The following is a 113,546-nucleotide window of genomic DNA, read 5'->3' on the forward strand; positions in this document are numbered from 1 at the left end:
CCGGACCAGTCCACCAGGTCGGCCACGCTCTTGGCGGCCAACAGCTCGCGGGTGGCATCGGTGCGACGAATGCCCAGGTCTTCGGGCAGCGCAATCAAGCCTTCGCGGCGCATGCGGGCGGTGTCCTTGGGGTTGTGGCGCATACCGATGGCGGTGACTCCGGCGACGGCAGCGATCATTGCCTGGCGTTCTTCCAGGGAACGGGCCTTGTACAGGTAGGCGATGCCTTCTTCGGTGAGCAGGTGGGTGACGTCGTCGCCGTAGATCATGATCGGCGCCAGGGGCATGCCGCTTTTGCGCGCCACTTCCACCGCGTCGAGGGTGTCGACGAAGGTGGGTTTGCCGCCTTCCTGGAAGGTCTCGACCATTTGCACGACGAGTTTTTTGCCACGTTCGAGCAAGGCTTCAGGCGCATCATCGTGGCGCATGTCCAGCCAGGCCGGTGTGCCGTGGCGGCGACCGCGTGGGTCGTGGCCCATGTTCGGCGCGCCGCCGAAACCGGCAAGGCGGCCACGGGTCACGGTGCTGGAATGGCCATCGCCATCCACTTGCAGGGTGGCGCCGATAAACAGGTCCACCGCGTACTGGCCGGCCAGTTGGCAGAACATGCGGTTGGAGCGCATCGAGCCGTCGCGGCCGGTGAAGAACACATCCGGGCGTGCGGCGATGTAGTTTTCCATGCCCAGTTCAGTGCCGAAGCAATGCACGCTTTGCACCCAGCCGCTTTCAATCGCCGGAATCAGCGTGGGGTGCGGGTTGAGGGTCCAGTTGCGGCAGATCTTGCCCTTCAGGCCCAGGGATTCGCCGTAGGTGGGCAGGATCAGTTCGATGGCGGCGGTGTTGAAGCCGATACCGTGGTTGAGCGATTGCACATTGTGTTTTTCGTAGATACCACGGATCGCCATCATCGCCATCAGCACGTGTACCGGCTTGATGTGACGCGGATCACGGGTGAACAGCGGCTCGATATAGAACGGCTTGTCGGCCACCACCACGAAATCCACCCAACTGGCGGGGATGTCCACGCGCGGCAAGTCGGTGACGTCGTCCACCAATTGGTTGACCTGCACGATCACGATGCCATCGCTGAAGGCAGCGGGTTCGATCAGCGCGGGGGTGTCTTCGGTGCTGGCGCCGGTGTAAATGTTGCCGGCGCGGTCGGCCATGAAGCCGGCCGAGAGCACCACGTTGGGAATCAGGTCCACCACCAGGCGCGCATAGAGTTCGATGTAGGTATGGATCGCGCCGATTTCCAACAGGCCGTCTTCCAGCAACTGGCTGATGCGCAGGGATTGGGTGCCGGCGAAGGAGAAATCCAGCTTGCGTGCGATGCCTTTTTCAAACAGGTCCAGGTGCTCGGAACGGCCGACACTGGGCATGATCATGTGCAAATCGTGGAGCTTGGCCGGGTCGGCCTTGGCCAGGGAACGCGAGAGGAAGTCGGCCTGCTTCTGGTTGTTGCCCTCCAGTACCACGCGGTCGCCGGGAAGGATCAAGGCTTCAAGGGCCTCGACGATCTTGTCACTGGGCAACACCGCCCCGTCTGCATACTGCTTGACCAGCCCGAGCCGCCGCTGCTTCTCGTCGCGCCGCCGCGTCCAGCGCGAGTCGGGGGTGATGGTTGTTGTCATGGTTGCTCCACGGGGGGTTGCTGTCGTGGGGCTTTACCTTAGGAGTGATTCGGAAGGCCATCAATCAAGCCCGACGACGGATCATTACGGTGGGAGTAATGAAACTCAAAATGTGGGAGGGGGCTTGCCCCCGATTGCGGTGGGTCAGCTAATAGATATGTGGCTGATACACCGCTATCGGGGGCAAGCCCCCTCCCACATTTGCTCAGTGGCGCCTGTTAGATAGCGGCCCCCAATCAAAGACCGCAGTCCCTATTTGGGACCGCTTTAAAATTCCGGCGAAGGACTGACTTGCTCCAGCGCTCTATCGACCAGCAACTGACCCAACTCTGCCATCTGCTGAATTCCAAGCATGATGGCGCGCTGGGAGGTGTCCAGATCGAAGGCCAGGGTGCAGGTAAGCGCGTTGAGGGAGGACAGGGTTTCGCTGGCGTTGACCAGCAGGGTTTCGGTGTTTTGGTGAGGGTTTACGGTGAAGAGGGGTGGATTGGGGGTAGGTTTGATCATGATTGACAGCTCCGATATGTAATGGAAGCTGCCCTCTTCCGCTTGCACGCGAATGAAGGTGGCAGCTGTGCGCAGGTGTGCAAGACCGGGCATATCGGACCCCGGCAGATCCCGAAGAATCTCCCACGCACAGCCGCCATAACGAGTACAGCAGGCATAAAAAACGCCCGTTGAATGGCTATGGGCGTTGGTGCGCCGACATGTAACCGGACTTGCACGTCCGTGTCACCGTTTTTTGCGATGACGGGACGAAGACTAGGCGTGCGGACTTCTCACGACAAGTTCATGCATGGCCCAAAATCTTGCAGGAAAAATCCGAAGCCCCAGCCACACTGATCGTTCCCACGCTCTGCGTGGGAATGCCGCCTGGGACGCTCCGCGTCCCGCCAGTCAGCATACGGGCGACGCAGAGCGTCACGGGATGCATTCCCACGCGGAGCGTGGGAACGATCGGCAGTGGATCTTCACAGGTCTCAAGCTCAGGCCAGGCCGGACTCGGCCAGCAGCGCTTCAAGCCCCATCAGGTCCGGCACCTTTGCCACATGCTCGCCCACCTGCACCGCCGCCAGTTCCAGCGGGCACAGCGGTACGTCCACGTAGCTCAATTCGCTGTCGAGTTTGTACGAGCGCGGAATGCCCTGGATCACCACTGCGATGAACTTAAGCGTCGGCCGCCCGCCCAAGGTGTTCAACACCACGATCCTGGAGCGTTCGCCGGTCACGCTGGCTTCGCCGCACACGGCTTCGAAGCTGATCAAGGGTATGTGCCGATCCCGCCAGGTGACTTCGCGCAGGTACCACGGCGGTGCATCGCTGGCCGGTTCGCCGCGCTGGAAGTCGATCAGTTCGGCCACCGCGACATTCGGCAGGATCAGGTGACGATCAGCCAACGGCAGCAACAGCCCGGTGAGTTGGCTCGCGCGGTGGTCAAGCATGGGACTTGCTCCAATAAGCGATGCTCTCGAGCAATACCGACTCCTGGTACGGTTTGCCGAGGTAGTCGTTGACGCCGATGGCCATGGCGCGGTCGCGGTGTTTCTGGCCGGTGCGCGAGGTGATCATGATGATCGGCAGGCGCATCAGGCGCGGGTCGTTGCGCACCTGGATCGCCACTTCAAAACCGTCCATGCGCGGCATTTCGATGTCGAGCAGCATCAGGTCCGGGGTGTGTTCTTCGAGCAGGGCAAGGGCGTCGATGCCGTCCTTGGCGGTCAGCACGTTCATGCCGTTGCGCTCCAGCAGGCGGCTGGTGACTTTGCGCACGGTGACCGAATCGTCCACCACCAGCACCAGCAGCGGGCGCTTTTTCAGCGGGTCGTTGAGGGTCAGTGGCGTGTCCACCGACTGCGCCGGCAACGCCGGTGGCCGCGCGCGGATGTGCGCCAACAGGTCGATAATCAGCACCACGCGCCCATCGCCCAGGATCGTCGCACCGGACAAGCCCTGCACCCCGGCAAACTGCGGCCCCAGGCCCTTGACCACGATCTCGCGCGTCCCTGCCATGGCATCCACATGCACCGCCACATGCCGCTCGTTGCACTGCATCAGCAACACCGGCACCGGCTGGTACTGGCCGAGCAGCTTGGGGCGACTGACGGTGTGCAACAGGTCGCCGAGGTAAAACAGTTCGTAGCGTTGACCGGCGTATTCATAGCGCGGCGGGTCCTGCTGGTAGTGCCCCGCCAATTCATGGGGCAGCACACGCACCAGGCCCTCAATGGTATTGAGCGCAATCGCGTATTGATCGTCCGCGCATTGCACCATCAGGGCCCGATTGACCGACACGGTAAACGGCAGGCGAATCCTGAAATGCACGCCCACGCCCGGGATCGAGTCGATCACCATCGAACCGCCGAGCTGGCGCACTTCCTCATGCACCACGTCCATGCCCACGCCGCGTCCGGAAATCTGGGTGATCTTTTCAGCCGTGGAAAACCCCGGTTGCAGGATGAACTGCAGTACGTCGCGGTCGCTGATCTCTTGATCGGGGTCGAGCAGGCCGCGCTTGATCGCCTTGCGGCGCACGGCTTCAAGGGGCACACCGGCGCCGTCGTCGCGCATGTCGAAGACGATATCGCCGCCTTCGTGGGTCAGGTCCAAGGTGATGCGGCCCTTCTCTGGCTTGCCCGCCTGCAGGCGCACCTCGCGGGACTCAAGACCATGGTCGACGGCGTTGCGCAGCATGTGTTCCAACGGCGCCGCCATACGCTCCAGCACGTTGCGGTCCATCTCGCCCTCGGCATTGCCGATCACGAATTCCACGTCCTTGCCCAGCTCATCGGCCACCTGGCGCACGATGCGCTTGAGGCGCGGCAGCATGCGCTCGAACGGCACCATGCGCGTGCGCATCAGGCCTTCCTGCAATTGGGTGTTGATGCGCGCCTGTTGCTGCAACAGGTCGTGGGCGTCCTGGTTGCGGCGTTCGAGGGTTTCCTTGAGGTCGAGCAAGTCGGAGGCGGATTCGGACAGCGCGCGGGACAATTGCTGCAATTGCGAATGGCGGTCCATTTCCAGCGGGTCGAACTCTTCGTAGCCCAGGCGCTCGGCCTCGGCCTGCTGGCGACTGAAAAGACCGCTCTGGGTTTCGCTGTCGAGGCGGCGCAGTTGATCGCGCATGCGCTCGATGGTGGTTTCCACTTCCGTGAGCGCGGTGCGCGCATCGTTGACCTGCTGCTCGATACGGCCACGGAAGATCGAGGTTTCGCCGGCCAGGTTGACCAGGTCGTCGAGCAGTTCGGCGGAGATCTTCACCATGTCGGCAGCCGGATCGACCACCGTCTCCGCCTTACCCGCCGGCAACGCCACCGGTACCACCAGCTCTTCGCCCGGGTGCACCAGGCTCTTGATGCGCTCGATCAGCTTGTCCACCGAGCCCACCGGCAAGCCGCCCGCCACGGCGTCGATCATCTGCGCCAGGCGGTCATGGCAACCCTGCAACAGCGCGAACAGTTCGGGCGACGGCGCCAGCAGCCCGGCGGACAGCCCTTCGTAGAGAAACTCCAGCTCGTGGGCCAGGTCGCCAATCGGGCCGATCTCGACCATGCGTGCGCCGCCCTTGAGGGTGTGCAGGTCACGCAGCAGGGTTTCGACCTCCTGGCGGTTGCCGGGCTCGGCCTGCCAGCGCAGCAATGCACTGCCTGAACTGTCGAGAATATCGGCAGCTTCCTCGAGGAAAATATCCAGCAGCTCGGGGTCGGCGCCCGAGGGTTGCGGCGCTGCAACCGGGGCCGTCGGCAGACTGCTCTGGCGCAGTTCGCGCAACCTGGCAACCAGCTCGACACTGTCGCTCAACGGCTGCTGCCCGTGCAGCTCGTCCAGTTGCAAGGCCAGACGTTCATGACTGGCCATCAGTGCCTGGGACAGCTCGGTGGAGTAGCTGTAGCGACGGTCCACCAGGCCTTCATAAACGCATTCGAGCTCCTGGGCCAGATCGCCCACCGCGTCGATTTCGGCCATGCGCGCGCCGCCCTTGAGGGTGTGCAAGTCGCGCTGCAACGAGGACAACGGCGCCATGCCCTCGGGCTCCAGCAACCAGCGCTTGAGGGACTGCCCGGCGCTGTCGAGGATATCCACGGCCTCTTCAAGGAAGATGTCGACGATCTCGTCGTCCATCGCCGTGTGCCGGCCCAGTTGCTCGGTCGCGGCGCCCAGCTCGGCGATGCGCGGGGCGCGGTTGCCGTCACGTGTGATCAGGCCGGTGGCGGACGGATCGAGGGCGTCATCGAGCAATTCGCGCAGGGCCTGGACCCGTGCCGGCGCCGGGCTGATTTCCTGCCCGGCTGCCAGTTGGTCGAGCATGGTGATCAACGCTTCATGGGCCTGCTCGGCCTCATGGAAAAACCGTTCGCTGACCGCCAGGCTGCTCTCTTCCACCGCGCCATACAGGTCGAGCAAGGCTTCGCACAATTGATCGATAGGGTGCAGGTCGGCGAGGTGCGCGCCCTCGCCCAGGGTGGTCAGTTCGTCCAGCAGCGCGGTGAGCTCCTGGCGCTCGCCGGGGTGTTGCTGCCAGCGACGCAGCAGGCTTTCGGCGTCGAGCAGGATGTCCATGCCCCGGGCCAGGAAGTTGGTGATCAGCTGCGGATCGCGCTTGACGTGCGGGCCGGTGCCGGGGCCGTTGAGCAGTGCTTCAAGCTGTTGGTCCAACAGGCTTTGGGTGCGCTTGATCAAGTCCGCCGCGCCCTTGATCGGCGCCAGGGGATGGCTGTCCAGTTCACGCAGCCCGCGCTGGAACACGCTTTCGGCTTCCAGCAGCAGCTCGACTTCATCCAGGTCCAGCGGCAGGCGATGGGCCTTGTATTCGCGGGTCAGGTGGTCGAGGGGCCGCGCCAGTTCGGCCATCGGCAACACGCCGGCCATGTAGGCGCTGCCCTTGAGGGTGTGCAGGGCGCGTTGCAGTTCATCACTGACCTGCAACGGCATGTGTTCGGCGGCCTGTTGCAGGAAGTGGTTGAGGCTGTCCAGATGGCTCTGGGCTTCGTTGCGGAAAATCTCCAGCAGCATCGGGTCGTGCGGCTCGACAACCGCTACCTGCGCGCCGCTGGCCCACCCGTGGGCGCGGGCAGCGAGGGCGTCGACCTCATCGCGCTGACGCTGTTGGCCGGTGGCGAAATCGGCGATCAGCTCCGGCAGCAGCGCCACCGCCTCATCCAGCACCTGCCGCACCTCGGGACCGATCGCCACGCTGCGCTCCAGCACGCGGTTGAGCAGGTTTTCCACGGCCCAGGCCAGTTCGGCCACGACCAGGGCGCGGACCATGCGACCGCTGCCTTTCAAGGTGTGGAAGGCACGGCGCATTTCGCCCTGGGCGGTTTTGTCCGCGCAGTCGGGCAAGTAACGGTGCAGCACCTGAAGGACTTCATCGGTCTCTTCGAGGAAGACTTCACGCAACTCGTCGTCAATCGGCGCTTCATCGCGGGGAGGCGGCAGCAGACTACCCGGCCGTTGCAGCGCCGGCGGGTTGAGACGCGAAGTGGGGCTGGCCAGCGCATCGAACCGGGATTGGCTTGGCGCGGTATCGCCGGACAAGACACCCTCGGGGGCAGCCAATGCCTGGCGCCAGGGTTTTTCCTGGGGCAGGTAGCCCAGCTCGCTCAGGGCCTGAGTGGCCAGTTCCAGGACTTTTTCGCCCGCAGCGTCGGGGTCCTGGAGCATGCGTTCCAGGTAGTATTCAAGGCTGCTGATCACGTCGGCAAAGCGCGCCAACTGCGCCTCAGCGGGCGCGGTGTCATTGACCATCAACTGCTCATCAACGTAATCGGTACACCCGCGCATCAAGCTCGCCGCGCGCGGCAGTGGAATCATCGCCAGGGCGCCGCGCACCTGGCTCAACAGCTCAGGCAGGGATTCCAGGCGCTGGCGGTCCCAGTCGGCCTCGATGCAGTCGATCACCAATTCCTTGGCCTGGCGCAAGCACTGACAGGATTCGCGGATCACCAATTGGTGGATCTGGGTCAGGTCGGTGGTCGGCAGGCGGCTGTCTTCACGGCTTTGCGGTTCGACGGTGCCGACCATTCCGGCCAGCGTGGCCTCGACGTAGAGCAACGCCCCGGCGACGTCCATCAATACGGCGTCACTGGGTTCGCGTTGCCCCTGGACCAGGCTCAATACCACGGCAAGCTGGTCGATGATGACTTTGCGCGGCTGGCCGAAACCGAGCACCGCCAGGGTGTCGGCGATCTGCCGCAGCGGTGCCAGCAGCGGGTCCAGGTCCTGGGAATGCTGGCGGTCGCTGCGCACGAACAGATCGAGGCGCTCCTTGACCCGTACCAGCTCTTCGCACAATGCGCCGAGTACCGAGCCCATGGCGTTGCGGTCCGGCCCGGCCAGGCGCGCACGCTCGGCATCGACCACGGCACTGTCGGGCAAGGCCTCATCCAGACCGTAGCGTTCCTTGAGACTTTGCATGCGCGGCGTCGGCCGAGTGACTTTGGCGACGTAGAACAGCAGGCTCTTGAGCAATTCATCCGGCGCCGGCTGGTTGATCCCGCCGATGCCCTGCGCCAGCAGGCGCTTGAGTTGCTTGCCGCTGGCCTTGAGCAGGCTGCGCAGTGCCGGGCTGTTGGCGATCACACCCGTCAGCATGCCTTCGACCAGCGCCGAGGCGACCTGCCACAGCGGCAACAACGGCGCGCCCTGGCACAGCGCTTCCAGGCGCGCGAAGACCCGCGCCATGTCTTCCAGGTTGCTCGGCCCGTGGTCCTCGCGCAGCAACCCGGCCAGGGCCTGTTGCAGCAGCGCGTGCCATTGGCGCAGTTGCGGGTGAAGGTCCGGCGGTGTGCGTTGGGCCAGTGCCTCGTCGGGCAGCGCCGCGATGGTCAACAACTGCGGGCTGAACAAGCTGGTCTCCGACAGCAGGCTTTCACCGCGGGCGCTGCGCAGGTCGTTGAGCAGCGGCAACACCACCAGCGGCAGGTCGCGACGGGCGCTGTGCACGCGGTCCAGGTACAGCGGCAATTGGCCGAGGGCCTGTTGCAGCAGGCGGATACCTTCGTCGCGCTGGCCGACGTGCCCGGCCTGCAGCGCCAGGGCCAGGGCTTCGATCTCTTCAGCCAGCAGCGCCGCGCCGTAGAACTCGACCATCTGCAGCGCGCCATGTACCTGGTGGATACCGGCCAGGCACGCCTCAATGGCGTCGCCGGTTTCAACGTAAACGTCCAGCGCCGAACGGGCCTGCTTCAGGGTTTCGGCAATGTCGCCCTTGACCCATTCGAGGGCCACGTAGTCGTGCCGATCAACCATAACTGCTCCGCTTGGAATTCATGGGTTGCTGGTGTTCTTGAAACACATGGAGATTAAGTGTGGGAGGGGGCTTGCCCCCGATAGCGGTGTGTCAGGCGACCCACTTATTGACTGTCAGACCGCTATCGGGGGCAAGCCCCCTCCCACATTTGGACTGTGGTGATTTTTGGAGCTCATTTCACTCTTCGACCTGCTTGGGCGGCGGGAGCGTGAACCCCGACACCGACCGGCGCAACTGGCTGGCCATTTTCGCCAGGTTACCAATGCTTTCGGCGGTCGCCGTGGAACCCGACGACGTCTGCGTGGTGATCTGCTGAATCACATTCATCGTCAGCGAAATCTGCCCCGCCGACGAGGTCTGTTGCTGCGCCGCATTGGAAATGCTCTGGATCAGCGCCGCCAGGGTTTTCGACACGCCTTCGATCTCTTCCAGCGCCACTCCGGCGTCCTGGGCCAGCCGCGCGCCGCGCACCACTTCGGTGGTGGTCTGCTCCATGGAGATGACCGCTTCGTTGGTGTCGGCCTGGATCGCCCGCACCAGGGTTTCGATCTGCCGGGTGGCAGCCGAGGAGCGCTCGGCCAGCCGTTGCACTTCATCGGCCACCACCGCAAAACCGCGCCCGGCATCGCCGGCCATGCTCGCCTGGATAGCCGCGTTCAGGGCAAGGATGTTGGTCTGGTCGGCGATGTCGTCGATCAGGCTGACGATGTCGCCAATCTCCTGGGACGATTCACCCAGGCGCTTGATGCGCTTGGCGGTGTCCTGGATCTGTTCGCGGATGTTGTCCATGCCGTGGATGGTGTTGTGCACCACCTCGTTGCCCTTGTTGGCAATCTCCACCGAACGCTCCGCCACCGCGGAGGACTCGGCAGCGTTGGCCGACACCTGGTCGATGGACTGGGCCATCTGGTTGATCGCGGTGGACGCTTCGGCGATCTGCTGGGCCTGATGCTCCGAGGCCTGGGCCAGGTGCATGGCGGTGGCCTGGGTGTCCTGCACCGCGCCGGCGACTTGCCCGGCGGTGAGGTTGATGGTGGCCACCAGGTCGCGCAGTTGGTCCACCGAATAGTTGATCGAGTCGGCAATGGTGCCGGTGAAGTCTTCGGTGACCGAGGCCGTGACGGTCAGGTCGCCGTCGGCCAGGTCTTCGATTTCGTCCAGCAGGCGCATGATCGCGTTCTGGTTGCGCTCGTTCTTTTCGGCGGTTTCGCGCAGCTGGCGGTTGGTCTCGCGCACCATCACCAGGCCGATCAGGATGATCGAGGCCAGCGCCAGCAGCCCCAGCGCATAGCCGCCGAGGGTATCCAGGCTGCGCCCGCCGGCCAGGTTCTCGAAACCGGTGGCCAGGTGCGAGGCTTCATCGAGCAGGGTTTGCGACAGGTTGAAAATATTGCTCGCCGACGCGCGTACCTGAAACAACTGCGGCGAGGTTTCGAGGATTTCATCCACGGAGCCCGAGACGAATTCGAACAGTTCGGCAATTTCCCCCAGCCGCGCGCGGGCGTCAGGGTCTTCGACCTGGGTGATGCGCAGGCCGGGGTTGCCGTTGAGCATGCCATTGAGCACCACGCCAAAACGATTGGCGTCGCGACCAAAGGCATCGGCGGCCTGCACGGCGGTTTCGTCGCCGGCGAGCACGGTATTGACCGCACCCAGGATGCGCTCGGCCAGCAGTGACTGGCGCTGGGCCAGCGCCACCTGGCTCGCGGGGGCGCCGCGCTGGAGCAGGATGTCGACGACTTTTTCCGACTCTATCTGCAACTGCGGCACGGTTTCGGCGAGGGTGGCGGCCACCTGGTGCAACGACAGTACGGTCTGTTCGCTGGCCAAAATGGCGTCGGTGTTTTTCAGCAGGGCTTCCCAGTCGGTCTGCACCGCGCGCATCTCGGCGCGTACGGCAGTGGGCGCGGCCGGCAGGCCGGTTTGCGGGTCGCCTTTTTTCAGGTAGCCCCAGCGCTGGGCAAAGTCGTTGCGCGCCTCGCCCAGCAGCTTGAAGGCGGCCGCCTTGCCGGCGGCGGCTTCGGTGGCATTCTTGGCGATGCGCTGGGACAGCACCCGCAGTTCGCCCGCGTGGCCGATGTACTGTTTGTCGTAGGTGGACTGGGTGTTGAGGTACGCGAAGTTGGCGAACAACAGCATGATGAACACGATCAGTGCGATAAACAGCACGATGATCTGCGAGCGGCTGCGCGAGGCCGCCTGGGGCTTGGGCGGGGTCACGGTGCTCATGCGGCCACATCCATGAAGCCTGGAGCCTGGGCCAGGGCGAAGGGGCTGAAGACCTGCCACTGCGGGTCGCCATCGAACTGGCCCTGGATAAACGGCGCGCCGGAGGCGGTACTCGCCATCCACGCGTCGAGTGCAAAATGTTGCATGCCCACCACCTCGTCCACCAGCAACCCGACAAACAGATCGTTGTATTCCACCACCAGCACCCGCCGCTGCTTGCGCGCCTTGGACAGTTCCCGGCCGAGAAACCCGCCCAGGTCCATCACCGGCAACAAGCGCCCGCGCAGGTTGGCCACGCCCTTGACCCAAGGCTTTACTCCAGGCATCAGGGTGCAGCGCGGCTCATGCAACACCTCGGCGACTTCGCCCATGGGCGCCACATACCAGTGCTGCCCCAGGCGAAAGCCGATCCCGCTCCAGCGTTGCAGGCGGGTTTCCTGGGACGGCAGGTCGGCGGCCAGCAGGCGGCAGCGGCGGTCAATGTCCAGCAGCAGCTCAAAGGCGGTTTGCGACTCGGTCATGATGGCGTGCCGTCAACCGGCCAGCACCTTGTTCAGCGTGGCGATCAGGGTTTCTTCGTCCACCGGCTTGGTCAGGTAATCCTTGGCACCCTGGCGCGCGCCCCAGATCTTGTCGGTTTCCTGGTCCTTGGTGGTGATGATGATGATCGGGATGCCGTTGGTTTCCGGCTCCTTGGACAACTGGCGCGTGGCCTGGAAGCCATTGAGGCCCGGCATCACGATGTCCATCAACACTGCGTCGGGCTTTTCCTGGCGGGCCAGGGCCACGCCGTCCGCGCCATTTTCGGCCTTCAAGACCTGGTGGCCATGCTTTTCCAGCATGCCGGTCAGTTTGTACATTTCAGTCGGCGAATCGTCGACGATCAGAACACGTGCCATGGTTTTCCCCACTACATTGGTCGGCGCCGGCCCTCGGGGGCGGCGTCAGTGTGCTTGTTCTACTGCGGCGAAGGCAGGCACATAGGCCTTGATCGCACCCAGCAGTTCTTCCTTGCTGAAAGGCTTGGTCAAAAACTGATCGACCCCCACGGTACGCCCCTTGGCCTTGTCGAACAGGCCGTCTCTGGAGGACAGCATGATCACCGGGATCGACTTGAACGCCGGGTTGTTCTTCACCAGGGCACAGGTCTGGTAGCCATCCAGGCGCGGCATCATGATGTCGACAAAGATAATGTGCGGGTGATGATCCACGATTCGCGCCAGGGCATCGAAACCGTCGATGGCCGTGATGACCTCGCACCCCACGTTCTTCAACAGCGTCTCGGCGGTGCGGCGGATCGTTTTCGAATCGTCGATCACCATCACTCTCAAGGCGTTGGAATGCTGTTCCATAGTTGCTCTACCATCGCCACAGCGAATCGGTTTTCGGTGTGTACTGCCTGATGTGTCACAGGATGAGCCCCGCAGGCCTTGGAATTCAAGGGCTGCTGCGCTGTGGCAGTCTTTTTAGCACAGTCTCCGGGCGCAATCTATCGAGGCACTCGCCTGGTGGTTTTTCCTTGACCCGCAACAGCCGCAGCGCCACTCTGACGCCACTTTTATGCGCCCTATTTGCCAGAGGAAATAACCCATGAGCGTTCGCGTCGGCATTGTCATGGACCCTATTGCCAGCATCTCCTATAAAAAGGACAGCTCGCTGGCCATGCTCCTGGCCGCCCAGGCCCGCGGCTGGAGCCTGTTCTATATGGAACAGCGCGACCTTTACCAGGGCGACGGCGAGGCCCGTGCGCGGATGCGTCCGTTGCAGGTATTCGCCAACCCCGAGAAGTGGTTCGAGCTGCAGGATGAAATCGACAGCCCCCTGAGCGATCTGGACGTGATCCTGATGCGCAAGGACCCGCCGTTCGACATGGAATTCGTGTATTCCACTTACCTGCTGGAGCAGGCCGAGCGCGCCGGGGTGTTGATCGTCAACAAGCCGCAAAGCCTGCGCGACTGCAATGAAAAACTGTTCGCCACCCTCTTCCCGCAGTGCACGCCGCCGACCGTGGTCAGCCGCCGCGCCGACGTGCTGCGTGAATTCGCCGCCAAACATGGCGATGTGATCCTCAAGCCGCTGGACGGCATGGGCGGCACCTCGATCTTCCGTCACCGCGCGGGCGATCCGAACCTGTCGGTGATCCTGGAAACCCTGACCGCGCTGGGCACCCAGCAGATCATGGGCCAGGCCTACCTGCCGGCGATCAAGGACGGCGACAAGCGCATCCTGATGATCGACGGCGAGCCGGTGGATTACTGCCTGGCGCGCATCCCGGCGGCCGGCGAGACCCGTGGCAACCTGGCCGCCGGTGGCCGTGGTGAAGCGCGACCGCTGTCGGACAAGGATCGCTGGATCGCCGCCCAAGTCGGCCCGACCCTTCGCGAAAAAGGCCTGCTGTTTGTAGGACTTGACGTAATCGGTGAGAACCTCACCGAAATCAACGTCACCAGTCCGACCTGTATTCGCGAGATTGATCACGCATTTGGCACGAACATCGGCGAAATGCTGATGGCGGCCATTGAGCGCAAGCTACAAGCCAAGTGACATAGAACAGCCGGACACACACCAACATTGCGTTATCATGCGCCACCTGTGAAACGCGCGATGTTGGTTTTTTTGTCATGACGCTCCCGTCCGATCTGCCCCCCGAACTCTCCCACAGCGGCGTGCGCCCGGCTGATCGGCTCGGATTTACCCTGTTCCTGGCGGCGCTGGTTCACCTTGCACTGATTCTCGGCGTGGGTTTCACCCTGGTCGAACCCAAACAGATCACCAAGACCCTGGAAATCACGCTCGCCACCTTCAAGAGCGATAAAAAGCCCGAGAAGGCCGACTTTCTCGCCCAGGAAAACCAGCAAGGCAGCGGTACCCTCGACAAGAAAGCCGTACCCAAGACCACCGAAGTGGCGCCGTTCCAGGACAACAAGGTCAACAAAGTCACCCCGCCGCCGGCCGCCAGGCCGGAAGTCAAACAGGCGACGCCCAAGGCTGCCGTGACCACCGTCGCGCCCAAGCCGCAAAAAGCCCCGACCCAGCGCGAAAAGACCAAAACCGAGCCCAACCCCGAGCCCGTCAAGCCTGCGCCGACATTCGACAGCTCGACGCTGTCCGACGAAATTTCCAGCCTGGAAGCCGAACTGGCCCACGAACAACAGCTCTACGCCAAACGCCCGCGCATCTACCGCTTGAACGCCGCCTCGACCATGCGCGACAAAGGCGCCTGGTATAAGGATGAATGGCGCAAGAAGGTCGAGCGCATCGGCAACCTCAACTATCCGGAAGAGGCACGCCGCCAGCAGATCTACGGCAATTTGCGGCTGCTGGTGTCGATCAACCGCGACGGTTCGCTCTATGAAGTGCAGGTGCTGGAGTCATCCGGCCAGCCCCTGCTGGACCAGGCCGCCCAGCGCATCGTGCGCCTGGCCGCACCCTTTGCGCCCTTTACCGGCGACTTGAACGACGTGGACCGCCTGGAAATCATCCGTACCTGGAAATTCGCCAGGGGCGATCGGCTGTCCAGCAACTGACTCCGGCACTTTCCTTCACTGTAGGAGCGAGCTTGCTCGCGAAAAACGCATAGGCGGCGCGGACTACCTGATAGCACTGCGTCATCGTTAACGACCTTCGCGAGCAAGCTCGCTCCTACAGAAAAGCAGACGGCGCTCTATTCGGGTCACGCTCAGCTTGTCAGTTCGCCCCTCCAACGCCACACTAGCGGACATGAAAAATGTCAGCCCGACCTACCTCAAGCACCATTTCCTGATCGCCATGCCCCACATGGCCGACCCGAACTTTGCGCAGACTTTGACCTACATCGTCGAGCACACGGCCAATGGTGCCATGGGGTTGGTGGTGAACCGCCCGCAGGAGCTGAACCTGGCCGATATCCTCGAGCAACTGCGCCCGGAAATCGACCCTCCCGCCAGTTGCCAGGGCGTGCCGATCTATATCGGCGGCCCGGTGCAGACCGATCGCGGTTTCGTGTTGCACCCCACCGGGCCGAAATTCCAGGCCACGGTGGACCTTGAGGGCGTATCCCTGTCCACATCCCAGGACGTGTTGTTCGCGATTGCCGACGGCGTCGGCCCTGAACAAAGTGTGATTACCCTGGGATACGCCGGTTGGGAAGCCGGGCAACTGGAGGCCGAACTGGCCAGCAATGCCTGGCTGACCTGCCCTTTCGACGCCGACATCCTGTTCAACACCGCCAGCGAACTGCGCCTGGAAGCCGCCGCCGCCAAGCTGCGGGTCAACCTCAGCCTGTTGACCAGCCAGGCGGGGCACGCCTGATGGCCTTGCGTTTGATTCTCGGGTTTGACTACGGCACCAAGCAGATCGGCGTGGCGGTCGGCCAGGTCATCACCGGCCAGGCCCGCGAGCTGTGCACATTGAAGGCCCAGAACGGCGTGCCGGACTGGAACCAGGTCGAAGCCCTCATCAAGGAGTGGAAGCCCGATGCAGTGGTGGTCGGCCTGCCCTTGAACATGGACGGCACCCCCAGCGACATGTGCTTGCGCGCCGAAAAATTCGCCCGCCGCCTCAACGGCCGCTACAACCTGCCCTTCTATACCCACGATGAACGCCTGACCACCTTTGAAGCCAAGGGCGAGCGACGCGACCGTGGCGGACAGAAAGGCAGCTACCGCGACAACCCTGTGGATGCCATCGCCGCCGCCCTGTTGTTGCAGGGCTGGCTGGATGAAAACACCGCTTTATTTGAATCCTGACTGACGCGGCTTGTTGCTATGCCGCTTTTGTAGGAGCGAGCTTGCTCGCGAAGAACTCACAGGCACCGCGTATATCCAGGCTTCACGCGTTATCGTTGAGGTTTTTTGCGAGCAAGCTCGCTCCTGCACACTTAATGAGGAGCCACCATGAGCCTGCCCAATCCCGCCGAACTGATCAGTCAGATGGCGTTACGCCTCAACGCGCACCTGGAACACCGTGGCATCAGCGAGCCGCGCTTCATTGGCATCCGCACCGGCGGTGTGTGGGTGGCCCAGGCCTTGCTGGAAGCGCTGGGCAGTGATTCGCCCCTGGGTACGCTGGATGTGTCCTTCTACCGTGACGATTTCAGCCAGAACGGCCTGCACCCGCAAGTGCAACCCTCGGCGCTGCCGTTCGAGGTTGAAGGCCAGCACCTGGTGCTGATCGACGACGTGCTGATGAGCGGTCGTACCATCCGCGCGGCCATGAATGAATTGTTCGACTACGGCCGCCCGGCCAGTATCACGCTGGTATGCCTGCTGGACCTGGACGCCGGCGAATTGCCGATCAGCCCGGATGTGGTCGGCGCGACACTGTCCCTGGAAGCCCACCAGCGGGTAAAATTGTCCGGTCCCACGCCGCTCGAACTCGAACTGCAAGACCTTGCCCTTTAAACCGCCTTGTACAGAGTCCCCGCGATGACGCCTCTAGATGCCAAGCGCCCGCTGCAGCTCAATGCTCAGGGCCAGTTGCAACACTTCCTGTCCCTCGATGGTTTGCCCCGCGAACTGCTCACCGAAATCCTCGACACCGCCGACTCGTTCCTCGAAGTCGGTGGCCGGGCGGTGAAGAAGGTCCCGCTGCTGCGCGGCAAGACCATCTGCAACGTGTTCTTCGAGAACTCCACGCGCACCCGCACCACCTTTGAACTGGCGGCCCAGCGGCTGTCGGCTGACGTGATCACGCTGAACGTGTCCACCTCGTCGGCCAGCAAAGGCGAAACCCTGCTCGACACCCTGCGCAACCTGGAAGCCATGGCCGCCGACATGTTCGTGGTGCGCCACGGCGACTCCGGCGCCGCGCACTTCATCGCCGAACACGTGTGCCCGAATGTGGCAATCATCAACGGCGGCGACGGTCGCCACGCCCACCCGACCCAGGGCATGCTCGACATGCTCACCATCCGTCGGCACAAGGGCGGCTTTGAAAACCTCTCGGTGGCCATCGTCGGTGACATCCTGCACTCGCGGGTTGCGCGCTCGAACATGCTGGCCCTCAAAGCCCTGGGCTGCCCGGACATCCGCGTGATCGCCCCGAAAACCCTGCTGCCCATCGGCATCGAGCAGTACGGCGTGAAGGTCTACACCAACATGGCAGAAGGCCTCAAGGATGTGGACGTGGTGATCATGCTGCGCCTGCAACGCGAACGCATGGCCGGCGGCCTGCTGCCGAGCGAGGGCGAATTCTATCGCCTGTTCGGCCTGACCACCGCGCGCCTGGCCGGCGCCAAGCCGGATGCCATCGTGATGCACCCGGGCCCGATCAACCGAGGGGTGGAAATCGAATCGGCGGTCGCCGACGGCCCGCAATCGGTGATTCTCAATCAGGTGACCTACGGCATCGCCATCCGCATGGCCGTGCTGTCCATGGCCATGAGCGGGCAAACCGCGCAACGTCAATTCGAGCAGGAGAACGCCCAGTGAAGCTCAGCATTCTCGGCGCCCGAGTCATCGATCCGGCCAGCGGCCTGGATCAAGTCACCGACCTTCACCTGGACGCCGGCAAGATTATCGCCATCGGTGCCGCGCCCGCAGGCTTCAGCGCAGTCGAAAGCATCGACGCCAAAGGCCTGGTCGCCGCGCCTGGGCTGGTGGACCTCAACGTCGCCCTGCGCGAGCCGGGCTACAGTCGCAAAGGCAACATCACCAGCGAAACCCGCGCCGCCGCCGCCGGTGGCGTGACCAGCCTGTGCTGCCCGCCGAACACCAAGCCGGTCCTGGACACCTCGGCGGTCACCGAGCTGATCCTCGACCGCGCCCGTGAAGCGGGCAACTGCAAAGTGTTCCCTGTGGGCGCGCTGAGCAAAGGCCTGGAGGGCGAGCAGTTGGCTGAGCTGATCGCCTTGCGCGACGCCGGTTGCGTGGCGTTCAGCAACGGCCTGGAGAGCTTTCGCAGCACGCGCACCCTGTGCCGGGCCCTGGAATACGCGGCCACGTTCGACCTGACGGTGATCTTTCATTCCCAGGACCGCGACCTGGCTGAAGGCGGCCTGGCCCATGAAGGCGCGGTGGCCAGCTTCCTCGGCTTGCCGGGCATCCCGGAAACCGCAGAAACCGTGGCCCTGGCCCGTGACCTGTTGCTGGTGGAACAAAGCGGCGTACGCGCGCATTTCAGCCAGTTGACCAGTGCCCGCGGCGTCGCGCTGATCGCCCAGGCCCAGGCCCGTGGCTTGCCGGTGACGGCGGACGTGGCGTTGTACCAGTTGATCCTGACCGATGAGGCGCTGATTGACTTCTCCAGCCTGTACCACGTGCAACCGCCGCTGCGTACCCTGGCCGACCGTGAAGGTTTGCGTGCGGCGGTGAAGTCAGGCGTGGTCTCGGCGATCTCCAGCCATCACCAGCCCCACGAGCGCGATGCCAAGCTGGCGCCGTTCGGTGCCACCGAGCCCGGTATCAGCAGCGTCGAGTTGCTGCTGCCGCTGGCAATGACCCTGGTGGAGGATGGCCTGCTGGACCTGCCTACGCTGCTGGCACGCCTGAGCGCCGGCCCGGCCGAGGCCTTGCGCCTGCCGGCGGGTAAGCTGGCGGTGGGTTCGGCGGCGGATCTGGTGCTGTTCGACCCGGCCAGTTCCACGGTTGCCGGGGAACACTGGCTGTCCAGGGGCGAAAATTGCCCGTTCATTGGTCACAGCCTGCCGGCCACCGTGCGCTACACCCTGATGGATGGGCGGATCAGCTACCAGGCTTGAAACAAATTTCAAGTGGGCTCAGTAAATGTGGGAGGGGGCTTGCCCCCGATGGCGGAGTGTCAGCTACCAAATCTATTGGCTGACACACTGCAATCGGGGGCAAGCCCCCTCCCACATGTGGTTCTCTATTTGGCCGGGAGATCAGCGCCCGCCATTGCGCTCGGCATTGCGGAGCGAAACCTGGCTGTTCAATGTCCAGAAGTCATACAGCACCCCAATCAGGAACAAACCGCCGGTCAGCAAGTAGATCAGGCCGGTGATCCATTTGCCCTGATACATCCGGTGCACGCCGAACACGCCCAGAAACGCCAACAGAATCCAGGCCACGTTATATTCGATAGGCCCGGCGGTAAAACGCAGGTCGGCTTCACGGTCCATGGCCGGGATCAGGAACAGGTCGATCAGCCAGCCAATACCCAGCAGGCCGAAGGTGAAAAACCAGATCGTCCCGGTGACCGGTTTGCCGTAATAGAAGCGATGCGCGCCGGTGAAACCGAAAATCCATAGCAGGTAACCGATCACCTTGCTGTGGGTGTCTTGCTGCGAAGCAACCTGTTGATAGGTGTTCATGAAGGACCTCTTTTCACTCAATAGATAAATTTGTTCATTTTTTTTGTGACTTTTTTACGGGCGCCCGACGCACGGTAAATGGTATCGTTCTGCCCTCAAACCCTTATGCCACCTGACTTGTGTCGGACAATTGCGGCTAATCGTCGCGTTTTTTCCGAATTTGACCCCAAGGTTCAGTCGACAAACGGCCTGAGAACAGCACAAAAAGCTGTTATAAAGTTGCGCGCAAACCCATATGAGCCACGCCTAATGCGACCATTTATCAAGACATGGCTAACCATTTGCCTATTAATGCCACTGGCCGCCCACGCCACCAATCGTGAGCAACGTCTTCCAAACGTTAACGGTTTTACCCCTAAAGTCCATAGCACACCCAGCACCGCCAAATCGGCAAAGCCCACCGTCAGCCGCCCGACTCAACTGAGCAAGGCCCACGGCAAAGTGCTTTCCACCCAGTTGGCCGTGAACACCAAGCAGAGCAGCAATGTCCTCAGCCGCGCCGTGAACGTGCTCGGTACTCCTTATCGTTGGGGCGGCAGCAGCCCAAGTAAAGGGTTCGACTGCAGCGGCCTGGTAAAATATGCGTTCAACGACGTCAAGGCGGTGGATTTACCGCGTACGTCCAACGCCATGGCGGCCGGCCACGGCTTGAAAGTTGATCGCAAAGACCTGAAGCCGGGCGATTTGCTGTTCTTCAAGCTCAAGAGCCGCCAGGTCAACCACGTTGCCATCTACCTGGGTAACGACCGCTTTATCCACGCGCCGCGTCGTGGCAAGTCGGTGAGCATCGATACACTGAAAAAGCCGTTCTGGGACAAGAACTACGTGATCGCCAAGCGGGTGCTGCCCAAAGAGCAGAACAACACCCTGCGGATCGTGCAGCGCTGATTCGAGGCTGAAATGCAGTAAATGTGGGAGGGGGCTTGCCCCCGATGGCAGAGTATTAGTCAACAGATTCATTGGCTGATACACCGCTATCGGGGGCAAGCCCCCTCCCACATTTGGTTTCATTGTTTGCTGAATCTCAAATGTCTGCCGGCACCCTCGCCTTCCCTCGCGCCTCCTCTTGGCTGATCAGCCCCTCGCTCACCAGCGCCTTCAAGCTCATATCCAGCGTTTTCATCCCCAGCGCCCCGCCGGTCTGGATCGCCGAGACCATCTGCGCCACTTTGTCTTCACGGATGAGATTACGAATGGCCGGCGTGCCCAGCATGATTTCGTGAGCCGCGACACGTCCGCCGCCGATCTTCCTGACCAGCACCTGGGACACCACCGCCTGCAGCGACTCCGACAGCATCGAGCGGACCATGGCCTTTTCCCCGCCCGGGAACACGTCCACCAGCCGGTCTACCGTCTTTGCCGCCGAAGTGGTGTGCAGGGTGCCGAATACCAGATGCCCCGTCTCAGCGGCCGTCAGCGCCAGGCGGATGGTTTCCAAGTCACGTAGCTCGCCCACCAGGATGACGTCCGGGTCTTCGCGCAATGCCGAGCGCAGCGCCACCGAGAAGCTGTGGGTATCGCGATGCACCTGCCGCTGGTTGATCAGCGCCATTTTCGGCCGGTGGATAAATTCGATGGGGTCTTCCAGCGTAAGGATGTGCTGGCGTCGATGCCGATTCAGATAATCGATCAGCGCCGCCAAAGTAGTGGACTTGCCCGAGCCGGTGGGCCCGGTCACCAGCACCAGGCCGCGCGGCAGCTGCGCGATACGCTGGAACACCTCACCCAGGCCAAGGCTTTCCAGGCTCTGGATGTCGCTGGGGATGGTACGAAACACCGCCCCCACGCCCCGCGCCTGATGGAACACATTCGCGCGAAAGCGCGCCACGCCGGGCAGTTCGAAGGCAAAGTCTGTTTCAAGAGATGTTTCGAAATCCTTTTGTTGGTGCTGGTTGAGCAAAGGGCTCAATAAATCCGCTACCTGCGACCCGGCCAGCACCGGGCCATCCAGCGGCCAGACCTCGCCATCGATGCGCAACATCGGCGCCAGGCCGGCCGACAGGTGCAGGTCGGAGGCGCCACGGCGCACGCTGGCCGTCAGTAATTCAGTGATATCCATAGGGCTTTCCATTTCCAGTAGAATGCCGCGGACTCCATATCCACGGGCGCAACTTGAATGTCGACGATAGCAGACAACATCGGCCTGGTTAGCCAGCGCATCCGCGCCGCCGCCGACGCCGTGCAGCGTGACGCAAGCGGCATCCACCTGCTGGCCGTGAGCAAGACCAAACCGGCGCAAGCGGTACGTGAAGCCTATGCCGCGGGGATGCATGATTTTGGTGAAAACTACCTGCAGGAAGCCCTGGGCAAACAGGCGCAATTATCCGACCTGCCCTTGAGTTGGCACTTCATCGGCCCCATTCAATCGAACAAGACTCGCGCGATCGCCGAGAACTTCGCCTGGGTGCATTCCGTGGACCGCCTGAAAATCGCACAACGCCTGTCCCAACAACGCCCTGCCGACCTGCCTGCGCTGAATATCTGCATTCAGGTCAACGTCAGTGGCGAAGCCAGCAAGTCCGGCTGTACGCCCGCCGACCTGCCGGCCCTGGCCAACGCCATCAGCGCCCTGCCGCGCCTGAAGCTGCGGGGCTTGATGGCGATCCCCGAACCGACTGAAGATCGCGCTGCGCAAGATGCCGCGTTCGCCACGGTGCGCGAGCTGCAAGGCAGCCTGAACCTGCCACTGGACACACTTTCCATGGGCATGAGCCACGACCTCGAGTCGGCCATCGCTCAAGGCGCCACCTGGGTGCGGATCGGTACCGCGCTGTTTGGCGCCCGCGACTACGGCCAGCCGTGAAATGGCTGACGTTCATTTAGCTAAGGACCTGTCATGAAAGACATGCGTATTGCCTTTATCGGCGCCGGTAACATGGCGGCCAGCCTGATCGGCGGCCTGCGGGCCAAGGGCCTGGACGCTGCGCAGATTCGCGCCAGCGACCCGGGCGCCGAGACCCGCGCCCGTGTCAGCGCCGAACACGGCATTGAAACCTTTGCCGACAACGCCGAGGCCATTGAAGGCGTCGACGTGATCCTGCTGGCGGTCAAGCCCCAGGCCATGAAAGCCGTGTGCGAAAGCCTGCGCCCGAGCCTACAGGCCCATCAACTGGTGGTGTCCATCGCGGCCGGCATCACTTGCGCCAGCATGAACAACTGGCTCGGCGCCCAACCGATCGTTCGCTGCATGCCGAATACCCCGTCGTTGTTGCGCCAGGGCGTGAGCGGTTTGTACGCCACCGCCGAAGTCAGCGCCGCGCAGCGTGATCAAGCCCAGCAACTGTTATCCGCCGTGGGCATCGCCCTGTGGCTGGAGCAGGAGCAGCAACTGGACGCGGTCACCGCCGTTTCCGGCAGTGGCCCGGCGTACTTCTTCCTGTTGATCGAAGCCATGACCGCCGCCGGGGTGAAACTGGGCCTGCCCGCCGACGTTGCCGAGCAACTGGCCGAGCAGACCGCCCTGGGCGCCGCGAAGATGGCGGTGTCCAGCGAGGTGGATGCGGCCGAGCTGCGCCGTCGCGTAACGTCCCCGGGCGGCACCACGCAAGCCGCCATCGAATCGTTCCAGGCCGGGGGCTTTGAAGCCCTGGTGGAAAAAGCACTGGGTGCCGCGGCACATCGTTCAGCCGAGATGGCCGAACAACTGGGCAAATAGTCGTCCCTTACCAAGGTAATCAAACATGCTCGGAATCAATGACGCTGCCGTCTTCATCATCCAGACCCTGGGCAGCCTGTACCTGCTGATCGTGCTGATGCGCTTTATCCTGCAACTGGTGCGGGCGAACTTCTACAACCCGCTGTGCCAGTTCGTGGTCAAGGCCACCCAACCCCTGCTCAAGCCGCTGCGCCGCGTGATCCCGAGCCTGTTCGGGCTGGACATGTCGTCGCTGGTACTGGCACTGCTGCTGCAGATTCTGCTGTTTGTGGTGATCCTGATGCTCAACGGCTACCAGGCCTTTACGGTGCTGCTGCTGCCATGGGCGCTGATCGGCATTTTCTCGCTGTTTTTGAAGATCATCTTCTGGTCGATGATCATCAGCGTGATCCTCTCCTGGGTCGCACCGGGCAGCCGCAGCCCGGGTGCCGAGCTGGTATATCAGATCACCGAGCCCGTATTGGCGCCATTCCGTCGCCTGATCCCGAACCTGGGCGGGCTGGATATCTCGCCGATCTTCGCGTTTATCGCGATCCAGCTGATTCAGAGCTGGGTGATTCCGCGTCTGGCGTTCTATGCGTTCATGCCTAAAGAGCTGTTCGGCCTGATCTGACCGCATGATCGTTCCCACGCTCTGCGTGGGAATGCCTCTTGGGACGCTCTGCGTCCCCCCATGCGGGGTGCGACGCGGAGCGTCATCGGCTGCATTCCCACGCGGAGCGTGGGAACGATCAATGCGCGCAGACCATTGCTTGCCGCTGGGTCCCCCGCTCTTTAGACTTACGCCTCATTTAAACGAGAGCAGGGTCGATGCCAACTGCCTTCCCCCCCGATTCCGTTGGACTGGTGGTGCCCCAAGTGGCGCACTTCAGCGAACCGCTGGCCCTGGCCTGTGGCCGCTCGCTGCCAGCCTACGACCTGATCTACGAAACCTACGGCCAATTGAACGCCACGGCGAGCAACGCCGTGCTGATCTGCCACGCCTTGTCCGGCCATCATCACGCCGCAGGCTTCCACAGCGTCGACGAGCGCAAGCCCGGCTGGTGGGACAGCTGCATCGGTCCCGGCAAACCTATCGACACCCATAAGTTCTTTGTAGTCAGCCTGAACAACCTCGGCGGCTGCAACGGCTCCACCGGCCCCAGCAGCCTCAACCCGGAAACCGGCAAGCCCTTCGGCGCCGACTTTCCGGTACTGACCGTCGAAGACTGGGTGCACAGCCAGGCGCGCTTCGCCGACCGGCTGGGCATCGCCCAATGGGCCGCCGTGATCGGCGGCAGCCTGGGCGGCATGCAAGCCCTGCAATGGACCATCACCTACCCGGATCGCGTGCGTCATTGCCTGGCTATCGCCTCGGCCCCCAAGTTGTCGGCGCAGAACATTGCCTTCAACGAAGTGGCGCGCCAGGCCATCCTCACCGACCCCGAGTTCCACGGTGGTTCGTTCCAGGAAGCCGGCGTGATCCCCAAGCGCGGCCTGATGCTGGCACGGATGGTCGGGCACATTACCTACCTGTCCGATGATTCCATGGGCGAAAAATTCGGCCGTGGGCTCAAGAGCGAAAAGCTCAACTACGACTTCCACAGCGTCGAGTTCCAGGTGGAAAGCTACCTGCGTTATCAGGGCGAGGAGTTCTCCGGGCGTTTCGACGCCAACACCTACTTGCTGATGACCAAGGCGCTGGACTACTTCGACCCGGCCGCGAACCATGACGACGACCTGGCGAAAACCTTCGAGCACGCCACGGCCAAGTTCTGCGTGATGTCATTCACCACCGACTGGCGCTTCTCACCGGCGCGCTCCCGTGAGCTGGTGGACGCCCTGATGGCCGCCAAGAAAGACGTCTGCTACCTGGAGATCGATGCGCCGCAGGGCCACGACGCCTTCCTGATTCCGATCCCCCGTTATCTGCAGGCGTTCAGCAATTACATGAACCGAATCGCGCTTATATGAATTGCTTACGCTTTTGGAGAACGCCATGAGAGCCGACCTGGAAATCATCCAAGACTGGATCCCCGCCGGCAGCCGCGTGCTCGACCTGGGCTGCGGTGATGGCGAGTTGCTGAGCTGGCTGCGCGACAACAAGCAAGTCACCGGCTACGGCCTGGAAAACGACCCGGACAACATCGCCCAATGCGTGGCCAAGGGCATCAACGTGATCGAGCAGGACCTGGACAAGGGCCTGGGCAACTTTGCCAGCAACAGCTTCGACATCGTGGTGATGACCCAGGCCCTGCAAGCGGTGCACTACCCGGACCGTATCCTCGATGAAATGCTGCGGGTCGGCCGCCAGTGCATCATCACCTTCCCCAACTTCGGTCACTGGCGCTGCCGCTGGTACCTGGCCACCAAGGGCCGCATGCCGGTGTCGGACTTCCTGCCGTACACCTGGTACAACACGCCGAACATCCACTTTTGCACCTTCGAAGACTTCGAAGCCCTGTGTGGCGAGCGTGAAGCCAAGGTCATCAACCGCCTTGCCGTCGATCAACAGCACCGCCACGGCTGGGCGAGTAAGCTATGGCCCAACCTGTTGGGCGAAATTGGTATCTACCGGGTCAGCAGTCCTGGCCTGACCGACCACAAGATTGCCGTCTAATCATTATCAAGAGGGACGCTCATGAATCGTCTGGCTGTTTTTCTACTGACCGCCTGCCTGGGCGCCAACGCCATGGCTGCGGACGCTATCGACGCTAACCGCAAAAAAGACTTCGGCGATATCACCGTTCATTACAACACCTTCACCTCCAGCTTCCTGCCACCCGAGACCGCCCAGAACGTCGGCATCGTGCGCAGCAAGGAAAAGGGTTTGATCAATGTGACCGTGATCAAGGGCGTCACCCCGGTCGCAGCCCAGGTAACCGGTACCATCAAGGACCTGGGCGGCAAGAGCGAAATCCTCACCTTCAAGCAAATCGAAGAGAAAGGCGGCATCAGCTACCTCGCGCCCTACTCGGTGACGCAGCGGGAATACAAGACGTTCACCATCAACGTTGAAACCGGTGGCAAGGCCCATGGTTTCCAATTCAACCAAGAACTGTTCCCGGCCGAATGATGAACCTTACCCAACTCGTACTGGCCAGCCACAACGCCGGCAAACTCAAGGAACTGCAGGCCATGCTCGGTGAGTCCGTGCAACTGCGCTCCATTGGCGAGTTCAGCCAGGTAGAGCCGGAGGAAACCGGCTTGTCGTTCGTCGAGAACGCCATCCTCAAGGCACGCAACGCCGCACGGATCTCCGGCCTGCCGGCTTTGGCGGATGATTCGGGCCTGGCGGTGGATTTCCTCGGCGGCGCGCCGGGCATCTATTCCGCACGCTACGCCGATGGCAAGGGCGACGCGGCTAACAACGCCAAGCTGCTCGACGCCCTCAAGGACGTGCCCGATGCCGACCGTGGCGCGCAGTTCGTCTGCGTGCTGGCGCTGGTGCGGCACGCCGATGACCCGCTGCCGATCCTGTGCGAAGGCTTGTGGCACGGTCGCATTCTGCATGCGGCCAGCGGTGAGCATGGCTTTGGCTATGACCCGCTGTTCTGGGTACCGGAGCGCAACGTCTCCAGCGCCGAACTGAGCCCGGCCGACAAGAACCAGATCAGCCACCGCGCCCGCGCCATGGCATTGCTGCGCCAGCGTCTGGGCCTGAAATGACCCAGAACACCTCTGCGCAGCCGCTGATCCACGGTGGCGCGCAAACACCCCGGGCGGCTCTGCCGGTGCTGCCGCCCCTGGCGCTGTACATTCACATTCCGTGGTGCGTGCGCAAATGCCCGTATTGCGACTTCAACTCCCATACCGCAAGCAACGTGCTGCCGGAAGAAGAGTACGTGGACGCCTTGCTGGCGGACCTGGACCAGGACCTGCACGCCGTTTACGGCCGAGCGCTGAGTTCGATCTTCTTTGGCGGCGGCACCCCCAGCCTGTTCAGCGCCGCAGCCTTGGGGCGCCTGCTCGAAGGCGTGCAAGCGCGCATCCCGTTTGCCGGCGATATCGAGATCACCCTGGAAGCCAACCCGGGCACCTTTGAACAAGAGAAGTTCGTCGCTTATCGCAAGCTGGGGATCAATCGCCTGTCCATCGGCATCCAGAGCTTCCAGCAGGAAAAACTCGAGGCGCTGGGCCGCATTCATAATGGCGACGAAGCCGTACGTGCAGCGGATATGGCACGCCAGGCCGGGTTCGATAACTTCAACCTGGACCTGATGCACGGCTTGCCCAACCAATCCCTGGACGATGCGTTGAGCGACCTGCGCCAGGCCATTGCGCTCAAGCCGACGCACCTGTCCTGGTATCAACTGACCCTGGAACCCAATACCGTCTTCTGGAACAAGCCGCCCGCGCTGCCCGAAGACGATACGCTGTGGGATATCCAGGAAGCCGGCCAGGCGCTGCTTGCCGAACACGGTTACGCGCAATACGAAGTGTCGGCCTACGCCCAACAGGGTCGCCCGGCGCGACATAACCTCAATTACTGGAGCTTTGGCGATTTCATCGGTATCGGCGCCGGTGCCCATGGCAAGCTCAGCCACCCCGACGGGCGCATCGTGCGCACCTGGAAAACCCGCGCACCGAAGGACTACCTCAACCCGGCCAAAAGCTTCCAGGCCGGGGCGAAAGAGCTGACCAACGAAGAGCTGCCGTTCGAATTCCTGATGAACGCCCTGCGCCTCACCGAAGGGGTGGATGCCAGGCTCTATGCCGAGCGCACCGGGCTTGACCTGGCGAGCCTCGACGAAGGCCGCCGCGAGGCAGAACAAAGTGGCTTAATGCGGGTCGAACCGTCACGCCTGGCGGCGACCGACCGCGGGCAACTCTTTCTCAATGACCTGTTGCAGACGTTTTTGAGCTGACGCTTTTTAAGGAAATCAAATGGATCTGGTACTCGACCTGCTCGCCACCGTGTCCCGCTGGAGCCGTAGCAACCTGTCGGAAATCTCCCTGGCCCTGGTCGGCTGCCTGCTGGTGCTGTTCGGCGCCGATATCAAGGGCTGGGTCGAAGCCCGCCTGGGCAGCATCGCCGGTGCGTTGCGCGTGCCCTTGATGGCCCTGCTGTGCATGATCGGCAGCGGCGCGGCGCTGATCTATGCCACACCGTGGATTGTGCGGGGGCTGAGCCAGTTCAATAACTACAGCCTGGCGCCGGTGTTGGTGGTGGTGCTGGTGTTGATTGGCGTAGTCGCCGACCGCCGCTGATTCCGAACCCAACACAAAACCAAATGTGGGAGGGGGCTTGCCCCCGATTGCAGTGGATCAGTCACCAAATCTTTGGCTGATACACCGCTATCGGGGGCAAGCCCCCTCCCACATTTGATTGCATTTCAAGTCAGGGGCGAGTTAAGCCAGCTTCTCGAACTTCAAATCCCACACCCCATGCCCCAACCGCTCGCCACGGCGTTCGAACTTGGTGATCGGGCGCTCCGCAGGGCGCGGTACGCATTTGCCATCTTCGGCCAGGTTGCGGTAGCCGGGGGCGACGTTCATCACTTCCAGCATGTAGTCGGCATAGGGTTCCCAGTCGGTGGCCATGTGCAGGATGCCGCCCACTTTCAGCTTGCTGCGCACCAGTTCCGCGAAGGAAGCCTGGACGATGCGACGCTTGTGGTGACGGGCCTTGTGCCAGGGGTCGGGGAAGAACAGCATCAGCCGGTCGAGGCTGTTGTCGGCGATGCAGCGGTTGAGCACTTCAATCGCGTCGCAATCGTAGACGCGCAGATTGGTCAGGCCCTGGGTCAGCACGCCGTTAAGCAACGCACCGACGCCTGGGCGGTGCACTTCCACACCGATGAAATCCTGATCCGGCGCGGCCGCCGCCATTTCCAGCAGGGAGTGCCCCATGCCAAAGCCGATTTCCAGGGAGCGCGGGGCCGAACGGCCGAATACCTGGTCGTAATCCACCGGCGCGTCGGCCAACGGCAATACGAACAGCGGCGTGCCTTGCTCCAGGCCCTTTTGCTGGCCTTCGGTCATGCGGCCGGCGCGCATCACGAAGCTCTTGATGCGGCGGTGCTTGGACTCGTCGCCTGCTTCCAGGGTGTTCGGCGTTTCGTTTGATTCAGTCATCAATAGCTCTTACTTGATCAGACCATCCAGCGGCGAAGAGGCGCTGGCATAGAGTTTTTTCGGCATGCGCCCGGCGAGATAGGCCAGGCGGCCCGCGACGATTGCATGGTGCATGGCCTGGGCCATCATGATCGGTTGCTGGGCATGGGCGATGGCCGAGTTCATCAGCACCGCGTCGCAGCCCAGTTCCATGGCGATGGTGGCGTCGGAGGCCGTGCCCACGCCCGCGTCCACCAGCACCGGGATCCTGGCTTCTTCAAGGATGATCTGCAGGTTGTACGGATTGCAGATACCCAGGCCGGAGCCGATCAGGCCGGCCAGCGGCATCACCGCGATACAGCCGATTTCCGCCAGCTGGCGCGCGATGATCGGGTCATCGCTGGTGTAGACCATCACGTCAAAGCCTTCCTTGACCAGAGTCTCGGCAGCCTTGAGGGTTTCGATCACATTCGGGAACAGGGTTTTCTGGTCGGCCAGCACTTCCAGCTTCACCAGGTTGTGACCGTCGAGCAGCTCGCGGGCCAGGCGACAGGTGCGCACGGCCTCGATGGCGTCATAGCAGCCGGCGGTGTTCGGCAAAAAGGTGTAACGGTCCGGCGACAGCACTTCAAGCAGGTTCGGCTCGCCCGCGATCTGGCCGAGGTTGGTACGGCGCACGGCGAAGGTAACGATTTCGGCGCCCGAGGCTTCGATGGCCAGACGGGTTTCTTCCATGTCGCGGTACTTGCCGGTGCCAACCAGCAGACGGGACTGGTAGGTACGACCGGCCAGGACAAAGGGCTTGTCGCTACGAACGATGCTCATGGGAAATCCTCGTAATGGGGTGAGGTTCTGCAGAATGCGTTACCGCCGGCGCGACTAGCCGCCGCCGATGGCGTGGACCACTTCGACCTGGTCACCCTCGCTGAGCGCGGTGCCTTCGTGCTGGCTGCGCGGGACGATATCCAGGTTGAGCTCCACTGCGACACGACGCCCGGTCAAATCCAGGCGGGTCAGCAGGGCCGCAACGGTTTCACCGTCGGGCAGTTCAAGGGGTTCGCCGTTCAACTGAATGCGCATGCCACGGGCCGCCATCGTTTTTAGGGGCCGGCATTCTAACGCGATTGGCACCTGAAGGTCAGCTCCAGGCGTCAAGCGGTCAAACCTGCAAGCGCCACGCCGTCAAGCCCAGGAAGAACCAGCCGAGCAGGAAGGCCAGGCCGCCAAATGGGGTGATGATGCCCAGTTTGCTGATGCCGGTCATGGTCAACACATACAGGCTGCCGGAGAACAGCAAAATACCGACGACAAACGAAATGCCCGCCCAGGTGACCAGTCGGCCGGGAATATGCGCGGCCAGCAGGGCCACCCCAAACAAGGCCAGGGCGTGCACCAGTTGATAGGTCACGCCGGTGTGGAAGATCGCCAGGTAATCGGCGCTCAGGCGGTTCTTCAGGCCGTGGGCGGCGAAGGCGCCCAGGGCGACACCGGTGAAACCGAAAAAGGCAGCCAGCATCAGAAAGCTACGCAGCATGAGGAACTCCAGTCAGACTCATCGGGCAGGGTCTGTATAATGGCCCGCTCAACGGGTTCGGCCAAGCCATCTCTATGCTGCGTATCTTCTTCAAACGCTTTCTCAACGTGGTGAAATGGTTCGCCATCGGCAGTGTGCTGCTGGTGCTGCTGTTTCGCGTCGTACCGCCGCCGTTCACCGCGCTGATGGTGGAACGCAAGATCGAATCCTGGATCGACGGCGAGCCCATTGACCTGCAGCGCAGCTGGGTGCCGTGGGACGAGATTTCCGATGACCTCAAAGTGGCGGTGATGGCCGGTGAAGACCAGCGTTTCCCGCAGCACTGGGGCTTTGACTTTGGCGCCATCCAGGCAGCGATCGTGCACAACGAACGTGGCGGTTCGATCCGGGGCGCCAGTACATTGAGCCAGCAGGTGTCGAAAAACCTGTTCCTGTGGGCCGGCCGCAGCTATCTGCGCAAGGGCCTGGAGGCCTGGTTTACCGGGTTGATCGAAGTGCTATGGCCCAAGCAGCGCATTCTTGAGGTGTACCTCAACAGCGTGGAGTGGGATGAGGGCGTGTTTGGCGCAGAGGCGGCGGCGCGGCATCACTTTGGCGTGAGCGCCAAGGGGCTGTCACGGCAACAGGCCAGCTATCTGGCAGCGGTGTTGCCTAACCCGCGAGTCTGGAGTGCCAGCCACCCGACCGCCTATGTAGCGCGGCGGGCGGCGTGGATTCGCCAGCAGATGAGTCAGTTGGGTGGCGATGGCTACCTGCTTGAGCTGAACAACGCCCGCAAGGCCCCCTGGTCCAACTGACACAATACAAAACAACTGTGGGAGGGGGCTTGCCCCCGATAGCGATGGACCAGTCACTGTATGTAATGACTGACACTCTGCTATCGGGGGCAAGCCCCCTCCCACATTTTTACCCAGTGCTGCCAGTAGCGTTAGGCAGCGATCGACAACTTCAGCTTGTTCATCGCGCTTTTCTCAAGCTGACGAATCCGCTCGGCCGACACGTTGTACTTCTGCGCCAGGTCGTGCAGCGTAGCTTTTTCTTCCGCCAGCCAGCGCTGGTAGAGAATGTCACGGCTGCGGTCGTCCAGCACTTCCAGCGCTTCGTGCAGGTTGTGATTGGAGTTGTCGCTCCAGTCGGCATCTTCCAGTTGACGCGCCGGGTCGTACCGGTGGTCTTCCAGGTAGTTGGCCGGCGATTGGAAGGCGCTGTCGTCGTCTGCCTCGGCAGCCGGGTCGAAGGCCATGTCATGGCCGGTCAGGCGACTTTCCATCTCGCGCACTTCACGGGGCTCCACGCCGAGGCTTTCGGCCACGCGGTGGACTTCCTCGTTGTTCAGCCACGCCAGGCGTTTCTTCTGGCTGCGCAGGTTGAAGAACAGCTTGCGCTGGGCCTTGGTGGTCGCCACTTTCACAATGCGCCAGTTGCGCAGGATGAACTCGTGGATTTCCGCCTTGATCCAGTGCACGGCAAACGACACCAGGCGCACACCCATTTCCGGGTTGAAGCGCTTGACCGCCTTCATCAGGCCGACGTTGCCTTCCTGGATCAGGTCAGCCTGGGCCAGACCGTAGCCGCTATAGCTACGGGCGATATGTACGACAAAACGCAGGTGGGCGAGCACCATCTGCCGAGCCGCCCCCAAATCCTGCTCATAGTAGAGACTCTCGGCCAGTTCACGCTCCTGCTCGGGCGTCAGCAAAGGAATGCTGTTTACCGTGTGCACATAGGCTTCCAGGTTCGCACCCGGGACCAAGGCATAAGCAGGTTGCAAAGAAGTGGTCATACGAAAAAACCTCCGACTCACATAACTCGTGCAGTTCAGCACTGCGAAAATTGACCGGGGAACCGTAGGACAAGTTCCCTAAACTGCTGACAAGGTCAATACAAACGAAACTACATTACCCTGACATTAACTACTTCGGTGCCAGCTCACGTAAATGCCGTGCGACCGCAATCCACGCACCGATATACCCCAACAGCACCGCGCCAAGCAAGAGGCTCAGGCCATCGGCCACCGGCACCCCAGCCAGGGCGAAATCGCTGCCGTACAAGCCGGCCAGCCCGATAACTGCATCGTTCAGCCAGTCCAGGCCAAAAGCCAGCAATCCCCAGGACAAAACCCCGGCACCGAAGCCATAAAGCGCGCCCATGTACAGAAAAGGACGACGCACATAGCTGTCCGTGCCGCCGACCAGTTTAATCACTTCTATCTCGGTGCGGCGGTTTTCAATATGAAGACGAATGGTATTACCTATCACCAAAAGTAATGCAGACACCAGCAACACCGTCAAACCGAACACGAAGCGGTCGCCCAGCTTGAGGATCGCGGCCAGGCGCTCTACCCAGACTAGATCAAGTTGCGCCTGTTGCACCTTGGGCATCTCTGCAAGTTTCTGGCGCAGGGCTTCCAGGGCCGGTTTGTCCACTTCATCCGGCGTCACCAGCACCACGCCCGGCAACGGGTTCTGCGGCAGCTCCTTGAGCGCCTCGCCCAGGCCGGATTGTTGCTGGAACTCCTCAAGTGCCTGGTCGCGACTGATGTATTCGGCCTCCGCCACGCCCGGCATGTTCTTGATTTCGTCGCGCAGCGCTTCGCCTTGCTGGGTGCTGGCATCCAGGTTCAGGTACAGCGAAATCTGCGCTGCGCGCTGCCAGGAACCGCCCAGGCGCTCGACATTGTTGAGCAGCAACGACAAGCCCATCGGCAGGCTCAGGGCCACGGCCATCACCAGGCAGGTGAAAAAGCTGCCGATCGGCTGCTTGCCCAGGCGGCGCAGACTGTCGAGCAAGCTGGCGCGGTGACTTTCGATCCAGGCACGCAACAGGGTGCCGAAGTCCGGACCGTCGTCATCGTCGCGTTTTTTCTTTTTCGGTTGCGGGTCGGCCGGTTTCGGCGCCACGCGTTCGGATACTTTAGGACTGCGTGTCGCACTCATACGCCGGCCTCCCCGTCGCCGATCAGGCGGCCGCGTTGCAGGGTCAGCATGCGGTGACGCATACGGGCAATCAGGGCCAGGTCGTGGCTGGCGATCAATACGCTGGTGCCCAGGCGATTGATGTCTTCGAACACCCCCATGATCTCGGCTGCCAGGCGCGGGTCGAGGTTACCGGTGGGTTCGTCCGCCAGCAGCAAGGCCGGGCGGTGGACGATGGCGCGGGCGATACCCACGCGCTGTTGCTGGCCGGTGGACAGGTCGCCGGGGTAGAGGTCGGTCTTGTCCGACAACGCCACGCGCTCCAGGGCCGAATCCACCCGCTTGACGATCTCGGCCTTGGACAGCCCGAGAATCTGCAGGGGCAAGGCGACGTTGTTGAACACCGTGCGATCGAACAGCAACTGGTGGTTCTGGAACACCACGCCGATCTGGCGGCGCAGGAACGGGATCTGCGCATTGCTGATGGTGGCCAGGTCCTGGCCCGCCAGCAACAGCTTGCCGGTGGTGGGACGCTCCATCGCCAGCAGCAGGCGCAACAAGGTGCTCTTACCGGCGCCGGAGTGACCGGTGACGAACAAAAACTCGCCCCGCCGTACTCGAAAGCTCAGCTCATGCAAGCCCACATGCCCGTTGGCGTAGCGTTTACCGACCTGTTCGAATCGAATCATGAACGCTCCCGCTCGGCAAAGAGTGCCTGTACAAAGGGTTCGGCTTCAAAGGTGCGCAGGTCGTCGATGCCTTCACCGACGCCGATGTAACGAATCGGCAACCCGAACTGTTTGGCCAGGGCGAAAATCACACCGCCCTTGGCCGTGCCGTCCAGCTTGGTCAAGGCCAGGCCGGTCAGTTGCACCGTCTGGTTGAATTGCTTGGCCTGGCTGATGGCGTTCTGGCCGGTACCGGCGTCGAGCACCAGCAGCACTTCATGGGGGGCATCGGCGTCGAGCTTGCCGATCACGCGGCGGACTTTCTTCAGCTCTTCCATCAAGTTGTCTTTGGTGTGCAGGCGACCGGCGGTGTCGGCGATCAACACATCGATGTTACGGGCCTTGGCGGCCTGCACGGCATCGAAGATCACCGAAGCGGAGTCGGCCCCCGTGTGCTGGGCGATCACCGGGATCTTGTTGCGCTCACCCCACACTTGCAGCTGCTCGACGGCAGCGGCACGGAAGGTGTCGCCGGCGGCGAGCATGACTTTCTTGCCCTCACCCTGCAGCTTTTTGGCCAGCTTGCCGATGGTGGTGGTCTTGCCGGCGCCGTTGACGCCCACGACCAGGATCACGAAAGGCTTCTTCGGCGTAATCACCAGCGGCGCTTCAACCGGTTTAAGCATGGCGGCCAGCTCGGCCTGCAGAGACTTGTACAACGCGTCGGCGTCGGTCAACTGCTTGCGCGCGACTTTCTGGGTCAGGCTCTGGATGATCACGGCGGTGGCTTCGACGCCCACGTCTGCGGTAAGCAGGCGGGTTTCAATGTCTTCCAGCAGCTCGTCATCGATGGTCTTTTTGCCGAGGAACAGGCTGGCCATGCCTTCGCCGATACTGGCGCTGGTTTTGCTCAGGCCCTGCTTGAGGCGGGCGAAGAAGCCGGTTTTACTGGTTTCGGCGGGTGCGGCGGGCTCTTCGATGACCGCAGGCACGGCAGCTACAGCTGGCACTTGAGCAGGGATTTCAGCAGGCATTTCGACTGCTGGGGGCGCCGTGACGACAACCTCTACCGGCGGCGCCACAGGAATGGGCGGCGTCACGTGTTCAGCCTGCACATCCTCAACCAGTGCCACCGGCTCCTCGGCTACCGGCAGCTCCAGCCACGGTTTGTGCTCGGGTTCAGGTTCAGGCGCAGGTTCTGCCTCGACCACCGGCTGCAACACCGGCTCCGCGATAGGCAACACCACCGGTGCCGGCGTTTCGGCAACCGGTTCGGCTTCTACTATAGGCTCAGGGGTAGGTTCGGGTTGAACCTGCGGCTGTTCGACGACGGTTTCCTGCGGTTTTTTGCGCAGCCATCCGAACAGGCCTTTCTTCTCGCCAGCCGCAGCTGGGGTCTTCTTGTCGTCGTTGGAACCAAACATGGAGACGGCTATCTCAAGGTAGCGACGCGCCAAGGGGCGCTTCGGTAAATAAAATTCGATGCGTAACAGACTGTTTTTTAGCCAGCTCGTTCATGCGCAACATTTTGAAGGCCTAAATAGAGCCTTAACAGGACAGCCACAGTGGCCGTCCCTGAGTCGGATCAGTATCCTAGCACCTCCTCGCCCGCCGACGCTAAGACCAAGCGGGCAGTCCAACAGGTTAAAAAACGAATGAATGCTCTAGCCCGCCGCGCCGCAGGCCTGCTGCTCAGCACAGTTTGTCTGCCCCTTTCAGCTTTGGCTGCCGATCCACAACCCACCCACGAATTCACCCTCGACAACGGCCTCAAGGTCGTCGTGCGCGAAGATCATCGTGCGCCGGTGGTGGTTTCCCAGGTCTGGTACAAAGTGGGCTCGAGCTACGAAACCCCGGGCCAGACCGGTTTGTCCCACGCCTTGGAACACATGATGTTCAAGGGCAGCGCCAAGGTCGGCCCCGGCGAAGCCTCGCTGATCCTGCGCGACCTGGGCGCCGAAGAAAACGCGTTCACCAGTGACGACTACACCGCTTACTACCAGGTGCTGGCCCGTGACCGCCTGGGCGTGGCCTTCGAGCTGGAAGCCGACCGCATGGCCAGCCTGCGCCTGCCGGCCGATGAGTTCAGCCGCGAAATCGAGGTGATCAAGGAAGAGCGCCGCCTGCGCACCGACGACAACCCGATGTCCAAGGCCTTTGAACGTTTCAAGGCCATGGCCTTCCCGGCCAGCGGCTATCACACGCCGACCATCGGCTGGATGGCCGACCTGGAACGCATGAAGGTCGAGGAACTGCGCCACTGGTACCAGGCCTGGTACGTACCGAACAACGCGACCCTGGTGGTGGTCGGCGATGTCGCGCCGGACGAGGTGAAAACCCTGGCCCAGCGCTACTTCGGCCCGATCCCCAAGCGCGACGTCCCGCCCGCCAAGATTCCGCTGGAGCTGGCCGAGCCCGGCGAGCGCCTGCTGACCCTGCACGTGCAAACCCAGTTGCCAAGCGTCATGCTCGGTTTCAACGTGCCGGGCCTTGCGACTGCCGAGGACAAGCGCTCGGTACAAGCCCTGCGCCTGATCTCGGCCCTGCTCGACGGCGGCTACAGCGCGCGGATCTCCGAGCAGCTGGAGCGCGGTGAAGAACTGGTCTCCGCCGCCTCCACCAATTACGACGCCTATACCCGCGGCGATACCCTGTTCATGCTGAGCGCCACGCCTAACCAGCAGAAGAAAAAGACCGTCGCCCAAGCCGAAGCCGGCCTGTGGCGCCTGTTGGAAGAGCTCAAGGCCAAGCCGCCCACCGCCGAAGAACTCGAGCGCATCCGCGCCCAGGTGATAGCGGGCGTGGTCTACCAGCGCGACTCCATCACCAGCCAGGCCACGGCCATTGGCTCGCTGGAGACCGTCGGTCTGTCGTGGAAGCTGATGGACACTGAGCTTGCCGACCTGCAAAGCGTGACCCCGGAAGATATCCAAAAGGCTGCGCGCACCTATTTCACCCGCGAACGTCTGAGCGTCGCCCATGTTTTGCCCGAGGAGACCGCTCATGAGTGACCGCAAAAGCAGCCGCCTGATTCTGCCCGGCCTGATCGCCGTTACCCTCTGCGCGGCCAGTGCCGTGTACTTCCTGCGCCCGAGCGAATCGGTTGCCAGCCCGGCGCTGGACAAGGCTCAATCGGCCAGCAAGCTGCAATCACTGGCTGAGCTGGACGGTAAAGCACCGACCAACCGCAAGCTCGATGTGCAGACCTGGACCACCGCCGAAGGCGCCAAGGTGCTGTTCGTCGAAGCCCATGAATTGCCGATGTTCGACGTGCGCATCCTGTTCGCCGCCGGCAGCAGCCAGGACGGCAACGTGCCGGGGCTGGCCTTGATGACCAATGCCATGCTCAACGAAGGCGTGCCGGGCAAGGACGTCAGCCAGATCGCCAGCGGCTTTGAAGGCCTGGGCGCCGATTTTGGCAATGGCGCCTACCGCGACATGGCCCTGGTGTCGCTGCGCAGCCTGAGCGACAGCGACAAGCGCGAGGCCGCACTGGCGCTGTTCAATGACGTGATCGGCAAGCCCACGTTCCCCGCCGATTCACTGGCACGCATCAAGAACCAGATCCTGGCCGGCTTCGAATACCAGAAACAGAACCCCGCCAAGCTGGCGAGTATCGAGCTGTTCAAGCGCCTGTACGGCGACCACCCGTACGCCCACCCAAGCGAAGGCACGCCTGAAAGCGTTCCGGCGATTACCGTGCAACAGATGCAGGCCTTCCACGCCAAGGCCTACGCGGCGGGCAATGCGGTGATCGCGGTGGTCGGCGACCTGACCCGTGCCGAAGCCGAAGCCATGACCGCCAAGGTCTCTGCCGCGCTGCCCAAGGGCCCGGCCCTGGCGAAGATTGCCCAACCGACGGAGCCCAAGGCCGGCCTGAGCCGTATCGAGTTTCCCTCCAAGCAAACCCACCTGCTGTTCGCCCAGTTGGGCATCGACCGTGCAGACCCGGATTACGCAGCCTTGTCCCTGGGCAACCAGATTCTCGGCGGCGGTGGCTTCGGCACCCGCTTGATGAGCGAAGTGCGCGAAAAACGCGGCCTGACCTACGGCGTGTACTCCGGTTTCTCGCCGATGCAGGTGCGCGGCCCGTTCATGATCAACCTGCAGACCCGCGCCGAAATGAGCGGCGGCACCCTGCGCCTGGTCGAAGACGTGGTGGCTGACTACCTCAAAAACGGCCCCACCCAGAAAGAACTGGATGACGCCAAGCGCGAACTGGCCGGCAGCTTTCCGCTGTCCACCGCCAGCAACGCCGATATCGTCGGGCAGTTGGGGGCCATGGGTTTCTACAACCTGCCGCTGAGCTATCTGGAAGATTTCATGAAACAATCCCAGGCCCTGACCGTAGAGCAGGTCAAGGCTGCAATGAACAAACACTTGAGCGCCGACAAGATGGTCATCGTGACCGCCGGCCCGACGATTGCGCAAAAGCCACTACCGCCCCCCACTGATAAACCCGCCGAGCAGCCGCTCGGGGTTCCGGAGCATTAATGGCCAGTTCATCTCGCCCGAAAAAACCTGTCCACAACGTGCATAACGGTGTGGGCCAACTGCGCATCATTGGCGGTGAATGGGGCAGCCGCAAGCTGAGCTTCCCCGATGTCGTGGGCCTGCGTCCGACCCCGGATCGCGTGCGCGAAACCCTGTTCAACTGGCTGGCGCCGTACATCGGCGGCGCCAAGGTACTCGACCCGTTTGCCGGCAGTGGCGCGTTGTTCCTGGAGGCGCTGTCCCGTGGCGCAGCCCAGGCACAGGCGCTGGATGCGAGCAATGTGGCGGTGTCCAGCCTCAAGGAACACTTGGGTACCTTGCGCTGCACCAATGGCCAGGTCCAGACCGCCGACGCCTTGCGCTACCTGGAAACCCAGGCCGCCAGCGAATACGACGTGGTGTTCCTCGACCCACCGTTCAACCAGAACCTGCTGCCGACCGTGTGTGCGTTGCTGGAAGAACGCCAGTGGCTGGCGCCGGATGCGTGGATCTACACTGAAAGCGAGACCGCGCCGTCGACGCTCGGCCTGCCGGGCAGCTGGCGCCTGCACCGGGAGCAGAAATCCGGGCGGGTGTATTACGCGTTGTGGCACCGCGCCCTGTAGGAGCGAGCTTGCTCGCCAAGGTCGAGCAGGCGGCACGGGCTGCCTGATAGCGCTGCGTCATCGTTAACGTTTTTCGCGAGCAAGCTCGCTCCTACGGGGGGCATGGCAAGCTCGTCCGGCAGCGAGTATTTCATGACTCCCTCTGTGGACCGCTTCAAACCCGCCTTCGGCCTCGGCAACCCCCACCTGCAAACACTGTGGGGGCCGCTGTGGCGCCCGACCACCCACATCGAGCGCCAACGCGAACGTCTGTGGCTGGAAGACGGCGACTTTCTCGACCTCGACTGGCACGGCCCCCACGACGTTCAGGCGCCGCTGGTGCTGGTGTTGCACGGGCTGACCGGTTCGTCCAATTCGCCTTACGTCGCCGGCCTGCAAAAAGTCCTCGCCACGCAAGGCTGGGCCAGTGCGGCATTGAACTGGCGCGGTTGTTCGGGCGAGCCGAACCTGTTGGCTCGCAGCTATCACTCCGGTGCCAGCGAAGACCTGGCCGCAGCGATTGCTCATCTGCGCACCAAGCGACCTTTGGCGCCCCTCTATGCGGTGGGTTATTCCCTGGGCGGCAACGTGTTGCTCAAGCATTTGGGCGAAACCGGTGCGGCTTCGGGGCTGCAAGGCGCGGCGGCAGTGTCGGTGCCGTTTCGCCTGGACCAATGCGCGGATCGTATCGGGCTGGGATTTTCGCGGATCTACCAGAAGCACTTCATGCGCGAGATGCTGGCGTATATCCGCGTCAAGCAACGCCAGTTTTTGCAGGATGGCCGTGAGGAAGGGCTGAAAAGCCTGGAGGCACTGGGCTCTCTGGAGAAGATGCGCACGTTCTGGGACTTCGATGGGCGAGTGACTGCGCCGTTGCATGGCTTCTTGAGTGCTGAGGATTACTATCGCCGCGCCTCCAGTCGCTACTACCTGGGCGCTATCCGCACACCAACCCTGATTATCCAGGCCGCCGATGACCCGTTTGTGTTTGCCCACAGCCTGCCCGAAGCCAGTGAGCTATCAGACTGTACGGAGTTTGAGCTGTTGGCCAAGGGTGGGCATGTGGGGTTTGTAGAGGGTTCGCTGAAGCGCCCCGGCTACTATCTGGAACGCCGCATCCCCCAATGGCTACTGGCACAACATAGGTAAAAATATGGGAGGGGGCTTGCCCCCGATTGCGGTGTGTCAGTCAGTACATCTGTTACTGATCCACCGCCATCGGGGGCAAGCCCCCTCCCACATTTTGATTGAGTTCACAGGCCAATTGCTCAGTCGCCTGTTGCCACTTCCCGCTTGGGATCCGTAATCCACTCACTCCAAGACCCCGCATACAACTTGCCCAACGGATACCCCGCCAAGCTCAGCGCAAACAGGTTATGGCACGCCGTTACCCCCGAACCGCAATACGCCACCAATTCTTCCGGCGGGCGCCCCTGCAATTGTGCGGCAAAGCGTTGCTTGAGTTGCTCGGCCGGCAAGAAACGACCATCACTGCCCAGGTTCTCATTGAAGGCCGCGCACTGCGCACCGGGAATATGCCCGGCAATCGAGTCGATGGGCTCTACTTCACCACGAAAACGCGGCTGGGCGCGGGCGTCGATCAAGGTCAGGCCGGGCTGACCCAGGCGTTTTTGCACATGCTCGGCATCCAGCACCAGCCGATTATCCGGCATACCGGTGAAGGTGCCCGGCTCAGTCACTGGCGCATCCAGGCTCAAGGGGAAACCGGCGCTGTGCCAGGCCTTGAGGCCACCATCGAGAATAAACACGCCATCACGCTTGCCCAGCCAGGTCAGCAGCCACCAGGCACGGGCGGCATAGGCACCGGCGCCGTCGTCATACAGCACCACGTCGGTGTCGGCACTGATGCCCCAAGCTCGCAGCTGTTCGGCGAAGGTGTCCGCCGCAGGCAACGGATGACGGCCGGTCACACCCTTGATCACCTTGCCGCTGAGGTGGCGCTCCAGGTCGGCATATTGCGCCCCTTCGATATGCCCTTCGGCATAGCTGCACAGCCCGTAATCCGGGTCTTCCAGGGCAAAGCGGCAATCGAGGATCACCAGCCCGGCCGACTGCTGGCGCTCGGCCAACGCCTGGGGGCTGATCAATTGGGCAAGCGGCATGACTGACTCCTGTGCATACAAAGGGGAAAGGTCCTACTTCACTTCTTCCAGTGCCTGGTTCAATGGCACGTAAAACTCTTTGAACAACGCATCCACCGCGGCTTTGGCCTGGGGCGTGACGAAACCCGCCTCCAACACCAGCACCTGGTATACCCCACGCTTTATCGCTTCGGCGCTCAAATGAGTGGAGTTTTCATTGGTGGTGCACAGGAACCGTACCCAGGAGGTGAGGATAATCCAGGCATTAAGGGTCAGGGCTTCGGTTTGCACCGGGTCCATTGTGAGAATGCCTGCGTCGACAAAGCCCTGGTAGATCGCTCCGCCCTGAATCAGACAGCGCTGGGAAAACCGTCGGTAGCCAGTGGCCAGCTCCGGGTCGCTTTCCAATAAGTGTTCAAGGTCGCGGTGCAGGAAGCGGTAGCGCCACATGCCGGCCAGTACGGCCTGCAGGTAGAAACGCTTGTCTTCCACCCTCATCGCGCGCCCTTGGGGCGGGCGTAGGAAACTGTCCACCAACGCTTCGTATTCGCGGAACAGCACGGCGATGATCGCCTGCTTATTGGGGAAGTGGTAGTACAGGTTGCCCGGGGAAATTTCCATATGGGCGGCGATATGGTTCGTGCTGACACTGCGCTCGCCCTGCTGGTTAAAAAGCTCCAGGCTGGTTTGCACAATGCGCTCGCTGGTCTTTACTCGTGGTGCCATAGGGATCAGCTTCCAAACACGGGATGGGGCATCTTACGGCCTATGCCGGTCAGGTTAAATCCAGATGTTACTGCAATGTTTATTTGACAATTTAGAGCAATGACTCTAAAAATCCAGACAGACCTATAACAATCGGGATCGCGCCATGTCTGCCAACGTTGCCTACCTGCCAGAATCCCAGGCGCTGGATCATCTCCAGGACCTGTTCGAAGCGCAACGTCGCGCCTACGCCGCCAACCCGATGCCGCCGGCCGCACAACGCCGTCAATGGCTCAAGGCCCTGCGCGATGTGCTCAGCAACGAACGCCAGGCGCTGATCAACGCAATCAGCCAGGACTTCAGCCATCGCAGCGCGGACGAAACCCTGTTCGCCGAGCTGATGCCCAGCCTGCAGGGCATTCACTACGCCAGCAAGCACCTCAAAGGTTGGATGAAACCTTCCCGCCGCGCTGTAGGCATTGCCTTTCAACCCGCGTCGGCCAAAGTCATCTACCAGCCGCTGGGTGTAGTGGGCGTCATCGTGCCTTGGAACTACCCGCTGTACCTGGCCGTCGGCCCGCTGGTCGGCGCCTTGGCCGCCGGCAACCGGGTGATGCTCAAGCTCAGCGAGTCCACGCCGGCCACCGGTGAACTGCTCAAGGCATTGCTGGCGAAAATCTTCCCCGAGGACCTGGTGTGCGTGGTGCTCGGCGAAGCCGAAGTCGGCATGGCGTTTTCCACGTTGCGTTTCGATCATCTGCTGTTCACCGGGGCCACCAGCATCGGCAGGCATGTGATGCGTGCGGCCGCCGAACACCTCACGCCGGTCACCCTGGAGCTGGGCGGCAAATCGCCAGCCATCGTCTCCGCCGATGTGCCGCTCAAGGATGCTGCCGAGCGTATCGCCTTCGGCAAGGCGTTGAACGCTGGGCAAACCTGCGTGGCACCCGACTATGTGCTGGTACCGGAGGATCGTGTGGACGGCTTCGTCGAGGCTTACTCCGATGCGATTCGCGGGTTCTATCCGACCCTGACCGACAACCCGGACTACACGGCCATCATCAACGAGCGGCAACTGGCCAGGCTCAATGCCTACGCCAAGGACGCCACTGACAAAGGCGCCACCCTGATTGCGCTGTACGACCAGGGCCAGGCACGGCGCATGCCTCACAGCCTGCTGCTGAATGTGAGTGACGAGATGAAGGTGATGCAGGATGAGATCTTTGGTCCGCTGTTGCCGATCGTGCCCTATCGCGGCATTGATGAGGCCTTCGCCTACATCAACCAGCGCCCGCGTCCACTGGCCCTGTATTACTTCGGCTACAACAAGACCGAACAGAACCGCGTACTCCACGAGACCCACTCCGGCGGCGTGTGCCTGAACGACACCCTGCTGCAGGTGGCCCAGGACGACCTGCCGTTTGGTGGCATCGGCCCCTCCGGCATGGGTCATTACCACGGTCGCGAAGGTTTCCTGACATTCAGCAAGGCCAAGGGCGTACTGGTCAAACAGCGTCTGAACGCGGCGAAGTTGATCTACCCGCCCTACGGGAAATCCATCCAGACGTTGATCCAGAAGCTGTTTATCCGCTGAAACCGCCACCACCGGGACAATAAAGACAATGAATCCCAGCCTGACTGAAACACCTGCGCTGTCGCGGCGCGGCGTCTTGAAAATTGGCCTGTGCGCCAGCGCCTTCCTGGCGACCGCCGGGCTGGGCGCCAGCCTCAGCGGTTGCTCGAGCAGCACGCCGGCCAGCGGTTTTGCAATGTTGCGCGCCAGTGACTTGCCGTTCCTGCGCGCGGTCATCCCGGTGCTGCTGGAAGGCGCCGCCAGCGCGCAGTCCGTCAGCGCCGGGTTGGAAGACACCCTGAAAAAGCTCGACTACAGCCTTCAGCACCTGTCGCCGGAGATGTTCAAGCTCACCCAACAGCTGTTCGACGTGTTGAGCCTGGGCATTACCCGAGGACCGTTGACCGGCATCTGGGGCAGTTGGGAAAACGCCGGCAGCGAGCAGATCCGCAACTTCCTGCACCGCTGGGAAAACAGCTACCTGAACCTGCTGCGCATGGGCCAGGGCTCGCTGCTCAAGCTGGTGATCATGGCCTGGTACTTCCGGCCCGAGTCCTGGGCCCATTGCGGCTACCCCGGCCCGCCGAAGATCTGATCTGCATCCCTCACAATAAAAAAGAGACGACCCTGATGCCCGTACCCGATCTGTTCCGCGACGGCCTGGCCCGCGGCTGGAAAACCCACAATGGCGCCGCCCTCGACAGCGACCTGACCCTGGAAGCCGACGTGGCCATCATCGGCAGCGGCGCCGGTGGCGGCACCACCGCGGAAATTCTCAGCGCCGCCGGCTACAAGGTGCTGTTGATCGAAGAAGGCCCACTCAAGACCAGCAACGATTTCAAGCTGCTGGAAGACGAAGCCTATGCCAGCCTGTACCAGGAAGGGATCGGGCGCATGAGCAAGGACGGTGCGATTACCATCCTGCAGGGCCGGGCAGTGGGCGGCACCACGCTGATCAACTGGACCTCCAGCTTCCGTACCCCCGATGCCACCCTCGCCCACTGGGCCAGCGAATACGCGGTGAAGGGCCATAGCAGCGCCGAAATGGCGCCGTGGTTCGAGACCATGGAACAGCGCCTGGGTATTGCGCCGTGGGCCCTGCCGCCGAACGCCAACAACGACGTGATCCGCAAAGGCTGCGAAAAGCTCGGCTACAGCTGGCACGTGATCCCGCGCAATGTGCGCGGCTGCTTCAACCTGGGTTATTGCGGCATGGGTTGCCCGGTCAACGCCAAGCAGTCGATGCTGGTGACCACCATCCCCGCCACCCTGGACAAAGGCGGCGAGCTGCTCTACCTGGCCCGAGCCGAGCGCCTCAACTACAGCGGCGACACGATCAGCAGCCTGGAATGCGTGGCCATGGACGCACGCTGCGTAGCCCCTACCGGGCGCACGATCAGCGTGAAAGCCAAGCATTACGTACTCTCGGGCGGCGGCATCAACAGCCCGGCACTGCTGATGCGCTCGGACGCGCCCGACCCGCATTCACGGCTGGGCAAGCGCACCTTCCTGCACCTGGTGAATTTCTCCGCCGGGTTGTTCGACGAGGTGATCAATCCGTTCTACGGGGCGCCGCAGTCGATCTATTCCGACCACTTCCAGTGGCAGGACGGCACTACCGGTAAAATGTCCTACAAGCTAGAAGCACCGCCCTTACATCCAGGGCTGGCGAGTACCTTGTTTGGCGGCTACGGGGCGCAGAATGCCTTGGACATGAGCCGATTGCCCCATACCCACGCCATGCTCGCGCTGTTGCGCGACGGGTTTCACCCCGACAGCCCCGGCGGCGCAGTAGAACTGCGCGGTGACGGTACGCCGGTGCTCGACTATCAAGTCTCGCCCTATGCCTGGGACGGCCTGCGCCGGGCCTTTCACAGCATGGCCGAGATTCAGTTCGCGGCGGGCGCCAACTCGGTCAAGCCCCTGCATCACGACGCCCGCTACGTGAACACCTTGGCCGAGGCGCGCAGCGTAATTGACGGGTTGAACCTCCAATTGCATCGGACCACCCTGGGCAGCGCCCATGTGATGGGCGGTTGCGCCATGGGCGAAGACCCGAAAAACGCGGTGGCCGACAGCCTTGGGCGCCACCACCAATTGCGCAACCTGTCGATTCACGACGGCTCGCTGTTTCCCACCAGCATTGGGGCAAATCCCCAGTTGTCGGTGTATGGATTGAGCGCCCAACTGGCGTCAGCCTTGGCCGAACGTCTGAAAACAGCGTGAAAAACCGTTCGATTCACGGCATTTATCTCCATAAGTCGACTTGGCCGACCGGGATGGCTGCGATACCATCCGATTCCCCAACGGACTCCGCCAGGACGACGCGATGAACCGAGTGTTGTACCCAGGTACCTTCGACCCGATTACCAAAGGCCATGGCGATCTGGTCGAACGCGCCTCTCGCCTGTTCGACCATGTGATCATCGCGGTTGCCGCCAGCCCCAAGAAAAACCCGTTGTTTCCCCTGGAGCAACGCGTGGAGCTGGCACGTGAAGTCACCCGGCACCTGCCTAATGTGGAAGTGGTGGGCTTTTCGACACTGCTGGCGCACTTTGCCAAGGAGCAGAACGCCAATGTGTTCCTGCGTGGCCTGCGCGCGGTGTCGGATTTCGAATATGAATTCCAGCTGGCCAACATGAACCGCCAATTGGCGCCGGACGTGGAAAGCCTGTTCCTCACGCCGTCGGAACGTTATTCGTTCATTTCCTCGACGTTAGTGCGCGAAATCGCCGCTTTAGGCGGAGATATCACCAAGTTCGTGCACCCGGCCGTCGCGGATGCGCTCACCCTGCGCTTCAAGAAGTAAGACCGCTCACTCGGCGCCCGCTCGCACTGCGGGCGCCAATGCGGCACAATTGCGCGCATTCGTTTTCAATGCCCTGGCTGACAGCCCTGGCAGGAGTTTTCATGTCCCTGATCATCACCGACGATTGCATCAATTGCGACGTCTGCGAACCCGAGTGCCCGAACGCTGCGATTTCCCAGGGTGAAGAGATCTATGTGATCGATCCCAACCTGTGCACGCAATGTGTCGGCCACTACGACGAACCCCAGTGCCAGCAGGTGTGCCCGGTGGATTGCATTCCGCTGGATGAGGCGCATCCGGAGACTGAAGAGCAGTTGATGGAGAAGTATCGGAAGATTACCGGTAAGGATTGAGGTTCTTTAGCGCCTGTAAAGGCCTCATCGGGGGCAAGCCCCCTCCCACACTTTGATTTGTGAATACATTCAAAATGTGGGAGGGGCGGGGCGACGATTCGACTTGCCCCCGATGGCGATATCAGCCATCACACAGCAATCAGCTCTGACATTTGGGACAAAACACACTCGCCCGCTGCCCCAGCAGCACATTGCGCAACTCGGTCCCGCAGACCTTGCACGCCTCGCCGCCTCGGCCATACACGAACAGTTCCTGCTGGAAATACCCCGGCTGCCCGTCGCCGCCGATAAAATCGCGCAAGGTGGTACCGCCCCGCTCGATCGCTGCAGCCAGCACGCGCTTGATTTCGATCGCCAGCCTCAGGTAACGCGCCCGCGATATACCGCCCGCCGCACGACGCGGATCGATCCCCGCCGCAAACAGCGCTTCGGTCGCATAGATATTGCCCACGCCCACCACCACGGCGTTATCCATGATGAACGGCTTCACCGCCATCGACCGTCCACGGGACTGCTGGAACAAGCGTTCGCCATCAAACAGCGCGGTCAACGGCTCGGGCCCCAGGCGGATCAGCAGCTCGTGGTTGTGCGGGTCCTGGCTCCAGAGCATTGCGCCGAAACGCCGGGGGTCCGTGTAGCGCAGGGCCAGGCCGGATTCCAGCTCGATGTCCACATGTTCATGCTTGGCCGCAGGCATGCCCACTTCCACCAGGCGCAGGTTGCCCGACATGCCCAGGTGGCTGATCAAGGTGCCCACTTCGGCGTTGATCAACAGGTACTTGGCGCGCCGCTCCACCAGCACGATGCGCTGCCCGGACAGGCGCACATCAAGGTCTTCGGGGATCGGCCAGCGCAGGCGACGCTCACGCACCACCACTCGGCTGACGCGCTGGCCCTCCAGGTGAGGGGCAATCCCGCGCCGGGTGGTTTCGACTTCTGGTAACTCAGGCATGTGTACCTCGGGAAGAAAGGCTCAGTGCGCGCCCAGTTCGCGGATCGACAACTTCATGCTTTCGAAGTCGTAGTCCGACAGGCCCACGTAATCGAGCACCAGAGGGCTGATCGCATCCCACTCATGGTCAACGGTCTGGTTGCCCAGCACGCGATAGGACGAACAGATGTGCTCGGCCATTTTCAGGATCGCCAGCAGGTTCTTGAGGACGGGGTTGCGCGACGACTCATCGCTGAAAATCGCCAGGGCGTTGTGGTGATTGGCGATGGCGTCAGTGACATGCTCCGGCAGGCGCCAGGACTTGGCGGTGTAGTAACCCACCACGGCATGGTTAGTGTTGAACGCGTTGTTCTCGGTGTCGACCACGCGGCAATCCGGACCGGCATTGGCGTAGGCCTGCTCCAGCACCGTCATGTAGTTCGGGAACCGCTTGAGCATCAGCGGCACGCCGCAGTCGTGGAACAGGCCCAGGGCATAGGCTTCGTCAACCGTCTGGGAGCCGGTGCGCTTGGCCAGGCTCAGGCACGTCATGGCCACATCCTGGGCCGTGTCCCAGAAGCGGTTGAGCGTGACAATGGTGTCGTCGCTCATCTCGCCCTTGATCGACAGCGCATTGATCAGGTTGATGACCGAGCGGCTGCCCAACAGGTTCACTGCGCGCTGAATCGAGGCGATCTTGTTGCTCAGGCCGTAATACGGCGAGTTGACGATCTTCAGTAATGCGCCGGACAGGCCCGGGTCCTGGGCGATCAACCGGGCGATCACTTCCAAGTCCGGGTCGGGCATGTACTGCTCCATCTGCAAATCCACCATGATTTGCGGCTGGGGCGGTACGCTGATGCCTTGCAGGACCTGCTGGATCTGTTCGGCGGAAAGCTCTTGGGACATAAGTACACACTCTGGGCTAGGTGTGGATTCTACCCTTTAAGCAGCCCGGGCCGACACCCAAATGCCCGATTGAAACTCGATCAAATGCGGGAGGGGGCTTGCCCCCGATTGCGGTATATCAGTGAAAGATGGGCTGACTGACCCACCGCTATCGGGGGCAAGCCCCCTCCCACATGTCCGGCAGCGCCGCCAAGCAATGCACAACACGGTATACTCCCGCTCTTTTTTCCGGAGCGACGTCATGTCCCTGCCAAGCCTGCGTCTCAAAGCCAACGCCGATCGTCGTTTGCGCAACGGCCACCTGTGGGTCTACAGCAACGAAATCGACGTGGCCGCCACCCCACTCCACGGCTTCCAGGCAGGCGACCAGGCTATCCTGGAAGCGGCCGGCGGCAAGACCCTGGGCATCGTGGCCATGAGCCCGAACAACCTGATCTGCGCCCGCCTGCTGTCGCGTGACATCAAGTTGCCGTTGGACAAGTCGCTGCTGGTGCACCGCCTGAACGTCGCCCTGTCCCTGCGCGATCGCCTGTTCGACAAGCCGTTCTACCGCCTGGTCTATGGCGATTCCGACCTGCTGCCGGGCCTGGTGGTCGACCGTTTCGGCGACATCCTGGTCGTGCAGATCGCTTCGGCGACCATGGAAGCCCACAAAGAGGACGTGATCGCTGCCCTGACCCAGGTGCTCAAGCCCAGCGGCATCCTGTTCAAGAACGACTCCGCCGCGCGCGACGCCGAAGGCCTCAACCGCTACGTCGAAACCGTGTTCGGCCTGGTGCCGGAATGGGTGGCGCTGGAAGAAAACGGCGTGAAATTCGAAGCCCCGGTGATCCAGGGCCAGAAAACCGGCTGGTTCTACGACCACCGCATGAACCGCGCACGCCTGGCGCCGTATGCCAAAGGCAAGCGCGTGCTCGACCTGTACAGCTACATCGGCGGCTGGGGCGTGCAAGCCGCCGCTTTCGGCGCCAGTGAAGTGTTCTGCGTCGACGCGTCGGCCTTCGCCCTCGACGGCGTGGAGCGCAACGCCGCGCTCAACGGCGTGGCCGAGAAGATGACCTGCATCGAAGGCGACGTCTTCGAAGCGTTGAAAGAACTGAAAGCCAGCGAAGAACGCTTCGACGTGATCGTCGCCGACCCACCGGCCTTCATCAAACGCAAAAAAGACATGAAAAACGGCGAAGGCGCCTACCGCCGCCTGAACGAGCAAGCCATGCGCCTGCTCAGCAAGGACGGCATCCTCGTCAGCGCCTCGTGCTCCATGCACCTGCCCGAAGACGACCTGCAGAACATCCTGCTCACCAGCGCCCGCCACCTGGACCGTAATATCCAGATGCTCGAACGCGGCGGCCAGGGCCCGGACCACCCGGTGCACCCGGCGATTGTCGAAACGCGGTATATCAAGAGCATTACGTGCCGGTTGTTGCCCAATAGCTGACGCCGACCACCTTGTAGGAGCGAGCTTGCTCGCGAAAAACCCGAGAACGCCGCGGAGTATCAAATACCCCGCGTTATCGTTGACGCTCTTCGCGAGCAAGCTCGCTCCTACAGTGATGGCTCACACCATTAAAGGAAATGGCTCACAGCACTTCTGATTGAATTCCATTTTTCGCAGGCTAGTATCGGTTTCTGGTTTTACTCCGGAAAACAAAAACAATGTCTGGGCCCACGCTCTCCCGCTTCACCCTCATCACCTGCATTTCCCTGATTAGCTTCTTCCCGATCAATATCCTGCTCCCGTCGTTCCCTGCCCTGTCTGCCCAATTCGACACGCCCAGCGCAGACATCGCGCTGTCCATCAGCCTGTTCACCCTGGTGTTTTCGATCTCGCAACTGATCGCCGGCCCATTGTCGGATAAATGGGGGCGCAAGGAAGTCCTGCTCGGGTGCATCCTGCTTTCCATCCTCGGCGCGATAGGCTGTGCATGGGCACCGGACTACCTGACGTTCCTATTGTTTCGCACAGTGCAAGCCATGGGCTGTGGTTTCTTTGTGCTGGGCCATGCGCTGGTGGAAGACCTGTTCGACGAGCAAGACCGCGCCCGCGTTCGTCTGTATTACATGACCTTGAGTGGCTCGTTCGTCGCGCTGTCGCCGCTGATCGGCTCCTGGCTGCAAACCACGTTCGACTGGCAAGGCAGCTTCTACGGCTTCGCGCTGATGGCTACGGGCATGTTGATCCATGCGCAGTGCATCCTGCCCACCAAATCCGCCAGTACGCATCGAGCACCGGTGTCCATCGTCGGCACACTCAAGGCCGTCGCCGCCAACCACGATTTCCTGCGCTACTGGTGGATTGCAGCGTTGGTGTTCGCCTGCTACTTCGCCTTGATCAGTGTGACACCGCTGATCTTCATGGATGCGCTGAAACTCTCTGAATACGAGTACGCGCTCGTGTTAATGGTGTACGGCGTCGCCTATCTGCTGGGTGGCCTGGTGGCTTCCTACCTGCAGAAACGCATCCCGCTGTCACGGCAGATCAATATCGGCCTCGGCTTGTTGCTCGGCGCCGGTGTGTTGTTGACGCTGATCGTCAGCCTGCAAGCCATCACCAGCGTGACCCTGCTGATACCGATGCTGATCAGCGCCCTGGCCGTGACCTTGGTGCGCCCGGCCGCCATTTCGGCGGCGATGTTGCTGTTTTCAAGCAGCGCGGGGACGGCGGCATCAGCGGGTAACAGCATCATGTTCCTCACCGCCGCCGTCAGCAGCGCCGCCCTCGCGCAAACCGGTGCCCATTTACTGATGACCATTGCTGTCAGCTTCATTGTTTTGAGCCTGTGGGGTTGGCTGACGAATGCCAGGATCCATCGCTGACGCCTTCCCCTTGTAGGAGCGAGCTTGCTCGCGAAGAACGAATAGACGCCACGGGCTACCTGATAGCGCTGCGTTATCGTTGACGTTCTTCGCGAGCAAGCTCGCTCCTACAGGTAGAGGTGCCTTATAGCCAGATGGCGTCCCATAGCGGGTATTGGCCAATGTGCTCGACCAAGCCCGTGCGCAGTGGGTTTGCGACGATGTAGCGAGCCATTGCCTTCAAGTCCTCCTCACGACGCAGCGCCCTGTCGAAATAGCCTTTTTGCCAAAGCACTCCGAAGGACTGTCTTGCCTTATTGACTGCACGGGCACTTCGCGATTTGGTTCGCTGCATGAGCCTGGGCAAATCGCCGTTGTGCAACTCCACCAGCCAGTGGAAATGGTCGGGCATGACCACCCAGGCCAGTGACGTTGCATCTCCATCTTCCTGAGCCTTTCTGAATTCGCGGACCAGCAAGCGACCGATAAGCCAGTCTTGAAAAATGCGTTGCCGTTGATGGGTGACAGCCGTTAGCAAGTAGATACGGCCCGACTCTGAATAGCGCCCCTTGCGCAGCCGATAAGCATTTTGCTGAGTGGACATTCCTTCGTCCTCTTCTGTGATTGGAAGAGAAACCGTAGGAGCTGAAGCGCCAATCAGCCCTCAAACAATTGTTCTGGATATGTCCGTCCTTGTAGGAGCGAGCTTGCTCGCGAAAAACAAATAGACGCCACCGGCTACCTGATAGCGCCGCGTTATCGTTGACGATCTTCACGAGCAAGCTCGCTCCTACAGGTAGACGCCCATTCCCTCCAGCCGCCAGCGGTGTAGAATCGGCCCTATTCATCGCCAGTCATCCCCCGGCGGGTTTATGAGCTCGAGGCCCAAGCACGCGGCGATCCCGCGACGCGAGTGGCAACTTCCGGACACACGGCCATTTTCTGAGTGTTCCAGACGTCAATAGAAGCTCACTCCCCTTTGATACCGATTAGCCGCCCGGAGTGCTCCAATGCCTGATTACCGCTCGAAAACATCCACCCACGGCCGCAACATGGCCGGCGCGCGCGCATTGTGGCGTGCCACGGGGATGAAAGATGACGACTTCAAGAAGCCGATCATCGCGATTGCCAACTCGTTTACCCAGTTCGTACCCGGCCATGTCCACCTCAAGGACCTGGGTCAATTGGTCGCCCGCGAGATCGAACGCGCCGGCGGCGTGGCCAAGGAATTCAATACCATCGCCGTGGATGACGGCATTGCCATGGGCCATGACGGCATGCTGTATTCGCTGCCGAGCCGCGAGATCATCGCCGACTCCGTGGAGTACATGGTCAACGCCCACTGCGCCGACGCCATTGTGTGCATCTCCAACTGCGACAAGATCACCCCCGGCATGCTGATGGCCGCCCTGCGCCTGAACATCCCGGTTATCTTCGTCTCCGGCGGCCCGATGGAAGCCGGCAAGACCAAGCTTGCCTCCCATGGCCTGGACCTGGTCGACGCCATGGTCATCGCCGCCGATTCCAGCGCGTCTGACGAGAAAGTCGCCGAATACGAGCGCAGCGCCTGCCCGACCTGCGGTTCGTGCTCCGGCATGTTCACCGCCAACTCGATGAACTGCCTGGTGGAAGCCCTGGGCCTGGCCTTGCCGGGCAACGGTTCCACACTGGCCACCCACAGCGACCGCGAGCAGCTGTTCCTGCAGGCCGGCCGCACCATCGTCGAGCTGTGCAAGCGTTACTACACCGAGAATGATGAGTCGGTGTTGCCGCGCAATATCGCCAACTTCAAGGCGTTCGAAAACGCCATGACCCTGGACATCGCCATGGGCGGTTCCACCAACACCATCCTGCATTTGCTGGCCGCCGCCCAGGAAGCCGAGATCGACTTCGACCTGCGCGACATCGACCGCCTGTCACGCCACGTGCCGCAGCTGTGCAAGGTCGCGCCGAACATCCAGAAGTACCACATGGAAGACGTGCACCGTGCGGGCGGGATCTTCTCGATCCTCGGCTCCCTGGCCCGTGGCGGCCTGTTGCACACTGACCTGCCGACCGTGCACAGCAAATCCCTGGCCGAAGGCATCGCCAAGTGGGACATCACCCAGACTGACGACGAAGCGGTGCATCACTTCTTCAAGGCCGGCCCGGCGGGTATCCCGACCCAGACCGCGTTCAGCCAGTCGACCCGTTGGGACACCCTGGACGACGACCGTGAAAACGGCTGCATCCGCAGCGTCGAGCACGCCTACTCGCAAGAAGGCGGCCTGGCCGTGCTGTACGGCAACATCGCCCTCGACGGTTGCGTGGTGAAAACCGCCGGTGTGGATGAATCCATCCACGTCTTCGAAGGCCGCGCCAAGATCTACGAAAGCCAGGACAGCTCGGTTCGCGGCATCCTCGCCGACGAAGTGAAAGAAGGCGACATCGTGATCATCCGCTACGAAGGCCCCAAAGGCGGCCCGGGTATGCAGGAGATGCTCTACCCGACGTCCTACCTGAAATCCAAAGGCCTGGGCAAAGCCTGCGCGTTGCTGACCGACGGCCGTTTCTCCGGCGGTACTTCGGGCCTGTCCATCGGCCACGCTTCGCCGGAAGCCGCTGCCGGTGGCGCGATTGGCCTGGTGCAGGATGGCGACAAGGTGCTGATCGACATCCCGAACCGCTCGATCAACCTGTTGGTCAGCGATGAAGAACTGGCGGCGCGCCGGGTCGAGCAGGACAAGAAGGGCTGGAAACCGGTGGAGAAACGTCCACGCAAGGTGACCACCGCGTTGAAGGCGTATGCCCTGCTGGCGACCAGCGCCGACAAGGGCGCCGTGCGTAACAAGGCGATGCTGGATGGGCTGTAAGTCTAATCTGCCTTCGCTCTATCGCTGCCCCTGAAAAATGCCCCGTACCCACGGGGCATTTTTTTACCCCGCCTGACGCGCCGCGTCCCTTGCACTGCCATCTGGAACCCTTTTACCGAATCGTCCACCAAGCGAGACGATCGATTAACCAAAGGGTGTGCGATGAAAATATCGGACGGCGTTCCTCCAGCAGAATTTCGGGCCCAGGACTACGCCCCCTCTGCACCTCAGCGCTCTGAAAACAGCACCAGGCGTTTACGTCCTGACGAAATGGCCAACACCTTGCTCGGCAAAACCATAAGCCCTGAAACTGCGTTTCGGATGAGGGAAATGGTCACGGTGGACAGCCGAGGTATGATCACTAAAGTTCAACCCAGGCACTTGTCCAGCAGCAACTTTACAGACATCTCCAATTCAATCACTGCGCCACTGACTCAGCGACCACAGCCTGCGCAAGAGCTGATAAGGACGCCCAAGGAAGTGCTGTTGGCGTTGACCCTTGCGATTGCAGAGTCGGAACTGGATACCTCGATCAAAACGCCCATCATCGAGCGCCTTAAAGTAAGCTGGCTGGATAACAGGAGTTCAAGAGACATTACGCAAACCCTTATAACGCAGCTTCAGCGCGACCTGTCATTCGAACCGGAAAAAAACCAGGCGTTGCTGTCGAGAATAGAGGAGATGTCAAATACCCTGGAAAAGGAATTTTATATTACCAAACGCAATGACAATTACTATGGACGGCTTTTCGACACTGCGTTTTCAGAATATGTAATTAATAATCCCACGGTAGAATCGCACCACATCAACGAATTGCTGACGCAAAAACTTCTAACGGACTTCAATAGTTACTCACCTGCCATGCAACTCGCGCTGTGCGCGGAAATCCATCAGAGGATGCGCGACGACCCACCCGGGTGGCGCGAACAGATCAAGGAAACTCAAGAATTCCTGCGAGCTTTCGATACGCAGAATTTTACCGCCATGCTGCAAAGTCGCCACCCCTATGCGATTCCACTGACCTTGTCGCTGGCAGTGAAATATATGTTGGTGGCCCCGAATTTACGGCCACTGGCGGAGGTGGCAACGCAGCACTATATCGATGTCATCGAGAACCAGCGAGAGCGGATTGAATCTCTTGAAAACAGCAACTTTCGCAGCGACCGATACGGGCTATTGCTACCTTATCAGTCAGCACCACAGCAACCGACCCGCCTGCTGGGCACCAAGGGCATCAGGCCGATTGACTGCTACCAACTTACCACACAGAAAATAACTCCACACAATCGAGCCGCGCTGCACGCTGAGCGTGCAATAGGCACCGGCATGTCCGGCAGCACCAACGTGTTGAACTACTTATTTAAAAGTCTGATCGAGGAAGGCAAGGTATTTTCCATGGAGCATGCGAAAACCCTGACGGCGGCCTATCTCACCTTCAGCGGAGGCCACTCGCTTAACGAAGCCTATACGGTGTTTTCGTATAACGATCAAAAAAACTTCACGCCTTTATTATTCAATCAACTGGCAGGTGCGGACCAATATAACGCCGACGCAGTAGAATACGCTTATCAAAGAGTGCTTGATGCCTGCAAATTGTTGAACACTTCACGCTCTGGGCATTGATTTTATAGATACTTTTTAAATACCCAACACTGAATTGCCTGAAAAATCAGGAAAGGGCGTAAACCGCCGTCTGTAGGAGCGAGCTTGCTCGCGAAAAACGTCAACGATAACGCGCGCTTCCTGAATGAACGCGGTGCCTATGAGTTTTTCGCGAGCAAGAGCTAGGCGCCCCCCTCGTTCCTACAAAAAGCGTTATTAGCGCAAGCTCCCTCTCACATTTTTACTGCATCCAGCCTGTTACTGAATGTCTTCCGGCTTGACGATCACCCAGTTCTTGTCCGCCGTCACCGGCAACCCTTCCTTGGCCTGCGCCGCCGCATGCTTGGCGATCATGCCATTAAGCTGGGTCATGTATTTGTCCTTGCGGTTGACCCACAAGTGAATGCCGCCCTTGGCCACATCCACGTCATGAAACAGCATGTATCCATCGCTGGTTGGCGTGTCGCCGCCGACGATCACCGGTTTTTTCCATTCGTCGATATAGGTGAGGATCGCCGCGTGCTTGCCGGCCATCCAGGTGGCCGGAGTCCACAGGTAAGGCGTCAGCTCCAGGCCGAGGTTGGCCTTCTCGTCATACTTGCCGGCGGCAATCTGTTTGCGCGCGGTGGTCAGTTCGCCTGTGTTGCGGTCCTTGAGCAGGGTGGTCACGCCGATCACATTCTCGGGTTTGACGTTGTAGCCATACTTCGGATCGGCGGCGACCATGCGCACCAGTTCCTCGGAGGCGGCGGTCATCACGTACACCTCGATGCCGTTTTCCATCAGCTTGTTGTACAACTCGGCCTGGCCGGTGAAGACTTTCGGTGGCTGCACCTCGGACTTTTTCACCGTATCGCCTTCGAAATAGCTGACGGGAACGGGTTTGCCGGAGGCCATCAACTCGTCGACCTGGACCTTGAGTTCCTTGAGCGTAAACCCGGCAAACACCTGGGCCACCCACGGGTAACACACCATGTCGTCCACTTCGCAGAGGCGATAGTAGTAACTGAACAGGCTTTCCTTATGGTCGGCGGTGTCTTTGAACGGCATCAGCTTGAGCGACGGATCAAGGCTGTCGCGGGTGATCAGGCCCTTGTTTTCCATGTACGGCAGCAAGGACTCTTCAAGGTCGTAGCGGTAGCTGGTGTTGTCCATGTCGAACACCGCGAAGTTACCCTTGTTGGCGTTGGCGGCGATCATCTCGTTCAACTGTTTGGCGGCAGGCGCCGGCCAGTGTTTCAACTCGGTGGCGGCAAATACCTGGCTGGCGAGTCCGAGGCAAAGCGCGGCGGCAAGCAATTTCGGCGCGAGCTTCATAAGCGTTTCTTCCTGAGTGAAAAACATCGACGCTAACAAATCCCTGTGACAGTTCCCGTGTCGAGCCCGACCGTGTGCATCCTGATTGCGCCAGGGTCGTACGTCAGAGCGTCAAGCGCTTATTCCAAAAACGACAGTCACCATTCCATATCGGTATTAAATCAATATATTTCAAGCTGTTAGGCTTCCCGGTTCGCAATCGCAGGCTCACGCGATTGGCTGCCTTCTCAACGGAGCTTCAATGAATCTTCCCCTGATTCTCAACTTACTGGTGTTCGTGGCCCTGTTGCTGGGCCTGGCACAAACCGGCCGTACGAACTGGAGCCTGGCCAAGAAGGTCCTGTTCGCCCTGGTGCTTGGCGTGGTGTTCGGTGTGGTGCTGCACGCCATCTACGGGGCCGGTCACCCGGTACTCAAGGCCTCCATCGGCTGGTTTGACCTGGTCGGCAACGGCTATGTGCAACTGCTGCAAATGATCGTGATCCCGCTGGTGTTCGCCTCGATCCTCAGTGCCGTGGCGCGCCTGCACAACGCCTCGTCCCTGGGCAAGATCAGCTTCCTGACCATCGGCACTTTGCTGTTCACCACCGCGATCGCGGCGCTGATCGGTATCGGCCTGACCAACCTGTTCGGCCTCACCGCCGAAGGGCTGGTCGCCGGTACCCAGGAAATGGCGCGCCTGCAAGTGATCCAGAACGATTACGCGGGCAAGGTCGCCGACCTGAATATCCCGCAATTGCTGCTGTCGTTCGTGCCGGCCAACCCGTTCGCCGACCTGGCCCGGGCCAAGCCGACGTCGATCATCAGCGTGGTGATTTTCGCCGCGTTCCTGGGGGTTGCCGCGCTGCAACTGCTCAAGGACGACGTGGAAAAAGGCCAGAAGGTGCTCAACGCCATCGACACCCTTCAAGCCTGGGTGATGCGCCTGGTGCGCCTGGTCATGAAGCTGACCCCGTACGGTGTCCTGGCGCTGATGACCAAGGTGGTCGCCAGCTCCAACCTGCAGGACATCATCAAGCTCGGCAGCTTTGTCGTGGTGTCGTACCTGGCCCTGGGCCTGATGTTTGTGGTGCATGGCCTGTTGCTGTCGCTGGCCGGGGTCAATCCGCTGCGCTTCTTCCGCAAGGTCTGGCCGGTACTGACCTTTGCCTTCACCAGCCGCTCCAGCGCCGCCTCGATCCCCTTGAGTATTGAAGCGCAGACACGCCGCCTGGGTATCCCGCAGTCCATTGCCGGTTTCGCCGCTTCGTTTGGGGCGACCATCGGCCAGAACGGCTGCGCAGGCCTCTATCCGGCGATGTTGGCGGTGATGGTCGCGCCGACTGTCGGCATCAACCCGCTGGACCCGCTGTGGATCGCGACGCTGGTAGCGATTGTGACCCTGAGCTCGGCCGGTGTGGCGGGCGTGGGCGGTGGTGCGACCTTCGCGGCATTGATCGTGCTGCCGGCCATGGGCTTGCCGGTGTCACTGGTGGCGCTGCTGATTTCCGTGGAGCCGCTGATCGACATGGGCCGTACGGCGCTGAACGTGAATGGCTCGATGACGGCGGGGGCGATTACCAGCCAGATCATGGGGCAGACGGACAAGGCGTTGCTCGATGCCGATGAGCATGCTGAGTTAGCGCAGGTCTGATAGAGCGCTATCGGGGGCAAGCCCCCTCCCACAGTTGACCGAGTTCCAACAGAAGAATGCGGTCCAATGTGGGAGGGGGCTTGCCCCCGATGCTTTTAAGCTTTCTCCCAGACTTCAAAGTTGTAAGCCGGTTTATCCCCTTCGGCCGGGTTCTCCACATTCGACACCAGCTTCCACTGGTTCGCATCAAACGCCGGAAACCACGCATCCCCTTCAGGGCTCAACGCCACCCGGGTCAGGTACAGGCGATCCGCCTGCTCCAGCCCCTGGGCATACAACTGCGCGCCGCCGATCAGCATCAGCTCGTCCACGCCCTGGGCCTTGGCCCATTCCTCCGCGCGCGCTATCGCCGCCTCCAGTGACGCAAACACTTGCGCACCTTCGAGCACCAGGTCGGTCTGACGACTGACCACAATGTTCAGCCGCCCCGGCAACGGTCGGCCCAGGGAATCCCAGGTCTTGCGCCCCATGATGATCGGCTTGCCCAGGGTGGTGGCCTTGAAATACTTGAAATCCCCCGGCAAATGCCAGGGCATGCTGTTGTCGACGCCGATCACGCGGTTTTCACCGAGGGCTGCGATCAGGCTTAAAAGGAGAGTTTTTTTCATGGTCACGAGAATACCAGAGCTGCGAGTCAGCAGTTATGCTCCAACCTCACGAACACAACAGGATGGCGCGTGACTGCACTAAACCCGCTGCACAACCTCTGGCTGACCGAAACCGTGCGCCTGCGCGAAGAACACGCAGGCCCTCTGGAAGATCTCGAAGCCAACCGCCTGGCCCGCACGGCCGGTGGCGACCTGCCGACGCGCATCGTGCATCGCGCGCTGCACCTGGCCGAACGCGATGGCCTGACCGGCGCCCTCACACGCTGGCTGCAAGGCGCACGCCTGGCCTTGGTGCTGCTGGCGATCGTAGCGATTATCAGCGGCGCCGGCCTGGCGTTTGCCGCCCTGGGCAACGGCCTCGCCCCGGTGAATGTGTTCTGGGCCCTGGGCAGCCTGCTCGGCCTGAACCTGATCCTGCTGCTCAGTTGGGCCCTGGGCCTGGTGTTTGCCGGCGAACACAGTGCCAGCCTCGGTCGCCTGTGGCTGTGGCTCAGTGAAAAACTCGCCCGCGACGCCAAGGCCGCGCAACTGGCGCCGGCGCTGCTGCTGTTGCTACAGCGCCAGAAGCTCAATCGCCGGGCAGTCGGCGTGCTGGTCAACAGCCTGTGGTCACTGGCGTTGCTCAGCGCCATGCTGATGTTGCTGATGCTGCTCGCCACCCGGCGTTACGGCTTTGTGTGGGAAACCACCATCCTCGGTGCCGACACCTTCATCGCTGTCACCCAGGCCCTCGGCACCCTGCCCGCTTTGCTCGGTTTCAACGTGCCGACCGTCGACATGATCCGCGCCAGCGGCGACTCCGCCCTGAATATCGAAAGCGCCCGCCAAGCCTGGGCCGCCTGGCTGGTGGGCGTGCTGCTGGTCTACGGCCTGTTGCCCCGAGCGGTCCTTGCCCTGTTCTGCCTGTGGCGCTGGAAAATCGGACGTGCGGCATTGCGCCTGGACCTCAACCTGCCCGGCTACGCCCAACTGCGCGAACGCCTGATGCCCAGCAGCGAACGGCTTGGGGTCAACGATGCCGCCCCCGAACAGTTGCATCACGTCAGCGGCGGCGTCAGCGAGATGCAAAGCGATGGAGCCTTGCTGGTGGCCGTCGAACTCGATGATCAGCACCCCTGGCCGCCCAAACTGCCCGCCAATGTGAAGAACGCCGGCATCCTCGACAGCCGCGAATCGCGCAACAAACTGCTGGAACAACTCAGCCGATTCCCCCCCGCGCGCCTGGCCATCGTCTGCGACCCGCGCCGCTCGCCCGACCGTGGCAGCCTGGCGCTGATCGCCGAACTGGCGCGCAGCGCCACCGCCACCCGCGTATGGCTGCTGCAGGCGCCGCCCGGCCAGGCGCTGGACGCCGAGCGCCTGGGCGACTGGCACAGCGCGCTGCAACAGCTTGAGCTGCCCTTCGCCGATTGCGCGCCGCTGAACTGGCTGGAGACCGGTCATGACTAAACCGCTGAAGCTCGCCGTGGTCGGCCATACCAATGTGGGCAAGACCTCGCTGCTGCGCACCCTGACCCGCGATGTCGGCTTTGGCGAAGTCTCCCATCGCCCCAGCACCACGCGGCATGTGGAGGGCGCACGCTTGTCGGTGGACGGCCAAGCCTTGCTGGAGTTGTACGACACGCCCGGCCTGGAAGATGCCATTGCCCTGCTCGACTACCTGGAACGCCTGGACCGCCCCGGCGAACGCCTCGATGGTCCGGCACGCCTGGCGCGGTTCCTGGAGGGCAGCGAGGCGCGCCAACGCTTCGAACAGGAAGCCAAGGTACTGCGCCAACTGTTGGCCTCGGACGCCGGCCTGTACGTGATCGATGCCCGCGAGCCGGTGCTGGCCAAGTACCGTGACGAGCTGCAAGTGCTGGCCAGTTGCGGCAAACCGTTGCTGCCGGTGCTCAATTTCGTCAGCAGCGCCGACCACCGCGAACCGGACTGGCGCGAAGCCCTGGCCCGCCTCGGCCTGCATGCGCTGGTGCGTTTCGACAGTGTGGCGCCGCCGGAAGATGGCGAGCGCCGATTGTATGAAAGCCTGGCCCTGCTGCTGGAAAGCGCACGACCGCAGTTGGAACGGTTGATCCTTGATCAGGAGGCCCAGCGCCAGGCCCGCCAGCAAAGCGCCGCGCGCTTGATCGCCGAACTGTTGATCGACTGTGCGGCCAGCCGTCGCAGTGTGGTGACTGAAGATGAACCCCAAGCCATCAGTGATTTACGCAACGCCGTGCGCCAGCGCGAACAAAAATGTGTGGAAGCGTTACTCAAGCTATTTGGTTTCCGCCCCCAGGACGCCGCCGCCAGTGACTTGCCGCTGCTGGACGGGCGCTGGGGCGACGACCTGTTCAATCCGCAAACCCTCAAGCAACTCGGCGTGCGCGTCGGTGGCGGGATTGCGGCAGGCGCGGCGGCAGGCGCCGGCGTGGACCTGCTGGTCGGCGGTTTGACCCTCGGCGCTGCCGCGCTGGCCGGCGCGATTGCCGGCGGTGCCCTGCAAACCGCACGCAGCTACGGCAGTCGCCTGCTCGGCAAGATCAAGGGCCAGCGCGAGCTGACCGTCGACGACAGCGTGCTGCGCCTGCTCGCCCTGCGCCAGCGCCAGTTGGTCAAGGCCTTGAACCTGCGCGGCCATGCGGCCATGCACAGCATCAAAGTCGACACGCCCCAGGACAAGACCTGGCGCGAAGGCAAGCTGCCGGACGCCTTGAACAGGGCCCGCGCCTATCCGCAATGGTCGTCGCTCAACCCACACCCCAAGTTGAACCAGGCCGAGCGTCAGGCGCAAATCCAGGCGCTGGCTCAGCGGCTGGGCGCGTCCTGATCGGCCAATAGTCGCAGGGCCTTGGCCTTGAGCACTTCAAGGTCCAGCAACGAGATGTGCATTTGCTTGGCCTGTTCGTCCCAATGGCGCATGCGCAGGCTGATGTGACAGAGCGGGTCCTGCTCGAACGCCTGTGCTTGCTGCGCGGTCATCACACCTCCCTGATACGCCAGCGTGCGGCGGCTGGCCTCGCTCAACTGTGCGTAATAGTCCGGCTGCTTGAAGGTCAGGTAACGCTTGGCTTGTACGTGATATTCCACCAACTTCGCCATGCGTTCGCTGAAGCCTGCACGGCGCAGGTAATCTGCGCCAAGCCGCTCATGGCTGAGCACGCCATACCCACCCATGCCCTCGCCACCCTGCCCACAGAGGTGGCCGATATCGTGGAAGAACGCCGCCAGCACCACTTCATCGTCAAAGCCTTCGGCCATCGCGAGCTGCGCGGCCTGGGACATGTGCTCGATCTGCGACACCGGCTCGCCGATGTAATCCGCCGTGCCATGGCGTTCGTACAGGCCGAACAGCTCGGCAAGCAAGCGCTCCCGAGTCATCACTCAGGCCCCCACACTGTGGTGATATTTCGCTCGGCCATCGCCGGGCCAACGCTCATGCCCACACCGGTATGCATCAACGCGGCGCTGATGCCCGCAGCCGCCTGGACAAATGAAAACGGCGCGGGCCCACGCGAGCCATACACACCCTGCCAACGCTCCACCACCTGGATCTTGCAACCCAGGGTCTGCTCGGCCAGTTCGATCAGCCAGTCATCGACCTGTTCGGCGTTGAAGGGCGATGCATCGCTGCCGTAATCATGGGAATCGCCGATGATCAACTCGCCATGGGGCGTGGGGCTGATCAGCAGGTGAATCCCGTGCGCCTGCAAGTGCGGCGTTTCGCGCAGGATCTGCGCCTGTACCGCGGCGGCCTCGGGCAAGTCGGCAAACGCACCGTAATGCACGCAACTGAGGCCGGTCAGCAAGGCATGTTGCAGGTTCAGGTCATGCGCCGGCCGTGCCCGCAGCATTTGCAGGCGGCAGACTTGCGGGTTGAGTGCGGCCATCGAATCGGCCAGCAGGGTCTGGTAGTCGTGACCGGAACACACAATGATCTGCTCGCCGCGAAAACGCCCCGCCGTGCTGTGCAACTGGCCCGGCTCGACGTCATGCACCAAGGTGGAAAAGTGAAACTCCACGTTCAGCGCTTGCGCCAGGTAGTTGATCAGCGCCGGAATCGCTTCGCGTGAATAGAGTTGCTGGTCGTCCCTGCCATGCAGCGCGGCGCGGTGATGGCGGAACTGGCCGGCGTACAGGTCATTCAAGGCCGCGCCTTGCAGCAGCTCGACGTTGTAGCCGTGCTCGCGGGCACGCCCGCGGCAAAAGGCTTCGAGCAGATGCGCTTCGGCTTCGGTACGGGCAAACAGGTAGGAGCCATTGCGCTTGAGCGCAAGGCCGGCCACCTGCGCCCAATGCCCCCAGATAGCGCGGCTTTCCCTTGCCAGGTCGAGCATCGGCCCCGGCGGTTGGCCGGTGACCAGCGCCTGGCCGAAGTTGCGCACCGAGGCGCCCAGGGGCGTGGCGCTGCGTTCGAAGACCTTGACCTTGAGGCCGCGCTTGGCGGCGGCGTAGGCATGGGAGAGGCCGAGGATGCCGGCGCCGACAATTAACAGATCACTACTCATACCGTCCTCTCGTTCCCACGCTCCGCGTGGGAACTCATCCAGTGACGCTCTGCGTCACGACGTTCAAGAGCGGACGCGGAGCGTCCAGAGCGGCGTTACCACGCGGAGCGTGGGAACGATCGGTTACTGCTTTTCCGACTTCCCGTCATAACGCTTGCGCCACTCAGCCAGAATGCTGTCGCGATGCTTCGACGCCCACACAAAGTCGTTCTTGATCAACCGCTGCTCGTAATCGGCGGGCAATTCAGTCTGCGGTTTGGCGATCCCCGGTTGGGCGAGCACGGCGAAATTGTCCTTGTACAACGCCATCGCCGCCGGGCTTGCAGAGAAGTCCGCCAGTTTTTTCGCAGCCTCGGCATGGGTCGTGCCCTTGATCAGCGCCGTGGCTTCGATGTCCCAGCCCAGGCCCTCTTTGGGCAGGATGATGTCCAGCGGTGCGCCCTGGCGCTTCAACTGCACGGCCGGGTACTCAAACGAAATCCCGATCGGGAACTCACCGGATGCCGCCAACTTGCACGGCTTGGAGCCGGAGTGAACGTACTGGCCGATGTTCTGGTGCAGGTCATCCATGTACTGCCAGCCCTGCTTCTCGCCGAAGGTCTGCAACCAGGCGCTCACGTCCAGGAAGCCGGTGCCGGAGGAGGCCGGGTTGGGCATCACGATCTTGCCCTTGTACTCAGGCTTGGTCAGGTCCTGCCAGCTCACCGGTTTGGTGAGGCCCTGCTTTTCGGCTTCGACGGTGTTGAAGCAGATGGTGGCGGCCCACACGTCCATGCCGACCCAGGCCGGCGGGTTGGCGGCGTCGCGGTAGTTTTTGCCGATCTTGTCCAAGTCTTTCGGGGCATAGGTATCGAGCATGCCTTGCTGGTCAAGTATCGCCAGGCTGGAGGCGGCCAGGCCCCAGACCACGTCAGCCTGCGGGCGGTCTTTCTCGGCCAGCAGTTTGGCGGTGATGATGCCGGTGGAGTCGCGCACCCACTTGATCTCGATGTCGGGGTTGGCCTGTTCGAAGGCCTTTTTGTAGGTCTTCAACTGTTCGGCTTCGAGGGCCGTGTACACGGTCAGCTCAGTCTTGGCGAAGGCATTCAGGCTGAATGCAGTGAGTACGGCAGCGACCAGCGCCAGGGGCTTGAACATGGAATACCTCCTTTGAAGGATCATTGCCCGGGCGCGGTCTGGCGCCAGGCTTGGGAGCGGCGCAAGGCGCCACGTGAAGCCCACGCCAGCAGCAACGAAACGCTGCCTGAGGTGAACAGAATCAGGGTCGACATGGCCGCCGCACCGCCCACATTGCCGGCGTCGTCCATGTTCAACACGGCGACGGCGGCGAGGATGGTGTCGGGGCTGTAGAGAAAGATCGCAGCGGAGACGGTGGTCATTGCCGACACGAACAGGTAACGCAGAATATCCAGCAGCGCGGGCAGGCAGATCGGCACCGTCACTTTCAGGTAATGGCGGTAGAGCGGCGCCTTAAGGGACAACGCGGCGGCTTCGAATTCGGCGTCCAGTTGGCGCAGTGCGGTGGTGGCGGTCATTTGTGCGGTGGTCAGGTAGTGAGCAATGGTGCACACCACCAGCAGTGCCATGCTGCCGTAGAACACATGCAGCGGGTTGCCGCCGAGGTTGAAAAAGAACACATAGCCCAGGCCAAGCACTAGGCCCGGCACGGCCATCGGCACAAAGCTGAGCAGACGCAGGGCCAGGTTCAGGCCCTTTTGGCCCTTGGTTTTTTCCATCAAATAGGCACCGGTGAAGATCAGCACACTGCCGATCAGCGCCGTGCACAGCGCCATGGTCAGGCTGTTGCGATAGGCCAGCCAACCGCCGCCGGCGGTGTCTTCGAACTGATAGTGGTTGAGCGACAGCGACAGGTTATAGGGCCAGAATTTGACCAGCGAGGAATACACCGCCATGCCGAACACCAGCAGCAGCGCCGCGCAGATCAGCAGCACGATGGCCAGGTAGCAGCCATCCCTTGAACGCGACGGCAGCGGCTGAAAGACCTGGGCACGGCCGCTCATGGCATCACCGTGACGGCGGCGCAACCACGCATCCACGCCAAAGCTGAACAGCGCCGGCAACAGCAGCACCATGCCGATCAACGCGCCGCGCCCGAATTGTTGCTGACCGACCACGGCCTTGTAGGCTTCCAGGGCCAGCACCTGGTAGTCGCCGCCGACCACCACCGGCACGCCAAAGTCGGTGATCGTCAACGTGAACACCAGGCAAAACGCCGCGAACACCGCCTGGCGCGTGGCCGGCCAGGTGATGCTGCGAAAGGCCCGGGCGGGGCTGGCGCCCATGCTGGAGGCCGCGTCGAACAAGCGCGCATCCGCCAGCGACAATGCGGACAGCAGAATCATCAGGGCGTGTGGGAAGGTGTAAATCACTTCGCCCAGGACAATGCCCCAGAAGCCGTAGATATTGTCCGAGAGCAACCCACGCAACAGCCCCTGGTTGCCGAACAGATACACCAGCGCGATGCCCGGCAACATCGAGGGCGCCATCAACGGCAGCAGCGACACGCCGCGCCAGATGACCTTGCCGGGAATCAAGGTGCGTTGCAGCGCGTAGGCAAACAGATAGGCCAACGGTACGACGATCGCGGCTACGCTCAGGGAGACTTTCAGGCTATTGCCCAGCAACCAGTGGAAATTGGCGCTGGTCAGCAATTCCCGTGCGGCGATCAGGCCGCCGCCCTGCCCGGCTTCGCTGCTGAAGCCACGCCAGAAGATCGCCAGCAGCGGCAGCAGCACCGCCACCACCAACAGGCCCAGCCACAGCCATTTGCCGCCGACCACGAAGAGGCGGTCACCCCACCCGGCGTGGGCCGCCTGACGCGGCAGCGGCACGCTCATGATCGCAGCCATCTCAGGCAAACACCTGCAGGCTGCGCGGCGGCAACGCCACCCAGATATCCTGGCTGCCCAGACGCGGCATGTCGTGTGGCGCAAGTTCGGCCAGCAACGCGTGGCCCGGCAGCTGCGCCAGTTCGAAGCTCATGCGGCAGCGGTTGCCCAGAAACGTGATCTCGCGCACCTTGGCCGCAAACAAGTTTTCTTCATGCACCGGCGGATTCACGCTGATGGCTTCCGGCCGGCAGAACAGGCGACCGGAGGTGGCCATGCCGGCGTCGTCGGCCAGGCGCATCTTCAGCCCTCCGACCTGGGCGTGGCTGGCGCTGTTGCGGCTGAACGGCAACCAGTTGCCCTGGCCGACAAATTCCGCCACGAACGGCGTGGCCGGGCGGTCGTAGATGTCCTGGGGCGTCGCGTATTGCTCGACCTTGCCGTTGTTCATCACGGCGATACGGTCGGCCATCAGCATGGCTTCGTCTTGATTGTGGGTAACCATCAGCGTGGTGATGCCCAGGCGTCGTTGCAGTTGGCGCAGTTCGGTGCATAGATGCTCGCGAACCTGGGCGTCGAGGGCCGACATCGGCTCATCCAGCAGCAATAACGAAGGTGCCGGCGCCAGGGCCCGCGCCAGGGCTACCCGCTGCTGTTGCCCGCCGGACAATTGGCCGGGGTATTTCTTTTCGCTGCCGAGCAGGCCGACCAGCTCAAGCATCTGCCCGACACGCTTGCGCACCTCATCGCGACCGCTGCCGGTAAGGCCGTAGCCGATGTTCGCTTCTACGGTCAGGTTGGGAAACAGCGCGTAGGACTGGAACAGGATGCCGTAGTCCCGCGCCTGGGGCGGCAGCCGGGAAACATCGCGGTCACCCAGGTAAATTTCGCCGCTGTCCTGGTGCTCAAGGCCGGCAATGCAGCGCAGCATGGTGGTCTTGCCGCAGCCGGACGGGCCCAGCAGGCACACCAGCTCGCCGGCGGCGACATCCAGGGACACGTTATCGAGCGCGGTAAAGGCGCCGAAGCGTTTCTGGAGACCGCGCACCTTCATCGGTGCGCCGGGGTGGGTCAGGGCTGTGTTCATGGTGGCGCCTCATCGATCGGATGAAGGCCATGCTAGGGGGGGAATACTTCGCTGATGTGGCAGAAGGGCAAAAGGGCGTGATAGGGGTATTGGTGGATTTGGGTTGGGCTCTTGGAGGTGAGCATGATCAAGCGGGACGCGGAGCGTCCCGGGAGGCGTTACCACGCGGAGCGTGGGAACGATCAAGGTTAAATTGGCGACATTTCCTGGGCAAGGCCAAGGAAAGCCGCCGGCAGCCGCGCACCTTTGCGCTCCTTGAGGCAGTACAGATACTCCGGAATCTGCGGCGCATTCTCAAGGGTCAGCACCTTCAGCTGCGGATCATGGGGTACTTCCTGCCGCGCAATGATGCTGATGCCGATATTGCGCAGCACCGCCTCGCGGATCGACTCACGACTGCCGATTTCCAGCAGCGGCCCGTAGCTGACGCCAGCGCCCTGAAGCATGTCTTCCGTCAGTCTGCGGGTGGTGGACCCCGCCTCACGCATCAGCAGCGTATGCCCGGCCAGCGCAGTCAACGGCACATGATCAAGCCTGGCCAACGGATGGTTGCGATGCACCGCCAATACCAGAGGATCAGTGCCGAGCACACGACGCACCAGGCGCGCGTCCTCCAGCAGTTGCGACGAGGCGGCGACGTCGACACGGTAGTCGTCCAGCGCTTCGAGCACCTGCTGGGAGTTGCCGATTTCCACCGACACTTCCACTTGCGGCAGGCGTTCGCGAAAGGCTTTGACCAGATCGAGGATGTAGTACGGCGCCGTCGCGGCGATCCTCAGCGCGCCTTGAACCTGGCCATTGTTACGCAGGAAAAACTCGATATCGGCTTCCTGCTGCAACAGCGCCTTGACCATCGGCAACAGCCGCGCGCCTTCATCGCTTACCGTCAGACGGCGACCGCCACGGTAGAACAGTTCAACGCCGTATTGGCTTTCCAGGTTGCGAATCTGGGTGGTGACCGTGGGCTGGCTCAGGCCGAGTTTTTTCGCCGCCTGGGTGATGCTGCCCAGGCGGGCGACCTTGTAAAACGCCTTCAGCTCAGCACTCAGCACACCGCCCTCTCATCGTCTATTTGCGCAACAGGCGCAGGCCATTGAACACCACCAGCAGGCTGACGCCCATGTCGGCGAACACCGCCATCCACATGGTGGCCATGCCCAGGAACGTGACCGCCAGGAAAATCGCCTTGATCACCAGCGCCAGGGCGATGTTCTGCTTGAGGATACTCGACGTTTGCCTGGAGAGCCGGATGAATGCGGGAATCTTGCGCAGGTCATCGTCCATCAATGCCACGTCGGCGGTCTCGATCGCGGTGTCGGTGCCCGCCGCAGCCATGGCGAAGCCGATTTCGGCGCGGGCCAGGGCCGGGGCGTCGTTGATGCCGTCGCCGACCATGCCGACGCGGTAGCCCTGGCCGTAGAGCGTTTCAATCGCTTGCAGCTTATCGGTGGGCAACAAGTCGCCTCGGGCCTGATCGATACCGACCTGAGCCGCAATCGCCTGGGCGGTGTGGGTGTTATCGCCGGTCAGCATCAAGGTCTTGACGCCCAGGTCGTGCAGTTGCCGGATGGCTTCGCGGCTGCTGTCCTTGACGGTGTCGGCCACCGCGAACAAGGCCAGCGGGCCGGACTTGTCGAGCAGCAACACCACGGACTTGCCCTGTTTTTCCAGGGCGAAGAGTTTCTCCTCCAGCGCCGGCGAGCACAGCCCGAGGTCTTCCACCAGACGGTGGTTGCCCAGATGGTAGGTTTCGCCGTTGATGTCACCGCGCACACCACGCCCGGGCAATGCCTCGAAGTTATCCACAACGTGGGACGGCAGGTTTTTATCCACCGCCGCGTTGGCAATGGCCAGGGACACCGGGTGGTCGGAACGCCCCGCCAGACTCGCGGCCAGGGCCGGCGCGCTGTCCTGCACGGTGTCGAACAGCGGCACATAGTCGGTTTGCACCGGCTTGCCGTGGGTGATGGTGCCGGTCTTGTCCAGGGCCAGGTAGTCGAGCTTGTAACCGCCCTCCAGGTACACGCCGCCCTTGATCAGGATGCCTTTGCGCGCCGCCGCCGCAAGGCCGCTGACGATGGTCACCGGGGTGGAGATCACCAGGGCGCACGGGCACGCGACCACCAGCAACACCAGGGCGCGGTAGATCCAGTCGAACCAGACGCCCGCCATGAACAGCGGCGGGATGACGGCCACGCCCAGGGCAAACAAGAACACCGCCGGGGTGTAGATTTTCGAGAAGCTGTCGACAAAACGCTGGGTCGGTGCCCGCGCGCCCTGAGCCTGCTCCACCGCGTGGATGATCCGCGCCAGGGTGGAGTTGTTGGCGCCTGCGGTCACTTTATATTCCAGGGAGCCAGCCTGGTTGATCGTACCGGCGAAGACTTTATCGCCCACGGTCTTTTCAATCGGCAGGCTTTCACCGGTGATCGGTGCCTGGTCGATGGTGGATTGACCAGCAGTCACCTCACCGTCCAGGCCGATGCGCTCACCGGGCTTGACCCGCACAATGGCGCCAAGATCGATGCTTTTGACCTCCTGTTCCATCCAGGAACCATCAGCCTGCCGCACCGTGGCCTGTTCCGGGGTCATCTGCATCAAGCCGCTGATGGCATTGCGCGCACGGTCCAGGGACTTGGCTTCGATCAACTCGGCCACCGTAAACAGGAACATCACCATCGCCGCTTCCGGCCACTGGCCAATCAGCACCGCACCGGTCACGGCGATACTCATCAGTGCGTTGATGTTCAGGTTGAAGTTTTTCAGGGCAATCCAGCCCTTTTTGTAGGTGGTGAGGCCACCGCTGAGGATCGACACCAATGCCACCAGGGCGATCACCCAGGTCGGTGCAATGCCGCTGAAATGCAGGACCTCGGCGCCCAACGCGCCCACGCCCGACACAGCCAGCGGCCACCAGTGCTTCTTGGCAGGCGGGGCGGCAGCAGGCGTGCCTTCTTCAATCGGGTCGGCCTGCATGCCGATGGATTTGATCGCGTCGATGATCGGCGCAGTGCTCGGCAAATCGTGGGTCACGCCGAGGATGCGGTTGATCAGGTTGAAGTCCAACTGCTGCACGCCGGCAAGCTTGCCCAGTTTGTTCTGGATCAGCGTCTGTTCGGTAGGGCAGTCCATCGCTTCGATGCGAAAGGTGCTCAGGCGCGAGCCGGCGGTGGGAGCGTCGCTCAGTTGCACCCGCGCAGGTGCCGGAGCGCCGGAACAGCAGGCGCCGCCGTGGTCATGCACCGGCTTGAGCGTGTGCTCGCTGTGATCGTGGTCGTGCTTGTGCGGGGTGTGGAGGGAATCGCTCATGGTGTCGCGTCCGGAAAGGTGCCTGTTGCCAAGTAAAGACCCTGTAGCCACTATAGGGTCAAGCACCCATTTGGAGATTGCTGCGATGAAGATCGGCGAACTGGCCAAACTCACCGACTGCCCGGTGGAAACCATCCGTTATTACGAGAAGGAAGGCCTGCTGCCACCCCCCGCACGCACGGACGGCAACTACCGCGTGTACACCCAGGCGCATACCGAGCGGCTGATCTTTATCCGCAACTGCCGCAGCCTCGACATGACACTGGAAGAAATCCGCAGCCTGCTCAGCCTGCGCGACAGCCCCCAGGACCAGTGCGAAAGCGTGAATGCGTTGATTGATGAGCATATCCACCATGTAAAGGCGCGGATCGATGGACTGCTGGCGTTGCAGGAGCAATTGCTGGACTTGCGCCAGCGCTGCGGGGGTGGGGAGCCGTGTGGAATCCTGCAGCAGTTGGAAGTCAGCGGCGGGATAGCGGCCAGCGAGGCCGAGCCCTCGCACGTGGGCCGCAGCCACGGCCACTGACTCAGGCTGATAACCGAATCAAAATGTGGGAGGGGGCTTGCCCCCGATAGCGGTGTGTCAGTCAGAATATCTGCTACTGACACACCGTAATCGGGGGCAAGCCCCCTCCCACATTTTTGACCGAGACAAGCTTTAGATCGCGACTTCAGCCTTGATGCTCGGGTCCGCGTCATAGCCAACGATTTCGAAGTCTTCGAACTTGTAGTCGTAGATCGATGCCGGTTTACGCTTGATCACCAGTTCCGGCAGCTTTTTCGGCGTGCGCGCCAGCTGGGTGCGGATCTGTTCCATGTGGTTGCTGTAGGCATGGGTATCGCCGGTGGTGACGATGATCTCGTGGGGGATCAGGTCGCACTGCTGCGCCAGCATGTGGGTGAGCAACGCCAGCGCGGCGGTGTTATAGGGCAGGCCGAGGAAGACATCGGAGCTGCGGATGTACAACTGCATCGACAGGTGGCCGTCGTGCACGAACGCCTGGTAGAGCAGGTGACACGGGGGCAGCGCTTGCTTGCCGTTACGCGCATTTTCCTGGGGGCTCTTGGTTTCGTCCGGCAGGTATTCGACGTTCCAGCCGTGGAACAGGATGCGGCGGCTGTTGGGGTTGGTCTTGAGCGTGTGAACCATGTAGTCGATCTGGTTGATCGTGCCGCCGTCCTTGGTGGGCCAGGCGGTCCACTGCTCGCCGTACACCGGGCCCAGGTCGCCGTCTTCGGTGGCCCATTCGTCCCAGATGCGCACGCCGTTTTCGTTGAGCCACTTGATGTTGGTGTTGCCGCTCAACATCCAGATCAGCTCGTTGGCAATGCTTTTGAAGTGCAGCTTCTTGGTGGTCAGCAGCGGGAAGCCGTCGGCCAGGTTATGCCGATACTGGCGGGCGAACACGGCCTTGGTGCCGGTGCCGGTACGATCGCCCTTGGTCAGGCCATTGGTCACGACGTCGTGCAGGAGTTCGAGGTATTGCTTCATGTGATTACCCGTATCGTTGAAGCCAGGACCTCCTGGTCCTGGCATTCGAATTTAAAGCGCGGCGTTCTTCAGCGGTTGCGGACGGTTGTATGCCCACCACAACAGGCCCAGGCCCGCCAGGATCATCGGAATACTGAGGACCTGGCCCATGGTCAGCCAGCCCCACGCCAGGTAGCCCAACTGCGCATCCGGCACCCGCACGAACTCGACGATGAAGCGGAAGATCCCGTAGAACAGCGCGAACATCCCGGAAACCGCCATGGTTGGGCGAGGTTTACGTGAAAAGAGGTAGAGGATGAGGAACAGTGCCACACCTTCCAGGGCGAATTGGTACAGCTGCGACGGATGGCGCGGCAGTTGCGCCGGGTCGCTGAACGGCGGGAACACCATGGCCCACGGCACGTCGGTGGGCTTGCCCCACAGCTCGGCGTTGATGAAGTTACCGATGCGCCCGGCGCCCAGGCCGATGGGCACCAACGGTGCGACGAAGTCCATCAACTGGAAGAACGACTTGCCGTTGCGCCGGCCGAACCACCAGGCGGCGATCATCACGCCGACAAAGCCGCCATGGAACGCCATGCCGCCCTTCCACACTTCGAAGATCAGCGTCGGGTTGGCGATATACGCCGACAAATCGTAAAACAGCACATACCCCAGGCGCCCGCCGACGATTACCCCCATCGACATCCAGAACACCATGTCGGAGAGCTTCTCCTTGGTCCAGGTCGGGTCGAAACGGTTCAGGCGCCGGGAAGCCAGCAGCCAGGCACCGCCGATGCCGATCAGGTACATCAACCCGTACCAGTGGATTTTCAGCGGACCGATGGCCAGGGCCACCGGATCGATCTGCGGGTAAGGCAGCATTGCGACTCCTCGTTAAACATTTAGTCATGACGCATCGGACCATGCCGATGCGCGATTAAGCCTGCGTTACAGCTGCGAGATCAAATTAAGAAGTTCACATACACACCCAACGGCCCGGCATGTTAACGGATGGAAGGTGCGCGGCCCAACTTCGTTGCGATGGAACGCTCGCAGTTGTGTGGGTAGAGTGAGGAAAAACACATAAGGGATCGCCCGATGTGCCTGATTGTCTTTGCCTGGCGGCCGGGCCATGCCCAGCCGCTGATCGTCGCGGCCAACCGCGATGAGTTCTACGCCCGGCCCAGCCTGCCCCTGGCGCAATGGCCGGATCTACCCCAGGTCTATGCCGGTCGCGACCAGGAAGCGGGCGGGACCTGGCTGGGGGTTAACGCCGACGGGCGCTTTGCCGCACTGACCAATATCCGCGACCCGCACCAGCCACCGTCACGCAAGTCCCGTGGCGAACTGGTGGCGCGTTTTCTCAGTGGTTCGCTGTCGATTGACGACTATCTGGCCGATGTTAATGGCCGCTCGATTGAATACGCCGGGTTCAACCTGCTGGTGGGCACACCGGACCAACTGTGGCATTACAACGCCAACGAGACCACGCCGACGCGGTTGAAGGCCGGCGTGTACGGTTTGTCCAATGCCGGGCTGGATACGCCCTGGCCGAAGTTGCTCAAGGCCAGGGCCGCACTCGCAGACATCCTCGACGATCCGCAGCCACAAGCGTTGCTGGATATCTTGAGCAACCCGCAGACCGCACCGTTCGCCGAGCTGCCGGATACCGGCGTCGGCCTGGCGACGGAGAGCCTGTTGTCGAGCGTATTTATCGCCAGCCCCAGTTACGGAACACGGGCGAGCACGGCGCTGATTGTGAATGCCGACGGCACGCGGCGGATGGTGGAGCGCAGTTTCGGGCCGCAGGGTGGCCGCTTGGGCGAGGTCGAACTCAATTTCTGAACACACTGAAAATCAACTGTGGGAGGGGGCTTGCCCCCGATTGCGGTGTATCAGTACCAGATACTCTGACTGACACACTGCTATCGGGGGCAAGCCCCCTCCCACAATTGGATGTTCATTGGCAGGTCTAAAGGGTTTTCGCAGAAGCCGGATTGATCATTCGGGTCAGCCCCAGATTCTTCAGCGCCAATTGCAGCGAGCTGTGGATAACCTGCGGGTTGTCGATGGTCATCAGCTCGGCCAGCAAATCCTTGGCCATGCTCAATTCAACCTGACGCAGCATCCACTTCACTTTCGGCAAGTTGGTGGCGTTCATCGACAGGCTGTCAAAGCCCATCGCCATCAACAGCACCGCCGCCGCCGGGTCGCCGGCCATTTCCCCGCAGATACTCACCGGCTTGCCTTCGGCATGGGCGTCGCGTACGACGTGTTGCAGCGCTTGCAGCACGGCCGGGTGCAGGTAGTCGTAAAGGTCGGCGACCCGTGGGTTGTTGCGGTCCACGGCCAGCAGGTACTGGGTCAGGTCGTTGGAGCCCACGGACAGGAAGTCCACCTGCCGCGCCAGCTCCTTGGCCTGATACACCGCCGCCGGAATTTCGATCATCACGCCGATCGGCGGCATCGGCACGTCGGCGCCTTCGTCGCGCACTTCGCCCCAGGCGCGGTGGATCAGGTGCAGGGCTTCTTCCAGCTCGTGGGTGCCGGAGATCATCGGCAGCAGGATACGCAGGTTGTTCAGGCCTTCGCTGGCCTTGAGCATGGCGCGGGTCTGCACCAGGAAAATTTCAGGGTGGTCGAGGGTGACGCGAATACCGCGCCAGCCGAGGAAGGGGTTGTCTTCCTTGATCGGGAAATACGACAGTGACTTGTCGCCGCCGATATCCAGGCTGCGCATGGTCACCGGCAACGGATGGAAGGCTTGCAGTTGCTCGCGATAAATCGCCAGCTGCTCCTTCTCACTCGGGAAACGCTGGTTGATCATGAACGGCACTTCGGTGCGGTACAGCCCTACCCCTTCCGCGCCGCGCTGCTGCGCACGGGCCACATCGGCCAGCAGGCCGGTGTTGACCAGCAGTGGCACACGGTGGCCGTCGATGGTCACGCACGGCAGTTCACGCAAGGAGTCCAGGCCCAGCGCCAGCTGTTTCTCTTCCTCGACCACTTCGGCGTATTGCTTGCGCAGCAATTCGCTGGGGTTGGTGAAGACTTCGCCGCGATGGCCATCGACGATCATGTCGATACCATCCACTTTGGAATACGGCAGGTCCACCAGGCCCATCACCGTCGGGATGCCCATGGCACGGGCCAGGATCGCCACGTGGGAGTTGCCCGAACCCAATACCGAGACCAGGCCCACCAGTTTGCCCTCAGGCACTTCGCCGAGCATGGTGGCGGTCAGTTCTTCGCTGATCAGGATGGTGTTGTCGGGGTAGACCAGGTTGGTGGTGCGGTCTTCCTGCAGGTAGGCGAGCAGACGGCGACCCAGGTCGCGTACATCCGAGGCACGTTCGCGCAGGTAGGCGTCGTCCATCATTTCGAAACGGTTGACGTGATCGGTGACCACCTGGCGCAGTGCACCCTGGGCCCACTGGCCGGTCTTGATCACGGTCTTGACTTCGTTACCCAGGGACGCGTCGTCCAGCATCATCTGGTAGACATCGAACAGCGCACGCTCTTCGGGGCGCAACTGGGTCGCCAGCTTGGTCGACAGGTTGCGCATGTCGGCGCGCACGCCTTCCAGGGCGGTCTTGAACAGTTTGATCTCAGCGTCGATGTCATCGACGGTCTTGTCCGGCACCACGTCGAGGTCGGCCGGTGGCAGCATGACCACGGCGGTACCCACGGCGGCACCCGGCGAACCCGGCACGCCGACGAACTTGGCTTCCTGGATGCCCTTGCCCTGGCGCCCCAGGCCGCGAATCGAGCCGGTGGCCTCGGCGTGGGCGATAACCCCGGCGAGCTGCGCGCTCATGGTCACCAGGAAGGCTTCTTCACCTTCGTCGAACTGACGGCGTTCTTTCTGTTGGATGACCAGTACGCCGACAACGCGGCGGTGGTGAATGATCGGTGCACCGAGGAACGAGGCGTAGCGTTCTTCGCCGGTTTCGGCAAAGTAGCGATAACGCGGGTGATCGGCCGCATTTTCAAGGTTCAGGGGTTCTTCACGCGTCCCCACCAGGCCCACCAGACCTTCATTGGGCGCCATGCTGACTTTGCCGATGGAGCGCTTGTTCAAGCCCTCCGTGGCCATCAGCACAAAACGGTTGGTCTCGGGGTCCAGCAGGTAAACCGAGCAGACCTGGCTGCCCATGGCTTCCTTGACGCGCAACACAATAATCCCCAACGCCGCCTTGAGATCCTTGGCGGAGTTAACTTCCTGGACGATCTTGCGCAGCGTATTGAGCATGGCTCGGGGTCGAACTCCGTCGTCAGTCGCGCGATAAAAGGCGCGGGGCAAGCTCTTTGAGAGCGCGACGATAAACCTCGCGCTTGAATGTCACCACCTGGCCCAGCGGGTACCAATAACTGACCCAGCGCCAGCCATCGAACTCCGGTTTACCGGTCAAATCCATCCGCACCCGCTGCTCATTGGAGATCAGGCGCAGGAGAAACCACTTCTGCTTCTGGCCGATACACAGCGGTTGGCTGTGGGTACGCACCAGGCGTTGCGGCAAACGATAGCGCAACCAGCCACGGGTACAGGCCAGAATTTGCACATCTTCGCGCTCAAGGCCGACTTCTTCGTTCAACTCACGGTACAAGGCGTCTTCAGGGGTTTCATCGGGGTTGATCCCACCTTGAGGAAACTGCCAGGCATCTTGGTTGATTCGGCGAGCCCATAGCACCTGTCCGGCATCATTCGTGAGAATAATCCCGACATTAGGACGGAAACCATCGGGGTCGATCACGGCAACAACCTCGCAAACGCATATCACCGCATTGTTCCACAAAGCTTCCTCCAGCGGCAACGAGGCTTCTTACCTTATGTGCACTCTTGTGAAAAGACCGTATTCTGGACGCCTTTTTACAGACTTTTCAGCGAGTAACTGCAATGCGCCTGGCTTTATTCGACTTGGACAACACCCTGATCGGCGGTGACAGCGACCACGCCTGGGGCGATTACCTGTGTGAACGCGGGATTCTCGATGCGGTGGCCTACAAGGCCCGCAACGACGAGTTTTATCAGGACTACCTGGCCGGCACGCTGGACAACGCCGCTTACCTGAACTTCTGCCTGGAAATCCTCGGCCGCACCGAAATGGCTCAGCTGGACGAATGGCACAACGACTATATGCGCGACTGCATCGAGCCGATCATCTTGCCCAAGGCGCTGGAACTGCTGGCCAAACACCGCGCCGCCGGCGACAAGCTGGTGATCATCACCGCCACCAACCGTTTCGTCACCGCGCCGATTGCCGCACGCCTGGGCGTTGAAACCCTGATTGCCACCGAATGCGAGATGGAAAATGGCCGCTACACCGGACGCAGCACCGATGTGCCGTGCTTTCGCGAAGGCAAGGTGACGCGTTTGAACCGTTGGCTGGAGGAGACCGGGTATAGCCTGGAGGACAGCTACTTCTATAGCGACTCGATGAATGATTTGCCGTTGCTGGAGCAGGTGACGCACCCGGTGGCGGTGGACCCGGACCCCAATCTTCGTGCTGAGGCTGAACGGCGCGGCTGGCCGGTGATTACGCTGCGCAGCTGACCCCCCAACCCTGTAGGAGCGAGCTTGCTCGCGAAAAACCTGAGAGCGCCGCGTGCATCCAGGATACCCGCGTCATCGTTGACGTTCTTCGCGAGCAAGCTCGCTCCTACACGGGCTTGGCCCCCATAAGCCCGGCAATCGCCACAAACCCCACCAGGCTCACCACCGCGAGCACCACAGTGAAATTCAGGCTGCCACCCTCGCCTCTACGCAAGCGATTAAGCCGCGCCACCAGCCAGAACCATGCCAGCGCCGCCACGGTGTAGAGAATGCTGGAGCCCAGAATCCAGGTTTGCCCCAGCGGCCAGCCAGTCAGGTGCACCAGCCACCAGCCGGTGAACGGCATGCTGAGCAGGCAAATGCCCATCAGCAGCCACACAAATGCCCACGGCCGTTGCATAGTCACCGCCGGCCCGGCGCTGCGCTTGCGCCAGGCCAGTACCGCCAGGCCGAGGCCGCTGAGCAGCAGCAACACGGTGGCGGCGATGTGGATAACCTTGAGGGTGGTCAGCGTTTCCATAGTCTCGATTCCTTGAAGGCCGCTCAGTCAGCTTAGTCGCTCAACCGAGGAACAACTGGTAGGCCGGGTTTTCGCTTTCATCCCAGTACGGGTAGCCGATTTCCGCCAGGGCCGCCGGCACCAGGTGGCGCTCGTCCGCCGGCACTTGCAGGCCGGCGACCACACGGCCATCGGCCGCGCCGTGGTTGCGATAGTGGAACATCGAGATATTCCAGCGCCCGCCCAGTTTGTTAAGAAAGTTGAACAACGCCCCCGGCCGTTCGGGGAACTCAAAACGAAACACCAGCTCGTCGCTGACCTTGGCGGCGTGACCACCCACCATATGGCGGATATGCAGCTTGGCCAATTCGTTTTCGGTCAGGTCCAGCACCGGGAAACCCTGGTCCGTGAGGCTTGCGATCAACGCACTGCGCGGATCGTTTTCCGGGTGGGTCTGCACGCCGACGAAGATGTGGGCCTCGCTGCCGGTGTGATAGCGGTAGTTGAATTCGGTAATCTGGCGCTTGCCCACCGCCTCGCAGAACGCCTTGAAGCTGCCCGGCTTCTCGGGAATGGTCACGGCGATGATGGCTTCGCGGCCTTCACCCAGCTCGGCACGTTCGGCTACATGGCGCAGGCGGTCGAAGTTGACGTTGGCGCCCGAATCGATGGCGACAAAGGTCTTGCCGCTGACGCCGCGGGTCTCGACGTACTTCTTGATCCCGGCGACGCCCAACGCACCGGCCGGCTCGGTGATGGAGCGGGTGTCGTCGTAGATGTCCTTGATCGCTGCACAGATTTCATCGGTGCTGACGGTGATCACTTCATCCACATAGTCTTTGCAGATGTCGAAGGTGTGCTGGCCGATCTGCGCCACCGCCACGCCATCGGCGAAGATGCCCACGGTCGGCAACACCACACGCTCACCGGCGGCCATCGCCGCTTGCAGGCAGTTGGAGTCGTCCGGCTCGACGCCGATGATCCTGATCTCCGGACGCAGGTATTTCACGTACGCCGCGATACCGGCGATCAGCCCGCCGCCGCCCACCGGTACGAAGATCGCATCCAGCGGCCCGGGGTGCTGGCGCAGGATTTCCATCGCCACCGTGCCCTGCCCGGCAATGGTGTGCGGATCATCGTAGGGGTGAATGTAGACGTAGCCTTTTTCATCGACCAGCTTGAGCGAATAGGCCAGCGCCTCCGGGAAGGAATCGCCGTGCAGTACCACTTTGCCGCCACGGGAGCGCACGCCTTCGACCTTGATTTCCGGCGTGGTCTTGGGCATCACGATGGTCGCCTTGACCCCCAGCACCTTGGCCGCCAGGGCCAGGCCCTGGGCATGGTTGCCCGCCGAGGCGGTGACCACGCCGCGTGCGCGTTCTTCGGCACTGAGCTGGGTCAGTTTGTTGTAGGCGCCGCGAATCTTGAACGAGAACACCGGCTGCAAGTCTTCGCGCTTGAGCCAAATCTGATTGCCCAGCCGCTCGGAAAGCTGGCGGGCAGTCTGCAAGGGTGTTTCTACGGCAACGTCGTAAACGCGCGAGGTGAGGATCTTTTTGACGTAGTGTTCAAGCATCGGCAGGCATCTACTTCGGGGGTTGGGCAGGACCACGGAGTCTAACCCGGCTTTTGGCCGGGAGACCACACGAATCCCAAGGTTTGTTGGGGTATACTCGCCGCCCTCGATAACTCCCCGCCCGCTCCGGAGCCCGCATGACCCAGGATCAACTCAAACAGGCAGTGGCCCAGGCCGCCGTCGATTTAATCCTTCCCAAACTCGACGACAAGAGCGTCGTCGGTGTCGGCACCGGCTCCACTGCCAACTGCTTTATCGATGCGCTGGCCCAGCACAAAGGCGCGTTCGATGGCGCCGTGGCCAGCTCCGAAGCGACCGCCGCACGCCTTAAAGGCCATGGCATTCCGGTGTACGAGCTCAACACCGTGAGCGACCTGGAGTTCTACATCGACGGCGCGGACGAAAGCGATGAACACCTGAACCTGATCAAGGGCGGCGGCGCAGCCCTGACCCGCGAGAAAATCGTCGCGGCCGTGGCCAAGACCTTCATTTGCATCGCCGACGCCAGCAAGCTGGTGCCGGTACTCGGTGCTTTCCCGCTGCCGGTGGAAGTCATCCCGATGGCCCGCAGCCACGTGGCCCGCGAGCTGGTGAAACTGGGCGGCGACCCGGTGTACCGCGAAGGCGTGCTGACCGATAACGGCAACATTATCCTCGATGTGTTCAACATGCAGATCACCCACCCGGTGGAGCTGGAGACGCAGATCAACGCCATCGTTGGCGTGGTCACCAACGGCCTGTTCGCCGCACGTCCGGCGGATGTGCTGCTGCTGGGCACCCCGGAAGGCGTAAAAACCCTCAAAGCCTAAAGACACCACAACTCCAATGTGGCAGTTCCAATGTGGGAGGGGCAAGCCCCCTCTCCCATTTGGTATGTGCTCCACGCTGGATTTATGTAACACAGCGTGCAGTGGATGTTCTGATCAGGGCTTTTTGAACACGTAGAACAGGTTCGGCTCACTGACCAGATACAGCGTGCCCTCGTCGTCCATGGCGATGCCTTCGGCCTGGGGCACACGCTTTTTCAGGCCGTGGCGCCCGTTGAGCAGCGACAGACTGCTCAGCGGGCGACCGTCGATGTCCAGCTCCAGCACCAGGAATGACTCATCCGACAGCGCCAGCAAATGGCCGCTGCGCTCATCGTATTGCAGGCTCGACAGGTCGCGCACAAACAGCCCGGCATCGCGCTTGGGGTTGTTGATCACGTGTACCGAGTAGGTTTTTTCCGCTTTGAAATGGGGAAAACCGTGGACTTCGTAAATCACCATCGGGTCGCGTTCCTTGGCGACAAACAGGCGCTTGCCCACCGAGTCATAGGCCAGGCCCTCAAAGCCCTTGTTGCTGCCAATGTGCACGCCCAGGGTCATCTGCTCCGCATCGGCCGCATCGAGAAACTGGGTGTCGTCATCCACATGCACCTTGATCAGCCGCTGCTGGCGCTCGTCGCTGATCACATAGATGTTGTCGCTGATGAACTCCACCGCCTCGGCATCGCCAAAACCCACCAGGGGAATCCGCCGCAGGATCTTGCCCTGCAGGGACAGCTCGACCAACTCGGCGTTTTTATTGGTGACGGTAAACAGGCTTTTGCGCACGGGGTCGTAGGTGAGGGCCGACACATCGTCGTCGAGCCCCTCGATCACCTGGCCCTCCAGGGACACGCGGTAATCGGCCAGGCCTATGCTGCGTTCATCGGCGGGCTGATGCCACACCCGCCAGTTGAACCAGGCACGTTCGAACAGACGAAACTGTTGCGCAACGACCCCGGCGGCAACCAGGGCAATCAGAATCAGGATGACTAAAGCGGGTTTGGGGCGGGCAAGTCGACGCATCGGGGCGGGCTCAGTGAAAAAACTGGCGAATAGATATCAAGGTCGCCTGAATTTAAACTTAAACGCGCTCGGATGCCTGTCGAATGCCGCTATTTGAGAAATGCCTGACGTAAACGTACGTTATTTCTGTTTCTCAAAACGATAAAACAGATTCGGCTCACTGACGATATACAGCGTACCGCTCTCGTCCATGGTCACGCCTTCGGCACGCGGGATGGTGTCCTTCAGGCCGTTGAAACCGCCCAGCAAGGTCATGAAGCTGACTTGCTCACCCTTCTCGTCCAGCTCCAGCAACAGGTGGGAGTCGGCCGACAGCACCAGCAGATGCCCGGTACGCGGGTCGACAGCCAGCGCCGAGAGGTTGCGCATATCAAGCTCGGTGCTGGCCAGTTTTTGCTTGTCGCCTGCCAGGGTCTGGCTGCCATCGCTTTTCCAGGTGAACAGCGCCGGTGGGCGCTCTTCGCCCAGCACGAGCTGCTGGTTGCGCTTGTCCCAGGTAATGGCTTCGAAGGCTTTGTTCTGGTCCTTGGACGGGCCGAGGTCATAACTGGGGAAATCGGCCTTGTTCAACGCCGTGGTGCCTGCATCGACCTTGATCAGGGTCAGGCTGTGCTGGCGCTCATCGACCACGGCCATCAGGCCGTTTTCCATCACCGTCACGCCTTCCGGGTTGTTCCAGCCATTGAGCGGCATCTTGCGCAGCACATCGCCTTGCAGGCTCAGCTCCACCAGGAACGGGTTCTTGCCCATCACGGAAAACAGGGTTTTTGTCTGGGGGTTGTAGGACAGGTCCGAAGCCTCATCTTTCTCCATACCGGGCAGCAGCTTGGCGTCGATGACCACGCGATAGTCCGGCAGCCACACACTTTCCCGGCGTTCGGCCGGGCTTTCAAAACCCTCCAGCACCCACAGCACACCCCGATCGTCCCAGTGCATGGCCCAGGCGATGCCATACAGGATCGCACCGGCCAGGAACACCCAGGAATACCAGCGCATGGTCAGGCGCGAGCGAAGCGTAGGTTTGGAGGTGGGCAGAGGCACGGCCATGGGGCGCTTTTTTCCGGAAAGTCAGCGGTAGGGAATAGCACAGGATCGGGATTATCCGGGTGACGTGTGAAAAAAATGCAAAAACACCGGTTTTGGCAGATGTACACAATCAAATGTGGGAGGGGGCTTGCCCCCGATAGCGGAGTGTCAGCCACAGATTTGCTGGCTGACACACTGCAATCGGGGGCAAGCCCCCTCCCACATTTTGCCGCACTTCGTCATGAAAAAATCAGCGCACCACGCTTTCGAAGCGGTTCACGCCCGACAACTCCAGCACCAGCTTGTCACCGACATTCAGCGGCCCGACGCCCGCCGGTGTGCCGGTCAGGATCACGTCACCGGCCTGCAGCGAGAAGCAGCCGGCCATGTGCTGGATCATCGGCACGATCGGGTTGAGCATCTGCGCACTGTTGCCGTTCTGACGCACTTCGCCATTGATGGTCAGGCGAATGCCGATATCGGTCACGTCGGCGAACGTGCTGCTCACCACGAAAGGCGCGATCACCGCTGCGCCGTCGAACGACTTGGCGATCTCCCATGGCAGGCCCTTGGCCTTGAGCTCCGCCTGTTTGTCGCGCAGGGTCAGGTCCAGGGCCGGGGCGAAGCCGGAGATGGCGTCCAGCACTTCTTCGCGGCTTGGCTTGTTCGACAACGGCTTGCCGATCAGCACCGCGATCTCCGCTTCGTAATGCACTGAACCGCGCTCGGTTGGAATGGCGAAACCGCCTTCGAGCGGCACCACGCAACTGCCCGGCTTGATGAACAGCAGCGGCTCGGTGGGTACCGGGTTGTCCAGTTCCTTGGCGTGCTCGGCGTAGTTACGCCCGATGCACACCACTTTACCCATGGGGAAGTGGATGTTGGTGCCGTCGACGTACTTGTGCTGGTAGCTCATGAAACGACTCCTTCAGGGGCGGTTAAACAGCGAAGATCTTGCCAGGGTTCATGATCCCGTTGGGGTCGAACACGGCTTTCACTGCTTTCATGTATTCGATTTCAACCGGCGAACGGCTGTAGGTCAGGTAATCGCGCTTGGTCATGCCCACGCCGTGTTCGGCGGAGATCGAGCCGTTGTACTTGGCGACGGTCTCGAACACCCACTTGTTCACGGTGGCGCACTTGGCGAAGAACTCGTCCTTGCTCAGGTTTTCCGGCTTGAGGATGTTCAGGTGCAGGTTACCGTCGCCAATGTGACCGAACCAGACGATTTCGAAATCCGGGTAGTGTTCGCCGACGATTGCGTCAATTTCGCCGAGGAACGCCGGCACCTTGGAAACGGTGACCGAAATATCGTTCTTGTACGGCGTCCAGTGGGAAATCGTCTCGGAGATGTACTCGCGCAGTTTCCACAGGTTATGCAGCTGGGTTTCGCTCTGGCTCATCACGCCGTCCAGCACCCAGCCCTGCTCGACGCAGTGCTCAAAGGTTTCCAGGGCGTGATTGGCGACTTCTTCGGTGGTGGCTTCGAATTCCAGCAGTGCGTAGAACGGGCATTCGGTTTCGAACGGCGCCGGCACATCGCCACGGCCGAGGACCTTGGCCAGGGCCTTGTCGGAAAAGAATTCGAACGCGGTCAGGTCGAGCTTGCCCTGGAAGGCGTGCAGCACCGGCATGATCGAGTCGAAGTCGGTGGTGCCAAGCACCATGGCCGTGAGGTTTTTCGGCGCACGGTCCAGGCGCATGGTGGCTTCCACCACAAAGCCCAGGGTGCCTTCGGCGCCGATGAACAGCTGGCGCATGTCGTAGCCGGTGGCGTTCTTGATCAGGTCGCGGTTCAGTTCCAGCACATCGCCCTTGCCGGTGACCACTTTCATCCCGGCCACCCAGTTGCGGGTCATGCCGTAGCGAATCACCTTGATCCCGCCGGCATTGGTGCCGATATTGCCGCCAATCTGGCTGGAACCGGACGATGCGAAATCCACCGGGTAGTACAGGCCGTGTTCTTCAGCGACGTTCTGCAACTGCTTGGTGACCACGCCCGGCTGGCACTTGGCGGTGCGGTCGGTGAGGTTCACGTCGAGGATCTGGTTCATGTAGTCGAACGACACCACCACCTCGCCATTGGCCGCAACGGCCGCCGCCGACAGGCCGGTGCGCCCGCCGGATGGCACCAGCGCCACCTTGTGGGTGTTGGCCCAACGGACGATGGCCTGCACCTGCTCGGTGGTCTTGGGGAACACGATGGCGCATGGCGCGGGCGCGAAGTGCTTGGTCCAATCCTTGCCGTAAGCCTCCAGGGAGTCGGCGTCGGTCAGCACTTTGCCGGGCTCAACCAGGGTCTTCAGCTCATCAATCAGGGCAGGATGGGTCATCGACAGAACTCTCGAACAATTCATGGTCATCCTGAGAACGCTTCACGTCGCAGGAATAGGTGTTTAGCGGGGCGCGTATGCTAGCATACCGCCCCCGCAGGACAGAGCCCAAGGGCGTTTCTGCGGTGACGGCTTTCCTGCCGTCCGGGTCAGCTTGCGCTGCTCGATTCCCTGCCATTTTTCTCCGGGATACAGGTTTACGCAGATGAGCAAGACTTCTCTCGATAAGAGCAAGATCAAGTTCCTTCTTCTGGAAGGCGTCCACCCATCGGCTGTCGACGTTCTGAAAGCCGCCGGGTACACCAGCATTGAGTACATCACCAGTTCTCTGCCGGAAGCCCAGCTCAAGGAAAAGATCGCCGACGCGCACTTTATCGGCATTCGCTCCCGCACTCAGCTGACCGAAGAGATCTTCGACCACGCCAAGAAACTCGTGGCCGTCGGCTGTTTCTGCATCGGCACCAACCAGGTCGACCTCAACGCGGCGCGCGAGCGCGGTATCGCGGTGTTCAACGCACCCTACTCCAACACCCGTTCCGTTGCGGAGCTGGTGCTGGCCGAGGCCATCCTGCTGCTGCGCGGTATCCCCGAGAAGAACGCGTCCTGCCACCGTGGCGGCTGGATCAAGAGCGCGGCCAATTCCTTCGAAATTCGCGGCAAGAAGCTGGGGATCGTCGGTTACGGTTCGATCGGCACACAGCTGTCGGTACTGGCAGAAGGCTTAGGGATGCAGGTGTTCTTCTACGACACCCTGACCAAGCTGCCGCTGGGCAACGCCACGCAAGTGTCGAGCCTGACCGAGCTGCTGGGCATGTCCGACATCGTCACCCTGCACGTTCCGGAAACCGCCGAGACCCAGTGGATGATCGGCGAGAAGGAAATCCGTGCGATCAAGAAAGGCGGGATCCTGATCAACGCCGCACGCGGCACGGTGGTCGAGCTGGACGCCCTGGCCGACGCGATCAAGGACAAGCACCTGATCGGCGCCGCCATCGACGTGTTCCCGGTGGAGCCACGCTCCAACGACGACATCTTCGAAAGCCCGCTGCGCGGCCTGGACAACGTGATCCTGACCCCGCACATCGGCGGCTCCACCGCTGAAGCCCAGGCCAACATCGGCCTGGAAGTCTCGGAAAAGCTGGTCAAGTACAGCGACAACGGTACCTCGGTATCGTCGGTCAACTTCCCGGAAGTGGCCCTGCCGGCTCACCCTGGCAAGCACCGTCTGCTGCACATCCACCAGAACATTCCGGGTGTGATGATGGAGATCAACAAGGTCTTCGCGGAAAACGGCATCAACATCTCCGGTCAGTTCCTGCAGACCAACGAGAAGGTCGGCTACGTGGTAATCGACGTCGACGCCGAGTACTCGGACCTGGCGCAAGAGAAGCTGCAGCACATCAACGGCACGATTCGTAGCCGCGTGTTGTTCTAACGCTTTAAACGCTGCACAAAAAAGGGAGACCCGGCGGGTCTCCCTTTTTTTCGCCTTTTGATCGTTCCCACGCTCTGCGTGGGAATGCCGCTCGGGACGCTCTGCGTCCTGCTCTCAGTGAATAACCAGGCACGTGCGAGATGGCGACGCGGAGCGTCACGGGATGCATTCCCACGCGGAGCGAGGGAACGATCAGTCTGCACAAAAAAATGGGAGACCCCGCCGGGGTCTCCCTTTTTTTCGCCTGGACAACGCTTACTTGACGTTAACCGTGATGACTTTCGAGGCAACCGTCGGGTTGAACTGCATGTGCAGCTTGTCGCCGGCCACCAGTTGCAAGGTGTGCTTGCCGGGGGTCAGGGTCAGCTCGGTCTCGGTCTGGGCCTTGCCGTAATGGATCACGGTGTCGGTGGCCGGGATCGGCAGTTTTGCATCCGGCAGTTCTTTCTGGTCGATCAGAAGGTGGTGATGGCCGGTGCCGGGCGTCTGATCGGTGGCCGGTGCCAGTTTCAGGCCTTCCATGCCGAATTTCACGGTAAAGGTTTTATCGACGGTGGCGCCGTCTTTCGGCGAAACGATAAACACCTTGGCACCTTCAGGTGGAGCGCTACGCGGGATACCGTCAGCGGCGGTCGCCAACATCGAAGCACCCAGCAACAGGCTGGCCAGGGTTGCACGGGACAAAAGGGCTTTCATTCGCTTCTCCAGTTTTTCTGTGAAATCTGTAGGGTTATGACAACTTCGCGGCAAATTGCTGTCCAAGGCACTCAACACCATAGCAAAACGATGCTGAACAGCGCCTCGTACATCCGAATTCCTTAGGAGTGACCATGCGCTTCTCGCCTGGCCTGTTACTGTTGCTTCCCCTTCTGAGCCCCTGGGCTCACGCCGAGCTGATCGACGACGTCAACGATCGCGGTGAACTGCGCATCGCCCTCGAAGCCAATACCCCGCCCTTCAATTTCAAGGAAGGCGACAAACTCACCGGCTTTGAAGTGGAGCTGGGCGAGCAACTGGCCAAGGAAATGGACGTTCGCTCCTCGTTTATCACCACCGATGATGCCGACCTGCTGAACGGCGTGGCGACCGGCAAATACGACGTGGCAATCAACCATATCGCTATGACTGCCGAGCTGAAGGATCGTTTCGATTTCAGCGCCGCGTATAACGACAAACCTGAACTGGCGATTCCGTTTCAGAAGGGCAACCCTGCGTTCAAGAGCAGCCTGGACGGGGCGTTGAAACGGGTGAAGGACGATGGTCGGTTAAAGGCGCTGGAAGAGAAGTGGCTCGACGGGGATACGCGATAACCCATGTGGGAGGGGGCTTGCCCCCTCCCACATTTTGTTCCAGGCAAGACTTGAGGGATGGATCGGAGCCTTTTGCCTGCTCAGAACGGCTCGTTGCCGCGCCTACGAAACCAGCCGGTCAGGGACAGGCGTTCGCGCGTGGCGGGCAGGACTTCGTGGGGCACCTCGCCCGACAGGAACACCACCAGGCTGCCACCGGCGGGCAGCACGTCATGTTCGATGCCGCCCTTGAGGTACATGCGCAACTGACCGCCGTGCTCGGGCAGCCAGGCGTCATTCAAATAGATCACCGCCGAGACCATGCGCCGGTCATCGTCGCGAAAACGGTCCAGGTGCTTGAGGTAGAACGCCCCGGGCGGGTACATCGCGAAGTGGCTTTCGAAGTCTTCCAGGCCGAGGAACAGGCCACGGTTCATCGCCAGGCGCAGGCTGTCCATCACGGCCATGTAGGTATCGCAGACGGCGGCGTCGCCCTCTTCCAGCCATTGGATATGATCGCCGCGAATCCCCTCGCGAATTTCCTGGGCCGGCCCGCGCCCCACGGCCGCCGGGGCCAGTTCACCTTCGGCCGCACGTTTACGGCACTCAGCCGCCAGCTCCAGGGTCAGAGCCTGGGGCAGAAAGGCGTTCTGCTGCGACCAGCCTTTTTCGGCCAGGTCGTCGACAATGCGTTGCAGCAGCGGGTGATCGAGGGGTATTTGCATGGCGCGCATAGTATCCATACGCCTGTGAATCCGACAGCGCCGTCGAGCGCCCGAATACACTTTAGTCAGGTGACTGATAGGACTTCTCGACAAATCCTACGCCCGACACGGACAATAGTGGCCGACTGACAGGAGTCCTTATGCGTCGTTTGTTTTTTTCCTTGCTGATGTTCTGCGTTTTACCCGCCTGGGCAGACGGCCATGACCAGTTGTACAAAGTCGCCGGCTGGGCCGAACAACGCGCGCACTTCAACGACGCCCTCACTGCCGCACAGCAGCGCTACCGCAACAGCCTGCCGCCGGCGGTGTACCAGGCGCTGGTGGACAACAGCAGCAAACGCTTCGCGGCCCAGGCCATGGACCAGCGTGCCGAAGCGCAATTGCGCAAGCACCTGGCGGACCCGAAACCGGCACTCGCGTTTTTCCAATCGCCCCTGGGCCGCAAGATTGTCGCCGCCGAGCTGCTCGCCACGCGTCGCGACCAATTGGCGAAAAACGCCCAGGGCCTGCCGAAAATCCAGGCCGACGCCACCCGCAGTCTGATCATCGGCCACTTGGCCCAGGCCCTGCCCGCGCGTGAAGCCGGCGCCGAAGTCAGCCTGGCGATTGCCGGCGTGGCGGCGGACAGCCTGAGCCAGATGATCCCCGGCCTGCTGGGCGGCGGTCAGGCCCAGGGCATGTTGAATGGGCAGCGGGAGCGCTTGATGCAGCAGATCGACAAGGATCTGAATAACACGCTGCTGTACGTCTATCGGGACTTGTCCGACCCGGAGCTGGAAGAGTTCGCGACGTTTGCCGAATCGCCGGAGGGGAAGGCGTATTACCAGGCGGCGCTGGCGGCCATCCGTGCGGGACTGGCTGTCGGCCAGAGCACCTCAAGCCTGGCGCAGTAATAAAATGTGGGAGGGGGCTTGCCCCCGATTGCAATGGATCAGCTACACATAAGTTGACTGACCCACCGCTATCGGGGGCAAGCCCCCTCCCACATTTGGATTGTGTTACTTCAGTTGCTGCGTAAGAAAATTGAAGTACTCCTCGCGAATCTCGGGGATCTCATTGGCCAAATGATGCCGGCCGCGCTTGAGCATCAACACCTCAGGCCGATCGAACTTACTGCGCAGCACCTGCAAGTTGTGCCGCCAATCCACCGTCATATCCTCCTCACCCTGCACGATCACTGGCCGCCGAACGCTGCGGGGTGCGGCTTCGATGCGTTTGATCCAGCACGCCAGCGCGCCCACCCAGGCGGTGGGCAGTTGGCGCGGCTGCAACGGGTCGGCTTCGAGAAAAGGCCTGAATGCCGGGTCGTTGGAGTTATCGCTGAAACGTCGCGCGATGCCTTTGACGAACGGGCGCAGCAGGTAATAGCTGAGCTGCGACCAACCCCAGGCTCGCGGACGTACCAGGGGCGAGAGTAGGAACGTCTTGCCCTGGGCCGGGCTTTCGTCGCCGTGGTTGAGCAGGTGGTCAACCACGATTGCGCCACCGGTGCTTTGCCCGAACAGGTGCCAGGGTTGCGGCAGTTGCAACGCCGCGGCTTCGGCGAACAAGGCCTGCACCACGTGCTGGTACACCGCAAAATCATCGATGCTGGCCCGTATGCCGCTGGACAAGCCATGGCCCGGCAGGTCGCAGGCGATCACCACAAAGCCCTGCTCCAGCGCCCAGTCCACGGCATGGCGATACAGCCCCATGTGGTCGTAGAAGCCGTGGAACATGAACATCGTTGCCACCGGCGCCGAAGGCCACCACACCTGCGCAACCACCTCGAACCCGGCCACCTCCATACGCCCCAGGCGGCTCACGGCCTTGCGGGCCGGCAGGTCCAACCCGTAGAACCGCTGGTACACCCGCGCCTCGGCTGACAGCGGCTGCGCATGCATCAGGGGCTGCAAGCTTTCACGCAGATGATCAGGGTCAAAGGTGACGGGCATAAAGGCTTCCAGACTGACGGCGAAGATGAATATCGAGCTGCGATATTCATCTGTCAGGACAAGCATGGCAAGCTACGCGACCCGCGAGGATACCTCTGAATGCGACAGCCCTACCGCACTGCCTTGTTCACCAGCCTGGTGCTGATTATCTGCGCCGGCGTGCTGTGGGCCGCGTATGACTGGTTCCAGGGCCGTTACCTGCGCGCCTTCAGCGAGCATACGGCGGTGTTTTCCGGGGATGCGCTGCAACTGCCTGCCGCACTCAGCGGCCCTGGCCCGATTCGCCTGGTGCACTTCTGGGACCCGGCCTGCCCGTGCAATGTCGGTAACCAGCAACACCTGGGTGAGCTGATCGAGCACTACGCGCCGCAAGGTGTCGAGTTCTATGCCCTGCAAAAAGCCGGCAGCCACGGCGCCCTGCCGGACAATCTGCGCCGAATGAAAACCCTCGAAGCCCTGCCCGGCGCCGACCAGGTACCGGCCAGCCCGGCCGTGGGTATTTGGGACCGTACGGGCAAGCTCGCGTATTTCGGGCCGTACAGCGAAGGGTTGACCTGCAATGCCGGCAACAGCTTTATCGAGCCGATCCTCAAGGCCCTGCAAGCCGGGCGCGAAATCAACGCCACGCACACCCTGGCGGTGGGCTGCTATTGTTCGTGGCCTGAGCAACCGTAGTCTGTCCATTCTGGGTAAGGAAAGTCGATGAAGCGTGTCTTGCTGGCTCTCGTGGTGCTGGTTGTGCTGGTTGCCCTCGGCGCCGGCGGGTATGTCTACAGCAAGCAACCCAGCCGCCAGGGCACGGTCACGCTGGCGCACCTGCAAGGCTCGGTCACCGTGCGCTACGACGACCGTGGCGTGCCGCATATCCGTGCCGAGAACGAAGCCGACCTGTACCGCGCGCTGGGCTATGTGCATGCCCAGGACCGGTTGTTCCAGATGGAAATCATGCGCCGCCTGGCCCGTGGCGAACTGGCCGAAGTGCTGGGGCCCAAGCTGCTGGAGACCGACAAGCTGTTTCGCAGCCTGCGCATTCGCGAGCGTGCCCTGAGCTACGTCGAGCACATGAACCCTGACTCGGACGCCTGGAAGGCCCTGCAAGCCTATCTGGACGGGATCAATCAATACCAGGCCAGCCACGCCAGCCCGATGGAGTTCGACGTACTGGGCATTCCCAAGCGGCCCTTCACCGCCGAGGACTCCATCAGTGTCGCCGGGTATATGGCCTACAGCTTCGCCGCAGCCTTTCGTACCGAACCGGTGCTGACTTACGTGCGCGACCAGTTGGGCAGCGACTACCTCAAGGTGTTCGACCTGGACTGGCAACCCAAAGGCGCACTCAACCTGGCGGCGGCCGATTGGAACACCCTCGGCGCCCTCGCCCGCCTGAGCGAGCAGGCCCTGGCCGACAACGGCTTGCCGCAACTGGAAGGCAGCAACGCCTGGGCCATCAGCGGCAACCGTACCAAAAGCGGCAAACCGTTACTGGCCGGCGATCCGCATATTCGCTTTTCGGTGCCGTCGGTGTGGTACGAGGCTCAGCTGTCGGCGCCCGGCTTTGAGTTGTATGGCTATCACAACGCGCTGGTGCCGGTGGCGTTCCTGGGCCACAACCTGGATTTCGGCTGGAGCCTGACCATGTTCCAGAACGACGACCTCGACCTGATCGCCGAGAAGGTCAACCCGGCCAACCCCAACCAGGTCTGGTACCACGGCCAGTGGGTGGACATGAGCAGCAGCGAACAGCAAATCCAGGTCAAGGGCCAGGCCCCGGTCACGCTCGTCCTGCGCCGCTCGCCCCACGGCCCGATCGTCAATGACGTGCTCGGTGAACAGGCCGGTGCCACGCCGATTGCCATGTGGTGGGCGTTCCTCGACACAGAGAACCCGATCCTCGAAGGCTTCTACCAGCTCAACCGCGCCGACACCCTGGCCAAGGCACGCGCAGCGGCGGCCAAGGTATCGGCGCCGGGCCTGAATATCGTGTGGGCCAATGCCAAAGGCGATATCGGCTGGTGGGCGGCGGCGCAGTTGCCGATACGCCCGGCCGGCGTCAACCCGGGGTTCATCCTCGACGGCAGTACCGCCCAGGCCGATAAATTGGGCTTCTACCCGTTCAGCGCCAACCCCCAGGAGGAAAACCCGGCGCGCGGCTATGTGGTCTCCGCCAATGCCCAGCCGGCATCGCCCAGCGGCATGGAAATCCCCGGCTATTACAACCTCGCCGACCGTGGCCAGCAGTTGAATGCGCAGTTGAGCGACAACCGCGTGAAATGGGATGTGAACAATAGCCAGGCCCTGCAACTGGGCACCACCACCGCCTTTGGCCCGCGACTGCTGGCGCCGCTGTTGCCGGTGTTGCGCGAGGTGGTCACAGACCCGGCGCAGTTGAAGCTGGTGGAACAACTGGCAAGCTGGACAGGCGACTACCCACTGGACTCGACCAGCGCCACCCTGTTCAACCAGTTGCTGTTCAACCTGGCCGATGCGACCTTCCACCCGAAACTGGGCGACGCCCTGTTCAAGACGCTGCTCGGCACCCGCGTGATCGACGCCGCCCTGCCCCGCCTGGCCGCCACCGCGGATTCGCCATGGTGGAATGGCACGCGGGCCGACACGGTCAAGCGGGCCTGGGACAACAGCCTGGCGCATCTGAAAGCCACCTTCGGCGATGACCCGTCCCAGTGGCAGTGGGGCAAAGCGCACACCCTGACCCACGGCCACCCGCTGGGCATGCAAAAGCCATTGGACAAACTCTTCAACGTCGGTCCCTTCGCGGCACCGGGCAGCCACGAAGTGCCGAACAACCAGACCGCCATGATCGGCCCGGCACCCTGGCCGGTGACCTACGGCCCTTCGACCCGCCGCCTGATCGACTTCGCCGACGCGGCCCATGCCCTGACCATCAACCCGGTGGGTCAAAGCGGCGTGCCGTTTGATGCGCACTACAGCGACCAGGCACAAACCTATATCGAAGGCGGGTACGAGCAGGCGCATTTCAGTGAAGAAGAAATCACGGCGAATACCCGTGGCACCTTGAAACTGTTGCCTGCCAGATAACCGAGTATCACTGGGTCAAAATGTGGGAGGGGGCTTGCCCCCGATGAACATAGGTATCTACACAACTCTGTAGCGCTTAACCCTAACCACGATGCGAAGCGAGCCGCTCTTGATCTGCTTTTGATCCTAGGCGCCCCGTTAAACCACGCTGGCCGAACGCAGGCTTGAATCCGTGGGTAACCCGGCAGGACGCCGGGTTAGCCGCACTGGGCCATGGATGGCCCATTGCGGCGGCCCACGGATTCAAGCCGGAGAGAGGGCACACCGAGCCTAGGCGAGGTGACGAGTGGTGGGGCAAGAGCGTTTTGCTTACTTTTGCGCTTTTCAAAAGTGAGCCGCCGTAAGGGCGGAACCCTAAGTGGCCGTTACCGCAGAAACGGATATGTACTCGTTCCAATCCAACATCCTGGTCGGCCAGAGGCCGCCATCGGGGGCAAGCCCCCTCCCACAGTTCGACCTCGGAGCGTCAGGTAGATACGCGCTAGCTCCCTCGCCATAGGAGCGGTGTCGCACCAAAATTGTGTAGATACCTATGCCCCGATGAGGGAGTGTCAGTCAGCACATGTGTGACTGACCCACCGCCATCGAGGGCAAGCCCCCTCCCACATTTACGGCAAAGTTGAGCCTGAACTGCTGCGGCGTCACGCCCAGCCGGCGGTTGAACACACTGCGCATATGCTGGGCATCGCGAAACCCGCATTGATAGGCCACGGTCTTCAGCGGCGCATGAGTGCTTTCGAGCATCACCCGCGCCGCGTCCACGCGCGCCCTTTCGACAAATTCCGCCGGCGTGATCCGCGCTTCACGGGCGAACACCCGGGAGAAATTGCGCGCGCTCATATTGGCCGCCCTGGCCAGGTCGGCAATGCTCAAATCCCCAGTCAGGTTCGCCAGCACGTACAACTGCACCAGCGCCACCGCCGAGGTGGCTTCGGCATGGGGCGTGAGGAACGGGCTGAACTGCGACTGGCCGCCCGAACGCTGGGTAAACACGACCAGGCGCTTGGCCACGCTCAATGCGACTTCCGGGCCATGGTCCTGGGCCAGCAGGTACAGCGACAGGTCGATCCCCGCCGTGACCCCGGCCGAGGTGTAGAGGTTGCCGTCCTGCACATACAAACGATCGGCCTCGACCTGGGCCGAGGGGCACAACCGGGCCAGGTCGGCGGCGTCGCCCCAATGGGTGGTGACGGTTTTACCGTCCAGCAGGCCGGCGCGGGCCAGCATGAAGGCGCCGTTGCAGATCGAGCCGAAGCGCTGTGCCCTGGCAGCGGCGCCGCGCAGCCAGTCATCAAAGCGGGGGCCGAAATCTTCAAAGGGCAACTGCGGACCACCGGCGACCAGCAGCAGGTCGTAGGCTTGCAGGGCTTCGCTGTAGTGCTTGTGCGCCTGCAAGGACAAACCGTTCGAGCACGCCATAGTGCCGTGGCCGAGGCCAATGACTTCCAGGCGGTAATGCGCTTCGGGCGCCAGGAAGCGGTTGGCCTCGCAGAACACATCCATCGGCCCGGTCACATCCAGTGACTGGACGCCGGGGAAGATCAGGATGGCGACGGTTTTGCTCATGGTCAGACACGCCTTTTTTCTAACTGGATAAACACAAATCCCCTGTGGGAGGGGGCTTGCTCCCGAATGCAGAATGTCAGTCACTGCATCTGGTACTGACCCACCGCTATCGGGAGCAAGCCCCCTCCCACATTTGGATCTTCGCAGGCACAACCCTAGCTGATTTGAGCATGGCACGATGTATAGCCAAATTGGCCGGGATCACTCCCTCGCCGCAATAGCCCTTGCGCGGGTGCACGACCAGACTGGAGCTTTCCAGAGGAGAGCCACCATGAGCACCACCATCGCCGGTATCAAAATCCCCGACAGCGCCCTGGCCAGGGCCACCACCGAATACATCCGCGACATTGAGTCGGACCTGCTCTACCACCACTCCCGTCGGGTATTCCTGTTCGGCGCTTTGAGCGGTGAGCGCAAGCAACTGGCCTACAACCCGGAGTTGCTGTACGTCGGTGCGATGTTCCACGATCTGGGTTTGGTTGAAGGTCATCGCAGTGACAACGAACGTTTCGAAGTGGACGGCGCCAACGCGGCCGCCGCCTTTCTCAAGCCGTATGGGCTGAGCGACGACGATATCGAACAGGTGTGGCTGTCCATCGCCCTGCACACCACGCCGGGCGTGCCGCAGCATCTGCGCCCTACCGTGGCGCTGGTCACCGCCGGGGTGGAGATGGACGTGCTGGGCATGGACTACGCCGCATTCAGCACCGTGCAGCGCGAAGCGGTGGTGCATGCGCATCCACGCGGTGAGGGGTTCAAGGAATGCATCATCTGCGCGTTCGCCGACGGCCTGCGCCATCGACCGCAAACCACGTTTGGCAACGTGAAGACCGATGTGCTGGTGGATCAGGAGCCGGGGTTCAAGCCGATGAACTTTGTCGAGGTGATTCGCCAGTCGCCGTGGTCAGCTTAACCAGCCTGAAATGCAATCAAATGTGAGAGGGGGCTTGCCCCCTCCCACATGTTGATCCGGTTCCGGCAGTTAGACCGGTGCCGGGGCGCGGCGCTTGTCCGGCTGCTGCCAGCCATCCGCTGCGGCTTCTTCGATGGCTTGCTGGATGGCCTTCTTGCGGTGTTCTTCGGCACGGCGGCTGAAGAACCACACCAGGAAGGTCACCAGCGACACCGCCAGCAGGATCAGGCTCGCCACCGCGTTGATCTCGGGCTTGACCCCAAGGCGCACCGCCGAGAACACTTCCATCGGCAAGGTGGTCGAACCCGGGCCCGACACGAAGCTGGCCAGTACCAGGTCGTCCAGGGACAGTGCGAACGACATCATGCCGCCCGCCGCCAGCGATGGCGCGATCATCGGGATGGTGATCAGGAAGAACACCTTCCACGGCCGTGCGCCCAGGTCCATTGCCGCTTCTTCGATCGACAGGTCCAGCTCACGCAGGCGCGCCGACACCACCACCGCCACATACGCCGCGCAGAATGTAGTGTGGGCGATCCAGATAGTGACGATGCCACGCTCCTGAGGCCAACCGATCATCTGCGCCATGGCCACGAACAGCAGCAACAGCGACAGGCCGGTAATCACCTCCGGCATCACCAGCGGCGCCGTGACCAGGCCGCCGAACAGCGTGCGGCCCTTGAACTGGCTGATGCGCGTCAGCACGAACGCCGCCAGCGTCCCCAGCGCAACGGCCGCCACCGCCGTGTAGCAGGCAATTTCCAGGGAACGCGCCACCGAGCCCATCAGCTGGGTGTTGTCCAGCAGGCCCACGTACCACTTGATCGACCAGCCACCCCACACCGTCACCAGCTTGGACTCGTTGAACGAGTAGATCACCAGGATCAGCATCGGCAGGTAAATGAACAGCAACCCCACGACCAGCATGAAGCTGGAGAAACGAAAGCGCTTCATATCTTGCCCTCCAGCTCTTTGGCCTGGCTGCGGTTGAACAGGATGATCGGCACGATCAGGATCGCCAGCATCACCACCGCCAGGGCGGACGCCACCGGCCAGTCACGGTTGTTGAAGAATTCCTGCCACAGCACTTTACCGATCATCAGGGTTTCCGGGCCGCCGAGCAGTTCAGGAATCACGAACTCGCCCACCACCGGGATAAACACCAGCATGCACCCGGCGATGATGCCGTTCTTGGACAGCGGCACGGTGATTTTCCAGAAGCTGTTGAAGGTGCTTGAGCCCAGGTCCGACGCCGCTTCCAGCAGGCTCTGGTCGTGTTTGACCAGGTTGGCGTACAGCGGCAGGATCATGAACGGCAGGTACGAATAGACCACGCCGATATACACCGCGATGTTGGTGTTGAGGATCTGCAGCGGTTCGTTGATCAGCCCCATGGACATCAGGAAGCCGTTGAGCAAGCCGTTGTTGCTGAGGATGCCCATCCACGCATAGACGCGGATCAGGATCGCAGTCCAGGTCGGCATCATGATCAGCAACACCAGCACGGTTTGCATTTCCTTGCGTGCGGTGGCGATGGCGTAGGCCATCGGATAGCCGATCAGCAGGCACAGCAGCGTGCTGAAAAAGGCCATCTTCAGCGAGCCCAGGTACGCGGCGATGTAGAGCTCGTCGCCCGCCAGCAAGCTGTAGTTGGCCAGGTTCAGCACCACTTGCAGCTTCTGCTCAACGTAGGTGTAGATCTCGGTGTAGGGCGGGATCGCCACATCGGCTTCGGCAAAGCTGATTTTCAACACGATGAAGAACGGCAGTGCGAAAAACAGGAACAGCCAGAGGAAGGGAATCCCGATGACCACCTGCTTGCCATTGGGGATTATGCGATCCAAGCGCCGCTTGAATTTCTTCATGTTCATGAGCGCAGTACCACGCCGCTGTCGTCTTCCCACCATACGTACACCTGGTCACCCCAGGTCGGCCGCTGGCCACGGCGCTCGGCGTTGGCGACGAAGGACTGCACCAGCTTGCCGCTCGGCAGTTCCACGTAGAACACCGAGTGGCCGCCCAGGTAGGCAATGTCGTGCACCTTGCCGCTGGACCAGTTGTGCTCGCAGGTCGGCATTTGGGTGGTGACCAGCAGTTTTTCCGGGCGAATCGCGTAGGTCACCGACTTGTCTTCCACCGAGGTGGCGATGCCGTAGCCCACGTAAATGTCGCGGTCCAGGTCCGGGCACTTGAGCACGGCGTGGCCTTCGGCGTCGTCCACCACCTGGGTGTCGAAGATATTGACGTTGCCGATGAACTCGCACACCAGGCGGCTGGTAGGCGTTTCGTAGATGTCGATCGGGCTGCCGATCTGGGCGATCCAGCCCAGGTGCATGATCGCGATACGCTCGGCCATGGTCATGGCCTCTTCCTGGTCGTGGGTCACCATCACGCAGGTCACGCCGACGCGTTCGATGATCTCCACCAGCTCCAGTTGCATCTGCGAACGCAGCTTCTTGTCCAGCGCCCCCATCGGCTCATCGAGCAGCAGCAGTTTCGGACGCTTGGCCAGGGAGCGGGCCAATGCCACACGCTGGCGCTGGCCACCGGACAGCTGGTGCGGCTTGCGCTTGGCGTACTGGCTCATCTGCACCAGCTTGAGCATCTCGGCCACGCGGGCATCCACTTCGGCCTTGGGGATCTTGTCCTGTTGCAGGCCGAAGGCGATGTTCTGCGCCACGGTCATGTGCGGAAACAAGGCGTAGGACTGGAACATCATGTTGATCGGCCGCTCATAGGGCGGCATGTCGGTGATGTCCACACCATCGAGGTAGATCCGACCTTCAGTCGGGCGTTCGAAGCCTGCCAGCATGCGCAGCAGGGTGGACTTGCCCGAACCCGAGCCGCCGAGCAAGGCGAAGATCTCGCCTTTCTTGATTTCCAGGGACACATCGTCCACGGCAATCGTCTCGTCGAACTTCTTCGTGACCCGGTCGATTTTGACCAGCACCTTCTTCGGTGTCTGGTCGCCCTCGAGGGCTTTCTTATAGGCGCCGGAGGCAACTGCCATTTACGAAACTCCCAACAAATTTGCAGTTCGCCCCAGGTGAGCGAACTTGGATAGTTTGAGCCTTACTTGCCCGTCTTGACCTTGGTCCAGCTACGGGTCATTAAACGCTGCACGGTCGGGGGCAGCTCGCCGTTGACGAATGTCCGATCGAGTACCGCCTGCGGTGGGTAAACCGCTGCGTCGGTGCGTATCGATTGCTCCATCAGTGAGTCCGACCCTGGGTTGGGGTTGGCGTAACCGACGTAATCACTGACCTGGGCGATCACCTCAGGTTGCAGCAAATAGTTGATGAACGCGTGGGATTCCTTGACGTTGGTGGCGTCCTTGGGGATCGCCAGCACGTCAAACCACAGGTTGCCGCCTTCCTTGGGAATCGCGTAGGCGATGTTCACGCCTTTGCCCGCCTCGGCGGCACGTGCCCTGGCCTGGAACACATCGCCGGAAAACCCGGCGGCCACGCAGATATTGCCGTTGGCCAGGTCCGAGATGTATTTGGAGGAATGGAAGTAGGTCACGTAGGGGCGGACTTTGAGCAACTTCTCCTCGGCCTTCTTGTAGTCGGCCGGGTTGGTGCTGTTCGGGTCCAAGCCCATGTAGTTGAGGACTGCGGGCAGCATTTCATCCGCCGAATCCATGAATGAAACACCGCAGCTGGCGAGCTTCTTCATGTTTTCCGGCTCGAACAGCACGGCCCAGGAGTCGATTTTGTCGACGCCCAGCACCTCCTTCACCTTATCGACGTTGTAACCGATGCCATTGGTGCCCCACAGGTACGGCACGGCGTACGCATTGCCCGGATCGTTTTTCTCAAGGCGCTTGAGCAACGCAGGGTCGAGGTTGGCGTAGTGGTTCAGCAATGACTTGTCGAGCTTCTGGAACGCCCCGGCCTTGATCTGCTTGCCCAGGAAGTGGTTGGACGGCACCACCACGTCGTAGCCGGTACGCCCGGCGAGCAGCTTGCCTTCCAGGGTTTCGTTGGAATCGAACACGTCATACACGGGCTTGATGCCGGTGGCCTTTTCGAAATTGGCCAGGGTGTCGGGGCCGATGTAGTCCGACCAGTTATAAACATGCACAGTCGGTGCGGCCTGCACGCTGACAGCCAGCGTGATACCTGCACCCACCAGCAAGGCTTTGCGAAATAAAGAAATTGGCAAGTGGAGGTCCTCTTAAATAGTTGGGCCCAAGTTGTTGCCCGGCAACAAACCGGCGCGCAACTTACCCTCGATAAACCGATCCGGCAAAAACTTTCTATCATTTAACTGTAGGAGCGAGCTTGCTCGCGAAGGTCGTCAACGCTCATGCGGGGCATCAGGCACCCCGCAGCGCTCTTGAATTTTTCGCGAGCAAGCTCGCTCCTACAGGTTTTGTGCGTTACTTGCCCGATTTGATCTTGGTCCAGCTGCGGGTCATTTCACGCTGGGTTGCAGCCGGCAGGTCGGCAATGGCGTAGAGCTTGGCCTGCACGTCCGCTGGTGGGTAGATGCCCGGGTCGCTGGTGATGTCTTTGTCGACCAGTGCGGTGGCTTTCTCGTTACCGTTCGGGAAACGCACGCTGTTGGTGATCGAAGCCATCACTTCCGGCTTGAGCAGGTAGTTCATGAACGCGTAGGCGGCTTCGACGTTTTCAGCATCTTTCGGGATGGCGACCATGTCGAAGAAACTGCCGGCGCCTTCTTTCGGAATGTCGTAGGCCACCTTGACCTTGCCACCGGCTTCAGCCGCACGGGACTTGGCCTGCTGGATGTCACCCGAGTAACCCACGGCCACGCAGATGTTGCCGTTGGCCAGGTCCGAGATGTACTTGGACGAGTGGAAGTAGCCAATCGAAGGACGGATTTTCAGGAACAGGTCTTCGGCTTGCTTGAGGTCGGCTTTCTTCTGGGTGTCGGTCGGCAGGCCCAGGTAATGCAGCGCAATCGGCAGCATTTCGGTCGGCGAATCGAGGAAGCTCACGCCGCAGCTTTTCAGCTTGGCGATGTTTTCCGGCTTCATCAGCACATCCCACGACTCGATCTTGTCCACGCCCAGCGCGGCCTTGACCTTCTCCGGGTTGTAGCCGATACCGATCGAGCCCCACATGTACGGGAACGCGTGCTTGTTGTCCGGGTCGCTGACCGACACGGCCTTGAGCAGCGATTTGTTCAGGTTGCTGTACTCAGGCAGCTTGGACTTGTCCAGCTCCTGGTACACGCCGGCCTTGATCTGCTTGGCCAGGAAGTTGTTCGACGGTACGACGATGTCATAGCCGGACTTGCCTGCCAGCAACTTGGCTTCCAGGGTCTCGTTGCTGTCGAACACGTCGTACACCACCTTGATGCCCGACTCCTTTTCGAAGTTGGCGATGGTGTCCGGTGCGATGTAGTCGGACCAGTTGTAGACGTGCAGGACTTTATTGTCCGCCTGGGCCGCGCCCGCCATTGCGCCCATCAGGGACAAGGCGAGGAGGGTCTTGCCAGCGTTTTTCAAACCTAATGCCTTCATTGGATGATGCTCCGATTTTTCTTTTTGGGCCGCACGTAGTAAATGTTTCGGGCCCAGCCAAAGGGCAACAAAACAGGACGACAGTCTGGCAAGTTCGGGGGCCCCCTTTCAACCGGCCCCCACATTTATCTACTCAGTCCTGCAATGCCGCCAACGTCAGGTCCAGGCACTGGCGGGCCTTGGTCACCAGCTCGTCGATTTCAGCCTTGCTGATCACCAGCGGCGGCGAAATGATCATGGTATCGCCCACGGCGCGCATGATCAGGCCGTTTTCGAAGCAGAAGGTTCGGCAAATCATGCCGGCGCCCTTGCCTTCGTAGCGCTTGCGCGTGGCCTTGCCCTGCACCAGCTCGATCGCACCGAGCATGCCCACACCGCGCACTTCACCCACCAGTGGATGGTCGGCCAGTTCCCGCAGACGTTTCTGCAAATACGGTGCCGTTTCTTCATGCACGCGGCTGACGATTTTTTCATCGCGCAGGATGCGGATGTTTTCCAGGGCCACCGCCGCCGCCACCGGATGCCCGGAGTAGGTGAAACCGTGGTTGAAATCGCCGCCTTCGTTGAGCACGGCCACCACGTCGTCGTGCACGATCAGGCCGCCCATGGGGACGTAGCCTGAAGTCAGGCCCTTGGCGATGGTCATCATGTGTGGCTTGAGGTCGTAGAAATCGCTGCCGAACCACTGCCCGGTACGGCCGAAGCCGCAGATGACTTCGTCGGCGACAAACAGGATGTCGTACTTGGCGAGGATTTCCTTGATGCGCGGCCAGTAGCTGTCAGGCGGCACGATCACGCCACCAGCGCCCTGGATCGGCTCGGCAATAAAGGCACCGACGTTGTCCACGCCCAGTTCCAGGATCTTCTCTTCCAACTGGTTGGCGGCCCAGATCCCGAATTCTTCAGGGCTCATGTCGCCACCTTCGCCAAACCAGTACGGCTGGGCGATGTGGGTGATGCCCGGGATCGGCAGGTCGCCCTGCTCATGCATATAGGTCATGCCGCCCAGGCTGGCGCCGGCCACGGTGGAACCGTGGTAGCCATTCTTGCGGCTGATGATGATTTTCTTGTTCGGCTGGCCCTTGATCGCCCAGTAGTGGCGGACCATGCGCAACATGGTGTCGTTGCCTTCGGAGCCGGAACCGGTGAAGAACACGTGGTTCATCCCGGCCGGTGCGACGTCGGAAATGACTTTGGCCAGTTCGAGTACCGGCGGGTGGGCAGTCTGGAAGAACAGGTTGTAGTACGGCAGTTCTTTCATCTGTTTGGCGGCGGCGTCGGCCAGTTCATCGCGACCGTAACCGATCGCCACGCACCACAGGCCGGCCATGCCGTCGAGGATCTTGTTGCCTTCGCTGTCCCACAGGTAGACGCCGTGGGCTTTGGTGATGATCCTTGGGCCTTTCTCTTTCAATTGCTTGAAGTCGCTGAACGGCGCGAGGTGGTGATCATTGCTCAAGGCTTGCCATTCACGGGTTTGCGGGTTGTTGCTGGACATACCGATCTCCTGGAATTTTCGGTGAAGGGCGCGCCATGTGAAGGCGCGCCCGGCGCATCAGACGGCGAAGAGCAGGAATTCCCGCTCCCACGAACTGATCACGCGCTTGAAGTTTTCATGCTCGGCCCGCTTGACCGCGACGTAGCCTGTGATGAATTTCTGCCCCAGGTATTTTTCGATGGTCTTGCTGTTTTCCATGCGTTCCAGGGCGTCCTCGATGGTCAGCGGCAGGCGCAGGTTGCGCCGCTCGTAACCACGGCCCACCACGGGTGCGCTCGGGTTATGGCCTTCGACCATGCCGATGTAGCCACACAGTAAACTGGCGGCAATGGCCAGGTACGGGTTGGCGTCGGCGCCCGGCAAGCGGTTTTCCACGCGGCGGTTCTGCGGCCCGGCATCCGGTACGCGCAGGCCCACGGTGCGGTTTTCTTCACCCCATTCCACGTTCACCGGCGCCGAGGTGTCGGGCAGGAAGCGGCGGAATGAATTCACGTTGGGGGCGAATAAAGGCAGCAACTCGGGGATGAATTTCTGCAGGCCGCCAATATGGTTGAGGAACAGCTGGCTCATGCTCCCGTCTTCGTTGGAGAACACGTTCTTGCCGGTGGCGATGTCGATGATGCTCTGGTGCAGGTGCATCGCGCTGCCGGGCTCGCCGGTCATGGGCTTGGCCATGAAGGTGGCGGCCACGTTGTGCTTGAGCGCGGCTTCCCGCATGGTGCGCTTGAACACCAGGATCTGGTCGGCCAGGGACAGCGCATCGCCGTGACGGAAGTTGATTTCCATCTGTGCGGTGCCGTCTTCGTGGATCAAGGTATCGAGGTCCAGCTCCTGCAGTTCGCACCAGTCATAGACGTCTTCGAACAGCGGGTCGAATTCGTTGGCGGCTTCTATAGAGAAGGACTGGCGCCCCGTCTCCGGTCGACCGGAACGGCCAATCGGCGGTTGCAGCGGGAAGTCCGGGTCTTCGCAGCGCTTGGTCAGGTAGAACTCCATCTCCGGCGCCACGATAGGCTGCCAGCCACGGTCGGCGTAGAGCTTGAGGACTTTCTTGAGTACGTTGCGCGGCGACAGCTCGATCGGGTTGCCTTGCTTGTCGTAGGTGTCGTGGATCACCTGGGCGGTCGGCTCGATGGCCCAGGGCACCAGGAATACCGCGTTCTGGTCGGGGCGGCAGATCATGTCGATGTCGGCCGGGTCGAGCAATTCGTAATAGATGTCGTCTTCGACATAGTCGCCGGTCACGGTCTGCAACAGAACGCTTTCGGGCAGGCGCATGCCTTTTTCGGCGATGAACTTGTTGGTCGGCGAAATCTTGCCCCGGGTGATGCCGGTGAGGTCGCCAATCATGCATTCGACTTCTGTGATCTTGTGGTCTTTCAACCAATCGGTGAGCTGGTCGAGGTTGTTACTCATAAATGCCTCTGGGCTGGGTTTCCTGGCATCCGTTAAAGGCCAGGCGTTGGTTGACGCAGCATCCGCGTCGTGTGTTCATTCAGGGTAGGAGCTTACCTGCCATTTGCTGCAACGTTGCATTCCTCACGCCAAAGTTGTGCGCAATTTTGATCGGCGAGGTGGACAAGGGCTTGTCAGTGGCGGATGAGATGGCAAAGAAGAGGCCGGACCGGCCGTCAAGAATATTAGCCGGTGCGCGAGCATTGACGCGGGACGAAAGGACTGCGGACAACGCCCGGTTCAAGCAGGCATAGACACCCAATGGTGGCAGGTGAAACATGAAGCACCCCGATATTATTGCTGTTATGGGTTTGAATCGAGCTTAGCCTTGTTCATTTTCTTACACAACACCCCCGTAAAAAATACAACACGGCCCGCTCAAGCCGGCTGGTCCCAAGACCCTGAAACCCAAAAAACCGCTCTAAAAAGCCCCAAAAAAGGCGCCAAGGCGCTTTTTTAGGGCAAAAAAGGCCTCGCTTGACTTCGGCATGCCGTTCGGGTTGACTGAAAACAGAAAAGATCAATGATTGATATTTTTAACAACAAAGGTGTTGCATCATGTCGGTACCCCCGCGTGCCGTTCAGCTTAACGAAGCGAACGCGTTCCTTAAGGATCATCCTGAGGTTCTGTACGTAGACCTTCTAATTGCGGATATGAATGGTGTGGTGCGCGGCAAGCGCATCGAACGCACCAGCCTCCACAAGGTTTACGAGAAGGGCATTAACCTGCCTGCCTCTTTATTTGCCCTGGATATCAATGGCTCGACGGTGGAAAGCACCGGCCTGGGCCTGGACATCGGCGATGCTGACCGAATCTGTTATCCAATCCCCGACACCCTGTGCAATGAACCCTGGCAAAAGCGCCCTACCGCGCAACTGCTGATGACCATGCACGAACTCGAAGGTGAACCCTTCTTCGCTGATCCACGCGAAGTACTGCGCCAAGTGGTGAGCAAGTTCGACGACATGGGCCTGACCATCTGCGCCGCCTTCGAGCTTGAGTTCTACCTGATCGACCAGGAGAACGTGAACGGCCGCCCTCAACCGCCGCGCTCGCCGATCTCCGGCAAACGCCCGCATTCGACACAGGTCTACCTGATCGACGACCTCGACGAATACGTCGACTGCCTCCAGGACATTCTGGAAGGTGCCAAGGAGCAAGGCATCCCGGCCGATGCCATCGTCAAGGAAAGTGCCCCGGCGCAGTTCGAAGTGAACCTGCACCACGTCGCCGACCCGATCAAGGCCTGCGACTACGCGGTACTGCTCAAGCGCCTGATCAAGAACATCGCCTACGACCATGAGATGGACACCACCTTCATGGCCAAGCCTTACCCGGGCCAGGCAGGCAACGGTTTGCACGTGCACATCTCCATTCTGGACAAGGACGGCAAGAACATTTTTGCCAGCGAGGATCCCGAGCAGAACGCCGCATTGCGTCACGCGATCGGCGGTGTGCTCGAGACCCTGCCCGCCCAGATGGCGTTCCTGTGCCCCAACGTCAACTCCTACCGCCGTTTCGGCGCACAGTTCTACGTGCCGAATTCGCCGTGCTGGGGCCTGGACAACCGCACCGTGGCGATTCGTGTACCGACCGGCTCGTCCGATGCGGTGCGCATCGAACACCGCGTGGCCGGCGCCGATGCCAACCCTTACCTGCTGATGGCTTCGGTATTGGCCGGCGTGCACCACGGCCTGACCAACAAGATCGAACCGGGCGCGCCCGTGGAAGGCAACAGCTACGAGCAGAACGAACAGAGCCTGCCGAACAACCTGCGCGATGCCCTGCGCGAGTTGGACGACAGCGAGGTGATGGCCAAGTACATCGATCCCAAATACATCGATATCTTCGTCGCCTGTAAGGAAAGCGAGCTGGAGGAGTTCGAACACTCCATCTCCGACCTTGAGTACAACTGGTACCTGCATACCGTGTAAGCGGTTGCGGTGTTGAAGAAACGCCACAGGCTTGAGGGTCTGTGGCGTTTTTTTTGCGCTGCACTCTCGTTCCCGCGCTCCGCGTGGGAATGCATCAAGGGACGCTCCGCGTCCCAAGAGCAGACGCGGAGCGTCCAGTGAGGCATTCCCACGCAGAGCGTGGGAACGATCCTAGGGTCGCGTACAATGCCCGCTGCCTTGTAGGAGACTTCCATGACAACCGCCGCCCCTCGCAAACCTCGCGCCCGCAGTCAAGCGCGGATCGACGCGATCCTGGACGCCGCCCGCGCCTTGCTGGCGGCCGAAGGCGTGGCCGGTTTGTCGATCTACAGCGTGGCCGAACGGGCGCAGATCCCGCCATCGTCGGTGTACCACTTTTTCGCCAGCGTGCCGGCACTGCTGGAGGCGTTGACGGCCGATGTGCACGCCGCCTTTCGCGCGGCCATCCAGGCGCCCATCGAACACGACTCGCTCAAGACCTGGCGCGACCTGTCCTGCATCGTCGAGCAGCGCATGCTCGCCATCTACAGCCATGACGCCGCCGCGCGCCAGTTGATCCTGGCCCAGCATGGGTTGACTGAAGTGACCCAGGCGGATCGTCAGCATGACCTGGAACTCGGCGATTTGATGCTGGCGGTATTCAACCGCCACTTTGAAGTGCCGACACTACCGAGCGATGTGGATGTGTTCGCCCTGGCGCTTGAATTGAGCGACCGCGTGTATGCGCGCTCGGTGCATCAGCATGGTCAGATTACGCCGCGCATGGCGCAGGAAGGCATGCGGGTGTTTGATGCGTATGTGGGGCTTTATTTGCCGGCTTACCTGCCCAAGCGCTGAGTCTTGTGTTGGCTGGGCCGGCGTCATCGGGGGCATAGGTATCTACACACCTGCGTAGCACCCAACCGTAACCACGATGCGAAGCGAGTCGCTCTTGATCTGGCTTTTGATCTTGGTCTTAGGCGCCCCGTTAAACCACGCTGGCCGAACGCAGGCTTGAATCCGTGGGTAACCCGGCAGGACGCCGGGTTAGCCGCACTGGGCCAGGGATGGCCCATTGCGGCGGCCCACGGATTCAAGCCGAAGAGAGGGCACACCGAGCCCAAGCGAGGTGCCGAGTGGTGGGGCAAGAGCCCTTTGGTTACTTTGGGGCTTTTCCAAAGTGACCCGCCGTCAGGGCGGAACCCTAAGTGGCCGTGACCGCAGAAACGGATATGTACTCGGTCCAACATCCTGGTCGGCCCAGAGGCCGCCATCGGGGGCAAGCCCCCTCCCACATTTAGATCTGTGAATACAGTCAAAGTGTGGGAGGGGCGGTGCGACGATTCGACTTGCCCCCGATAGCGGTCTGAAGCAGTCACAGCTTGGCAATCGACACCTCAGTCGATTTCACAAAGGCAATCACCTCGCTGCCAATCACCAGCTCCAGCTCTTTCACCGAGCGCGTGGTGATTACAGACGTGACAATGCCCGAGGCCGTCTGCACGTCGATCTCCGACAACACGTCGCCCACCACGATTTCCTTGATGGTGCCTTTGAATTGGTTACGCACGTTGATGGCTTTAATAGTCATGATGGTTTTCCTGTACAGGTTATTGAGCCCAACGCAATTGCGTCGGCAGCGGTGAAACAGGTTCGGGTTCCGGCGGTGAGCCGGGCAGCGACAGCACGCGGCTGAGCACTTCGGCCTCCAGCGCGGCCAGGCGATGTGAGCCACGGGCGCGTGGACGTGGCAGGTCGATGCTCAGGTCGAGGCCGATTTCGCCGTCTTCGATCAGGATGACCCGGTCGGCAATCGCCACGGCTTCGCTGACGTCATGGGTGACCAGCAGCACGGTAAAGCCGTGTTTTTGCCAGAGGTTTTCGATCAGTTGCTGCATCTCGATCCGGGTCAGGGCATCCAGCGCGCCCAGCGGTTCGTCGAGCAGCAACAGGCGCGGCTGGTGAATCAAGGCGCGCGCCAGGGCGACGCGTTGCTTCTGCCCACCGGACAAGGCCGCCGGCCACTCATCGGCACGCTCGGCCAGGCCCACCGCCTCCAACGCTTGCAACGCCCTGGGACGCCAGTTGCCCTTGAGGCCCAGGCCGACGTTGTCGATGATCTTTTTCCACGGCAGCAGGCGCGCTTCCTGGAACATCAGCCGCGTGTCTTCGATCGCCTCGTGCAGCGGCGCGGAGCCCGCCAGCAGTTCGCCGCCACTGGCGTTGTCCAGGCCCGCCAGCAGGCGCAGCAAGGTACTCTTGCCGCAACCGCTGCGGCCGACCACGGCCACGAACTGGCCGGCAGGAATATGCAGGTCGATGTCCTTGAGCACTTCGCGAGCGCCAAAGGACTTGCGCAACTTGCGCACCGCCAGGGGGATACCCTTGAGCAGGCGCGGGGGTTGTTGAGCCGTCATGCCGCACCTCCCTTGTTCACTTGATACGCCGGGTGCCAGCGCAGCCATACCCGTTCCAGGCCACGCGCCGCCAGGTCGGCCAGTTTGCCGAGGATCGCGTACATCACGATCGCCAGCACCACCACGTCGGTTTGCAGGAATTCGCGGGCATTCATCGCCAGGTAACCGATGCCGGAACTGGCCGAGATGGTTTCCGCCACGATCAACGTCAACCACATGAAGCCCAGGGCAAAGCGCACGCCCACCAGGATCGACGGCAACGCGCCCGGCAGGATCACTTGCCAGAACAGGCTGAAGCCGGACAAACCGTAGCTGCGCGACATTTCCACCAGCGCCGGGTCGACGTTGCGGATGCCGTGGTAGGTGTTCAGGTAGATCGGAAACAGCGTGCCCAGCGCTACCAGGAAAATCTTCGCGGTCTCGTCAATCCCGAACCACAGGATCACCAATGGAATCAGCGCCAGGTGCGGCACGTTGCGGATCATCTGCACCGAGCTGTCGAGCAAACGTTCGCCCCACTTCGACAGGCCGGTGATAAAGCCCAGGGCCAGGCCGATGCTGCCACCGATCACAAAGCCCAGGCCCGCGCGCCAGCCGCTGATAGCCAGGTGCGTCCAGATTTCGCCGCTGCGGACCAGGTTGACGCCAGCCTCGATAACGGCACTGGGCGCCGGCAGAATACGCGTGGACAACCACCCTGCCGTCACCGACAACTGCCACACCGCCAGCAATAGAATCGGCAGCACCCAGGGCGCCACGCGATGGCTGAGTTTCTCAAGGTTCATGGCGCCCCTCAGCTCTGTGATGCAGCTTTGGGAAGGATGTCGTTGGCCACCATCTCGCCGAACGGGCTGACATAGCCGGCGCCTTTCGGCAGTTCGGGACGTTCGATATCCAGGTGCGGGAACAGCAACTCGGCGACCCGATACGACTCTTCCAGGTGCGGATAACCGGAGAAGATAAAGGTGTCGATGCCCAGGTCCGCGTATTCCTTGACCCGCGCCGCAACCGTTGGGCCATCGCCCACCAGCGCCGTGCCCGCGCCGCCGCGCACCAGGCCGACCCCGGCCCACAGGTTGGGGCTGACTTCCAGGTTGTCGCGGCTGCCGCCATGCAAGGCCGCCATGCGCTGCTGGCCCACCGAGTCGAAGCGCGCCAGGGACGCCTGGGCGCGGGCGATGGTGTCGTCGTCCAAGTGGGAGATCAGTTTATCGGCGGCTTTCCAGGCCTCCTCATTGGTTTCACGCACGATCACGTGCAAGCGAATGCCGAAGCGCAGGGTGCGCCCGAGCTTGTCGGCCTTGGCCCGCACTTGCGCGATCTTTTCCGCCACCGCTGCCGGTGGTTCGCCCCAGGTCAGCACCATTTCCACTTGTTCGGCCGCCAGGTCCTGGGCCGCCTCGGACGACCCGCCAAAATACAGCGGCGGGCGTGGCTGCTGGACCGGCGGGTAGAGCAACTTGGCACCCTTGACGCTGATGTGCTCGCCGTCGTAATCCACGGTTTCGCCTTCAAGCACGCGGCGCCAGATGCGGGTGAATTCCACCGAGGCCTGGTAGCGCTCTTCGTGACTGAGGAACAAGCCGTCGCCGGCCAGCTCCTCCGGGTCACCGCCGGTGACCAGGTTGAACAGTGCGCGGCCGCCGGACAGGCGATCCAGGGTCGCGGCCTGACGTGCGGCTACCGTCGGGGAAATGATCCCGGGGCGCAGCGCGACAAGAAATTTCAGACGCTGGGTCACGGGGATCAGCGAGGCCGCCACCAGCCAGGAGTCTTCGCAGGAGCGCCCGGTCGGGATCAGCACCCCGCCGAAGCCCAGGCGGTCGGCGGCCTGTGCCACTTGTTGCAGGTAACCGTGATCGACGGCGCGAGCGCCTTCGGCGGTGCCGAGGTAATGACCGTCGCCGTGGGTAGGCAGGAACCAGAAAATATTGAGGCTCATGGAGTTGTCTCCTGAAGAAGTCGGATTACGGCGCTTTGGCAACAGCGGCGGGTGGGGTCCAGATCACGTCCTTGATGCTCAAGGGCTTGGGAATCAATTTGAGCTGGTAGAAGGTGTCGGCGATTTTCTGCTGGGCCGCGACCACTTCCGGCGTCAGGAACAGTGCGCCGTAGCCCTGGCGTTTCACCGAGGTCAGGGTGATATCAGCCGGCAGGCCGAGCAGCGGCGCGACCTGGTCAGTCACTTGCTGCGGGTTAGCCTTGGACCATTCGCCCACGGCGCGCACTTCTTCCACCAGCGCCTTGATCACCTCGGGATGCTGTTCGGCGTAAGGCTTGGTGGCCAGGTAGAACTGGTGGTTGTCGGCAATGCCGGTGCCGTCGCGCAGGGTGCGCGCTTGCAGCTGTTTCTCGGCGGCAGCCTGGTACGGGTCCCAGATCACCCAGGCGTCCACGCTGCCGCGCTCGAAGGCGGCGCGGGCATCGGCGGGCGGCAGGAACACGGTTTTCACGTCGGTGTAGTTGAGGCCGGCGTCTTGCAGGGCACGCACCAGCAGGTAATGCACGTTGGAGCCTTTGTTCAGGACGACGGTTTTGCCCTTGAGCTCAGCCACCGACTTGATCGTAGAGTCTTTGGGCACCAGGATCGCTTCACTGGTCGGCGCCGGTGGCTCATAGGCCACGTAAAGCAGATCCGCACCGGCGGCCTGGGCGAACACCGGTGGGGTTTCGCCGGTGACGCCAAAGTCGATGGAGCCGACATTCAGGCCCTCAAGCAGTTGCGGGCCACCGGGGAACTCGGTCCATTGCACCTGCACGCCCTGAGCAGCCAGGCGCTTTTCCAGCGAGCCCTTGGCCTTGAGCAGCACCAGCGTGCCGTACTTCTGATAACCGATCCGCAGGGTGTCTGCGGCGTGGGCTTGAACGATGGCGCCGAAGGACACAGCCGCAGCAAACAGTGCGACCAGACCGCGACGCAAAATGACAGTGCGCATGGCGCTCTCTCCAAATATGCGAATGGGGTAGTGGCTGCACCTGCTTGGCCGTTGGCGGCTGAGTAAGGTGAGTGTTTCCAGATGTCGGGGTAAGGCTCAAATGCTCCAGCGAGCACTCAACAAGCGTTCATTCAGTACATGCGGGTCCAGCGGCTTCGGGCGGCGGGCCATGGCGCTGTAAAACTGCTCCAGGGCTTCCTGCAGACGCTGTTCAAGCACCGGCACCAACTGCGCCTGGGCACTGCCTTCGCCGTAGGCGATCTGGCTGTCTTCGGCAAAAATCCCGTGGAGCAATTCCTGCGCCTTCAGCGCCGACAACACCGGCTTGAGGGCGTAATCCACCGCCAGCATGTGCGCGATGCTGCCGCCGGTGGCCATCGGCAACACCACCTTGTGGGCCAGGGCCCGCTCGGGCAGCAAGTCGAGTACCGTCTTCAGCGCACCGGAGAACGAGGCCTTGTACACCGGCGTGGCGATCACCAGGCCATCGGCATTCGCCACCTGCTGCAACAGGTCGATGACCTTGGGGCTGTCGAACCGCGCATGCAGCAGGTCTTCGGCCGGGAAGTCACGGATCTGGTAACTCACCACTTCCACGCCCTGGTCCTGCAGCCATTGACGGGTTTTCTCCAGCAAAACCCCGGAGCGGGAACGCTGACTGGGACTGCCTCCAAGTGTTACGACCAGCATGTAGGGAATTCCTTACGCAAGTGTCGGCGGTTCGCTGTGCAGCGATGACGCCAAGGTGGAACAGACCTTAGCAGCAGATTCATATATCTTTAAATCTTATTTATTCATTTGTTTATTCCATAAAAACATATGCGGAAAACAGATCGCCACGCGAAAAAAAAGGCCATCGAAATGGCCTGAATACCCCTGCTTGAAATGCGCTCAACATGTGAGAGGGGGCTTGCCCCCGATTACGGTGTGTCAGTTACCAAATTTTCACCTGATCCACCGCTATCGGGGGCAAGCCCCCTCCCACACTGGTCCTGTTTCCAGGTTTGAGCTGTGTTAACGGTTGGGTTGTGGCGTCAGGCGCAGGTATGGCTTCACTGCACGGTAGCCCTTGGGAAAGCGTTTCTTGATCTCTTCCTCGTCCTTGAGCGATGGCACGATCACCACGTCATCGCCGTCCTGCCAGTTGGCCGGTGTGGCGACCTTATGGTTGTCGGTCAACTGCAGCGAGTCGATCACCCGCAGGATTTCGTGGAAATTACGGCCGGTGCTGGCCGGGTAGGTGATGGTCAGGCGGATCTTCTTGTTCGGGTCAATCACGAACAGGGAGCGCACGGTGAGGGTGTCGCTGGCGTTGGGGTGGATCAGGTCGTAGAGATCGGAAACCTTGCGGTCGGCATCGGCCAGGATCGGAAAATTGACGACGGTGTCCTGGGTTTCGTTGATGTCCTCGATCCACTTGTGGTGCGAGTCCACCGGGTCGACCGACAGCGCGA

The 113,546-nt window shown here is 61.7% G+C and carries 105 protein-coding genes and 1 pseudogene (2 of these 106 running past the window's edge); 46 read left to right on the plus strand and 60 right to left on the minus strand.

What is annotated here, in order from left to right; translation table 11 throughout:
• The 8 genes from mdcA to pilG all read right to left on the minus strand — a co-directional run.
• Positions 1-1,631, minus strand: the 5' portion of a protein-coding gene (gene mdcA / locus J1G34_RS08520; protein ID WP_065885368.1) for a malonate decarboxylase subunit alpha. Its footprint begins 40 nt before the window's first position; only the first 1,631 of its 1,671 coding nucleotides appear in the window; it begins with the start codon at positions 1,629-1,631; its stop codon lies beyond the left edge, outside the window.
• Between the two features lie 267 nt (positions 1,632-1,898).
• A complete protein-coding gene (locus tag J1G34_RS08525; protein WP_065885367.1) occupies positions 1,899-2,138 on the minus strand; it encodes a DUF6124 family protein in 240 nt (79 codons plus the stop codon).
• A gap of 479 nt (positions 2,139-2,617) precedes the next feature.
• Positions 2,618-3,073: a chemotaxis protein CheW gene (locus J1G34_RS08530; protein WP_104505010.1), complete on the minus strand. Its 456-nt coding sequence runs from the start codon at positions 3,071-3,073 to the stop codon at positions 2,618-2,620.
• Positions 3,066-8,879: an Hpt domain-containing protein gene (locus J1G34_RS08535; protein ID WP_222993795.1), complete on the minus strand. Its 5,814-nt coding sequence runs from the start codon at positions 8,877-8,879 to the stop codon at positions 3,066-3,068. The genes J1G34_RS08530 and J1G34_RS08535 overlap by 8 nt, the downstream gene beginning before the upstream one ends.
• Before the next feature lie 178 nt (positions 8,880-9,057).
• The gene (locus J1G34_RS08540; RefSeq protein ID WP_065891568.1) at positions 9,058-11,109 is read right to left on the minus strand and encodes a methyl-accepting chemotaxis protein; all 2,052 of its coding nucleotides are present in this window, start codon (positions 11,107-11,109) and stop codon (positions 9,058-9,060) included.
• Positions 11,106-11,630 carry a chemotaxis protein CheW gene (locus J1G34_RS08545; RefSeq protein WP_065885362.1) on the minus strand — a complete coding sequence of 175 codons (525 nt, stop codon included), beginning with the start codon at positions 11,628-11,630 and terminating at the stop codon, positions 11,106-11,108. Before J1G34_RS08545 ends, J1G34_RS08540 begins: the two co-directional genes overlap by 4 nt.
• 12 nt (positions 11,631-11,642) lie before the next feature.
• Positions 11,643-12,008: a twitching motility response regulator PilH gene (gene pilH, locus J1G34_RS08550; protein ID WP_014720320.1), complete on the minus strand. Its 366-nt coding sequence runs from the start codon at positions 12,006-12,008 to the stop codon at positions 11,643-11,645.
• Positions 12,009-12,053: 45 nt separating this feature from the next.
• Complete coding sequence (gene pilG / locus J1G34_RS08555; RefSeq protein ID WP_065885361.1) at positions 12,054-12,461, minus strand: twitching motility response regulator PilG; 408 nt, start codon at positions 12,459-12,461, stop codon at positions 12,054-12,056.
• 238 nt (positions 12,462-12,699) lie between these two features.
• Between pilG and gshB the strand changes: the two genes are divergently transcribed.
• From gshB to J1G34_RS08590, 7 genes are all read left to right on the plus strand, one after another.
• Positions 12,700-13,653, plus strand: coding sequence for a glutathione synthase (gene gshB, locus J1G34_RS08560; RefSeq protein WP_065885360.1), 954 nt, complete (start codon positions 12,700-12,702; stop codon positions 13,651-13,653).
• Positions 13,654-13,730: 77 nt separating this feature from the next.
• The gene (locus tag J1G34_RS08565; RefSeq protein ID WP_065885359.1) at positions 13,731-14,636 is read left to right on the plus strand and encodes an energy transducer TonB; all 906 of its coding nucleotides are present in this window, start codon (positions 13,731-13,733) and stop codon (positions 14,634-14,636) included.
• A 193-nt stretch (positions 14,637-14,829) separates the two neighbouring features.
• Complete coding sequence (locus J1G34_RS08570; RefSeq protein ID WP_065891570.1) at positions 14,830-15,399, plus strand: YqgE/AlgH family protein; 570 nt, start codon at positions 14,830-14,832, stop codon at positions 15,397-15,399.
• The gene (ruvX, locus tag J1G34_RS08575; protein ID WP_003195067.1) at positions 15,399-15,836 is read left to right on the plus strand and encodes a Holliday junction resolvase RuvX; all 438 of its coding nucleotides are present in this window, start codon (positions 15,399-15,401) and stop codon (positions 15,834-15,836) included. The genes J1G34_RS08570 and ruvX overlap by 1 nt, the downstream gene beginning before the upstream one ends.
• A 147-nt stretch (positions 15,837-15,983) precedes the next feature.
• Positions 15,984-16,490: a bifunctional pyr operon transcriptional regulator/uracil phosphoribosyltransferase PyrR gene (gene pyrR, locus J1G34_RS08580; protein ID WP_065891571.1), complete on the plus strand. Its 507-nt coding sequence runs from the start codon at positions 15,984-15,986 to the stop codon at positions 16,488-16,490.
• Positions 16,491-16,514: 24 nt separating this feature from the next.
• The gene (locus tag J1G34_RS08585; protein WP_057723520.1) at positions 16,515-17,519 is read left to right on the plus strand and encodes an aspartate carbamoyltransferase catalytic subunit; all 1,005 of its coding nucleotides are present in this window, start codon (positions 16,515-16,517) and stop codon (positions 17,517-17,519) included.
• The gene (locus tag J1G34_RS08590) at positions 17,516-18,787 is read left to right on the plus strand and encodes a dihydroorotase (protein ID WP_065891572.1); all 1,272 of its coding nucleotides are present in this window, start codon (positions 17,516-17,518) and stop codon (positions 18,785-18,787) included. Before J1G34_RS08585 ends, J1G34_RS08590 begins: the two co-directional genes overlap by 4 nt.
• A gap of 141 nt (positions 18,788-18,928) precedes the next feature.
• Here the strand turns inward: J1G34_RS08590 and J1G34_RS08595 are convergent, their stop codons facing one another.
• Positions 18,929-19,357 (minus strand): NINE protein, encoded by a 429-nt coding sequence (locus J1G34_RS08595; RefSeq protein ID WP_065896144.1) that lies wholly within the window; start codon positions 19,355-19,357, stop codon positions 18,929-18,931.
• Positions 19,358-19,606: 249 nt separating this feature from the next.
• Between J1G34_RS08595 and J1G34_RS08600 the strand changes: the two genes are divergently transcribed.
• Positions 19,607-20,245, plus strand: a complete 639-nt coding sequence (locus J1G34_RS08600) for a C40 family peptidase (RefSeq protein WP_065885353.1) — start codon at positions 19,607-19,609, stop codon at positions 20,243-20,245.
• Positions 20,246-20,381: 136 nt separating this feature from the next.
• On the opposite strand, the gene J1G34_RS08605 is transcribed toward J1G34_RS08600, so the two are convergent.
• Positions 20,382-21,416, minus strand: a complete 1,035-nt coding sequence (locus tag J1G34_RS08605) for a type IV pilus twitching motility protein PilT (RefSeq protein WP_222993802.1) — start codon at positions 21,414-21,416, stop codon at positions 20,382-20,384.
• Positions 21,417-21,473: 57 nt separating this feature from the next.
• Between J1G34_RS08605 and J1G34_RS08610 the strand changes: the two genes are divergently transcribed.
• The 9 genes from J1G34_RS08610 (at position 21,474) to J1G34_RS08650 (ending at position 28,202) form a co-directional block, all read left to right on the plus strand.
• Positions 21,474-22,160, plus strand: a complete 687-nt coding sequence (locus tag J1G34_RS08610; RefSeq protein WP_222993804.1) for a YggS family pyridoxal phosphate-dependent enzyme — start codon at positions 21,474-21,476, stop codon at positions 22,158-22,160.
• A gap of 33 nt (positions 22,161-22,193) precedes the next feature.
• A complete protein-coding gene (gene proC, locus J1G34_RS08615) occupies positions 22,194-23,012 on the plus strand; it encodes a pyrroline-5-carboxylate reductase (protein ID WP_065885350.1) in 819 nt (272 codons plus the stop codon).
• Positions 23,013-23,037: 25 nt separating this feature from the next.
• Positions 23,038-23,625 carry a YggT family protein gene (locus J1G34_RS08620; protein ID WP_057723513.1) on the plus strand — a complete coding sequence of 196 codons (588 nt, stop codon included), beginning with the start codon at positions 23,038-23,040 and terminating at the stop codon, positions 23,623-23,625.
• 197 nt (positions 23,626-23,822) lie between these two features.
• A complete protein-coding gene (metX, locus tag J1G34_RS08625; protein ID WP_222993806.1) occupies positions 23,823-24,965 on the plus strand; it encodes a homoserine O-succinyltransferase MetX in 1,143 nt (380 codons plus the stop codon).
• Between the two features lie 25 nt (positions 24,966-24,990).
• Positions 24,991-25,611, plus strand: a complete 621-nt coding sequence (metW, locus tag J1G34_RS08630; RefSeq protein ID WP_016972957.1) for a methionine biosynthesis protein MetW — start codon at positions 24,991-24,993, stop codon at positions 25,609-25,611.
• A gap of 21 nt (positions 25,612-25,632) precedes the next feature.
• On the plus strand, positions 25,633-26,067 hold the full coding sequence (locus tag J1G34_RS08635) for a DUF4426 domain-containing protein (RefSeq protein WP_065891576.1): 435 nt from the start codon (positions 25,633-25,635) through the stop codon (positions 26,065-26,067).
• Complete coding sequence (gene rdgB, locus J1G34_RS08640) at positions 26,064-26,660, plus strand: RdgB/HAM1 family non-canonical purine NTP pyrophosphatase (RefSeq protein WP_065891577.1); 597 nt, start codon at positions 26,064-26,066, stop codon at positions 26,658-26,660. The genes J1G34_RS08635 and rdgB overlap by 4 nt, the downstream gene beginning before the upstream one ends.
• Positions 26,657-27,859, plus strand: a complete 1,203-nt coding sequence (gene hemW / locus J1G34_RS08645; protein ID WP_262411756.1) for a radical SAM family heme chaperone HemW — start codon at positions 26,657-26,659, stop codon at positions 27,857-27,859. The genes rdgB and hemW overlap by 4 nt, the downstream gene beginning before the upstream one ends.
• Before the next feature lie 19 nt (positions 27,860-27,878).
• Positions 27,879-28,202 carry a DUF3392 domain-containing protein gene (locus tag J1G34_RS08650; RefSeq protein ID WP_003176691.1) on the plus strand — a complete coding sequence of 108 codons (324 nt, stop codon included), beginning with the start codon at positions 27,879-27,881 and terminating at the stop codon, positions 28,200-28,202.
• 141 nt (positions 28,203-28,343) lie between these two features.
• Here the strand turns inward: J1G34_RS08650 and trmB are convergent, their stop codons facing one another.
• The 4 genes from trmB to J1G34_RS08670 form a co-directional block, all read right to left on the minus strand.
• On the minus strand, positions 28,344-29,069 hold the full coding sequence (trmB, locus tag J1G34_RS08655; protein ID WP_065885346.1) for a tRNA (guanosine(46)-N7)-methyltransferase TrmB: 726 nt from the start codon (positions 29,067-29,069) through the stop codon (positions 28,344-28,346).
• A gap of 9 nt (positions 29,070-29,078) precedes the next feature.
• Positions 29,079-29,873: a thiazole synthase gene (locus J1G34_RS08660; RefSeq protein WP_065891579.1), complete on the minus strand. Its 795-nt coding sequence runs from the start codon at positions 29,871-29,873 to the stop codon at positions 29,079-29,081.
• Positions 29,874-29,927: 54 nt separating this feature from the next.
• Positions 29,928-30,128, minus strand: coding sequence for a sulfur carrier protein ThiS (gene thiS, locus J1G34_RS08665; protein WP_065885539.1), 201 nt, complete (start codon positions 30,126-30,128; stop codon positions 29,928-29,930).
• Positions 30,129-30,207: 79 nt separating this feature from the next.
• The gene (locus tag J1G34_RS08670) at positions 30,208-30,582 is read right to left on the minus strand and encodes a DUF423 domain-containing protein (RefSeq protein WP_065891580.1); all 375 of its coding nucleotides are present in this window, start codon (positions 30,580-30,582) and stop codon (positions 30,208-30,210) included.
• Between the two features lie 74 nt (positions 30,583-30,656).
• On the opposite strand from J1G34_RS08670, the gene mtgA reads away from it, so the two are divergent.
• Positions 30,657-31,379 (plus strand): monofunctional biosynthetic peptidoglycan transglycosylase, encoded by a 723-nt coding sequence (mtgA, locus tag J1G34_RS08675; RefSeq protein ID WP_065891581.1) that lies wholly within the window; start codon positions 30,657-30,659, stop codon positions 31,377-31,379.
• A 131-nt stretch (positions 31,380-31,510) separates the two neighbouring features.
• On the opposite strand, the gene rpoH is transcribed toward mtgA, so the two are convergent.
• The 4 genes from rpoH to ftsY form a co-directional block, all read right to left on the minus strand.
• On the minus strand, positions 31,511-32,365 hold the full coding sequence (rpoH, locus tag J1G34_RS08680; protein WP_003176698.1) for an RNA polymerase sigma factor RpoH: 855 nt from the start codon (positions 32,363-32,365) through the stop codon (positions 31,511-31,513).
• Positions 32,366-32,495: 130 nt separating this feature from the next.
• Positions 32,496-33,518: a permease-like cell division protein FtsX gene (gene ftsX, locus J1G34_RS08685; RefSeq protein WP_065885342.1), complete on the minus strand. Its 1,023-nt coding sequence runs from the start codon at positions 33,516-33,518 to the stop codon at positions 32,496-32,498.
• Positions 33,515-34,186 carry a cell division ATP-binding protein FtsE gene (ftsE, locus tag J1G34_RS08690; RefSeq protein WP_003234627.1) on the minus strand — a complete coding sequence of 224 codons (672 nt, stop codon included), beginning with the start codon at positions 34,184-34,186 and terminating at the stop codon, positions 33,515-33,517. Before ftsE ends, ftsX begins: the two co-directional genes overlap by 4 nt.
• A complete protein-coding gene (gene ftsY / locus J1G34_RS08695; RefSeq protein ID WP_065891582.1) occupies positions 34,183-35,589 on the minus strand; it encodes a signal recognition particle-docking protein FtsY in 1,407 nt (468 codons plus the stop codon). Before ftsY ends, ftsE begins: the two co-directional genes overlap by 4 nt.
• 231 nt (positions 35,590-35,820) lie before the next feature.
• On the opposite strand from ftsY, the gene J1G34_RS08700 reads away from it, so the two are divergent.
• The 4 genes from J1G34_RS08700 (at position 35,821) to J1G34_RS08715 (ending at position 40,392) form a co-directional block, all read left to right on the plus strand.
• Positions 35,821-37,176, plus strand: coding sequence for a M16 family metallopeptidase (locus J1G34_RS08700; protein WP_222993808.1), 1,356 nt, complete (start codon positions 35,821-35,823; stop codon positions 37,174-37,176).
• Positions 37,169-38,659 carry a M16 family metallopeptidase gene (locus J1G34_RS08705; RefSeq protein ID WP_222993810.1) on the plus strand — a complete coding sequence of 497 codons (1,491 nt, stop codon included), beginning with the start codon at positions 37,169-37,171 and terminating at the stop codon, positions 38,657-38,659. Before J1G34_RS08700 ends, J1G34_RS08705 begins: the two co-directional genes overlap by 8 nt.
• Positions 38,659-39,264: a 16S rRNA (guanine(966)-N(2))-methyltransferase RsmD gene (gene rsmD, locus J1G34_RS08710; RefSeq protein WP_057723500.1), complete on the plus strand. Its 606-nt coding sequence runs from the start codon at positions 38,659-38,661 to the stop codon at positions 39,262-39,264. Before J1G34_RS08705 ends, rsmD begins: the two co-directional genes overlap by 1 nt.
• A gap of 132 nt (positions 39,265-39,396) precedes the next feature.
• On the plus strand, positions 39,397-40,392 hold the full coding sequence (locus tag J1G34_RS08715; protein WP_222993812.1) for a hydrolase: 996 nt from the start codon (positions 39,397-39,399) through the stop codon (positions 40,390-40,392).
• 119 nt (positions 40,393-40,511) lie between these two features.
• Here the strand turns inward: J1G34_RS08715 and J1G34_RS08720 are convergent, their stop codons facing one another.
• Both J1G34_RS08720 and J1G34_RS08725 read right to left on the minus strand, forming a co-directional pair.
• A complete protein-coding gene (locus J1G34_RS08720; RefSeq protein WP_065891585.1) occupies positions 40,512-41,366 on the minus strand; it encodes a sulfurtransferase in 855 nt (284 codons plus the stop codon).
• 33 nt (positions 41,367-41,399) lie between these two features.
• Entirely contained in the window at positions 41,400-42,071 is a 672-nt protein-coding gene (locus J1G34_RS08725) for a TetR/AcrR family transcriptional regulator (RefSeq protein ID WP_065891586.1), read from the minus strand.
• A gap of 133 nt (positions 42,072-42,204) precedes the next feature.
• Here J1G34_RS08725 and J1G34_RS08730 point away from each other — a divergent pair.
• The 5 genes and pseudogenes from J1G34_RS08730 to J1G34_RS08750 all read left to right on the plus strand — a co-directional run.
• Positions 42,205-43,644: pseudogene (locus tag J1G34_RS08730) on the plus strand (coniferyl aldehyde dehydrogenase); the annotation flags it as partial.
• A gap of 28 nt (positions 43,645-43,672) precedes the next feature.
• Entirely contained in the window at positions 43,673-44,218 is a 546-nt protein-coding gene (locus J1G34_RS08735) for a twin-arginine translocation pathway signal protein (protein ID WP_065891588.1), read from the plus strand.
• A 35-nt stretch (positions 44,219-44,253) separates the two neighbouring features.
• A complete protein-coding gene (locus tag J1G34_RS08740; protein WP_222993814.1) occupies positions 44,254-45,849 on the plus strand; it encodes a GMC family oxidoreductase in 1,596 nt (531 codons plus the stop codon).
• Between the two features lie 103 nt (positions 45,850-45,952).
• Positions 45,953-46,432 carry a pantetheine-phosphate adenylyltransferase gene (gene coaD, locus J1G34_RS08745; protein ID WP_003234650.1) on the plus strand — a complete coding sequence of 160 codons (480 nt, stop codon included), beginning with the start codon at positions 45,953-45,955 and terminating at the stop codon, positions 46,430-46,432.
• A gap of 101 nt (positions 46,433-46,533) precedes the next feature.
• Complete coding sequence (locus J1G34_RS08750) at positions 46,534-46,785, plus strand: YfhL family 4Fe-4S dicluster ferredoxin (RefSeq protein ID WP_065885332.1); 252 nt, start codon at positions 46,534-46,536, stop codon at positions 46,783-46,785.
• 139 nt (positions 46,786-46,924) lie between these two features.
• Here J1G34_RS08750 and mutM read toward each other — a convergent pair whose 3' ends face one another.
• The gene (gene mutM / locus J1G34_RS08755) at positions 46,925-47,737 is read right to left on the minus strand and encodes a bifunctional DNA-formamidopyrimidine glycosylase/DNA-(apurinic or apyrimidinic site) lyase (RefSeq protein WP_065885331.1); all 813 of its coding nucleotides are present in this window, start codon (positions 47,735-47,737) and stop codon (positions 46,925-46,927) included.
• Positions 47,738-47,758: 21 nt separating this feature from the next.
• Positions 47,759-48,625, minus strand: a complete 867-nt coding sequence (locus J1G34_RS08760; protein ID WP_065896133.1) for an HDOD domain-containing protein — start codon at positions 48,623-48,625, stop codon at positions 47,759-47,761.
• A gap of 241 nt (positions 48,626-48,866) precedes the next feature.
• Between J1G34_RS08760 and J1G34_RS08765 the strand changes: the two genes are divergently transcribed.
• Together J1G34_RS08765 and J1G34_RS08770 are read left to right on the plus strand one after the other, a co-directional pair.
• Positions 48,867-50,063, plus strand: coding sequence for a class I SAM-dependent rRNA methyltransferase (locus tag J1G34_RS08765; RefSeq protein WP_015886370.1), 1,197 nt, complete (start codon positions 48,867-48,869; stop codon positions 50,061-50,063).
• Positions 50,064-50,281: 218 nt separating this feature from the next.
• Entirely contained in the window at positions 50,282-51,442 is a 1,161-nt protein-coding gene (locus tag J1G34_RS08770) for an MFS transporter (RefSeq protein WP_065896132.1), read from the plus strand.
• Between the two features lie 124 nt (positions 51,443-51,566).
• On the opposite strand, the gene J1G34_RS08775 is transcribed toward J1G34_RS08770, so the two are convergent.
• Positions 51,567-52,025: an REP-associated tyrosine transposase gene (locus tag J1G34_RS08775; protein WP_122462144.1), complete on the minus strand. Its 459-nt coding sequence runs from the start codon at positions 52,023-52,025 to the stop codon at positions 51,567-51,569.
• Positions 52,026-52,431: 406 nt separating this feature from the next.
• Between J1G34_RS08775 and ilvD the strand changes: the two genes are divergently transcribed.
• Both ilvD and J1G34_RS08785 read left to right on the plus strand, forming a co-directional pair.
• Complete coding sequence (gene ilvD / locus J1G34_RS08780) at positions 52,432-54,273, plus strand: dihydroxy-acid dehydratase (RefSeq protein WP_065885327.1); 1,842 nt, start codon at positions 52,432-52,434, stop codon at positions 54,271-54,273.
• Between the two features lie 162 nt (positions 54,274-54,435).
• Positions 54,436-55,896: a hypothetical protein gene (locus J1G34_RS08785; protein ID WP_222993816.1), complete on the plus strand. Its 1,461-nt coding sequence runs from the start codon at positions 54,436-54,438 to the stop codon at positions 55,894-55,896.
• 237 nt (positions 55,897-56,133) lie between these two features.
• Here the strand turns inward: J1G34_RS08785 and J1G34_RS08790 are convergent, their stop codons facing one another.
• On the minus strand, positions 56,134-57,192 hold the full coding sequence (locus J1G34_RS08790; RefSeq protein WP_262411757.1) for a haloacid dehalogenase-like hydrolase: 1,059 nt from the start codon (positions 57,190-57,192) through the stop codon (positions 56,134-56,136).
• Positions 57,193-57,433: 241 nt separating this feature from the next.
• Here J1G34_RS08790 and J1G34_RS08795 point away from each other — a divergent pair, with 241 nt between their 5' ends.
• Positions 57,434-58,825, plus strand: coding sequence for an L-cystine transporter (locus J1G34_RS08795; protein ID WP_065891596.1), 1,392 nt, complete (start codon positions 57,434-57,436; stop codon positions 58,823-58,825).
• A 95-nt stretch (positions 58,826-58,920) separates the two neighbouring features.
• Here the strand turns inward: J1G34_RS08795 and J1G34_RS08800 are convergent, their stop codons facing one another.
• Positions 58,921-59,433 (minus strand): dihydrofolate reductase, encoded by a 513-nt coding sequence (locus tag J1G34_RS08800; RefSeq protein WP_222993818.1) that lies wholly within the window; start codon positions 59,431-59,433, stop codon positions 58,921-58,923.
• 69 nt (positions 59,434-59,502) lie between these two features.
• Between J1G34_RS08800 and J1G34_RS08805 the strand changes: the two genes are divergently transcribed.
• Positions 59,503-60,882, plus strand: a complete 1,380-nt coding sequence (locus J1G34_RS08805) for a DUF2868 domain-containing protein (RefSeq protein WP_222993820.1) — start codon at positions 59,503-59,505, stop codon at positions 60,880-60,882.
• A complete protein-coding gene (locus tag J1G34_RS08810) occupies positions 60,875-62,242 on the plus strand; it encodes a GTPase/DUF3482 domain-containing protein (RefSeq protein WP_222993822.1) in 1,368 nt (455 codons plus the stop codon). The genes J1G34_RS08805 and J1G34_RS08810 overlap by 8 nt, the downstream gene beginning before the upstream one ends.
• Here the strand turns inward: J1G34_RS08810 and J1G34_RS08815 are convergent.
• The 7 genes from J1G34_RS08815 to J1G34_RS08845 form a co-directional block, all read right to left on the minus strand.
• On the minus strand, positions 62,221-62,793 hold the full coding sequence (locus J1G34_RS08815) for a phosphonate degradation HD-domain oxygenase (RefSeq protein ID WP_065893861.1): 573 nt from the start codon (positions 62,791-62,793) through the stop codon (positions 62,221-62,223). The two genes, J1G34_RS08810 and J1G34_RS08815, sit on opposite strands and share 22 nt — an antisense overlap.
• The gene (locus tag J1G34_RS08820; protein WP_122482558.1) at positions 62,793-63,920 is read right to left on the minus strand and encodes a TIGR03364 family FAD-dependent oxidoreductase; all 1,128 of its coding nucleotides are present in this window, start codon (positions 63,918-63,920) and stop codon (positions 62,793-62,795) included. Before J1G34_RS08820 ends, J1G34_RS08815 begins: the two co-directional genes overlap by 1 nt.
• 123 nt (positions 63,921-64,043) lie before the next feature.
• The gene (locus J1G34_RS08825; protein WP_065897667.1) at positions 64,044-65,057 is read right to left on the minus strand and encodes a putative 2-aminoethylphosphonate ABC transporter substrate-binding protein; all 1,014 of its coding nucleotides are present in this window, start codon (positions 65,055-65,057) and stop codon (positions 64,044-64,046) included.
• 20 nt (positions 65,058-65,077) lie between these two features.
• Positions 65,078-66,790, minus strand: a complete 1,713-nt coding sequence (locus J1G34_RS08830) for a putative 2-aminoethylphosphonate ABC transporter permease subunit (RefSeq protein ID WP_222993824.1) — start codon at positions 66,788-66,790, stop codon at positions 65,078-65,080.
• Position 66,791: 1 nt separating this feature from the next.
• Positions 66,792-67,856, minus strand: coding sequence for a putative 2-aminoethylphosphonate ABC transporter ATP-binding protein (locus J1G34_RS08835; RefSeq protein ID WP_065887074.1), 1,065 nt, complete (start codon positions 67,854-67,856; stop codon positions 66,792-66,794).
• Positions 67,857-68,044: 188 nt separating this feature from the next.
• Positions 68,045-68,908, minus strand: a complete 864-nt coding sequence (locus tag J1G34_RS08840; RefSeq protein WP_065887073.1) for a LysR family transcriptional regulator — start codon at positions 68,906-68,908, stop codon at positions 68,045-68,047.
• A 16-nt stretch (positions 68,909-68,924) separates the two neighbouring features.
• Positions 68,925-71,165 (minus strand): heavy metal translocating P-type ATPase, encoded by a 2,241-nt coding sequence (locus J1G34_RS08845; protein ID WP_130138142.1) that lies wholly within the window; start codon positions 71,163-71,165, stop codon positions 68,925-68,927.
• 85 nt (positions 71,166-71,250) lie between these two features.
• Between J1G34_RS08845 and cadR the strand changes: the two genes are divergently transcribed.
• Positions 71,251-71,691: a Cd(II)/Pb(II)-responsive transcriptional regulator gene (cadR, locus tag J1G34_RS08850; RefSeq protein WP_065893866.1), complete on the plus strand. Its 441-nt coding sequence runs from the start codon at positions 71,251-71,253 to the stop codon at positions 71,689-71,691.
• A gap of 132 nt (positions 71,692-71,823) precedes the next feature.
• On the opposite strand, the gene J1G34_RS08855 is transcribed toward cadR, so the two are convergent.
• Entirely contained in the window at positions 71,824-72,657 is an 834-nt protein-coding gene (locus J1G34_RS08855) for a thymidylate synthase (RefSeq protein ID WP_065893867.1), read from the minus strand.
• Positions 72,658-72,708: 51 nt separating this feature from the next.
• A complete protein-coding gene (gene lgt / locus J1G34_RS08860) occupies positions 72,709-73,521 on the minus strand; it encodes a prolipoprotein diacylglyceryl transferase (protein WP_065887069.1) in 813 nt (270 codons plus the stop codon).
• A 216-nt stretch (positions 73,522-73,737) separates the two neighbouring features.
• Between lgt and J1G34_RS08865 the strand changes: the two genes are divergently transcribed.
• The gene (locus tag J1G34_RS08865; RefSeq protein WP_222993826.1) at positions 73,738-74,484 is read left to right on the plus strand and encodes an NRDE family protein; all 747 of its coding nucleotides are present in this window, start codon (positions 73,738-73,740) and stop codon (positions 74,482-74,484) included.
• A gap of 127 nt (positions 74,485-74,611) precedes the next feature.
• Here J1G34_RS08865 and ptsP read toward each other — a convergent pair whose 3' ends face one another.
• Positions 74,612-76,891, minus strand: coding sequence for a phosphoenolpyruvate--protein phosphotransferase (ptsP, locus tag J1G34_RS08870; RefSeq protein ID WP_065887067.1), 2,280 nt, complete (start codon positions 76,889-76,891; stop codon positions 74,612-74,614).
• 22 nt (positions 76,892-76,913) lie between these two features.
• Entirely contained in the window at positions 76,914-77,393 is a 480-nt protein-coding gene (locus J1G34_RS08875; RefSeq protein ID WP_053128161.1) for an RNA pyrophosphohydrolase, read from the minus strand.
• Positions 77,394-77,536: 143 nt separating this feature from the next.
• Here J1G34_RS08875 and J1G34_RS08880 point away from each other — a divergent pair, with 143 nt between their 5' ends.
• On the plus strand, positions 77,537-78,193 hold the full coding sequence (locus J1G34_RS08880) for a histidinol-phosphatase (RefSeq protein ID WP_065893869.1): 657 nt from the start codon (positions 77,537-77,539) through the stop codon (positions 78,191-78,193).
• Positions 78,194-78,299: 106 nt separating this feature from the next.
• Here the strand turns inward: J1G34_RS08880 and J1G34_RS08885 are convergent, their stop codons facing one another.
• Together J1G34_RS08885 and ilvA are read right to left on the minus strand one after the other, a co-directional pair.
• On the minus strand, positions 78,300-78,713 hold the full coding sequence (locus tag J1G34_RS08885) for a DUF2269 family protein (RefSeq protein ID WP_065897661.1): 414 nt from the start codon (positions 78,711-78,713) through the stop codon (positions 78,300-78,302).
• 40 nt (positions 78,714-78,753) lie between these two features.
• Positions 78,754-80,268, minus strand: coding sequence for a threonine ammonia-lyase, biosynthetic (gene ilvA / locus J1G34_RS08890; protein WP_065893871.1), 1,515 nt, complete (start codon positions 80,266-80,268; stop codon positions 78,754-78,756).
• A gap of 137 nt (positions 80,269-80,405) precedes the next feature.
• On the opposite strand from ilvA, the gene rpiA reads away from it, so the two are divergent.
• Positions 80,406-81,077 (plus strand): ribose-5-phosphate isomerase RpiA, encoded by a 672-nt coding sequence (gene rpiA / locus J1G34_RS08895; protein ID WP_065893872.1) that lies wholly within the window; start codon positions 80,406-80,408, stop codon positions 81,075-81,077.
• 114 nt (positions 81,078-81,191) lie between these two features.
• Here rpiA and J1G34_RS08900 read toward each other — a convergent pair whose 3' ends face one another.
• The 4 genes from J1G34_RS08900 to J1G34_RS08915 form a co-directional block, all read right to left on the minus strand.
• A complete protein-coding gene (locus J1G34_RS08900) occupies positions 81,192-82,100 on the minus strand; it encodes an SdiA-regulated domain-containing protein (protein ID WP_065887062.1) in 909 nt (302 codons plus the stop codon).
• A 120-nt stretch (positions 82,101-82,220) separates the two neighbouring features.
• A complete protein-coding gene (locus tag J1G34_RS08905; protein ID WP_065887061.1) occupies positions 82,221-83,147 on the minus strand; it encodes an SdiA-regulated domain-containing protein in 927 nt (308 codons plus the stop codon).
• Positions 83,148-83,376: 229 nt separating this feature from the next.
• Positions 83,377-84,042 (minus strand): fumarylacetoacetate hydrolase family protein, encoded by a 666-nt coding sequence (locus J1G34_RS08910; protein WP_065887060.1) that lies wholly within the window; start codon positions 84,040-84,042, stop codon positions 83,377-83,379.
• Between the two features lie 22 nt (positions 84,043-84,064).
• The gene (locus tag J1G34_RS08915; RefSeq protein WP_065893874.1) at positions 84,065-85,459 is read right to left on the minus strand and encodes an FAD-binding oxidoreductase; all 1,395 of its coding nucleotides are present in this window, start codon (positions 85,457-85,459) and stop codon (positions 84,065-84,067) included.
• 205 nt (positions 85,460-85,664) lie between these two features.
• On the opposite strand from J1G34_RS08915, the gene serA reads away from it, so the two are divergent.
• Positions 85,665-86,894: a phosphoglycerate dehydrogenase gene (gene serA, locus J1G34_RS08920; protein WP_003176761.1), complete on the plus strand. Its 1,230-nt coding sequence runs from the start codon at positions 85,665-85,667 to the stop codon at positions 86,892-86,894.
• 255 nt (positions 86,895-87,149) lie between these two features.
• Here serA and J1G34_RS08925 read toward each other — a convergent pair whose 3' ends face one another.
• Positions 87,150-87,590 carry a DUF4399 domain-containing protein gene (locus J1G34_RS08925; RefSeq protein WP_065887058.1) on the minus strand — a complete coding sequence of 147 codons (441 nt, stop codon included), beginning with the start codon at positions 87,588-87,590 and terminating at the stop codon, positions 87,150-87,152.
• Positions 87,591-87,724: 134 nt separating this feature from the next.
• Here J1G34_RS08925 and J1G34_RS08930 point away from each other — a divergent pair, with 134 nt between their 5' ends.
• Positions 87,725-88,204 carry a transporter substrate-binding domain-containing protein gene (locus J1G34_RS08930; protein ID WP_065936948.1) on the plus strand — a complete coding sequence of 160 codons (480 nt, stop codon included), beginning with the start codon at positions 87,725-87,727 and terminating at the stop codon, positions 88,202-88,204.
• Between the two features lie 80 nt (positions 88,205-88,284).
• Here J1G34_RS08930 and J1G34_RS08935 read toward each other — a convergent pair whose 3' ends face one another.
• The gene (locus J1G34_RS08935; protein WP_104505048.1) at positions 88,285-88,917 is read right to left on the minus strand and encodes a 2OG-Fe(II) oxygenase; all 633 of its coding nucleotides are present in this window, start codon (positions 88,915-88,917) and stop codon (positions 88,285-88,287) included.
• 131 nt (positions 88,918-89,048) lie between these two features.
• Between J1G34_RS08935 and J1G34_RS08940 the strand changes: the two genes are divergently transcribed.
• Positions 89,049-89,801, plus strand: a complete 753-nt coding sequence (locus J1G34_RS08940) for a DUF2059 domain-containing protein (RefSeq protein WP_065893877.1) — start codon at positions 89,049-89,051, stop codon at positions 89,799-89,801.
• 105 nt (positions 89,802-89,906) lie between these two features.
• Here the strand turns inward: J1G34_RS08940 and bipL are convergent, their stop codons facing one another.
• A complete protein-coding gene (bipL, locus tag J1G34_RS08945) occupies positions 89,907-90,842 on the minus strand; it encodes a phospholipase BipL (RefSeq protein ID WP_065897670.1) in 936 nt (311 codons plus the stop codon).
• Positions 90,843-90,941: 99 nt separating this feature from the next.
• On the opposite strand from bipL, the gene J1G34_RS08950 reads away from it, so the two are divergent.
• Together J1G34_RS08950 and J1G34_RS08955 are read left to right on the plus strand one after the other, a co-directional pair.
• Positions 90,942-91,517: a DUF6436 domain-containing protein gene (locus tag J1G34_RS08950; RefSeq protein WP_065893878.1), complete on the plus strand. Its 576-nt coding sequence runs from the start codon at positions 90,942-90,944 to the stop codon at positions 91,515-91,517.
• Positions 91,518-91,544: 27 nt separating this feature from the next.
• Positions 91,545-93,899 (plus strand): penicillin acylase family protein, encoded by a 2,355-nt coding sequence (locus tag J1G34_RS08955; protein ID WP_222993828.1) that lies wholly within the window; start codon positions 91,545-91,547, stop codon positions 93,897-93,899.
• Positions 93,900-94,454: 555 nt separating this feature from the next.
• Here J1G34_RS08955 and J1G34_RS08960 read toward each other — a convergent pair.
• On the minus strand, positions 94,455-95,465 hold the full coding sequence (locus tag J1G34_RS08960; RefSeq protein WP_222993831.1) for a GlxA family transcriptional regulator: 1,011 nt from the start codon (positions 95,463-95,465) through the stop codon (positions 94,455-94,457).
• A gap of 271 nt (positions 95,466-95,736) precedes the next feature.
• Here J1G34_RS08960 and J1G34_RS08965 point away from each other — a divergent pair, with 271 nt between their 5' ends.
• Positions 95,737-96,378, plus strand: coding sequence for an HD domain-containing protein (locus J1G34_RS08965; protein WP_057723418.1), 642 nt, complete (start codon positions 95,737-95,739; stop codon positions 96,376-96,378).
• A 69-nt stretch (positions 96,379-96,447) separates the two neighbouring features.
• Here the strand turns inward: J1G34_RS08965 and J1G34_RS08970 are convergent, their stop codons facing one another.
• The 7 genes from J1G34_RS08970 to J1G34_RS09000 form a co-directional block, all read right to left on the minus strand.
• Positions 96,448-97,332 carry an ABC transporter permease subunit gene (locus J1G34_RS08970; RefSeq protein ID WP_057723417.1) on the minus strand — a complete coding sequence of 295 codons (885 nt, stop codon included), beginning with the start codon at positions 97,330-97,332 and terminating at the stop codon, positions 96,448-96,450.
• Positions 97,329-98,249: an ABC transporter permease subunit gene (locus tag J1G34_RS08975; protein ID WP_065887049.1), complete on the minus strand. Its 921-nt coding sequence runs from the start codon at positions 98,247-98,249 to the stop codon at positions 97,329-97,331. The genes J1G34_RS08970 and J1G34_RS08975 overlap by 4 nt, the downstream gene beginning before the upstream one ends.
• Positions 98,246-99,388, minus strand: coding sequence for an ABC transporter ATP-binding protein (locus J1G34_RS08980; RefSeq protein ID WP_057723416.1), 1,143 nt, complete (start codon positions 99,386-99,388; stop codon positions 98,246-98,248). Before J1G34_RS08980 ends, J1G34_RS08975 begins: the two co-directional genes overlap by 4 nt.
• Positions 99,389-99,450: 62 nt before the next feature.
• On the minus strand, positions 99,451-100,545 hold the full coding sequence (locus J1G34_RS08985; RefSeq protein ID WP_222993833.1) for a polyamine ABC transporter substrate-binding protein: 1,095 nt from the start codon (positions 100,543-100,545) through the stop codon (positions 99,451-99,453).
• Positions 100,546-100,762: 217 nt separating this feature from the next.
• Positions 100,763-101,857 carry a polyamine ABC transporter substrate-binding protein gene (locus tag J1G34_RS08990; protein ID WP_065934330.1) on the minus strand — a complete coding sequence of 365 codons (1,095 nt, stop codon included), beginning with the start codon at positions 101,855-101,857 and terminating at the stop codon, positions 100,763-100,765.
• 148 nt (positions 101,858-102,005) lie between these two features.
• Positions 102,006-103,370, minus strand: a complete 1,365-nt coding sequence (locus J1G34_RS08995) for an aspartate aminotransferase family protein (RefSeq protein WP_065897653.1) — start codon at positions 103,368-103,370, stop codon at positions 102,006-102,008.
• Positions 103,371-103,427: 57 nt separating this feature from the next.
• Positions 103,428-104,786 carry a glutamine synthetase family protein gene (locus J1G34_RS09000; RefSeq protein ID WP_057723413.1) on the minus strand — a complete coding sequence of 453 codons (1,359 nt, stop codon included), beginning with the start codon at positions 104,784-104,786 and terminating at the stop codon, positions 103,428-103,430.
• Between the two features lie 597 nt (positions 104,787-105,383).
• Between J1G34_RS09000 and J1G34_RS09005 the strand changes: the two genes are divergently transcribed.
• Both J1G34_RS09005 and J1G34_RS09010 read left to right on the plus strand, forming a co-directional pair.
• Positions 105,384-106,760, plus strand: a complete 1,377-nt coding sequence (locus tag J1G34_RS09005; RefSeq protein ID WP_003176781.1) for a glutamine synthetase family protein — start codon at positions 105,384-105,386, stop codon at positions 106,758-106,760.
• A 213-nt stretch (positions 106,761-106,973) separates the two neighbouring features.
• A complete protein-coding gene (locus tag J1G34_RS09010) occupies positions 106,974-107,597 on the plus strand; it encodes a TetR/AcrR family transcriptional regulator (RefSeq protein WP_065893885.1) in 624 nt (207 codons plus the stop codon).
• A 517-nt stretch (positions 107,598-108,114) separates the two neighbouring features.
• On the opposite strand, the gene J1G34_RS09015 is transcribed toward J1G34_RS09010, so the two are convergent.
• From J1G34_RS09015 to J1G34_RS09045, 7 genes are all read right to left on the minus strand, one after another.
• Entirely contained in the window at positions 108,115-108,330 is a 216-nt protein-coding gene (locus J1G34_RS09015) for a TOBE domain-containing protein (protein ID WP_003176783.1), read from the minus strand.
• Between the two features lie 19 nt (positions 108,331-108,349).
• Complete coding sequence (ssuB, locus tag J1G34_RS09020) at positions 108,350-109,156, minus strand: aliphatic sulfonates ABC transporter ATP-binding protein (RefSeq protein WP_222993838.1); 807 nt, start codon at positions 109,154-109,156, stop codon at positions 108,350-108,352.
• Positions 109,153-109,941, minus strand: coding sequence for an aliphatic sulfonate ABC transporter permease SsuC (ssuC, locus tag J1G34_RS09025; protein WP_065893886.1), 789 nt, complete (start codon positions 109,939-109,941; stop codon positions 109,153-109,155). The genes ssuB and ssuC overlap by 4 nt, the downstream gene beginning before the upstream one ends.
• 8 nt (positions 109,942-109,949) lie before the next feature.
• Positions 109,950-111,098, minus strand: a complete 1,149-nt coding sequence (gene ssuD, locus J1G34_RS09030; protein WP_065887042.1) for an FMNH2-dependent alkanesulfonate monooxygenase — start codon at positions 111,096-111,098, stop codon at positions 109,950-109,952.
• A gap of 25 nt (positions 111,099-111,123) precedes the next feature.
• A complete protein-coding gene (locus J1G34_RS09035) occupies positions 111,124-112,092 on the minus strand; it encodes a sulfonate ABC transporter substrate-binding protein (RefSeq protein ID WP_065887041.1) in 969 nt (322 codons plus the stop codon).
• Between the two features lie 96 nt (positions 112,093-112,188).
• Positions 112,189-112,782 (minus strand): NADPH-dependent FMN reductase, encoded by a 594-nt coding sequence (ssuE, locus tag J1G34_RS09040; protein ID WP_057723407.1) that lies wholly within the window; start codon positions 112,780-112,782, stop codon positions 112,189-112,191.
• A 324-nt stretch (positions 112,783-113,106) separates the two neighbouring features.
• Positions 113,107-113,546, minus strand: the 3' portion of a protein-coding gene (locus J1G34_RS09045) for a peroxiredoxin (protein WP_122462679.1). It continues 199 nt past the right edge of the window; only the last 440 of its 639 coding nucleotides appear in the window; its start codon lies off the right edge, out of view — the gene reads right to left on this strand; its stop codon occupies positions 113,107-113,109.

Source organism: Pseudomonas sp. Wu6, from assembly GCF_019891515.1.
GTDB classification, from domain to species: domain Bacteria; phylum Pseudomonadota; class Gammaproteobacteria; order Pseudomonadales; family Pseudomonadaceae; genus Aquipseudomonas; species Aquipseudomonas orientalis_A.

Excerpts from the sequence above, each read along its gene's own strand:
- metW (WP_016972957.1), top strand. The coding sequence starts at position 24,991 with ATGAGAGCCGACCTGGAAATCATCCAAGACTGGATCCCCGCCGGCAGC.
- ssuE (WP_057723407.1), bottom strand. The coding sequence starts at position 112,782 with ATGCTGGTCGTAACACTTGGAGGCAGTCCCAGTCAGCGTTCCCGCTCC.
- J1G34_RS08995 (WP_065897653.1), bottom strand. The coding sequence starts at position 103,370 with ATGTCCAGCAACAACCCGCAAACCCGTGAATGGCAAGCCTTGAGCAAT.
- J1G34_RS08700 (WP_222993808.1), top strand. The coding sequence starts at position 35,821 with ATGAATGCTCTAGCCCGCCGCGCCGCAGGCCTGCTGCTCAGCACAGTT.
- rsmD (WP_057723500.1), top strand. The coding sequence starts at position 38,659 with ATGGCCAGTTCATCTCGCCCGAAAAAACCTGTCCACAACGTGCATAAC.
- J1G34_RS08775 (WP_122462144.1), bottom strand. The coding sequence starts at position 52,025 with ATGTCCACTCAGCAAAATGCTTATCGGCTGCGCAAGGGGCGCTATTCA.
- J1G34_RS08530 (WP_104505010.1), bottom strand. The coding sequence starts at position 3,073 with ATGCTTGACCACCGCGCGAGCCAACTCACCGGGCTGTTGCTGCCGTTG.
- J1G34_RS08660 (WP_065891579.1), bottom strand. The coding sequence starts at position 29,873 with ATGAGCATCGTTCGTAGCGACAAGCCCTTTGTCCTGGCCGGTCGTACC.
- ilvD (WP_065885327.1), top strand. The coding sequence starts at position 52,432 with ATGCCTGATTACCGCTCGAAAACATCCACCCACGGCCGCAACATGGCC.
- J1G34_RS08760 (WP_065896133.1), bottom strand. The coding sequence starts at position 48,625 with ATGTCCCAAGAGCTTTCCGCCGAACAGATCCAGCAGGTCCTGCAAGGC.
- J1G34_RS08880 (WP_065893869.1), top strand. The coding sequence starts at position 77,537 with ATGCGCCTGGCTTTATTCGACTTGGACAACACCCTGATCGGCGGTGAC.
- J1G34_RS08940 (WP_065893877.1), top strand. The coding sequence starts at position 89,049 with ATGCGTCGTTTGTTTTTTTCCTTGCTGATGTTCTGCGTTTTACCCGCC.
- J1G34_RS08950 (WP_065893878.1), top strand. The coding sequence starts at position 90,942 with ATGCGACAGCCCTACCGCACTGCCTTGTTCACCAGCCTGGTGCTGATT.
- J1G34_RS08635 (WP_065891576.1), top strand. The coding sequence starts at position 25,633 with ATGAATCGTCTGGCTGTTTTTCTACTGACCGCCTGCCTGGGCGCCAAC.
- J1G34_RS08535 (WP_222993795.1), bottom strand. The coding sequence starts at position 8,879 with ATGGTTGATCGGCACGACTACGTGGCCCTCGAATGGGTCAAGGGCGAC.
- rpoH (WP_003176698.1), bottom strand. The coding sequence starts at position 32,365 with ATGACCACTTCTTTGCAACCTGCTTATGCCTTGGTCCCGGGTGCGAAC.
- gshB (WP_065885360.1), top strand. The coding sequence starts at position 12,700 with ATGAGCGTTCGCGTCGGCATTGTCATGGACCCTATTGCCAGCATCTCC.
- J1G34_RS08820 (WP_122482558.1), bottom strand. The coding sequence starts at position 63,920 with ATGAGTAGTGATCTGTTAATTGTCGGCGCCGGCATCCTCGGCCTCTCC.
- J1G34_RS09015 (WP_003176783.1), bottom strand. The coding sequence starts at position 108,330 with ATGACTATTAAAGCCATCAACGTGCGTAACCAATTCAAAGGCACCATC.
- J1G34_RS08790 (WP_262411757.1), bottom strand. The coding sequence starts at position 57,192 with ATGAAGCTCGCGCCGAAATTGCTTGCCGCCGCGCTTTGCCTCGGACTC.
- J1G34_RS08650 (WP_003176691.1), top strand. The coding sequence starts at position 27,879 with ATGGATCTGGTACTCGACCTGCTCGCCACCGTGTCCCGCTGGAGCCGT.
- thiS (WP_065885539.1), bottom strand. The coding sequence starts at position 30,128 with ATGCGCATTCAGTTGAACGGCGAACCCCTTGAACTGCCCGACGGTGAA.
- J1G34_RS08845 (WP_130138142.1), bottom strand. The coding sequence starts at position 71,165 with ATGAGCGATTCCCTCCACACCCCGCACAAGCACGACCACGATCACAGC.
- J1G34_RS08935 (WP_104505048.1), bottom strand. The coding sequence starts at position 88,917 with ATGCGCGCCATGCAAATACCCCTCGATCACCCGCTGCTGCAACGCATT.
- J1G34_RS08735 (WP_065891588.1), top strand. The coding sequence starts at position 43,673 with ATGAATCCCAGCCTGACTGAAACACCTGCGCTGTCGCGGCGCGGCGTC.
- lgt (WP_065887069.1), bottom strand. The coding sequence starts at position 73,521 with ATGCTGCCTTACCCGCAGATCGATCCGGTGGCCCTGGCCATCGGTCCG.
- proC (WP_065885350.1), top strand. The coding sequence starts at position 22,194 with ATGAAAGACATGCGTATTGCCTTTATCGGCGCCGGTAACATGGCGGCC.
- J1G34_RS08770 (WP_065896132.1), top strand. The coding sequence starts at position 50,282 with ATGTCTGGGCCCACGCTCTCCCGCTTCACCCTCATCACCTGCATTTCC.
- pilG (WP_065885361.1), bottom strand. The coding sequence starts at position 12,461 with ATGGAACAGCATTCCAACGCCTTGAGAGTGATGGTGATCGACGATTCG.
- J1G34_RS09005 (WP_003176781.1), top strand. The coding sequence starts at position 105,384 with ATGTCGGTACCCCCGCGTGCCGTTCAGCTTAACGAAGCGAACGCGTTC.
- ftsY (WP_065891582.1), bottom strand. The coding sequence starts at position 35,589 with ATGTTTGGTTCCAACGACGACAAGAAGACCCCAGCTGCGGCTGGCGAG.
- trmB (WP_065885346.1), bottom strand. The coding sequence starts at position 29,069 with ATGACTGAATCAAACGAAACGCCGAACACCCTGGAAGCAGGCGACGAG.
- ftsE (WP_003234627.1), bottom strand. The coding sequence starts at position 34,186 with ATGATTCGATTCGAACAGGTCGGTAAACGCTACGCCAACGGGCATGTG.
- rpiA (WP_065893872.1), top strand. The coding sequence starts at position 80,406 with ATGACCCAGGATCAACTCAAACAGGCAGTGGCCCAGGCCGCCGTCGAT.
- J1G34_RS08815 (WP_065893861.1), bottom strand. The coding sequence starts at position 62,793 with ATGACTCGGGAGCGCTTGCTTGCCGAGCTGTTCGGCCTGTACGAACGC.
- J1G34_RS08830 (WP_222993824.1), bottom strand. The coding sequence starts at position 66,790 with ATGGCTGCGATCATGAGCGTGCCGCTGCCGCGTCAGGCGGCCCACGCC.
- J1G34_RS08610 (WP_222993804.1), top strand. The coding sequence starts at position 21,474 with ATGTCGACGATAGCAGACAACATCGGCCTGGTTAGCCAGCGCATCCGC.
- J1G34_RS08600 (WP_065885353.1), top strand. The coding sequence starts at position 19,607 with ATGCGACCATTTATCAAGACATGGCTAACCATTTGCCTATTAATGCCA.
- ssuD (WP_065887042.1), bottom strand. The coding sequence starts at position 111,098 with ATGAGCCTCAATATTTTCTGGTTCCTGCCTACCCACGGCGACGGTCAT.
- J1G34_RS08960 (WP_222993831.1), bottom strand. The coding sequence starts at position 95,465 with ATGAGCAAAACCGTCGCCATCCTGATCTTCCCCGGCGTCCAGTCACTG.
- J1G34_RS08750 (WP_065885332.1), top strand. The coding sequence starts at position 46,534 with ATGTCCCTGATCATCACCGACGATTGCATCAATTGCGACGTCTGCGAA.
- hemW (WP_262411756.1), top strand. The coding sequence starts at position 26,657 with ATGACCCAGAACACCTCTGCGCAGCCGCTGATCCACGGTGGCGCGCAA.
- J1G34_RS09035 (WP_065887041.1), bottom strand. The coding sequence starts at position 112,092 with ATGCGCACTGTCATTTTGCGTCGCGGTCTGGTCGCACTGTTTGCTGCG.
- J1G34_RS08810 (WP_222993822.1), top strand. The coding sequence starts at position 60,875 with ATGACTAAACCGCTGAAGCTCGCCGTGGTCGGCCATACCAATGTGGGC.
- J1G34_RS08795 (WP_065891596.1), top strand. The coding sequence starts at position 57,434 with ATGAATCTTCCCCTGATTCTCAACTTACTGGTGTTCGTGGCCCTGTTG.
- J1G34_RS08595 (WP_065896144.1), bottom strand. The coding sequence starts at position 19,357 with ATGAACACCTATCAACAGGTTGCTTCGCAGCAAGACACCCACAGCAAG.
- cadR (WP_065893866.1), top strand. The coding sequence starts at position 71,251 with ATGAAGATCGGCGAACTGGCCAAACTCACCGACTGCCCGGTGGAAACC.
- J1G34_RS08955 (WP_222993828.1), top strand. The coding sequence starts at position 91,545 with ATGAAGCGTGTCTTGCTGGCTCTCGTGGTGCTGGTTGTGCTGGTTGCC.
- J1G34_RS08545 (WP_065885362.1), bottom strand. The coding sequence starts at position 11,630 with ATGACCGAGTCGCAAACCGCCTTTGAGCTGCTGCTGGACATTGACCGC.
- J1G34_RS08905 (WP_065887061.1), bottom strand. The coding sequence starts at position 83,147 with ATGGCCGTGCCTCTGCCCACCTCCAAACCTACGCTTCGCTCGCGCCTG.
- J1G34_RS08980 (WP_057723416.1), bottom strand. The coding sequence starts at position 99,388 with ATGGCAGTTGCCTCCGGCGCCTATAAGAAAGCCCTCGAGGGCGACCAG.
- J1G34_RS08720 (WP_065891585.1), bottom strand. The coding sequence starts at position 41,366 with ATGCCGCTTGCCCAATTGATCAGCCCCCAGGCGTTGGCCGAGCGCCAG.
- J1G34_RS08740 (WP_222993814.1), top strand. The coding sequence starts at position 44,254 with ATGCCCGTACCCGATCTGTTCCGCGACGGCCTGGCCCGCGGCTGGAAA.
- J1G34_RS08540 (WP_065891568.1), bottom strand. The coding sequence starts at position 11,109 with ATGAGCACCGTGACCCCGCCCAAGCCCCAGGCGGCCTCGCGCAGCCGC.
- J1G34_RS08925 (WP_065887058.1), bottom strand. The coding sequence starts at position 87,590 with ATGAAAGCCCTTTTGTCCCGTGCAACCCTGGCCAGCCTGTTGCTGGGT.
- J1G34_RS08800 (WP_222993818.1), bottom strand. The coding sequence starts at position 59,433 with ATGAAAAAAACTCTCCTTTTAAGCCTGATCGCAGCCCTCGGTGAAAAC.
- J1G34_RS08970 (WP_057723417.1), bottom strand. The coding sequence starts at position 97,332 with ATGAAGCGCTTTCGTTTCTCCAGCTTCATGCTGGTCGTGGGGTTGCTG.
- ilvA (WP_065893871.1), bottom strand. The coding sequence starts at position 80,268 with ATGCTTGAACACTACGTCAAAAAGATCCTCACCTCGCGCGTTTACGAC.
- J1G34_RS08930 (WP_065936948.1), top strand. The coding sequence starts at position 87,725 with ATGCGCTTCTCGCCTGGCCTGTTACTGTTGCTTCCCCTTCTGAGCCCC.
- J1G34_RS08525 (WP_065885367.1), bottom strand. The coding sequence starts at position 2,138 with ATGATCAAACCTACCCCCAATCCACCCCTCTTCACCGTAAACCCTCAC.
- J1G34_RS09000 (WP_057723413.1), bottom strand. The coding sequence starts at position 104,786 with ATGAGTAACAACCTCGACCAGCTCACCGATTGGTTGAAAGACCACAAG.
- coaD (WP_003234650.1), top strand. The coding sequence starts at position 45,953 with ATGAACCGAGTGTTGTACCCAGGTACCTTCGACCCGATTACCAAAGGC.
- J1G34_RS08570 (WP_065891570.1), top strand. The coding sequence starts at position 14,830 with ATGAAAAATGTCAGCCCGACCTACCTCAAGCACCATTTCCTGATCGCC.
- serA (WP_003176761.1), top strand. The coding sequence starts at position 85,665 with ATGAGCAAGACTTCTCTCGATAAGAGCAAGATCAAGTTCCTTCTTCTG.
- J1G34_RS08620 (WP_057723513.1), top strand. The coding sequence starts at position 23,038 with ATGCTCGGAATCAATGACGCTGCCGTCTTCATCATCCAGACCCTGGGC.
- J1G34_RS08835 (WP_065887074.1), bottom strand. The coding sequence starts at position 67,856 with ATGAACACAGCCCTGACCCACCCCGGCGCACCGATGAAGGTGCGCGGT.
- J1G34_RS08965 (WP_057723418.1), top strand. The coding sequence starts at position 95,737 with ATGAGCACCACCATCGCCGGTATCAAAATCCCCGACAGCGCCCTGGCC.
- J1G34_RS08605 (WP_222993802.1), bottom strand. The coding sequence starts at position 21,416 with ATGGATATCACTGAATTACTGACGGCCAGCGTGCGCCGTGGCGCCTCC.
- J1G34_RS08900 (WP_065887062.1), bottom strand. The coding sequence starts at position 82,100 with ATGCGTCGACTTGCCCGCCCCAAACCCGCTTTAGTCATCCTGATTCTG.
- J1G34_RS08785 (WP_222993816.1), top strand. The coding sequence starts at position 54,436 with ATGAAAATATCGGACGGCGTTCCTCCAGCAGAATTTCGGGCCCAGGAC.
- J1G34_RS09010 (WP_065893885.1), top strand. The coding sequence starts at position 106,974 with ATGACAACCGCCGCCCCTCGCAAACCTCGCGCCCGCAGTCAAGCGCGG.
- J1G34_RS08975 (WP_065887049.1), bottom strand. The coding sequence starts at position 98,249 with ATGAACATGAAGAAATTCAAGCGGCGCTTGGATCGCATAATCCCCAAT.
- ssuB (WP_222993838.1), bottom strand. The coding sequence starts at position 109,156 with ATGACGGCTCAACAACCCCCGCGCCTGCTCAAGGGTATCCCCCTGGCG.
- J1G34_RS08825 (WP_065897667.1), bottom strand. The coding sequence starts at position 65,057 with ATGTTCAAGCCCCTGGCGCTGGTCGCTGCCGTACTCACTGCATTCAGC.
- ftsX (WP_065885342.1), bottom strand. The coding sequence starts at position 33,518 with ATGAGTGCGACACGCAGTCCTAAAGTATCCGAACGCGTGGCGCCGAAA.
- ruvX (WP_003195067.1), top strand. The coding sequence starts at position 15,399 with ATGGCCTTGCGTTTGATTCTCGGGTTTGACTACGGCACCAAGCAGATC.
- J1G34_RS08915 (WP_065893874.1), bottom strand. The coding sequence starts at position 85,459 with ATGACCCATCCTGCCCTGATTGATGAGCTGAAGACCCTGGTTGAGCCC.
- J1G34_RS08885 (WP_065897661.1), bottom strand. The coding sequence starts at position 78,713 with ATGGAAACGCTGACCACCCTCAAGGTTATCCACATCGCCGCCACCGTG.
- ssuC (WP_065893886.1), bottom strand. The coding sequence starts at position 109,941 with ATGAACCTTGAGAAACTCAGCCATCGCGTGGCGCCCTGGGTGCTGCCG.
- J1G34_RS08585 (WP_057723520.1), top strand. The coding sequence starts at position 16,515 with ATGACGCCTCTAGATGCCAAGCGCCCGCTGCAGCTCAATGCTCAGGGC.
- bipL (WP_065897670.1), bottom strand. The coding sequence starts at position 90,842 with ATGCCCGTCACCTTTGACCCTGATCATCTGCGTGAAAGCTTGCAGCCC.
- pilH (WP_014720320.1), bottom strand. The coding sequence starts at position 12,008 with ATGGCACGTGTTCTGATCGTCGACGATTCGCCGACTGAAATGTACAAA.
- J1G34_RS08855 (WP_065893867.1), bottom strand. The coding sequence starts at position 72,657 with ATGAAGCAATACCTCGAACTCCTGCACGACGTCGTGACCAATGGCCTG.
- mtgA (WP_065891581.1), top strand. The coding sequence starts at position 30,657 with ATGCTGCGTATCTTCTTCAAACGCTTTCTCAACGTGGTGAAATGGTTC.
- mutM (WP_065885331.1), bottom strand. The coding sequence starts at position 47,737 with ATGCCTGAGTTACCAGAAGTCGAAACCACCCGGCGCGGGATTGCCCCT.
- pyrR (WP_065891571.1), top strand. The coding sequence starts at position 15,984 with ATGAGCCTGCCCAATCCCGCCGAACTGATCAGTCAGATGGCGTTACGC.
- J1G34_RS08865 (WP_222993826.1), top strand. The coding sequence starts at position 73,738 with ATGTGCCTGATTGTCTTTGCCTGGCGGCCGGGCCATGCCCAGCCGCTG.
- J1G34_RS08565 (WP_065885359.1), top strand. The coding sequence starts at position 13,731 with ATGACGCTCCCGTCCGATCTGCCCCCCGAACTCTCCCACAGCGGCGTG.
- ptsP (WP_065887067.1), bottom strand. The coding sequence starts at position 76,891 with ATGCTCAATACGCTGCGCAAGATCGTCCAGGAAGTTAACTCCGCCAAG.
- metX (WP_222993806.1), top strand. The coding sequence starts at position 23,823 with ATGCCAACTGCCTTCCCCCCCGATTCCGTTGGACTGGTGGTGCCCCAA.
- J1G34_RS08910 (WP_065887060.1), bottom strand. The coding sequence starts at position 84,042 with ATGAGCTACCAGCACAAGTACGTCGACGGCACCAACATCCACTTCCCC.
- J1G34_RS08715 (WP_222993812.1), top strand. The coding sequence starts at position 39,397 with ATGACTCCCTCTGTGGACCGCTTCAAACCCGCCTTCGGCCTCGGCAAC.
- rdgB (WP_065891577.1), top strand. The coding sequence starts at position 26,064 with ATGATGAACCTTACCCAACTCGTACTGGCCAGCCACAACGCCGGCAAA.
- J1G34_RS08725 (WP_065891586.1), bottom strand. The coding sequence starts at position 42,071 with ATGGCACCACGAGTAAAGACCAGCGAGCGCATTGTGCAAACCAGCCTG.
- J1G34_RS08705 (WP_222993810.1), top strand. The coding sequence starts at position 37,169 with ATGAGTGACCGCAAAAGCAGCCGCCTGATTCTGCCCGGCCTGATCGCC.
- J1G34_RS08765 (WP_015886370.1), top strand. The coding sequence starts at position 48,867 with ATGTCCCTGCCAAGCCTGCGTCTCAAAGCCAACGCCGATCGTCGTTTG.
- J1G34_RS08670 (WP_065891580.1), bottom strand. The coding sequence starts at position 30,582 with ATGCTGCGTAGCTTTCTGATGCTGGCTGCCTTTTTCGGTTTCACCGGT.